The sequence below is a fragment of the Mesorhizobium sp. ESP7-2 genome (assembly GCF_020164715.1).
GTDB lineage: Bacteria > Pseudomonadota > Alphaproteobacteria > Rhizobiales > Rhizobiaceae > Mesorhizobium.
This window is the reverse complement of sequence record NZ_JAIUGQ010000012.1, coordinates 1-112,202: the sequence shown is the minus strand read 5'-3', so window position 1 is coordinate 112,202 and position 112,202 is coordinate 1. Positions and strand designations below refer to the sequence as shown.

The window sequence follows — 112,202 nt, the reverse complement described above, 5'->3', positions numbered from 1 at the left end:
TGCGCGCGTTGGGTCTTCGGGATGACACTTATGGCGAGGCCAAGCGCTTCTTCGAACTGAACGACTGGCAACTGCATGACATCGTTTGCGATTGTCACGTAGGCTCTACCATGAAAGCACGGTGGGCTGCCGCTCGGGTCCGCGCGACAATTGGCGGCAACAGGTTTCTTACGTGGTTGAGGCAAAGGATCATGTTCTGACGCGCGCGGGGCGGCTTAGGTGAGGATCGTCACCTGTTCGCATTCGCAACCGCGCGCGGTGCGACCCCACCTGACCCGTCTTGTCGATCAGTCCCTGTGCTCGTGGCAAAGCCGAACGGCTGCACGATGACTTCTCTGCGTTCCGCCGGCTACGGCGGCGGCCAACGGCCACTCCATGCCGGTTGCGAAAGAGCGCGGTTAATGGAGTAAGAGCATGCGCGTTTTGATGGTTTTCACGCTCCTGCTGGTCGCAATCACAACGGCGCTCTCGCTTGCACATGCATTGGAGCTACCGGGCAAAATGCGCCTGAAAGAGGCGACCTACAAGGCAGTGCAGACGATCTACTATCCCGGCTTCACGATTGGCGGTTTTTCCGAAATCGGAGGCATCCTCGCGCTTGCCATCCTGCTCTATTTGACGCCTTCTGCAAGTACTCGGTTCTGGTGGACGCTCGCGTCGCTGTTTTTCCTGGCGGCGCAACACGCGACCTATTGGCTGGTCACGCATCCCGTCAATAATTTCTGGGTGAAGGACGTCGCCATGTCGAGATCGGGCGCGGCGTTTTTCTCCATATTCGCTCGGAAGCAAGATGGTGATTGGAGAGATTTCCGGAATATCTGGGAGATATCGCACGTCATCAGGGCAAGCCTTGCAATGTCGAGCCTGACCTCGATCGCCGTTGCGGCAACGCTTTTTGCGGATGGCTGATCGGGGGCGCCCCGGGCAACCAAATTCGCGGAACCTCGTTGTCGACCATCAGTCAGGGGAGGTTTCGATGAAGAAATCCTTGTCGCTTCTGGTGTTGGCTGCTGCTCTTGCGCTCGGTGCCTGTGATAACAGCACCCAACCGACGAAAGCCAACACCGACTCCGTCAACAAGAATCCGCAGGTTGACCAGGATGTCAGACCCAAGTCGACGACTGGCGGCGACCAGCCGGTTACAGCGCCGGAGAGCAAATGAACCTCGTCTCATTTTGCGATACGCCACTGCTGCGCATCGCTTATCTCAGTGGTGGGCCGCAAGACGGTCCGCCGGTCGTCCTGCTGCATGGCTGGCCGGACGACGCGACCACTTACGCGCGCATTTCGCCGGTCCTCCACGAGGCCGGCTTTCGGACGTTTTCGCCGTGGCTGCGAGGTTTTGGGCAGACATCGTTCCTGTCGAAAGAGACCATGCGAGCCGGCGAAATTGCCGCAATGGCGCAGGATGTGCTGGACTTTGCCGACGCGCTTGGCCTCAGCCGCTTTGCGGTCGTCGGTCACGACTGGGGAGCACGGATCGCCTACCTCCTGGCCTCGATCTTTCCCGATCGCATCAGTTGCTGTGCCGCGCTATCGCTTGGCTGGCAACCCGGCAAACCGGCAACGCCGACGCCTGAACAGGCGAAAGCATTTTGGTATCAATGGTTCATGGCAACAGCGCGCGGCGCCGAGTTCGTGCGAAAGAACCGCAAGGAATTCGCCAGATTCCAATGGGACAGCTGGAGCCCGTTGGGCTGGTTCGACGACGCCATTTTCGATGAAGTGGCTGCTTCATTCGACAACCCGGATTGGCCGGACGTGACGCTGCATTCCTATCGGGTTCGCTGGGGTGAGGCGGAGCCCGATCCGCGCTACGCGGAGCTGGCCCGCCGGCAAACATCGGTCAAGATCATCACGGTGCCGACTTTGACGCTTCATGGTGGCGATGACCGTGTTGTACTGACCGCATCCTCGGAAGGACTGGAGGAGCATTTCACGGCGCCCTACAAACGAGTGGTCCTGGACGCGGTCGGGCACTTCCCGACACGTGAGGCTCCACACGAGGTTTCGCTGCTGTTGGCGAGCTTTCTCGATAGTTTCGGCAGCCGATAATTGCTTGGCTCGGCGGTCCATTCGGCTTCACCGCACAAGCTGGAACCTGATGCATCGCCGCGCATTTCGTCTCCATCGATGGATCGAAACGCAGTCCAACGATCAATCGATAGCCAGGGAGAATTCCGATGCAAACTTCAGTCGCAACGTCAGATCACGACTTTCGCCCACTGACCATAGAGCCGTTTGCCGGGACGGTGACCGTGCGATTTTCCGATGCTGTGGTCGCAGCCACCGAGCACGCGAAGGTCGTCAGGGAAGAGGGACAGGAGCCGACGTTCTTTATCCCCTTCGAGGACATCTATTTCGACCTTTTCGAAAAGACCAACACCACAAGCAGCTCACCGCTCAAGGGGAATGCGAGTTACTGGCGGGTCCATGCTGTCGGTAGCTCGGCCGACGACTTCATGTGGGCATACGAGACGCCCGATACGGCAGCGCTGGCCATTGCAGGTCATGGCACCTTCGATCCGCGAAAGGCGCGCATCGATGTCGACCCGGTGGAGGACAAACGGCACACCCCACATGTCACGGAATAGGATTATCTTCGATGTCGATGCCGGGCCTGGCATATGGTCTGTTGGGGCACCGATGCATGCATGTTTGTGTCGATATGCAAAAGCTGTTTGCCGAGCCGTCACAGTGGGCGACCCCCTGGATCACCCGTGTCCTTCCTCAAATCGAGAGGCTGGTCGAAAGACGAGCGCCACAGACCGTCTTCACGCGCTTCCTGCCGGCGCAAAAGCCGGGGCAGGGCGTCGGCACATGGAAGCGCTATTATGAGCGCTGGGCCTCGATGGCGATCGAAAATATTGGTTCCGACATGGTCGACCTGTTGCCGGCGTTGGTCACTTACTGCCCGCCAGCGGCAGTCATCGACAAGCACATATACTCGCCTTGGTTCGAAGGTCACCTCAGGGCCTTTCTGAACGAACGCGACATCGACACGCTGGTTATCACCGGCGGCGAAACCGACGTGTGCGTTCTGGCCACGGTGCTCGGAGCGATCGATTTCGGCTATCGCGTGGTTCTTGTTACGGACGCGCTGTGCAGTTCATCCGACGCAACGCATGACGCGCTGTTGACCGTTTATCACCAACGGTTCGCGCAGCAGGTGGAGACGGTCGAGATGGAAACGGTTCTCTCGAACTGGATCTGACGTTGCCGGTCATTCGCCAAGCATTCAATGCTTGCGACTTGCGATGCTTGCCGGGAAAAATGGCAGGCGGCGGAAGTCCTGGAATAGGTTGGCGGGGCGGGCCGGCTATTTCGGCTGGCCTCCGTCGGGTTTTGGAGACCGCAGCAGCAAGGCGAGGGGAACAAACAGTGCCGTCGCGATGGCGCAGTAGCGAAAAACGTCGATGTAGGCGAGCAGCGAAGCCTGGCGTGCGATCAACTGCCCAAGCCAGCCGATGGCTTGCTGCTTGGCCTGAAGCATGCCCGAGCCTTGGGCGACAAAGTGATCCGTCACCTGACGCAGCAGCTGCTGATAGGCGGGTGACGATTGCACGGTATGGCTGACAAGGTTCGATTGATGCAGCTGCGCGTTTTGAGCGATCACGGTGTTCGACAATGACACGCCGATGCTCCCGCCGATGTTACGGGCGACGTTGATCAGCGCCGACGCCTGGTTGGTCTTCTGCGGAGCGAGGCCGACATAGGCCGCAGTCGAAATGGGGATGAACAGGAACGGCAGGCCGATCATCAGGAAGATGCGCGCGAAGGCAAAGAAGCGGAAACTGGCGTCCGGGGTGAGGGACGTCATGTGCCACAGGGCGACCACGACAACGGACATGCCCATCATGATCAGATATTTGGGCTGCACCAATCCGGCGGCAAATCCGGAAATCGGCATCAAGATCAGCATGGCGATGCCGCCGGGCATCATGGAAAGGCCCGACAGGGTGGCCGTATAGTCGAAGGCGGTCTGTTGCAGCTGCGGCATCAACTGCGTGGTGCTGAACAACACGGCTCCGACAGCCATCATCACCAGGAACGACGCGCCGAACTGGCGGGTGAACAGCAGGCGCACGTCGACGATCGGATCGCGGTGACTGAACTCCCATGGGATGAGCAGCAGGAACGAGATCGCCGAAATCACTGCAAAAGTCGTGATGAAACCCGATGCGAACCAGTCGTTTCTCTGACCCTCATCGAGGAAGATTTCCAGGCAGCCAAGAGCGGTGGCGACCAGGATGAACCCGACCCAATCTATTCTGAGGCCGCCCTTCAGCCGCTCCTGACGTTCGCGCTCGATCACGTCCGGCTCGACGAGAAGCCACTGCACCAAGGCAAGCGACATGATGCCGAACGGCACGTTGATGAAGAAGATCCAGTGCCAGGAGAAATGGTCCGTCAGCCAGCCGCCGAGGGTCGGCCCGACTGTCGGTGCGACGATGACGGCGATGCCATAAAGGGCAAAAGCCTGGGAACGCTTCTCGGGCGGAAAGGTATCGGCAAGGATGGATTGTTCGCTCGGCGCCATGCCGCCGCCGCCGAGACCCTGCAGGATCCTGAAGAAAATGAGCATTTCCAGATTGGGCGCGAGGCCGCACAACAGCGATGCGATGGTGAACGTCGCCACGCAAAGCATGTAGTAGCGCTTCCGCCCGATCACGCTGGCCAACCAGCCGCTGACCGGGATGATCACGGAATTCGAGACCAGATAGGTAGTGATCACCCAGGTGCTCTCGTCCATGCCGGCAGCCAGGCTGCCGGCGATGTTGCGCAGGGCCACGTTGGCAATCGAAGTGTCCAGCACCAGCATGAAGGTGGCGATGGAGACGACGATGGCGATCAGCCAGGGATTGCGCCCGCCGGCGGCGGACCGGCTTTCGCTTTGGTCGCTGGAGATTTCGCCAGTCATCGCACCTTGACCGTCGGCACCACCGACAGGCCCGGACCCAGCAGCACGCCGGGCGGTTTGTCGAAGACGATCTTCACCGGTACGCGCTGCACCACCTTGACGAAGTTGCCGGTGGCGTTTTCTGCCGGCAACAGGCTGAAGGCGGTGCCACTGCCCGCCTGGATGCTGTCGACGCGGCCATGAAAAGATCTGTCCGGATAGGCGTCAATCTCGATGTCGACCGGCTGTCCGGGCCGCATCAGATCGAGCTGTGTTTCCTTGAAGTTGGCCTTCACCCAGACTTCGTCCGGAACAAACATCATCAGCACCTGGCCTGGCTGGGTATAGGTACCGTTGGCGACCGAGATGCTGGTTGCCCGCCCGGCGACCGGTGCGGTGATGGTTGTGCGGGATAGCATGGTCCTCGCCTGGTCCTGGCTGGCCTTGGCCTGATTGAGCTTGGCTTCGGCGCTTTTGGTCTGCGCCTGCAAAACAGCGACCTGGCTCCTGGCGGCAGTTACATTGGCTTGAGCGCTGTCGAGAGCAGCCTGGTCCTGGCGCAGCGTCGAAGCGGCCTGCTGCGCCTGCTGTTGGGTGGCCGTGCCCTTGGCCAGAAGTTCACGGTTGCGCTGGTCCTCGGCTTTGGCGAAATCGAGCGCGGCCTGTGCCTCCGCCGTCTGCTTCTGCGCCGCATCGATCTTTGCGTTTTGTGCTTCGATCTGAGCCCCTAGTTCGACAATGTCGGCCTGCGCCGAAACCACGCCGGCATCGGCCTGTTCAAGGCTGGCCCGATAGTCGCTGTCATCGATGCGCAACAGGGCGTCGCCCGCCTTGACCGGTTGGTTGTCGGTCACCGCAAGGTCAGTGACCCGTCCTGATATCTCGGCGCTGATAGTTATCGTTCGGGCGTCGATAAAGGCGTCGTCGGTCGATTCATACTGGCGGGCATTCAGCCACCACATGATCAGTGCCACGGCGGCTAGCAACATCACGATCAAGATTGCAATGGCCACGTAAGGATGCCGCCGGGGGAAACCTAGGAGGCTGGGCTTTTGTTCATCCGCCTGCTTGTCCCGCGCTTCGCGCTCCGGAGCGTTAGGCTGCGCCACATCGCCCCTGCGTTTTGGCGACGCATCCTGTCCGGCCTTGCTCGAAACGCCGCGCGCATCTCTGGCTTTGTCTGGTTCTTCAGTCTCGGTTTTTGCATCCACGGGGAGAACTTTCAGGGAAGGCGCCGACCGCTTTAACGACCGATTCAACGACAGCTCTTCACAAAAGTTCCTGACGAACCGGCTCGGCGGCATTCGTCGGGATCGTAGCCAAAGCCATTCAACCGACGGCAAATCTGATCACTGTGATGAGGATCACGATGCCGACCAGCCCTGCGATGAAGATGATCCGGCGTGTGCGGGTTCGCAGGATGATCTCACCTTGTCGCGCCTGTTCAGCCGAAAAGACAGGGCCTTCGTCATCAAGCCGATCGCTTCGCCGATCGCTCCGATCATTGGTCATGATCGCCTCCTTCCTTGGAACCTATCGAGGACAACCACGGCCTTGCGGCTGAAGTTCCGCATGGCCGTCCTGCAAAGGAAACGATCACAGCGATGTGAGGAGGGAACTTTGCCTCCCGCGAACAGTTTCGTCCGCTTGAGACTCCAGCCAGCCGGAAAGCCAGCCATGTCCAATCCCACAAGCCCTAGCGGCCTGAGCAGACGCACCTTCATGACGGGTTCTGTTACGGCGGCAGCCGCAATGCCTCTCATGGCCACCTCGACAAAAGCCGCCGAGCCGTCGCCTGCGAGAGCGGTCGAACCGCGCGACCTGTCGACGATTTCGCTCCGGGTTAACAAGCAGGCCTACACCCTCGCACTCGACAATCGCACGAGCCTGCTTGACGCTCTACGTGACCATGTTGGTCTGACCGGCACCAAGAAGGGTTGCGACCACGGCCAGTGCGGTGCCTGCACCGTTCTTGTCGATGGGAAGCGGGTGCTATCCTGCCTGAGCTTTGCCGTCATGAACCAGGGCCGCGAGGTCACGACTGTCGAAGGCCTGGCTTCGGCCGACGGCGAACTGCACCCGGTGCAGCAGGCGTTTGTCGACCATGATGCCTTTCAATGTGGCTACTGCACGCCGGGCCAGATCATGTCCGCCATCGGTTGCATCGACGAAGGTCATGCCGGTTCGGAGGATGATATCCGGGAGTATATGAGCGGCAATCTGTGCCGGTGCGCGGCCTATCCGAACATCGTCGCGGCGATCATCCAGGCGCGCGATGAGATCAGGAGAGCCTAGGATGCGTCCCTTCCTCTATGAAAGACCAACGAGCGTCACCGCGGCGATCGCCATGGCGTCTCATCTCGACGCTGCGCCAACTCAGGCCAACACCCAGTTCATCGCCGGCGGCACCAATCTGGCCGACTACATGAAGCTGGGTGTCGCGCAGCCGGAGCGACTGCTCGACCTTAACGAGCTTGCCGAGCCTGCTTTGCGGCAGATCAAAACGGACGACGACACCATCCGTTTCGGTGCGCTGGTTCGCATGGGTGAGGCAGCCGACAACAAGGACGTCAGGCGCCGCTGCCCGCTCCTTGCCGACAGTCTGAAATTCGCCGCCAGCGGCCAGCTTCGCAATATGGCCAGCCTTGCCGGCAACGTGTTGCAGCGAACGCGGTGCGAGTATTTTCGCGAAACCTCCTGGCCGTGCAACAAGCGGGAGCCCGGTTCCGGCTGTGCGGCGATGGAAGGGATAAACCGCCAGCATGCCGTGCTCGGCACCAGCGATGCCTGCATAGCGACCTATCACGGTGATTTCGCGCAGGCGCTGATTGCGCTCGATGCGGTCGTCGAAGTGGAGGGGCGGCGTGGCCCGCGCAAGATCCCATTCGCCAGCCTGCACCGGCTTCCCGGCGACACGCCCAACATCGAGACGGATCTGGCCGCCGATGAAGTCATCGTCGCCATTGATGTTCCGCTTGGTGGATGGAGCCGTCGCTCGCGCTACCTGAAGATACGCGATCGCGAATCCTACGCATTTGCGCTGGCCTCGGCGGCGGTGGCGCTGGAGATGGACGGAGACACGGTCAGGCAAGCGCGCATAGCACTCGGTGGCGTCGCGACGGTACCATGGCGCGCGAGAGCGGCGGAGGATGCGCTGCGTGGTAATGCCCTCGACGACAAGGCCGCGACGGCTGCTGCCGAAGCCGCATTCGCTGATGCCAGGCCACGAGAACACAACGCATTCAAGATACCGCTCGGAAAGCGCACGCTGGTGCGAGCGCTGCTCGAAACCCGTGACATGAAGGTCTGAGCCATGAATCAAGCTGCTCCAGCTCCAAAAGAAAACCAAGGCGAACCGGTCGTCCGCATCGACGGCAGGCTGAAGGTTACCGGGCAGGCCAGCTATCCGGCCGACATCGCCACGGCCAATGTCGCTTATGGCGCTCTAGCCACGAGCAGCATCGCTCGGGGCAAGGTTTCCAAACTCCATACGGATGACGCCAGGGCCGTGCCCGGAGTGCTGGACATCTTGACCTATGGCGACATGGATCAGACAGACACGCCGAAATTTGGCAACACCGGTGCAAGCTCCATCGCCCCCCTGCACGACAAGACGATTTTCCACGACGGCCAGATCATCGCCCTGGTCGTTGCCGAGACATTCGAGGCGGCGGAGGAAGCGTCGATGTTGATCCGCGCCGACTACGAAGACGAATCGCCAAGCGCCAGCTTCGATTCCGAAGGCGTGAAGGTGGAACCGGCGGCCGGCAAGAGCCCGATGTTGCAGGAGGATGTCAAAGCCGGCGACTTCGACGCTGCCTATGCATCCGCAGCCGTCAAGATCGACCAAAAATATTCGACGCCGACCCAGCATCACAATCCGATCGAACTGTTTTCGACCACGGCGATGTGGCAAGGCGATCAACTCACCGTCCATGAGCCCAGCCAGAATGTCACCGGCTGGAAAATCGAACTTGCCCGGCAGTTGAAGATCGACCCCGCCAATGTGCGGATTGTCAGCCCTTATGTCGGGGGCGCGTTCGGTTCCAAGGGACCGATGACGGCTCGCACTGCAATTGTCGCGGTTGCCGCGCGTCGTGTTGGACGGCCGGTACGCTGCGTCGTCAGCCGCATGCAGGCTTTCAACACCCAGACCTACCGGGCCGAGACCAGGCATCGAATCCGCATCGGCGCCGGCAAGGACGGCCGCATCACGGCGTTCGGACACGAGGGCTGGGAGGTTACATCACGCCCTGACCCTTATGTCGTCGGCGGCACGTCAGCCACCGGTCGCATGTACAATTATGGTTCGGTGCTCACTCACGTTTCTATCGTCCATGCCGATCGCAACACACCGGGCTACATGCGCTCGCCGCCGGAGACGCCGTACGTCTACGCGCTCGAGAACGCCATGGACGAAATGGCTGTGGCGCTCGGCATGGATCCCGTCGAGTTTCGGCGCATCAACGAGCCTGAAAAAGAGCCTATCGGCGGCAAGCCATTCTCCAGCCGGTCGCTGGTCAAATGCTACGACCAGGCCGCCGAAGCCTTTGGCTGGTCGAAGCGTGACGCCGCGGTCGGATCGATGCGGGAGGGCGACTGGCTGGTCGGCATGGGATGCGCGACAGCCATCTATCCAACGGCCAGCGCGCCATGCGCGGCCCGAGTTCGCTTGACCGCCGATGGACAGGTTCGCGTTCAGTGCGGTTCGCACGAGATTGGCACCGGCGTGCGCACCGTCGCCGGACAGATGGCCGCCGAGCGTCTGGGGATAGGGATGGACAAGGTCAGTGTCGAGATGGGCGACAGCGCCCTGCCGCCCGCGCCGGTCTCGGGTGGCTCGATTTCGACCGCGAGCGTCTGCTCGGCGGTCCTGAAGGCCTGTGACGCGGTGCGCGGAAAACTTTTCGCGGCAGCCGTCGCCGGAGATGGCCCATTGGCTGGTTCCGGCAATGCCAAGCTGGACATGGAGCAAGAGAAGATCGTGGCAAGCGGCGGCAAATCCGCCAGGCTGTCGGACGTCTTCAAGGTGATGCAGGTCGGCGCTATAGAGGAATACGCCGAGTTTGCACCAAGGGGTTCGACACCGGAAGCACTGAAGAAACTCTATGCCGGGCAGGCGGAATTCCACGGCGGCGATCAGGACAAGGAGTCCGTGAAATACGCCTTTGGCGCTGAATTCGTCGAAGTGCGCGTCAACAGCTACACGCGCGAAATCCGGGTACCGCGCGTGGTCGGTGCCTTTGCGGCGGGACGCATCATGAACACGCGCACCGCGCGCAGCCAACTGATGGGCGGCATGATCTGGGGTATCGGCCAAGCCCTTCACGAGGCGACGGAAATCGACCGGCGCAACGCCCGCTACGTCAATCGTGACCTGCAGGACTATCTGGTGCCGGTCAACGCCGACATCAAACAGGTCGACGTCATCCTTGTTCCCGAGGTCGACTTGGACGTCAACCCGGCTGGCGTCAAAGGCTTGGGGGAACTAGGCAATGTCGGGACCGCGGCGGCCGTGGCGAGCGCCGTGTACCATGCCACGGGCAAACGCATTCGAGACTTGCCGATCAGGATAGACGATTTGATAAGCTGACGATCAAGGGGCGCGACGGCAAGGTGGCTTCGCAGGGGCGATGCAAACGGGGCGGTGGCGCGGTATAGCGCCGGCCCGATGCCTTGTCGTGCCCACCTCATGTCGGAGCAGTAGCGGAATAGACGGCGCACGGCATCGACTACGCGCTTGCGGCTTCCTCTGCCAACAAGCTGTCGGGGCCAGGTGGTATCTGCGGGATGATCGTGCCGAGAGCATCTCAAACCAGGCCCTCAGGCTCCCCTGAGCACCGCTTCCGGCTCAGCCCGCGGGCAATGCGTAAGCAATGACCTCGTCACCGACCTTGGTCTCCATGAAATGGTGGCCGCCAGGTGCGATCACGACGTACTGCCGGCCGCTGACTTCATAGGTCATCGGCGTGGTCTGGCCCCCTGCCGGCAAGTCTGTTTGCCAAACCACCTTGCCAGTCTTGATGTCGATGGCGCGCAGCTTGTCATCCGTCGCCGCGGCAATGAAGATCAGCCCGCCCGCGGTCACGAGCGGCCCACCATTGTTCGGCGTGCCGATGTCGATCGGCAGCATGGACGGGATGCCCAATGGGCCGTTCTTGACCGCCTCGCCGAGCGGCTTGTCCCACAGCGTCTTGCCAGTTTTCAGGTCGATGGCGCGGATGTGGCCATAAGGCGGTTCGGAACACAAAAGTCCCGTCGAGAGTCGCCAACCCGCGTTGACGGCGATGGCATAGGGCGATCCCATCTGCGGATCGCCCATGTCCTTGGCCTTCTGCGAACCGCCGCCCTGCTCGATCGACTTGAAACCGATCTGATCGGCTTTTTCCCGCGGCAGCAGCTGGTTGTAGTTGGGCATGTCATTGTAGTTGGCGATCAGGATGCCGTCATCGGTATCGACAGCGATGCTGCCCCAGTCGGAACCGCCATTGTAGCCGGGATATTCAATGAAAGGCTTGTCCACGGTCGGCGGCGTATATTCGCCCTGGTAGGAGGCCTGTCGGAACTGGATGCGGCAGTAGAGCTGGTCGAGCGGGCTCATGCCCCACATGTCCTTCTCGGTCAGCACCGGCTGGTCGAGATGCGCATAGCCGGAGTAGGGCTGCGTCTTGGACAGCTTTTCGGGTTCGACACCACCCGACGGAACCGGCCGCTCCTCGACCGGGAAGAGCGATTTTCCGGTCTTACGGTCGAGCACGTATATCTGGCCCTGTTTGCTCGGCACGATGATTGCTGGGACTTTTCCCTCGGCTGTCGGGAAGTCGACGAGCGTCGGCTGCGAGCCAAGGTCGTAATCCCAAAGGTCGTGATGGACGGTCTGGAAATGCCAGACCGGCTTGCCTGTCGTGACATCGATGGCCACGATCGAGGAGTTGTATTGATTTTCGAAGTCCTTGCGATCGACGCCGTAATAGTCGACCGAGGCGTTGCCGAGCGGCAAATAGACATAGCCGAGCTGAGGATCGGCGGCCGCGACGGTCCACATATTGGGCGTGCCGCGCGTATAAGTGGCGCCTTGGGGCGGCGCGCCGGTGCGGTCGGGATGGCCCATGTCCCACGCCCAGACGAGTTTGCCTGATATCACGTCATAGCCGCGCACCACGCCCGATGGGGCATCTTCAGCCTGTCCGTCCTTCACCTGGGCGCCAAGAACGGCTACGCCGCGCACGATGGTCGGCGGCGCCGTCACCGAGTACCAGCCAGGAACCGTCTTGCCGAGCCCCTGGGTGAGGTCGACGACGCCTTGCTGGCCGAAATCACCGCATGCCTTGCCGGTCCTGGCATCGATGGCGATCAGCCTGGCATCGAGCGTGCCCCACAGGATGCGTGTCGCGCATGGCTGCTCGGCATTTGCTCCTTGAGCGGCGTAATAGGCGACACCACGACAGGTGGCACCGTACGGAATGGCGTCATCGGACACTTTCGGATCATACCGCCACTCCTCCTTGCCGGTCGCCGCATTGGCGGAGATGACCATACCCTTGGCCGAACAGGCGAAGAGGTGACCGTCGACCTCGAGCGGTGTGTTTTCCGGAGAGTATTTGTCGGCCGCCGCCTTGCTTGGCATGTCGCCGGTGTGGAAATCCCAAACCTTGGTCAGCTTCGCCACGTTGCCGGCGGTGATCTGTTTGAGGGGCGAATACCGCGTAGCCAGCTCCGAGCCGCCGTAGACAGGCCAATTCGACCCAGCCTGGTGGATCGCGGTGTCGGCCTGAGCCGGCGGGGCGGTTCCCACCGTGCCTCCAACTGGCGGCGTGGCAGGAGCGATCGCTTCCTGCGATTGTGCCGCAAGCGTGAAATGATGGAGCCCGATTGCGCAGCCGACAATGACAACGCCAGCGGATGTGGTCGCGTACGCAGCGTCGCGAACGCGCTTCGCGCGGTCAGCGCTGAAGGCCGGCAAGGTCAGCAAAACGAAAATTAGGATAATTGTCGGGGCGAGCACGCGGGGCATCAGCCCCCAGCCGTCCATGCCCACTTCCCAATAGGCCCAGGCAAGCGTCGCTATCCAGGTTAGGGCGTAAAGCCAGACGCCTGCGGCATTGCCGCTCAAAAGCAAAATCCCGGCGACCAGGAGCGCCACTCCAGCAGGCAGGTAGTACCAAGACCCGCCCAGCGCGATCAGCCAGGCGCCGCCTGCACCGATCAGCAGGCCAAGTATCACCAGCAATACGCCTATGAACATGGACCACCAGAAGGCGAGACCTGAGCGGGTGAGAGTGGCGGGGTTTGGATTGGCGTGTGTCATGTCGACATTTCCACGTGGCATTTATCGTGATCATGTCGAACGCCCGCCATTGCGCATGGTTGCGGTTTGCTGCTGTTTTCGGCAGCGCCCGAACGTCACCATTTTGTGAGCATTCCGCGCCTACGGAACCTTTGGCACGTCCCCGCCGTTAGGCGCTCGATCCAAAAAACATGCAAATCGGCGAGGGGATGCCGCAGGTCTTTTCCAGCAATGCCAATGGAATTGCCCGCTTCGTGTTGTGGGGACTTTGTTTCTTCGCGATTTTCGCGGCCATCGGCGGCACGGCACTTTTGCGTTCGGGGTTCATCACCGGCGTGGGCCGGCCCGTGGCACAGGCAGTCCCGTTCAGTCACAAGCACCATGTCGGCGATATCGGACTGGACTGCCGCTATTGCCACAATGGCGTCGAGACGTCGGCTTCGGCGGGACTGCCGGCGACAGAGGTGTGCATGACCTGCCATTCGCAACTCTTCACCGATGCCGACATGCTGGCACCGGTGCGTGCAAGCCTTGCCTCAGGTCAGCCGCTGCAATGGCAGCGCGTCAATTCCGTGCCGGATTTCGTCTACTTCAACCACTCCATCCATATCGCCAAGGGCGTCGCCTGCGAGACCTGCCACGGCGACGTCGATGAGATGCCGCTGATGCAGCGCGCGCATTCGCTGTCGATGGAATGGTGCCTGGGCTGTCATCGCGATCCCGGTCCCAATCTCCGTCCGCCGCAGGATGTCTTTCAGCTGCACTGGAAACCGCCGCAGGACATCGAAGAGGTCAGGCGTTCCCTGATCAGCATCCTTGATATCCACCCCGAGACGATGACGGATTGCTATGTCTGCCATCGCTGACATCAAGCCGTTCCCAGCCACGGATCTTGCGGCATTGCGGCGGGCCGCGACGGGACGCGAGCCGTGGCGGAGCCTGGACGAACTGGCCGAAACGGCGGAGTTCCGGCGCTTCGTCGAGGCGGAATTTCCAGCGATCGCCGAACGCCTGCCGTTCAGTCTCGACCGGCGCACCTTGTTGAAGCTGATGGGCGCGTCGCTTTCGCTGGCCGGTCTGACCGCCTGCAGCGAAGCGGAGCGCATCGTGCCTTACGTGCGCCAGCCGGAAGACATCATTCCAGGCAAGCCGCTCTACTATGCGACCGCACTCTCCAGCGATGGTTACGGTATCGGCGCGGTTGTCGAGAGCCATGAAGGCCGGCCGACCAAGGTCGAGGGCAATCCGGATCATCCGGCCTCGCGCGGCGCTACCGATGCGGTCATGCAGGCGGCGGTGCTGTCGCTGTTCGATCCCGAACGGTCGCGTACGCCGCTCAGGCAAGGCGAGCCGGCGGGTTACGGCGACTTTCTCAAGGACATGGCGAAGCTTGCCGGCGGATTGGCCGCTTCGGGCGGGCAAGGTTTGGCACTGCTGATCGAGGCAACAACGTCGCCGACGACCAGGGCGCAGATCGGATCGCTCAGGCAGCGCTATCCCAAACTTCGCGTCTTCAAGCACGATCCGCTTGCGGCCAGCGCGAACGAGCAGGCAACGGCCAAGCTGTTCGGCAGGCCGCTGACGCCGATCTACCATCTAAACCGCGCCGATGTGATCGTCAGCCTTGATGCCGATTTCCTCGGCGAAGGGCCGGGGCGTCTGGCCTACGCCCGCGATTTCGCCGGGCGGCGGCGCGTGCGTCAATCGACGGACACGATGAGCCGTCTCTACGTCGTCGAGTCGACACCCACAATCACGGGTGCGGCGGCCGACCATCGCCATGCCGTCAGACCGAGTGCCGTCGAGGGCGTTGCCGTCGCAATCAAGGCTGCCCTGGAAGGCGACCTGCATGCGGCCAGCTTGTCACCCTTCGGTCCGGAATGGATCAACGCGCTTGTCGACGATCTCCGCAGCGCCGGCCGCAACGCACTGGTGATGCCTGGCGCGCATCACACGCCGTTTGTCCATGCCGTTGCCTTTGCCATGAATGCCAGACTTGGAGCCATCGGCAACACGCTGGACTTCATCGAGCCGCCGGACACCATGCCGATCGAAGGCGATCTTGCCGCGCTTTGCCAGGCCATCGCGACCGGATCGGTCGACAGCGCCATGGTGCTCGGTTCCAATCCCTTGCATACGGCGCCGTCGGACGTCGATGTACGCAAGGCCTTTTTGAAGCTGAAGCTTCTCTTCCACTGGGGGCTCTATCGCGACGAGACCGCATTTCTGGCGCAGTGGCACATTCCCGCCGCGCACGAATTGGAGAGTTGGAGCGACATCCGCGCCTATGACGGTACGGTCTCGATCGTGCAGCCGCTGATCCAGCCTCTGTTCGGTGGCAAGAGCCTGCATCAACTGCTGGCGGCGCTCGGCGGTGAGTTCAATGCCGATATGCAGGCCCTGGTACGCGCGACATGGACGGCCATGGACGAGCCGGCTTGGCGAAAGGCACTGCGCGATGGTGTCGTGCCGAATACCGTCACTGCTCCTGTCGCCGTCTCGATGCCGGCGGATATCGGCGGTCCCACGCCGCATGCCTCCGTTGCCGATCGGCTGGAGGTCCGCTTCGTTGCCGACCCCTGGCTGCGCGATGGCCGTCACGCCAATTCATCGTGGCTGCAGGAACTGCCCCGCCCGCTGAGCAAGCTTGTCTGGGGCAATGCGGCACTGATCTCACCGGCGACCGCGCAGCGCTTGGGACTAGAAAACGGGCAAATGGTCAATCTGGCACGAGGCGGCAAGGATATCGACGCGCCGGCCTGGATCATGCCCGGACAGCCCGACGACACGGTGACGCTGTCGCTCGGCTTTGGCCGCAAGGTCGGTTCGGTCGCCGCGCTGTCGGGTGGTTACGATGCTTTCCCCCTGCGCACCGCCGAGGCTCCCTGGTTTGCCGATGGCCTCGTCTTGGCTGCGCGCGACAGTACGGCGCGCGTGGTGACGACCCAGCACCACCAGGCGATGGAGGGCAGGGCGATCGTGCGACACGCGACGCTCGATGCCTTCAGGCAAAATCCGCATTTCGTCCGTGAAGGCGTGCCGCCGGCGCCGACGGAATCGCTGTACCCCGATTGGACCTACGACCAGGAGGCCTGGGGCATGTCGATCGACCTTTCGGCCTGCATCGGCTGCATGGCTTGCGTATCGGCCTGCCAGGCCGAGAACAACATCGCAACCGTCGGACCGGATGAAGCCGCGCTCGGCCACGAGATGCATTGGCTGCGCATCGACCGCTATTATGCCGGCGCTGTCGACCAGCCCGACATCTTCTTCCAACCCGTGCCTTGCATGCATTGCGAGAAGGCGCCATGCGAGGTCGTCTGTCCCGTCAACGCAACGATCCATACCCATGACGGCCTGAACGCGCAGGTCTACAACCGCTGCATCGGCACGCGCTACTGTTCGCAGAACTGCCCCTACAAGGTGCGCCGCTTCAATTTCCTCGAATACCAGGAGTTCGACAAGGAAAGCGCTGGGCCACGGCAGGCCGTGCATAATCCTGACGTCACCGTGCGCTCGCGCGGCGTCATGGAAAAATGCACCTATTGCGTCCAGCGCATTGCCGAAAAGCGCATCCGCGCGCAGATCGAGAACCGTGAGATCGGCGACGGCGAAGTTGTCACCGCCTGCCAGCAGGCGTGCCCGACGCAGGCCATCACCTTCGGGGATATAAAAAAGAAGGATTCTCACGTATCGCGCGAGAAAGCCGCGCCGCATAACTATGCGCTTCTCGAAGAGCTGAACACGCGGCCGCGCACAACCTATCTCGGCAAGATCAGCAATCCGAACGCCGGGATCGCCGGCAAACCTGGTGCGGAGACCGGCGATGGCTGAAGCGGTCGGCGCCAGAGCCGAAAAAGCCCAGCCGCGAGCACCGGTGCTGCGCGGCCACCATGATTTCCCCGAGATCAGCGGCCGCATCAGCGCGATAGTTCTGCAAGGAAAGCTGCCGCGTTTCTTCTGGGCGGCGTTCTTCGTCTGCTTCGCCTTGGTACTGCTGTTCCTCTATTCCATCACCTACCTGATCTCGGTCGGCGTCGGCGCATACGGCATCAACATCCCCGTTGCCTGGGGCACGATGATCTCCAGCTTCGTCTGGTGGATCGGCATCGGCCATGCCGGCACGCTGATCTCGGCGGTGCTGCTTTTGCTGCGCCAGCCCTGGCGCGCCTCGATCAACCGCTTCGCCGAAGCTATGACGCTGTTTGCCGTGGCAATGGCCGGGCTCTACCCGATCCTGCATCTCGGCCGGCCATGGTTCTTCTACTGGCTGCTGCCTTTGCCCAACACGCAAATGCACTGGCCGCAATGGCGCAGTCCGCTGGTATGGGACTTTTCCGCGATCGCCACTTACGCCACCGTCTCGCTGCTGTTCTGGTACATGGGCCTGCTGCCGGATCTCGGCGTGCTGCGCGACCGCGCCAGATCACGCGCCGCGCAACTCTTCTACGGCATCCTGGCGCTTGGCTGGCGCGGCTCGGCCTTCCACTGGGCGCGCTATCGGACCGTCTATTTCCTGATGGCAGCGCTCGCCACGCCGCTGGTCGTGTCGGTGCATTCGATCGTCGCGCTCGACTTCACCTTTGCCATTGCACCGGGTTATCACTCGACGATCTTCCCGCCATACTTCGTCGCCGGCGCGCTGCTCTCCGGATTTGCCATGGTGCTGACCATCGCCATTCCCTTGCGCTGGGCCTTCGCGGTCGAAGACCTGATCACGTTGCGCCACATGGAGAACGCCGCCAAGCTGATGATCGCGGCCGGCATGATCGTCATCTACGGCTACGCGTCGGAAGCATTCTTCGCCTGGTATTCCGGGCAGCCTTATGAGCGCGCCATAATGGTCCAGCGCGCCGTTGGTCCTTACGCGCCATTGTTCTGGATCATGCTGTTTTGCAATTGCATCGCGCTGCAGCTGCTCTGGCTGCGCCGCGTGCGGCTCAATATGCCGATTTTGTTTTCGATCGCGCTCGTCATCAACATCGGCATGTGGCTGGAGCGCTACGTCATCGTGGTGACTGGTCCGAGCCGCGATTACCTGCCATCGTCCTGGGGCGAACAGTCGCTGACCTGGCTCGATTTCGGCATCCTGTTCGGCTCGATCGGCACCTTCTTCGCGCTGGTCTTCCTGTTCATCCGCATCCTGCCGGCGATCACCATCTTCGAGGTCGAGGAACTGGTCGAAGAGAAAAGCGGGGCCGCATGAGCCTGCATGGCGTCATCGCGGTATTCGCCGATCCCGATGCGCTGACGCAAGCGGCACGGACGATGCGCGACAAGGGTTACCGGCGCATGGACGCGTTCTCGCCCTTCGAGGTGCGCGGCCTTGCCGGGATTTTGGGCATGCCAAGGACTCGGCTGCCATGGGCCGTGCTGGCGGGCGGCATTGCCGGCGGCCTGCTGGTCTACGCACTGATCCTCTATTCGGTCGAGATCGACTACCCCGTCAATGTCGGCGGCCGGCCGCTGCATTCCTGGCCGCCTTTTACGGTGATCGCCTTCGAGGCAGCCATCCTGGGCGCCGCCCTGGCCGGGTTCGTGGGCATGCTCTGGGCGAACGGTTTGCCGCGATACTACCATCCAGTCTTCAATGCCAAGACCTTCACTTATGCGCGGGGCGGCAAGTTCTACCTGCTCGTCGAAGCGGCCGATCCGAAATACCGCAAGGGCGTCACCAAGGGACAACTGACGCGGCTTGGCGCGGAAACGGTCGAGGAGGTGGAGGCATGAGGGGGCGTGCACTGCTTGTGCCATTCCTCCTGCTGCTCGCCGGCTGCAAGCAGGACATGGCCGACCAGCCGCGTTACAACCCGCTCGACGCCAGCAAGCAATTCGCCGACGGCATGTCGGCCCGGACGCCGGTCGAAGGCGCCGTGGCGCGCGACGCCGATCTCGCGGCAGCGTCGGACAAATTTCCGTACCCGGTCACCATGGCGCTGCTCCAGCGCGGGCAGCAACGCTTCGACATCTTCTGCTCTCCCTGTCATGGCCGCACCGGCGACGGTCACGGCATGGTGGTCCAGCGTGGTTTCCCGGCGCCGCCGAGCTATCATCAGGACGCGCTGCGCAAGGCAGCCGATCGCCATTTCTACGATGTGATCACCAACGGCTATGGCGCCATGTATTCCTATGCCGCGCGGGTGCCACCGACCGATCGCTGGGCGATCGTCGCCTATATCAGGGCGTTGCAATATTCACGCCATGCACCTGGCGATGCGCTGCCGGAGACCCTTCGCGCGAAACTCGATGCGGAGGCCGCGCGATGAGGCGCTTCGCATGGCCCGATGATCTTTTTGCTCCGGCGGTTGTGATAGCCGCCGCGGGACTTCTGCTTTGCGGCGTCGGACTTTTCTTCGATCCGCGCACAACGCTGGCCGGTTGGCTGACGGCAGCGCTGTCCCTGCTCGGACTGCCGCTTGGCGCGATGACCATCCTGATGGTCCATGGCCTGACCGGTGGTCGCTGGGGCGACGCGCTGCGTCCGCCCTTGCGCGCCATCGTCGCGACGCTGCCGGTGGCGCTGCTGTTGCTCCTACCGACCCTTGCGCGGCTCGATCTGGTCTTTCCCTGGGCGGGAGCGGACCCCGCGATGCTGCCGGAAGCGGTGCGGCAAAAACTTGCCTATCTCAACGTGCCATTCTTCATCGGTCGCTTCCTGGCGTGCGCACTGGCGTGGCTGGTGCTCGCTTGGCTCGTCATCGGCTGGACAGAGCCTGGTGGCGACAGATCGAGACAGGGGACCACCACCGGCTATGCGATCGGGCTCATTGTCCACGGCCTGGCCGTAACAGTGCTTGCGATCGACTGGATGCTGTCGATCGAGCCGGAGTTCACGTCGACCATCTACGCGATGCTCGAAGCCGCGGCCGAAGTCGTCGGCGCATGTGCATTGGCTCTGGTCGTGTTGGCCGCCGGCCGCGCGATCGAGACGATGCCGGGTGGCGAGGAGGACGTGGCGCTTGGTGAAGACGTCGCCAATATGCTGTTCGGCTTCATGCTGATGTGGGCCTACCTCTCCTTCATGCAGTGGCTGATCGTCTGGGCCGGCGACCTGCCGGAAGAAATCCACTGGTACGTGCTTCGTGGCCAGGATGGTTGGCAATATCTGCTCTGGTTGCTGATCGCGCTGCAGTTCGTGGTGCCCTTCTTCGCTTTCCTCATGCGCTCGGTCAAACGCAGCCATCGCGGCCTGCTGGGGCTCGGCGCGGCCGTTCTTGCCGGACATTTCCTCGACGTCGTCTGGCGCGTTCGCCCGTCGCTGTCGGCAGCCGGCGCGCAGGTGTCCTGGCCGGACCTTGCGGCGTTCGCAGGGGCGGGTGGCGCCTGGTATGTGTTTTTCCTTTACCTCTGGGCGAGGCCGGATCGGATCGCTATGTGGCGCAGGAGGCTGGTCCGTGGCTAAGGCCTTGCATCCCGAAACGCGTGATGTCTGGCCACGCGCCCTGCTGCTCTTCGGGGTCGCCCTGCTGGTCTTCCTGGCGCTTGCGGCGCTGGCACTGAAGCTGATTTTCGATACGGCGCCATACCGGCCCTTGGTGAATACCGAGAAGTCCAGCCAAGCAGGTCCCGCACTACAGCACTTGCCGGAAGCCGACCTCGCGACATTCCGCAAACAGGAAGAGGAGGAACTCGGCAAGCTTACCTGGGTTGACCGCAGTGCCGGCATAGCGCGCATTCCAATCGAAGACGCGATGAAGCTGGTTGCGGCGCAAGGTCTGCCGGACTGGGCGGGCGCGGCCGCTTCGGCAGGTAAGGATTGCGCCTTGCTCGAAGGCCAGGTTCCACGCGCGCCACAGGCCAGCAATTGCCACGCCGGATCATTCACCGCGCAGCCAAACGACAAGGCGCGCCAGCCGAGCCAAGCCGCACCGGCCACGGGAGCGAGCCCATGACGCGTTTGGGGCTGCTGATACTCTTGCTGCTTCTTCCAACTGCCGCCAGTGCCGCGGCGCGACCGTCTTTCGATCCGCAAATCGGCGCCCAACTCGATCTCGACCGGGTTTTTCAAGACAGCTCCGGCAAGCAGACGCCGTTATCGGGCATTCTCGAAGGTCGGCCGGCGCTCGTCATCTTCGGCTATGACAAATGTCCCAACCTGTGCGGTGTCACACAGCAGGCCGTGGCCTCGGATCTGACCAAGACCGGCCTGGATCCTTCGACCTATCACGCGCTTTTCGTCTCGATAGATCCTTCGGAAACCGCCGGAGACGCGGCCTCTGTCCGGAGCGAGGTCGCGGGGTCCGCCGGTCAGTCCGGCTTGTCGGCCTGGCGTTTTCTGACCAGTGCCGATGGCGCGGGTGCCGACCTTGCATCGGAGGCCGGCATCACCTTCGACCGGCGTGACCGCATCGCCCAATACGTCCATCCGATCGCCGTCATCGCGCTGACGCCGCAAGGGCGGATCGCGCAGGTGCTGCCAGCGCTGACCTTCGAGCCGCGCGATCTCAGGCTCGCTCTGGTCGAGGCGTCGGCAGGGCGGCTGGGATCGATCGCCGACCATGTCTTCCTGCTCTGCGCCGGCTTCGATACCTCGAAAGGGCAGTACACCTCGACGATACAGGCGGTTCTGAAGATAGCGGGACTGGCAATGCTGCTGGTGCTCGGCGCCAGCCTTTTCATGCTGACGCGGGGGAGGCGGGTTTGAGCTTCGGCATTCCCTTCACGCCGCCCGAGGCATCGTCGATTGCCGGCAGCGTCGACACGTTGTTCTACGCCTTGCTGGCGTTCACCGCGGCCTTGGGGATCTTCCTGGCGAGCCTCGTCGTCTTCTATGCCATCAAATATCGCGCCGGCTCCAGGGCCGAACGAACCGGCGAGCGCGCGCGCAGCCTGCCCCTGGAGGTGGCCTGGACAGTAGCGAGCCTGCTGATCGCCTTCGTCATCTTCGGGTGGGGCGCCGTGCTGTTCCTGCGTCGCGAACATCCGCCACCCGATGCGCTCGAAATCGCCGGCCTCGGCAAGCAGTGGATGTGGGAGTTCCGTCATCCCGGCGGCCAACGCGAGATCAACGAGCTGCATGTGCCGGTCGGCAAGGCGGTGATCGTCTCGTTGGCATCGCAGGATGTCATCCACTCCTTCTTCGTACCGGCTTTCCGGGTCAAGCAGGACGCCGTGCCGGGCCGCACCACGCATGTCTGGTTCATCGCCGAGGAGCCCGGGCGCTATCATCTGTTCTGCGCGCAATATTGCGGCACCCAGCATTCGGAAATGGGCGGCTGGGTAACGGTGATGCCGCTGGAAGATTATGCGACATGGCTGGAAAACCAGGGCAAGGGCGACACGCTCGCGGCAGATGGTGAAAAACTGTTTCGGGCGCTCGGCTGTTCCGGCTGCCATGAAAAGTCCAGCAAGGTGAGGGCGCCGGATCTCGCCGGGGTCTTCGGACGGCCGGTGGCGTTGGACAACCAGCAGACCGTCATCGCCGACGAACGCTATCTGCGCGATTCCATCCTCGACCCGAAGAAGGAAATCGCCGCCGGGTACGATCCGGTGATGCCGAGCTTCGATGGAATTGTCGACGAGGGCGAGATGCAGATGCTGCTCGCTTATCTCAAATCGCTTTCACCGCGGGCGGCAACCAGGAACGAGGCGATCCAATGAGCACCGAAGCGCTGAGGCCTTCGAGCTATCTTGGCGAGGGCGCCGGTCCTGCCGCATGGCTGCTGACCACCGACCACAAGCGCGTCGCCTGGCTCTATCTGGTGTCGCTCACGGCTTTCTTCTTCCTCGGCGGCGCCTTTGCCGTGCTGATGCGCGTGGAGCTTGCCACCCCTGCTGGCGACCTCGTCTCCGACGACACCTACAACCGATTGTTCTCCCTGCACGGCATCATCATGGTGTGGTTCTTCCTGGTGCCCTCGATCCCGGCGACGTTAGGCAATTTCCTTTTGCCATTGATGATCGGCGCGCGCGATCTCGCCTTTCCGCGCCTGAACCTCGCCAGCTGGTATGTGTTCATCCTCGGCAGTGCCTTTGCCCTGGCCTCGGTGCTCGCCGGCGGCGTCGACACCGGCTGGACCTTCTACACGCCGCTCTCGACGCTTTATGCGAATGGTTTCGTGTCGATGGCGGCCCTTGGCGTCTTCATCGTCGGTTTCTCGACGATCATGACCGGCATCAATTTCATCGTCACCATCCATACGCTGCGCGCGCCGGGGCTGACCTGGTTCAGGCTGCCGATCTTCGTCTGGACGATGTACGCCACCGCGCTGGTGATGGTGCTGGCGACGCCGGTACTGGCCGCCTCGCTGCTCCTGATCGTGCTCGAGCGGGTCTTCGGCATCGGCATCTTCAACCCGGCGCTTGGCGGCGACCCGCTGCTGTTCCAGCATTTGTTCTGGTTCTATTCGCATCCGGCCGTGTACATCATGATCCTACCCGGCATGGGCGTCGTTTCGGAGGTGCTGCCCTGCTTCAGCCGCCGGCCGTTGTTCGGCTACAAGGCCGTTGCCTTGTCCTCGATGGCGATCGCGGTGTTCGGCTTCCTCGTCTGGGGCCACCACATGTTCGTCTCCGGCCAATCGGCCTATGCGGGCGTACTGTTCTCGTTCCTGTCGTTCTGCGTCGCCATCCCTTCGGCGATAAAAGTGTTCAACTGGAGCCTGACGCTGCGCAAGGGCGAAATAAGCTTCGAGACGCCGATGCTCTATGCGTTGTTCTTCCTGGCGCTGTTCACTTTTGGGGGGCTGGCTGGGCTGTTCCTGGCGGCGCTCGCCATCGATGTCCATGTCCACGACACCTACTTCGTCGTGGCGCATTTCCACTACATCATGGTCGGCGGCATGGTGACGGCCTACATGGCGGGGCTGCATTTCTGGTGGCCGAAACTGACCGGCCGCATGTATTCCGAGACCTGGGGACGCATCGCCGCGACGGTCACCTTCCTTGGCTTCAACCTGACCTTCTTTCCACAATTCGTGCTCGGTTTTCTCGGCATGCCACGGCGGTATCACACTTATCCGCCCGAATTTCAGTTCTGGCATGTCCTGTCGTCGGCTGGCGCGGTGGTGCTGGCGGTGGGCTACCTGATGCCGTTGTTCTATCTCGGCTGGTCGATGTTTCGAGGTGCGCGAGCGCCCGCCAATCCGTGGCGCGCGACCGGGCTCGAATGGCAGACGGCTTCACCACCCCCACCGCATAATTTCGACACCATGCCGAGCGTCAGCCGGCCCGCTTATGACTATGCGATGAAGGGGTTGCAGCACGAGACGTTCAGTCCGCACAGGGACGAAGCCCGATGAGTACCGAAAGTGTCGCCTTCGATACAAAGGCCCGCGAGAAGGCTGCCGACACGTTCGGCATGTGGGTGTTCATCGGGTCCGAAGCGATGCTGTTCGGCGCGGTCCTGCTGGTGTTTTTCTTCGCACGATCGAGCTACGGACCCGCATTCGCCGCTGCATCACAACATCTATCGCTGTCGCTCGGCACACTGAATACGGCCGTTCTTTTGACCAGCAGCTTCGCAATGGCGCTTGCTCACATGTTCACGGCCAGCCGGCGTTGGCGCCCGGCCGTCTGGGCGTTGATCTGCACGGCCCTGCTTGGAATTGTCTTTCTGTTCGTCAAGGCCATCGAGTACGGCAGGGAATTCGAGGAGGGCCTGGCGCCGGTTCTTGGCGCGCCGTTCAACTTCCCAGGCCCAGATCCGGCCCATGCCGAGTTCTTCTTCGCGCTCTATTTCGCCATGACTTCGCTGCATGCGCTGCACCTGATATGCGGCATCGCCGTGATTGCCGGCATGCTCCTGCTCTGGCCACGCACGGCGGATGCCGGCCGCGCTCATCGTGTCCAGGCAATCGGGCTTTACTGGCATTTCGTCGATGTCGTCTGGGTCTTCCTGTTTCCCGTTCTCTATCTGATCAACCGATGAACCACATGCGCAAGCTTACATTCGCCTATCTCGGGCTCCTGGCCTTGCTGGCTTTGACGGTCGGCTCGTCGTTCCTCGACCTCAGTGGATTGAATTCGGCGCTCAACCTGGCGATCGCCGCGGCCAAGGCCGCGATCATCGCCATTTTGTTCATGCAATTGACCAGCGAGGGCATCTTGCCCCGGCTGGCGGTAGCAGCGACAGGCTTGTGGTTAGTCGTTCTGTTTGGCTTGACGTTGATCGGACAATGACGTCGAGCCTGGTCTGCAATATCGGTTTGGATCGCGAGAGGCTTCTTGACCTTCGGAACCTTGTCGAATAGCTAGGGCCTGCGTGCGCGGGTATGGTGAAATGGTATCACATGAGCCTTCCAAGCTCTTGGTGCGGGTTCGATTCCCGCTACCCGCTCCAGATTTTTAGCTACACATGGGTAAGCTGAAACACTGCGCGGCAGGCGCGCAGTGTTTCAGGCATCGAGGCGTGCCGCGCTAGCTGTTGAACGCTGACGCGACCTGGTGCTGCTGCGGCACCTGGCCGTTCGGCGTCAGCTTGTCGACGATGCCGGGCAGGGCCGCGGATAATTGCTTGAGCAGTTCCTGCTCGTCGAGCCCCGTCCGCTGGGCGATCTCGCGAATGACCTGCGGTCCGATCGCGTTGCCCAGCTCATTGGCGTTGATCGACTGGTTCTGCCCTGTGCCGACCCAGGAGTCGGCCACATTGCCATGGCCGGCATTCCTAAGCTTGTCGAGCAGGCCGCCCAGTCCGCCGAGCAGGCCGCCGTCACCGGACGCGGTGCCGACCGGCGTGGGATCGGCCGGCGCGGGAGCTTGAGGCTGGTCCGGCTGTTCGGCACTTCTGCCGCTCAGCATCTTTCCGACCAGCAGCGCACCGAGCGCGATCATCAGCGGTTTGGTGATGTTGCCGCCGGGAACGGCGTTGTCAAAAAGTCCCATAGTGGATCCTCCATTTCAACCAAGCCCAGCCCGTCGCCAACAATGGCGCATTCGGGCGGAATTTCAAGCTGGCTTGAGCTTTTGACAATCATATGAAAATGTCCGGTTGGCGGAGGGATGGAGAGGAAAAAATGGGTATCATCAGCTGGATCATTCTCGGCGTCATCGCCGGCTTCATCGGCAGCAAGATCGTCAACAAGACCGGTCAGGGCATGATCATGGATATCGTGCTCGGCATCGTCGGCGCCATTGTCGGCGGCCTGATCTTCAGCGCCTTCGGTGCTTCGGGCGTCACCGGCCTCAATATCTACAGCCTGATCGTCGCCGTGGTCGGCGCGGTCGTTGTCCTGTGGGCCTATCACCAGTTCAGCGGCAAGCGGACGATTTAGACGTGATCGGCAGATTACCAGCTCTGCCGAATCCTGAATTGCGGTAGTCCGCCGTCGGTGCTGCCTGCGCCCACGGCTTTGGAATCTACAATGCCGGTGCGCCGCCGCGGATCAGGCGACCACGGCCAGGCGACGCTTGCGCTGATCCAGCGACACGATGGTCAGCCCGCTGCAGACGACCAGCAGGATGCCGCAGACCGCCAGTGCATTGGGGAATTGCCCGAACACCAGCAGGCCCGAAATGACGGCCCAGACCGTGAAGCAGTAGTAGAACGGCGCTACCGCTCCGGTCGGCCCGACGCGATAGGCCATGAAGATGAAGAAGTGGCCGAAGATCAGGAAGAAACCGGCTCCCGCCATCAGCAGCAGGTGGTGCGCCTCCGGCGCCACCCAGTGCTCGGAAACCAGATGCGCGGCGCCGGCGCCGATCAGGACCACGACGACCGCCGAGATCGCCACGATCATTCCTGGCACTTCGGCGGTGATCTTGCGGCCCGCCAGATCGCGGGCGGCGGCGAATGTCGCGTTGCCGAGCGCCAGCAAGGCGTAGACCGAAATGCCTTGCATGGTCGGCTGCGCCACCATCAGCGCGCCGATGAAGCCCAGCCCGATCAGCGCCATGCGCTGGCCGCCGATACGCTCGCCGAACAGGATCGAGGATCCGACCAGCATCAGCAGCGGTGTTATCTGCCCCAGCGCGGTGGAATCGGCGATCTGCATGTTGGCGAGCGCGACGACGTAACAGAGGATCGCCGCCAGCTCGAGCAGGTTTCTGCCCAGCACCCGCTTGTCGAAGATCAGCGGGACCTGCTTGCCGTAGCCGAGCGCAAACAACAGCGGAAAGCCCCATAGCGCTGCCGCGGCACCACGCAGGAAGAGCACTTCGTAGGAGGGCAAACCGGCAGTGGCGAGCTTCATCATCGTGTCGTTGACCAGATATGACCCGGTCGAGACGATCATGAACAGCGGGCCGCGAATGGCAGTCGGGATGAAATGCATCGGCGCAGGAAATCAGACGCGGATCGCCGCCGCAATGGGCCATGAACCGCCAACAAATCCGACAGTGACGGATGCCCGGGCTTGCGGAATCCACCCGTCGTTCCGCCAGGGTTTCGCCCATTCCATTTTCAACGGCGGGTGCCTATATCAACGCCATATCCCCGCAATCGGATCATGGGTTCTGGCCGAGTGAGATGGCGCTTGGCCAAAAGACGCTTGTGTTTTTTGGCCTTTCTCGTTAATCGCCCCGCATTCGACTGAACTGAAGGTCCAGGCCGTCCAAGGAAAGAGACTATGGCAAAAGGTAAATTCGAGCGCACTAAGCCTCATGTGAACATCGGCACGATTGGTCACGTTGACCATGGCAAGACGTCGCTGACGGCTGCGATCACCAAGTATTTTGGCGAATACAAGCGCTATGACCAGATCGACGCGGCGCCGGAAGAGAAGGCGCGCGGCATCACGATCTCGACGGCTCACGTCGAATACGAGACGGCCAACCGCCACTACGCGCATGTCGACTGCCCCGGCCACGCCGACTATGTGAAGAACATGATCACCGGTGCCGCGCAGATGGACGGCGCGATCCTGGTGGTGTCGGCCGCCGACGGCCCGATGCCGCAGACCCGCGAGCACATCCTGCTTGCCCGTCAGGTCGGCGTGCCGTCGATCGTGGTGTTCCTGAACAAGGTCGACCAGGTCGACGATGCCGAGCTGCTCGAACTGGTCGAGCTCGAGGTTCGCGAATTGCTGTCGAAGAACGAATTCCCCGGCGACGACATTCCGATCGTCAAGGGTTCGGCGCTGGCAGCGCTCGAGGATTCGAACAAGACGATCGGCGAGGACGCGATCCGCGAGCTGATGGCTCAGGTCGACGCCTACATCCCGACCCCGGTTCGTCCGCTGGACAAGCCGTTCCTGATGCCGATCGAGGACGTGTTCTCGATCTCGGGCCGTGGCACGGTCGTGACCGGCCGCGTCGAGCGCGGCGTGGTCAAGGTCGGCGAGGAGCTGGAAATCATCGGCATCCGTCCGACGACCAAGACGACCTGCACGGGTGTGGAAATGTTCCGCAAGCTGCTCGATCAGGGCCAGGCTGGCGACAACATCGGCGCGCTGCTGCGCGGTGTCGACCGTGAAGGTGTCGAGCGCGGCCAGGTTCTGGCCAAGCCCGGCACGGTGAAGCCGCACAAGAAGTTCGTGGCCGAAGCCTACATCCTGACCAAGGACGAAGGTGGCCGTCACACGCCGTTCTTCACCAACTACCGTCCGCAGTTCTACTTCCGCACGACCGACGTGACCGGCATCGTGTCGCTGCCGGAAGGCACCGAGATGGTGATGCCTGGCGACAACATCACGGTCGATGTCGAGCTGATCGTGCCGATCGCCATGGAAGAGAAGCTGCGCTTCGCCATCCGTGAAGGCGGCCGCACCGTCGGTGCCGGCATCGTCGTCACCATCAAAGAATAATCGAGACCGGCTGCTGCCGGTTCGATAAGAAAAGGGTGGTCTTCGGGCCGCCCTTTTTCGTTTCGTGCGCTTGGCAGCGCAAGTATTGCGAGGGTTGGTTCAAAGCTGTTGCAAGCGCCATGGCTGCAACTAGTATGGATTGCATAGAGGGGGCTTTGCCAACAGTGGTTCCAAGGCGCCGTTTGGACGGGAAGGCATGGTGGTGGCGAGCGCTGGTCAGCATCGCGCTTGCGGTCGCCACGGGGCTGGTCTCCTTTGCAGCGCATGCCGGAGACGAGACATCGGACATGATTCCGTCGATGCGTTTTGTCGTCGTGCGCAGCAGCGCCCCCGGTTGCGAACCAAATTGCCCGGAATGGATTTCGGCGGAAGGCACCATAGAGGCGGACACGCCGGCGCTGTTCAAGCGCGCGCTCAGGATGCTCAAAGGCCGACAACTGCCAGTCGTCGTCAACTCTCGCGGCGGCAATGTCGACGCTGCGCTGGCGCTAGGTCAGATGATCCGCGAGAACAAGCTCGATATAGCCGTCGGCACGACGGCGCTTTCCGGTTGCGCGCCGGAGATCAGGGACTGCAATGTGGGCAAGGGTGTCGACTATCTCGGCATGGCTTATGACAGTGGCGCCATGTGCAATTCGGCCTGCCCGCTGATGTTTTCTGGCGGTATCCGGCGCGTGGTCGGGGATTTCGCCTATCTCGGCGTCCACCAGATCACCACCACCTACCAGCGGGAGAAGTTGCTGTACCGGACCACCTACCGGATCGTGAACGCCAAGAAGAAGATCATTAGCACCAAAGTGATCAGCCGGAAGGACGCAGGCAGCTACAAGACCTACGAAATGAGCAAGGCGGTTGAGGAGCGGCTCTCGGCCTATCTGAAGGAGATGGGGATAGGCGATGGTGTGCTTGAAACGATGAAGAACACGCCGGCCAGCGAAATCCATCAGCTGGTTCTGGAAGACATGCTCGGGATGAATCTCGTCACCTCCCTTGATTCCGTCGATCTCTTCACCGCCGGAACCGTCTGCGAGGCAAATCCAGTGCCGGCGAACTGCCGGGAGATGCCGGGTAACAAGGACGCGAGGCGGGCCGACGTCCCGACCATCGAGGCCAACACTCCTCCTCAACCGACCGGGACCGAGCCGCCGAAGGGCTCGGAAATGCGCTTCATCATCGTGCGCGGCAGCAACCCGCTTTGCAATCCCGACTGTCCGGAATGGATATCGGCGGAAGGCACGATCACCGGCGACACGCCAGAGTGGCTGCGCGCTGCACTCGATGCCGCGGGCGGGCGGAGGCTGCCGATCGTGATCAGTTCGCAAGGCGGCGACGTCGAGGGCGCGCTTGCCGCCGGCAGGCTGATCCGCGAACGCAAGCTCGACGTGGTCGTCGCCCGCACCGATTTCGTCGACTGTGAACCCTCGGCGAATTGCCTGGCCAAGGATGGCGTCCACACCGGTCTCACCATCGATTCAGGGGCCGAATGCGCTTCTGCCTGCCCGATCATGGTTGCTGCCGGCGCCAGGCGCCTCGTCGGGCCGGATGTACGCCTCAGCGTGGGCTCGCTTGAGCAGCCGCAGAAGATCAAGGCCTATCTCAAGCAGATGACGATCGGGCCCGGCCTGTTTGCGGCCATGCAACTCTCTACGAGCCAACGACAGCTCGATCAGGACACAATGCTGAAATTCGGGTTGGCGACCGGGCGCCAGTCCGCGGACGAGTTGACCGGCGCCACCATCTGCAAGTCGGCGCCGAAGCCGGACAACTGCCGGGTCATGCCGTCAGCCAACGCCGAGGCCGACGCGCACGCGAAGCTGTAGCGTCCGGACTGGCCATCGAGGCAGGTTGAGCCGTCCTCGGTATTTCCGCTATCGTCATCGTCACCATCGTTTCGGGGGCCGGACAGAGGAAGCGAAATGAGCCAGGACGTTCCGACACTCTACGAATGGGCCGGCGGCAGCGAGGCACTGAACCGGCTGACGCAAACCTTCTACGACAAGGTGGCACGAGATCCGGTCGTTGGCCCGGTGTTCAAGCACATGTCGCCGGATCACCCCGCCCACGTCGCGGCCTTCATCGGTGAGGTCTTCAGTGGACCGAAAACCTACAGCGAGGAATTTGGCGGCCACCGCGAAATGGTCATGCACCACCTGGGCAAGCATTTGACCGAGGAGCAGCGCCGCCGCTGGATCAATCTTCTCGCCGACGCGGCGGATGAGGTCGGCCTGCCGGACGATCCCGAATTCCGTTCAGCCTTCATGGGCTATGTCGAATGGGGATCGCGGCTGGCCAAGATGAATTCCAATCTCGGCGAGACCTGCGATCCCGAGACCGAACCGATGCCGGCCTGGGACTGGGGCGTGCCTGGCGGGCCGTACCGGGTGCCGGACGCAAAGTAGCTTCCGGTTACCGGGGAGGTGGATGATCGATGCCGCAAGATGCCAGGATCGTGCGCTGGCGCTGTCGTGTGCAACCCGCAGCGTTACACATGCCTCGAAGAGGGCAGGCGATACCTCTATGAATCGCGCGCCTGCGACTTCTGGCGGGAGCTGGAGATCGGTGCCGATGGGCTGGTCGTCGACTATCCCGATTTCTGGCTCAGGGGTTAAGGCATGTTTGCTGCAAACCGCTCTTTACAGAGCGTGCGGAAGCTTTTAGGAAGCCCCTGCTGCGCCGAGGCGCGCGTGTACGGGCATAGCTCAGTTGGTAGAGCGGCGGTCTCCAAAACCGCAGGTCGTAGGTTCGAGCCCTGCTGCCCGTGCCATTTTTCCAAGATGGCAGTACAACGATTTTTTTCGGGCGGCCTTTGAAAATCGGCGACCCGCTTGCCATATTGGGCCGATTGGGGCATAAAGGCGCCATAGCCGGGACGGAACGACTGGATGGTTCCGAGGCGGCGTTTGGTCATAAAGCGGACACTTGCCACTTGCGTGGATCAAGAATCGGTTTTATGTAGACGAAACAGACACGCGACGCGTGAAGCTGGGAAGCCGGCTTTACGCGTCTGATTTGCATGGGCGAAATGATTGCGCTGATTCGGCGCGAGATTGGGCTCAGGCGGCACGTCCCGGCCAGCGGGATCATCCAGGGGGCCCGGCCAACGGGTCTTGAACACAGGCGGCATATGGCTTCGAAAACCACAAATCCTTTCGTCTTTCTCCAGCAGGTTCGCGCGGAGACAGCCAAGGTGACTTGGCCGTCGCGCCGCGAGACGATGATCTCGACGATCATGGTCCTGGCCTTCGCTGTGATCGCGATGATCTTCTTCTTCACCGCCGATCAGCTCATGGGCCTCGCGGTCGAGCAGATTCTGGGCATTGGACGTTAAGTCCGGCGATTACGGAGAAGTCGTAAAAATGGCTACGCGCTGGTACATCGTCCACGCCTATTCGAACTTCGAGAAGAAGGTCGCCGAGGACATCGAGAACAAGGCCAAGCAGAAGGGCCTGTCTGCCGATATCGAGCAGATCGTGGTGCCGACCGAGAAGGTCGTCGAGGTTCGTCGCGGCCGCAAGGTCGACGCCGAGCGCAAGTTCTTCCCGGGCTATGTGCTCTTGAAGGCCAACTTGACCGACGCGGTGTTCTCGCTGGTCAAGAACACGCCGAAGGTCACCGGTTTCCTCGGAGACTCCAAGCCGGTGCCGATCACCGAGGCGGAAGCGCAGCGCATCCTGAACCAGGTGCAGGAAGGCGTCGAGCGACCGAAGCCCTCGGTCACCTTCGAGATCGGCGAGGCGATCCGCGTTTCGGATGGTCCCTTCGCGTCGTTCAACGGTTTCGTCCAGGAAGTGGACGAGGAGCGGGCGCGACTCAAGGTGGAAGTTTCGATCTTCGGGCGCGCCGTGCCTGTCGATCTGGAATTCGGACAGGTCGAAAAGGGCTGATCCGAAATCCCTGATGCCGGTCTGGCGATCAGGGGAGGCGGTGCGGCAGCGCGCGGCCTCGAGAACGGTGGGAGGCGAAGGCGGCTTTAGCCGGCCGCAAGAACCGCACCACCAGACTGCAACCGCCGGTGTTTCCCAGATCGTGGGGCCGGCATAGACAAAGGCAGGAAAAGAGATGGCTAAGAAAATTGCAGGCCAGCTCAAGCTCCAGGTCTCCGCGGGATCGGCTACGCCGTCGCCCCCGATCGGCCCGGCGCTTGGTCAGCGTGGCATAAACATCATGGAGTTCTGCAAGGCGTTCAACGCGCAGACCCAGGAAATGGAAAAGGGATCGCCGGTTCCGGTCGTCATCACCTATTACCAGGACAAGTCGTTCACCTTCGTCATGAAGACGCCGCCGGTGAGCTACTTCCTGAAGAAGGCCGCGAACCTGAAGTCGGGCTCGAAGGAACCGGGCAAGGTCAAGGCTGGCACCGTTTCGCGCGACAAGGTTCGCGAAATCGCGACCGCCAAGATGAAGGATCTGAACGCGAACGACGTCGAAGCGGCCATGCGTATGGTCGAGGGCTCCGCCCGCTCGATGGGTCTGGAAGTGGTGGGCTAAGATCATGGCAAAGATTGCAAAGCGTGTATCGAAGACCCGTGAAGGCATCGATCCCAACAAGGCTTACGCGCTCGGTGATGCGCTGAAGCTGCTCAAGGATCGTTCCTCGGTCAAGTTCGACGAGACCATCGAAGTCGCCATGAACCTCGGCGTCGACCCGCGTCATGCCGACCAGATGGTCCGCGGCGTGGTCAACCTGCCGAACGGCACCGGCCGCTCGGTCCGCGTCGCCGTGTTCGCCCGTGGCGACAAGGCTGAAGAGGCCAAGGCCGCCGGCGCCGACATCGTCGGTGCCGAGGATCTGGTCGACATCGTCCAGAAGGGCACGATCGATTTCGATCGCTGCATCGCCACGCCGGACATGATGCCGCTCGTCGGCCGTCTCGGTAAGGTGCTCGGCCCGCGCGGCATGATGCCGAACCCGAAGGTCGGCACCGTCACCACCGACGTCGCCGCGGCCGTCAAGGCCTCGAAGGGCGGCGCAGTCGAGTTCCGCGTCGAAAAGGCCGGCATCGTTCATGCCGGCGTCGGCAAGGTCTCGTTCGACGTCAAGGCGCTGGAAGAGAACATCCGTGCCTTCGCCGATGCGGTGACCAAGGCAAAGCCGACTGGCGCCAAGGGCAACTACGTCAAGAAGGTGTCTGTTACCTCGACGATGGGCCCGGGCCTCAAGCTCGACGTCTCGACGCTCGCCGCGTCCTGATTGGACCATTTGGATCGGCCCCTCGAAGGCCGGTCCGTGACTGAATTCCGGGCCTTGGATTTATCCTGGGCCCGGTACCGGAAGCCGGAAGGCTTCCAGACATCCTGTCCGAGATTGCGGGCGGCCCGAGTCTTGATTCAAGAGGAGGGCCTTAATTCATGTGGGCCTGCATGAGACGGGTGAAAACCGGACAACGGAGCAACAAGCTCCAATGAAAGGTTCGAACCGTGTTTGCCTTTTGTCTGCGCATCGCCGGCTTGTCCGTCGATGTGGCGAAAGGGGGCAGGATCCTCGAGCGTCGTTCGGGAGATCCGTTACTGGATGGCCCGGCCGGCAAAAGGCAACCCGACGCCTGTCCTCGAAAATGGGAATGTTCCCATCAACAGGACTGGGGTCAACTGGAGATAGGCAGTGGACAGAGCGGAAAAACGCGAACTCGTCACGGGCCTGAATGATGCGTTTTCGGGCGCAGGTTCAGTCGTCGTGGCCCACTATGCCGGTATCACCGTCGCGCAAATGAACGACCTTCGGTCGAAAATGCGCGCCGCCGGTGGCACCGTTAAAGTCGCGAAGAACCGTCTCGCCAAGATCGCTCTTCAGGGCACGGACTCCGCATCGATCATCGACCTGTTCAAGGGACAGACGCTGATCGCCTATTCGGAGGATCCGATTGCGGCGCCGAAGGTCGCGTCCGATTTCGCCAAGGGGAATGACAAGCTCGTCATTCTCGGCGGCGCAATGGGCACCACCTCGCTCAACGCCGACGGTGTGAAGGCACTCGCCACACTTCCGTCGCTGGATGAGCTGCGCGCCAGGCTGGTTGGCATGATCGCCACGCCGGCAACCCGGATCGCCCAGATCGTCAATGCGCCAGCGGCCTCGGTCGCGCGCGTCATCGGCGCTTACGCCCGGAAGGACGAGGCGGCATGAGGCCGTTCCTCGCTATCAAAAACACACGTTCGAACCTAACGAAGGAATACAACAATGGCTGATCTCGCAAAGATCGTAGACGACCTTTCGAAGCTGACCGTCCTCGAGGCGGCTGAGCTGTCGAAGCTTCTGGAAGAAAAGTGGGGCGTTTCGGCTGCCGCTCCGGTCGCGGTTGCCGCTGCTGGCGGCGCTGCCGCTGCTGCTGCCCCCGTCGAGGAGAAGACGGAATTCGACGTCGTCCTCACCGACGCCGGCGCTCAGAAGATCAACGTCATCAAGGAAGTCCGCGCCATCACCGGCCTTGGCCTCAAGGAAGCCAAGGACTTGGTCGAAGCGGCTCCGAAGCCGGTCAAGGAAGGCGTTTCCAAGGCCGACGCCGACAAGTTCAAGGCCCAGCTGGAAGCAGCCGGCGCCAAGGTCGACCTGAAGTAAGCGTATCAAGCGGCGGGCGGCCTCGCGCCGTCCGCCACTCCCTTCGGTGACCAGGGAGGCTGCGTGACGCGAGATGTACGAAAACCTCTTTCCTGAGGGCCGTAAACCGGCCTTCAGGAAACGGGTTTTCTCCCGTTTTAGCCGGTAGCCGCCAAGCAATTGGAAAGGCGGCCGGAGAACAGACAGAGAGCCGCCGCCCAGGTGGCTAAGTATGCAAGACGAACCGCGGCGAGGTTCGTCCCGAGTTTAGAGCTAAGGAGCGACGATGGCCCAGACCCAGACTTTCAATGGCCGCAGACGCGTACGCAAGTTCTTCGGAAAGATCCCGGAAGTTGCGGAGATGCCGAACCTCATCGAGGTTCAGAAGGCATCCTATGACCAGTTCCTGATGGTGGACGAGCCCAAGGGCGGACGTCCGGACGAAGGGCTGCAGGCTGTTTTCAAGTCGGTCTTCCCGATCTCCGATTTTTCCGGCTCCTCCATGCTGGAGTTCGTGAAGTACGAGTTCGAAGGACCGAAATTCGACGTTGACGAATGCCGCCAGCGCGACCTGACTTATGCCGCGCCGCTGAAGGTGACGCTGCGCCTCATCGTGTTCGATATCGACGAGGATACCGGTGCCAAGTCGATCAAGGACATCAAGGAGCAGGACGTCTATATGGGCGACATGCCGCTCATGACCTTGAACGGCACCTTCATCGTCAACGGCACCGAGCGCGTCATCGTCTCGCAGATGCACCGCTCGCCGGGCGTCTTCTTCGACCACGACAAGGGCAAGTCGCACTCGTCGGGCAAGCTTCTGTTTGCCGCCCGCGTCATCCCCTACCGTGGCTCGTGGCTCGACATCGAGTTCGATTCCAAGGACGTCGTGCACGCCCGCATCGATCGTCGCCGCAAGATCCCCGTGACGTCGCTGCTGATGGCGCTCGGCATGGACGGCGAGGAGATCCTGTCGACCTTCTACAACAAGATCACCTACAAGCGCGCCGGCGACCATTGGCGCATTCCGTTCAACGTCGAGCGTTTCCGCGGCCTCAAAGCCGTCGGCGACCTTGTCGACGCCGACACCGGCGAGATCGTCGTCGAGGCGGGCAAGAAGATCACCGCCCGCCAGGCGCGTCAGCTCGGCGAGAAGGGTCTCAAGGCGATCAAGGCGACCGACGAGGATCTGCTGGGCAACTACCTAGCTGAGGACATCGTCAACTACGCCACCGGCGAGATTTTCCTCGAGGCCGGCGACGAGATCGACGACAAGACGCTCAAGGTGCTGCTCGGCACTGGCGAGCAGGAGATCCAGGTCCTCGACATCGACCATGTCAATGTCGGCGCCTATATCCGCAACACGCTCGCCGTCGACAAGAACGAGAGCCGCCAGGACGCGCTGTTCGACATCTACCGTGTCATGCGCCCGGGCGAGCCGCCGACGCTCGAGACCGCCGAAGCCATGTTCAACTCGCTGTTCTTCGACAGTGAGCGCTACGACCTGTCCGCCGTCGGCCGCGTCAAGATGAACATGCGCCTCGAGCTCAAGGCCGAGGACACCGTGCGCGTGCTGCGCAAGGACGACATCCTGGCCGTGGTCAGGACGCTGGTCGAACTGCGTGACGGCAAGGGCGAGATCGACGACATCGACAATCTCGGCAACCGCCGCGTGCGTTCGGTCGGCGAACTGATGGAGAACCAGTACCGCGTCGGCCTGCTTCGCATGGAGCGGGCGATCAAGGAACGCATGTCCTCGATCGAGATCGACACGGTCATGCCGCAGGACCTGATCAACGCCAAGCCGGCGGCCGCCGCCGTGCGCGAGTTCTTCGGTTCCTCGCAGCTGTCGCAGTTCATGGACCAGACCAATCCGCTGTCGGAGATCACCCACAAGCGTCGTCTCTCGGCGCTTGGACCGGGCGGTCTGACCCGCGAGCGTGCCGGCTTCGAGGTGCGCGACGTGCACCCGACGCATTACGGCCGCATCTGCCCGATCGAGACGCCGGAAGGCCCGAATATCGGTCTGATCAACTCGCTGGCGACCTTCGCGCGCGTCAACAAGTACGGCTTCATCGAAAGCCCGTACCGCAAGATCGTCGACGGCAAGCTGACCAATGACGTCGTCTATCTCTCGGCGATGGAAGAGGCCAAGCACCATGTCGCGCAGGCCAACGCCGAGCTCGACAAGAACGGCGGCTTCGTCGACGAGTTCGTCATTTGCCGCAGCGCCGGCGAAGTGATGATGGCACCGCGCGAAAACGTCGACCTGATGGACGTGTCGCCCAAGCAGATGGTGTCTGTTGCCGCGGCGCTCATCCCGTTCCTCGAGAACGACGACGCCAACCGCGCTCTGATGGGGTCGAACATGCAGCGTCAGGCCGTGCCGCTGGTGCGCGCCGAGGCGCCGTTCGTCGGCACCGGCATGGAGCCGATCGTCGCCCGTGACTCGGGCGCCGCCATCGGCGCCCGCCGCGGCGGCATCGTCGACCAGGTGGACGCTACGCGTATCGTTATCCGCGCCACCGAGGATCTCGACCCGGGCAAGTCCGGCGTCGACATCTACCGGCTGATGAAGTTCCAGCGTTCGAACCAGAACACCTGCATCAATCAGCGTCCGCTGGTGCGCATGGGTGACCGGGTCAACAAGGGCGACATCATCGCCGACGGTCCGTCGACCGAGCTCGGTGATCTGGCGCTCGGCCGCAACGTGCTGGTCGCGTTCATGCCGTGGAACGGCTACAACTACGAGGACTCGATCCTGCTCTCCGAGCGTATCGTCGCCGACGACGTCTTTACCTCGATCCATATCGAGGAGTTCGAGGTCATGGCGCGCGACACCAAGCTCGGTCCGGAGGAAATCACGCGCGATATCCCCAACGTCTCGGAAGAAGCGCTGAAGAACCTCGACGAAGCCGGCATCGTCTACATCGGTGCGGAAGTTCAGCCCGGCGATATCCTGGTCGGCAAGATCACGCCGAAGGGCGAAAGCCCGATGACGCCGGAAGAGAAGCTTCTGCGCGCCATCTTCGGTGAAAAGGCTTCCGACGTGCGCGACACTTCGATGCGCATGCCTCCGGGTACCTTCGGCACGGTCGTCGAGGTGCGCGTGTTCAACCGCCACGGTGTGGAGAAGGACGAGCGCGCCATGGCGATCGAGCGCGAGGAGATCGAACGCCTCGCCAAGGACCGTGACGACGAGCAGGCGATCCTGGATCGCAACGTCTATGCGCGTCTTTCCGACGTTCTCGTCGGCAAGGAAGCGATCGCTGGACCGAAGGGCTTCAAGAAGGGCTCGACGCTGTCCAAGGACACGCTCGACGAGTATCCGCGTTCTCAGTGGTGGCAGTTTGCGGTGGAGAACGAGAAGCTCCAGAGCGAACTGGAAGCCCTGCGTGGCCAGTACGACGACTCCAAGAAGGCGCTCGAACAGCGCTTCATGGACAAGGTCGAGAAGGTGCAGCGCGGCGACGAAATGCCTCCGGGCGTCATGAAGATGGTCAAGGTCTTCGTGGCGGTGAAGCGCAAGATGCAGCCCGGCGACAAGATGGCCGGCCGTCATGGCAACAAGGGTGTCGTGTCGCGCATCGTTCCGGTCGAGGACATGCCTTTCCTCGAGGACGGCACGCATGCCGATATCGTGCTCAACCCATTGGGTGTGCCGAGCCGCATGAATGTCGGCCAGATCCTGGAAACGCATCTGGGCTGGGCTTGCGCCGGCATGGGCAGGAAGATCGGCGAGCTGATCGACACGTATAAGGCTGCCGGCGACATTAAGCCGCTGCGCAAGACGTTGGAAAGCTTCATGCCGTCCAACGACCGCAACGAGCCGGTCCGCGAATATGACGACGAGAGCATCGTTCGCCTCAGCGAGCAGATGCGCCGCGGCGTCTCCATCGCGACCCCCGTGTTCGACGGCGCGCATGAGGCTGACATCAACATCATGCTGGAGCAGGCGGGCCTGCACACCAGCGGTCAGTCGCAGCTCTATGACGGCCGCACCGGCGAGCCGTTCGATCGCAAGGTGACGATGGGCTATATCTACATGCTCAAGCTTCACCACTTGGTGGACGACAAGATCCACGCGCGTTCGATCGGCCCGTACTCGCTCGTCACCCAGCAGCCGCTGGGCGGCAAGGCGCAGTTCGGTGGCCAGCGCTTCGGCGAAATGGAGGTCTGGGCGCTGGAAGCCTACGGCGCCGCCTACACGCTGCAGGAGATGCTGACGGTGAAGTCGGACGACGTCGCCGGCCGCACCAAGGTCTACGAGGCGATCGTGCGTGGCGACGACACGTTCGAGGCAGGCATTCCCGAGAGCTTCAACGTGCTCGTCAAGGAAATGCGGTCGCTTGGCCTCAATGTCGAGCTGGAGAACACCAAGCTCGACGAAGCTCCGGTTCGACTGCCGGACGCAGCCGAGTAAAGGCTATGGCGCGTCGCGGAATGCCGCGGCGCGTCCACGAAATTCGACGGCCGGTGGGCCGACCACTCAGCGGGCATTCGGCCCGCGTTAGATGCAAGGGGTTTTCGAGGACCCCGAAAAGGAGAACGGCATGAACCAAGAGGTCATGAATCTCTTCAATCCGCAGGCGCCTGCGCAGGTGTTCGATTCCATCCGGATTTCGCTTGCCAGCCCTGAGAAGATTCTGTCCTGGTCGTTCGGCGAGATCAAGAAGCCGGAGACCATCAACTACCGCACCTTCAAGCCGGAGCGTGACGGTCTGTTCTGCGCGCGCATTTTTGGCCCGATCAAGGACTATGAATGCCTGTGCGGCAAGTACAAGCGCATGAAGTACAAGGGCGTCATCTGCGAGAAGTGCGGCGTCGAAGTCACGCTGTCGCGCGTTCGCCGCGAGCGCATGGGCCATATCGAGCTGGCGGCACCCGTCGCCCATATCTGGTTCCTGAAGTCGCTGCCCTCGCGCATCGGCACGCTGCTCGACATGACGCTGAAGGACATCGAGCGCGTCCTTTACTTCGAGAACTACATCGTCACCGAGCCCGGCCTCACCGCGCTGAAGGAGCACCAGCTGCTCAGCGAGGAAGAGTACATGATCGCCGTCGACGAATATGGCGAGGATTCCTTCACCGCCATGATCGGCGCCGAGGCCATTCATGACCTTCTGGCCGGCATGGACCTGGAGAAGATCGCCGGCGACCTGCGTTCGGAACTGGCTTCGACCACGTCCGAGCTGAAGCAGAAGAAGTATCTGAAGCGGCTCAAGGTCGTCGAGAACTTCATGGAGTCCGGCAATCGTCCGGAATGGATGATAATGAAGGTCGTTCCGGTGATCCCGCCGGACCTGCGCCCGCTGGTTCCCCTGGATGGTGGACGCTTCGCGACATCGGACCTGAACGATCTCTATCGCCGCGTGATCAACCGCAACAACCGCCTGAAGCGGCTGATCGAGCTGCGCGCGCCAGGCATCATCGTGCGCAATGAAAAGCGCATGCTGCAGGAAGCCGTCGATGCGCTGTTCGACAACGGCCGTCGCGGCCGTGTCATCACCGGCGCCAACAAGCGTCCGCTGAAGTCGCTGTCCGACATGCTCAAGGGCAAGCAGGGCCGGTTCCGTCAGAACCTGCTCGGCAAGCGCGTCGACTATTCCGGCCGCTCGGTCATCGTCACCGGTCCGGAGCTCAAGCTGCATCAGTGCGGCCTGCCGAAGAAGATGGCGCTCGAACTGTTCAAGCCCTTCATCTACGCCCGCCTCGACGCCAAGGGTTACTCCTCGACAGTCAAGCAGGCGAAGAAGCTGGTCGAGAAGGAGCGTCCGGAAGTCTGGGATATCCTCGACGAGGTCATCCGCGAGCATCCGGTTCTCTTGAACCGCGCGCCGACGCTGCACCGCCTCGGCATCCAGGCGTTCGAGCCGATCCTGATCGAAGGCAAGGCGATCCAGCTTCACCCGCTGGTCTGCACGGCCTTCAACGCCGACTTCGACGGCGACCAGATGGCCGTTCACGTGCCGCTGTCGCTGGAAGCGCAGTTGGAAGCCCGCGTGCTGATGATGTCGACCAACAACATCCTGCACCCGGCTTCCGGCGCGCCGATCATCGTGCCCTCGCAGGACATGGTTCTGGGTCTTTACTACCTCTCGATCGTCAACCAGAACGAGCCGGGCGAGGGCATGGTGTTTGCCGACATGGGCGAACTCCAGCACGCGCTCGAGACCAAGACCGTGACCCTGCACGCCAAGATCAAGGGGCGCTTCCGCACGGTCGACGCCGAAGGCAAGGTCGTGTCGAAGATCCACGACACCACGCCTGGCCGCATGATCATCGGCGAGCTTCTGCCGAAGAACGTCAATGTGCCTTACGAGACCGCCAACCAGGAGATGACCAAGAAGAACATCTCCAAGATGATCGACACCGTCTACCGCCATTGCGGCCAGAAGGAGACGGTCATTTTCTGCGATCGCATCATGGCGCTCGGCTTTGCTCATGCGTGCCGTGCCGGCATCTCGTTCGGCAAGGACGACATGCTGATCCCGGACACCAAGATCAAGCTGGTGTCTGACACCGAGGCCTTGGCCAAGGAATACGAGCAGCAGTACAATGACGGCCTGATCACACAGGGCGAGAAGTACAACAAGGTCGTCGACGCCTGGGCCAAGTGCTCGGAAAAGGTCGCCGACGAAATGATGGCCCGCATCAAGGCGGTCGAGTTCGAGGACAATGGCCGTCAGAAGCCGATGAACTCGATCTACATGATGTCGCACTCCGGTGCGCGCGGCTCGCCCACCCAGATGCGCCAACTCGCCGGCATGCGCGGCCTGATGGCCAAGCCGTCGGGTGAAATCATCGAGACGCCGATCATCTCGAACTTCAAGGAAGGCCTGACCGTGCTCGAGTACTTCAACTCGACCCACGGCGCCCGCAAGGGTCTGGCCGACACCGCCTTGAAGACGGCGAACTCGGGTTACCTCACCCGTCGTCTGGTCGACGTGGCGCAGGACTGCATCGTCAACTCCGTGGATTGCGGCACCGACAAGGGCCTCACCATGCAGCCGATCGTCGATGCCGGTCAGGTCGTCGCTTCGGTCGGCCAGCGCGTCCTGGGCCGTACATCGCTCGACGACATCACCCATCCGGTGTCGGGCGAGGTTCTGGTCAAGGCCGGAACGCTCATGGACGAGCGTGACGTCGAGCAGATCGAAAAGGCCGGCGTGCAGTCGGTCCGCATCCGCTCGGCCCTGACCTGCGAAGTCAGGATCGGCGTCTGCGCGGTCTGCTACGGACGCGATCTGGCCCGCGGCACCCCGGTCAACCAGGGCGAAGCCGTCGGCGTCATCGCGGCGCAGTCGATCGGCGAGCCGGGCACGCAGCTCACCATGCGTACCTTCCACATGGGCGGTACCGCGCAGGTGGTGGATAGCTCGTTCCTTGAAGCCTCCTATGAGGGCAAGGTCGAGATCCGCAACCGCAACGTGGTGCGCAACTCGGACGGCCAGCAGATGGTCATGGGCCGCAACATGGCGGTGCTGATCCTCGACGAAGCCGGCAAGGAGCGCGCGACGCACCGTGTCACCTATGGTTCACGCATCTTCGTGGACGATGGCGACAAGGTGAAGCGCGGTCAGCGTATCGCCGAGTGGGATCCCTATACCCGTCCTGTCCTCACTGAAATCGAGGGCAAGGTGTCGTATGAGGATCTGGTCGACGGCATTTCGGTTCAGGAAACGGCCGACGAGTCGACCGGCATCACCAAGCGTGAGGTCATCGACTGGCGTTCGACGCCGCGCGGCAACGACCTCAAGCCCGCGATTGCCATCCTGGACTCCAAGGGCAAGGTCGGCAAACTGTCGAAGGGCGGCGATGCCCGCTTCCTGCTCTCGGTCGAGGCCATTCTCTCGGTCGAGCCGGGTGCCCAGGTTCGCCCCGGCGACGTCTTGGCGCGTATCCCGATGGAAAGCGCCAAGACCAAGGACATCACCGGCGGTCTGCCGCGTGTTGCCGAACTGTTCGAGGCACGTCGTCCGAAGGATCACGCCATCATCGCCGAGATCGATGGCACGATCCGCTTCGGCCGCGACTACAAGAACAAGCGCCGCATCATCATCGAGCCGCACGACTCGACGCTCGAGCCGGTCGAGTACCTGATCCCGAAGGGCAAGCCGTTCCATCTCCAGGACGGCGACGTCATCGAGAAAGGCGACTACATCCTCGACGGCAATCCGGCGCCGCATGACATCCTGGCGATCAAGGGCGTGGAGGCACTTGCTTCTTACCTCGTCAACGAGATCCAGGAAGTCTACCGCCTGCAGGGCGTGTCGATCAACGACAAGCACATCGAGGTGATCGTTCGCCAGATGCTGCAGAAGGTCGAGATCACGGTGCAGGGCGACTCGACCTACATCCCGGGCGACCACGTCGACGTGATCGAACTGGAAGAGGTCAACGAGCGTCTGGTCGAGGACGGCAAGAAGCCGGCCGAAGGCCAGCCGGTGCTGCTCGGCATCACCAAGGCATCGCTGCAGACGCCGTCCTTCATCTCGGCCGCCTCCTTCCAGGAGACGACCAGGGTGCTGACGGAAGCCGCGGTTGCCGGCAAGACCGACATGCTGCAGGGCTTGAAGGAAAACGTCATCGTCGGCCGGCTGATCCCGGCCGGTACCGGCGGCACGATGAGCCAGATCCGGCGCATCGCCACCTCGCGCGACGAACTCATCATCGACGAGCGCCGCAAGGCCTCCGGTGTGGAAGTCGCCGAGCCGATGCTGGCCGACATGACGACCGCCGCGCAGTAAGCGGGACGGCAAAAATCTCAGGCAACAGAAGCCGTCGGGGCAACCCGGCGGCTTTTTCGTTTTCAAGATCGGAGGAAAGCAGATGAACACGAAGACCTGGACGGCTGTCGACAACTACATCGTTTCCTCGCTGTTCGAGGCGGATCCCGTTCTCGACGCGGTTCTGGCGGCCAACCGCGACGAGGGCCTGCCGGCGATCGACGTCTCGGCGGCGCAAGGAAAACTGCTCTCGCTGCTGGTGCGCATCAGCGGCGCGAAAAAGGTGCTCGAGATCGGCACGCTGGGCGGCTATTCGACCATCTGGATGGCGCGGGGTCTGCCCGCCGAGGGCAAGGTCGTGACGCTCGAACTCGATCCGCATCATGCCAGCGTCGCGCGTTCGAATTTCGAGCGGGCCGATGTCGCGGACCGCGTGGAATTGCGCGTCGGTTCAGCGCTCCAATCGCTCGCCGCACTCGGTGGCGAGAATGCCGGCCCGTTCGATCTCGTCTTCATCGATGCCGACAAGCCGAACAACCCGAACTATCTGTCCTGGGCCTTGCGGCTGTCGCGCTCCGGAACGGTCATCGTCTGCGACAACGTCATCCGTGACGGCGCCGTGCTGGATGAGGATGGCCGCGATGCCAATGTCGAAGGCGCACGCGCGGCGTTTTCCTTCATCGGCGGCGACAAACGCCTGGACGGCACCGCCATCCAGACCGTCGGCGCCAAGGGTTATGACGGCTTTGCCATCGCGATCGTCGACTGAGGCCAGGGGGCACCCGGTGACCTTCAGTCGAAAAACGCTTCCACCACATTGCGCTTGCCCAGCATGAACGCGTCGGCCACGTGCTGGAGTGGCGCCAGGTCCACATCCGACGTTCGGGCGTGGACGATCTCGGCAAATCGCCGATAGAGCATCGGATATTCCGCTTCCGGCTCCTCGTGTCCGATATTGCCATCGACGGCGAGCTTCGAGCCGCCACCCGAGAGCACCATCTGTCCAGCATCCGTGTCGGCCAGGATGTCCCAGCTCTGCGGTCCGGTCTGCAACCAGTCGAGATCCATCGTCACATCGGATCCGTTCGCCGCACGGAAGACGACCTGGGCCGCGATCGGTGCATCACGGTTCTCCGGAAAATCGAGCACGGCTGAGGTGATGTACATGGCCGGCAGGATGTAGGTTGCGATCGACAGCGCGTTGATGCCGGGATCGAAGACGCCGAAACCGCCAGGCTGCCAGATCCAGTCCTGGTTCGGGTGCCATCGGCGCACATCTTCCTTCCAGACGATCGCCGCCGATTTGATTTTGGTCGAAGCCAGGAATGTCCGCGCCGCTTCCACCGCCGGCGCGTAGCGCGAATGCCAGCTGGCGAACAGCGAAACGCCTTGTTTCGCCGCGAACGCCTTCAGGTCCTCGACCTCGCTGACCGTGGCGCCCGGCGGTTTTTCCAGGAAGACGTGCTTTCCGGCCTCGAGCGCCTTGCGCGCGGCGTCATAGCGGAACTGCGGCGGCATGCACAGCGACACCGCGTCGAGTTCGGGAACCGCGCCAAGCATCGTCTCAATATCGGGGAAATTCGCGATGCCGTCGACCTTGCCGTGCCGGCTGGCCGCCGCAATCAGCTGGTAGTCCCGATCCTTGGCCAGTGCCGGAAGGTGTTGGTCGCGGACGATCTTGCCGACGCCGACAATGCCGATTCTTATGGGCGAGATGGATGAGGACATGAGGCTCCGCCGGGTTTGGACGACTGCGCGTCTCTTAGCAGATCGGCCATGACGGGCAAGCGTCGACCATGCCAGCTATCCGAACGAATCGGCACCATGGCGCAGGGCAGGCGAGGGGCATCACGCCTGCGATCAGATCGGCACGTCGAAGGTCACGATCGACACTTCGCCTTCGAGTGCGCCCTGGAAGGCCGAAAGATGCGGCTCATCGTCGGGCTCGCCCTCCATGTCGCCGATCTGGTCGAGCTCGGCTTCGGCGTAGCCTTCCGCGGCGAGCGATTCGAGCGCGCGGCGGACAGCCGAATCGTCATCGGGCGCCACCAGCATGACATGCACGCCTTCCGGCTTGCCGCCTTTCTTCTTCCACACCCGGCCGGTGATGATGGTGACCGGGCGTTCTTCATTGTCGTTCACGGGCCGATTCCTTCGCGGCGAGGGATTGTCAGTGTTCATGCGGCCTTTTCGCATGAAGCAAGGCCCCGCAAAAGCCAAAGGCCGGTCACTTTCTTCCTCGGCCTTGCAAAACGGCGAAAGAAAATTACATGCGGTTTTCGCATGGCTGCCAAGCCCCGGCTTCAATGCAATATTTGCCGCTGCGGGGTTGACGGTTCGCGGGCTTACGAGTAGAAGCCGCCCAGTCAGAACCGATGTGAGGCTCTCCCTTCCGAAGCGACACGCTTTGGAGTTTGCCTCAAACAGGGTTCGTTTTACGAGCGAAAAGACATTTCCGGCGTGCACGAAGCGGTTTCCGCTTCCTCTGCGATTTGTTCGGGCAAGACCGCGAGGCGCGGTTTGTGGCCCGAATTTGCGTATGGAAATGACGCTTTGAGCGAGCCTTGACCGGCACGAGACACGGAATTGAGAGACAAGAGGGTTTAATGCCTACCGTCAACCAGCTGATCCGCAAGCCGCGCATTGCGCCGGTGAAGCGCAACAAGGTCCCGGCCATGCAGCAGAACCCGCAGAAGCGGGGCGTCTGCACGCGCGTCTATACGACGACGCCGAAGAAGCCGAACTCGGCGCTGCGCAAGGTGGCCAAGATCCGCCTGACCAATGGTTTTGAAGTGATCGGTTACATCCCCGGCGAAGGTCACAACCTTCAGGAACACTCCGTGGTCATGATCCGCGGCGGCCGCGTCAAGGATCTTCCGGGCGTGCGCTACCACATCATCCGCGGCGTGCTCGACACGCAGGGCGTGAAGAACCGCAAGCAGCGCCGTTCGAAGTACGGTGCCAAGCGTCCGAAGTAAGGGGCGTCCGAAGTAAGATTTTCCGGCCTTGGCGCTTTCCGGCGCAAGGCTACGAGATTGAGAGACAAAAGCCATGTCGCGTCGTCACAGTGCAGAAAAGCGTGAGATCAACCCGGATCCCAAGTTCGGCGATCTGATCGTCACCAAGTTCATGAACGCCGTCATGTACGACGGCAAGAAGTCGGTTGCCGAGACCATCGTCTACGGCGCGCTGGACCAGGTCCAGTCGAAGACCAAGCAGGAGCCGGTCACCGTCTTCCACCAGGCGCTCGACAATGTCGCGCCGCATGTGGAAGTGCGTTCGCGCCGCGTCGGCGGCGCCACCTACCAGGTTCCGGTCGACGTTCGTCCCGAGCGCCGCCAGGCGCTGGCGATCCGCTGGCTGATCGCCGCGGCCCGCAACCGCAACGAGACCACCATGGTCGACCGACTCTCCGGCGAGCTGATGGATGCGGCCAACAACCGCGGCACCGCCGTGAAGAAGCGTGAAGACACCCACAAGATGGCTGAAGCCAACCGCGCTTTCGCACACTACCGCTGGTAAAGCGCGAACAGGACTGAGAGGCAGCTACGATGGCCCGCGAATACAAAATCGAAGACTACCGCAATTTCGGTATCATGGCGCATATTGACGCCGGCAAGACGACGACCACCGAGCGCGTCCTCTATTACACGGGCAAGTCGCACAAGATCGGCGAAGTGCACGACGGCGCTGCCACCATGGACTGGATGGAGCAGGAGCAGGAACGCGGCATCACCATCACGTCCGCCGCGACCACGACCTTCTGGAAGGGTCGTGATGGCAAGATGCACCGCTTCAACATCATCGACACCCCCGGACACGTCGACTTCACCATCGAGGTCGAGCGTTCGCTGCGCGTGCTCGACGGCGCCATCGCGCTGCTCGACGCCAATGCCGGTGTCGAGCCACAGACGGAAACCGTCTGGCGCCAGGCCGACAAGTACCGTGTGCCGCGCATGATTTTCTGCAACAAGATGGACAAGATCGGCGCCGACTTCTACCGCTCGGTCGAGATGATCGGCTCGCGCCTCGGTGCGCAGGCTGTCGTCATGCAGCTGCCGATCGGCGCCGAGACCGAATTCAAGGGTGTCGTCGACCTCGTCGAGATGAACGCGCTTGTCTGGCGCGACGAGACGCTCGGCGCTGCCTGGGACGTCGTCGAGATCCCGGCCGACCTCAAGGCGCGTGCCGAGGAATATCGCGAGAAGATGATCGAAGCCGCCGTCGAAATGGACGAGACGGCGCTCGAGAACTACCTCGAAGGCAAGATGCCGTCGAATGACGAGATCCGTTCGCTGATCCGCAAGGGCACGATCGCGGTCAAGTTCTACCCCATGTTCTGCGGCTCGGCCTTCAAGAACAAGGGCGTGCAGCCGCTGCTCGACGCCGTTGTCGAATACCTGCCGTCGCCGGCCGACGTTCCGGCCATCAAGGGTGTCGATGCCAAGACCGACGCCGAGATCGAGCGTCATGCGGACGACAACGAGCCGCTGTCGATGCTCGCCTTCAAGATCATGAACGACCCATTCGTCGGTTCGCTGACCTTTGCCCGCATCTATTCGGGCAAGCTCTCCAAGGGCATCTCTGTCGACAACACCGTGAAGGGCAAGAAGGAGCGCATCGGCCGCATGCTGCAGATGCATGCGAATTCGCGCGCCGACGTCGAAGAGGCATTCGCCGGCGACATCGTCGCTCTGGCTGGCCTGAAGGACACGACCACCGGCGACACGCTGTGCGATCCACTGCACCCGGTCATCCTCGAGCGCATGGAATTCCCCGATCCGGTCATCCAGATCGCCATCGAGCCGAAGACCAAGAACGACCAGGAAAAGATGGGCCTCGCCCTTCACCGTCTGGCGGCCGAGGATCCGTCCTTCCGCGTCAAGACCGACGAGGAAAGCGGCCAGACCATCATCTCCGGCATGGGCGAGCTGCACCTCGACATCATCGTCGACCGTATGCGTCGCGAGTTCAAGGTCGAAGCCAATGTCGGCGCGCCGCAGGTGGCCTATCGCGAGACGATCACCCGCAAGCACGAGCAGGACTACACGCACAAGAAGCAGACCGGCGGTACCGGCCAGTTCGCGCGCGTCAAGGTTGTGTTCGAGCCGAATTCCGAGAGCGAGGACTTCGTGTTCGAGTCCAAGATCGTCGGCGGCGCGGTGCCGAAGGAGTACATCCCGGGCGTCGAAAAAGGCATCCAGAGCGTCATGGGCGCTGGTCCGTTCGCCGGTTTCCCGATGATCGGCGTCAGGGCGACGCTCATCGACGGCGCCTACCACGACGTGGACTCTTCGGTGCTCGCCTTCGAAATCGCATCCCGCGCATGCTTCCGTGAGGCTGCACCCAAGCTCGGCGTGCAGCTGCTCGAGCCGATCATGAAGGTCGAGGTGGTGACGCCGGAAGACTACGTCGGCAGCGTCATTGGCGATCTGAACGGCCGTCGTGGCCAGATCCAGGGCCAGGAAGCGCGCGGCGTGGCCGTCGTCATCAACGCGATGGTGCCGCTCGCCAACATGTTCAAGTACGTCGACAACCTGCGCTCGATGAGCCAGGGCCGCGCGGCCTACACGATGCAGTTCGACCATTACGAGCCGGTCCCGACCGCGGTCGCTCAGGAAGTCCAGAAGAAATACGCGTAACTCGAAAGAGCTGCCGCGGTAACGCAATTCAAAGCCCGCATGGGCGAGCAGGAAATGGAGACATCACATGGCAAAAGGTAAATTCGAGCGCACTAAGCCTCATGTGAACATCGGCACGATTGGTCACGTTGACCATGGCAAGACGTCGCTGACGGCTGCGATCACCAAGTATTTTGGCGAATACAAGCGCTATGACCAGATCGACGCGGCGCCGGAAGAGAAGGCGCGCGGCATCACGATCTCGACGGCTCACGTCGAATACGAGACGGCCAACCGCCACTACGCGCATGTCGACTGCCCCGGCCACGCCGACTATGTGAAGAACATGATCACCGGTGCCGCGCAGATGGACGGCGCGATCCTGGTGGTGTCGGCCGCCGACGGCCCGATGCCGCAGACCCGCGAGCACATCCTGCTTGCCCGTCAGGTCGGCGTGCCGTCGATCGTGGTGTTCCTGAACAAGGTCGACCAGGTCGACGACGCCGAGCTGCTCGAACTGGTCGAGCTCGAGGTTCGCGAATTGCTGTCGAAGAACGAATTCCCCGGCGACGACATTCCGATCGTCAAGGGTTCGGCGCTGGCAGCGCTCGAGGATTCGAACAAGACGATCGGCGAGGACGCGATCCGCGAGCTGATGGCTCAGGTCGACGCCTACATCCCGACCCCGGTTCGTCCGCTCGACAAGCCGTTCCTGATGCCGATCGAGGACGTGTTCTCGATCTCGGGCCGCGGCACGGTCGTGACCGGCCGCGTCGAGCGCGGCGTGGTCAAGGTCGGCGAGGAGCTGGAAATCATCGGCATCCGTCCGACGACCAAGACGACCTGCACGGGTGTGGAAATGTTCCGCAAGCTGCTCGATCAGGGCCAGGCTGGCGACAACATCGGCGCGCTGCTGCGCGGTGTCGACCGTGAAGGTGTCGAGCGCGGCCAGGTTCTGGCCAAGCCCGGCACGGTGAAGCCGCACAAGAAGTTCGTGGCCGAAGCCTACATCCTGACCAAGGACGAAGGTGGCCGTCACACGCCGTTCTTCACCAACTACCGTCCGCAGTTCTACTTCCGCACGACCGACGTGACCGGCATCGTGTCGCTGCCGGAAGGCACCGAGATGGTGATGCCTGGCGACAACATCACGGTCGATGTCGAGCTGATCGTGCCGATCGCCATGGAAGAGAAGCTGCGCTTCGCCATTCGTGAAGGCGGCCGCACCGTCGGTGCCGGCATCGTCGTCACCATCAAAGAGTAATTTGGACTTAAACCGATCTGTCGCGGGCGCCGGAGTTGCCCGCGCCGCGCCAGAACAAGGAAGTGACGCATGAACGGACAGAATATCCGCATCCGCCTGAAGGCGTTTGACCACCGCGTGCTCGACGCCTCGACGAAGGAAATCGTGTCGACGGCCAAGCGCACTGGTGCGAACGTCCGCGGCCCCATTCCGCTGCCGACGCGGATCGAAAAGTTCACGGTCAACCGGTCGCCTCACGTCGACAAGAAGAGCCGCGAGCAGTTCGAGATGCGCACGCACAAGCGTCTGCTCGACATCGTCGATCCGACCCCGCAGACCGTCGATGCTTTGATGAAGCTCGATCTGGCCGCCGGCGTCGACGTCGAGATCAAGCTCTAAGGGAATGAGAGCGCGGTAAGGGGCGGTGTCCCTGGCCCGGAACTCTAAAGGAATTGAACCGATGCGTTCAGGTGTGATTGCAAAGAAGGTGGGAATGACCCGCATCTATAATGATGCCGGGGAACATGTTCCCGTCACCGTTCTCCAGATGGAGAACTGCCAGGTCGTGGCACAGCGCACGCAGGAGAAGAATGGCTACACCGCCGTTCAGCTCGGCGTTGGCCTCGCCAAGGTGAAGAACACGTCGAAGGCGATGCGCGGCCATTTCGCGACCGCTTCCGTCGAGCCGAAGGCGAAGGTTGCCGAGTTCCGCGTCTCCGCCGACAACATGATCGACGTTGGCGCCGAGATCACCGTCGAGCACTTTGTCGCCGGCCAGAAGGTCGATGTGACGGGCACGACGATCGGCAAGGGTTTCCAGGGCGTCATCAAGCGCCACCACATGGGTGGTGGCCGCGCGACGCACGGTAACTCGGTCTCGCACCGTACACACGGTTCGACTGGCCAGCGTCAGGACCCGGGCAAGGTGTTCAAGGGCAAGCATATGGCTGGCCACATGGGCGACACCCGCGTCACCACGCAGAATGTCGAGATCGTCTCGACCGACGCCGACCGCGGCCTGATCCTGATCCGCGGTGCGGTTCCCGGATCGAAGGGCGCCTGGATCCTGGTCCGCGACGCGGCCAAGGTGGCGCTGCCGGCCAATGCGCCGAAGCCCGCCGCGATCCGCGCTGCCGCGGCAGCTGCGAAGAACGAGGCTCCGGCCACAGAGGGAGCGGAATAATGGATCTCAAGATCACAACGCTCGGCGGTAAAGACGCCGGCAAGGTGGAACTTTCCGACGGAATTTTCGGCCTTGATCCGCGCGAGGACATCCTGCAGCGCGTCGTGCGCTGGCAGCTTGCCAAGAAGCAGCAGGGCACGCACAAGGCCAAGGGCCGCGCCGAAATCGCGCGCACCGGCGCCAAGATGTACAAGCAGAAGGGTACGGGCCGCGCCCGTCACCACTCGGCACGCGCTCCGCAGTTCCGCGGCGGCGGCAAGGCCCACGGCCCGGTCGTTCGCAGCCATGAGCACGAACTGCCCAAAAAGGTTCGTGCGCTTGGCCTCAAGCATGCTCTCTCGGCCAAGGCCAAGAGCGCGTCGATCATCATCATCGACGAGTTGAAGCTGACCGAGGCCAAGACGAAGGCGCTGATCGCGAATTTCGCGACGCTGGGCCTGACCAACGCCCTGGTGATTGGCGGCGCCGAGCTTGACAAGAACTTCAAGCTGGCAGCCACCAATATCCCCAACATCGACGTGCTGCCCATCCAGGGCATCAACGTCTACGACATTCTGCGCCGCGGCACGCTGGTCCTTTCGAAGGCCGCCGTCGAGGCTCTCGAGGAGCGCTTTAAATGACCGACCTTCGTCACTACGACGTGATCGTCTCGCCGGCGATCACCGAAAAGTCGACCATGGCCTCCGAGCAGAACCAGGTCGTCTTCAACGTCGCCAAGAAGGCGTCGAAGCCAGAAATCAAGGCGGCCGTCGAAGCGCTGTTCGGCGTCAAGGTGATGGCCGTGAACACGCTTGTCCGCAAGGGCAAGATCAAGCGCTTCCGCGGCACGATCGGCCGCCAGAGCGACGTCAAGAAGGCGATCGTGACGCTGGCCGACGGCCAGTCGATCGACGTCGCGACGGGTCTCTGAGCAAGGCCGCGAGGACAGGACAATGGCACTTAAAAAATTCAACCCGATAACGCCGAGCACCCGCCAGCTGGTCATCGTCGACCGCTCGGGTCTCTACAAGGGCAAGCCTGTCAAGGGCCTGACCGAAGGCCTGACCAAGTCGGGCGGCCGCAACAATCACGGCCGCATCACGGCCCGCTTCATCGGCGGCGGTCACAAGCGATCGTACCGCATCATCGACTTCAAGCGCCGCAAGTTCGACGTTGTCGGCACGGTCGAGCGCATCGAATATGATCCGAACCGCACCGCCTTCATCGCGCTGATCAAGTATGATGATGGTGAGCTGTCCTACATCATCGCTCCGCAGCGTCTGGCTCCCGGCGACAAGATCGTGGCCGGTGAAGCGGTCGACGTGAAGCCGGGCAATGCGATGCCGCTGGCCTCGATGCCGGTCGGCACCATCGTCCACAACATCGAGCTGAAGCCGGGCAAAGGCGCCCAGGTCGCCCGGTCGGCAGGTGGTTACGGCCAGCTGGTCGGCCGCGACCAGGGTATGGCGATCCTACGCCTCAACTCGGGCGAGCAGCGTGTCGTTCACGGCTCCTGCATGGCCACCGTCGGTGCCGTGTCCAATCCGGACCACGGCAACATCAACGACGGCAAGGCCGGCCGCACGGTTTGGCGTGGCAAGCGTCCGCACAATCGCGGCGTGACCATGAACCCGGTCGACCACCCGCATGGCGGCGGCGAAGGCCGCACCTCCGGTGGCCGTCATCCGGTCAGCCCGTGGGGCAAGCCGACCAAAGGCAAGAAGACGCGGTCCAACAAGGCGACCGACAAGTTCATCCTGCGCTCGCGCCATCAGCGCAAGAGCTAAGAAGAGGTAACGCCAAGTGACTCGTTCTATTTGGAAAGGCCCCTTCATCGACGGCTACCTTCTCAAGAAGGTGGACAAGGTTCGTGAAGGTGGTCGCAATGAGGTGATCAAGATGTGGAGCCGTCGCTCCACCATCCTGCCGCAGTTCGTCGGCTTCACCTTCGGTGTCTACAACGGCCAGAAGCATGTTCCCGTCGCGGTGAACGAGGACATGGTCGGTCACAAGTTCGGTGAATTCGCTCCGACGCGGACCTATTACGGTCACGGCGCGGATAAGAAGGCGAAGAGGAAATAATCATGGGCAAGGCCAAAGCTCCGCGCAGGCTTGCTGACAACGAAGCGCGCGCCGTGTTGCGCACGATCCGTATCAGCCCGCAGAAGCTGAACCTGGTTGCCGCGCTGATCCGCGGCAAGAAGGTCGCGACAGCGCTTTCCGATCTCGAATTCTCGGCCAAGCGGATTTCCGGCACGGTCAAGAAGACGCTGGAATCGGCAATCGCCAACGCGGAAAACAACCACGACCTCGACGTCGATGCGCTGATCGTGGCGGAAGCCTATGTCGGCAAGTCGATCGTCATGAAGCGGTTCCACGCTCGTGGCCGTGGTCGCGCCAGCCGTATCGAGAAGCCGTTCTCGCACCTCACGATCGTCGTTCGTGAAGTCGAAGAAAAAGGGGAGGCCGCATAATGGGCCAGAAAGTCAATCCGATCGGTCTTCGCCTCGGCATCAACCGCACCTGGGATTCGCGCTGGTTCGCGAACACTGGCGAGTACGGCAAGCTGCTGCATGAGGACATCAAGATCCGCAAGTATCTTGAGAAGGAGCTCAAGCAGGCCGCCATCTCGAAGGTCGTGATCGAGCGTCCGCACAAGAAGTGCCGCGTCACCATCCATGCCGCGCGCCCGGGTCTAATCATCGGCAAGAAGGGCGCCGACATCGAGAAGCTTCGCAAGAAGCTGATGGAGATGACGAAGTCCGAGACGCACCTCAACATCGTCGAAGTGCGCAAGCCGGAGATCGACGCGACCCTGGTCGCCCAGTCGATCGCCCAGCAGCTCGAGCGCCGCATCGCGTTCCGCCGCGCCATGAAGCGTGCCGTGCAGTCGGCCATGCGCCTCGGTGCCGAAGGCATCCGCATCAACTGCGCCGGCCGCCTTGGCGGCGCCGAGATCGCGCGCATGGAATGGTATCGTGAAGGCCGCGTGCCGCTGCATACGCTGCGCGCCGATGTCGACTACGGCACGGCCGAGGCGAATACGGCCTACGGCATTTGCGGCGTCAAGGTCTGGGTATTCAAGGGCGAGATCCTCGAGCACGATCCGATGGCTTCGGAGCGTCGTGCGACCGAGGGTGATGCTGCGCATGGTGGTGGTGGTGATCGCGAACGCGGTCGTCGTCGCGAAAACGCCTGAGACATTTAGGAATTTGGAGTTAGAACGATGCTGCAGCCAAAGCGCACAAAGTTCCGCAAGCAGTTCAAGGGCCGTATCCATGGTACCGCAAAGGGCGGCACCAACCTGGATTTCGGTGGTTTCGGGCTGAAGGCGCTTGAGCCGAACCGCGTCACCGCGCGTGAGATCGAGGCGGCCCGCCGCGCGATCACTCGCGAAATGAAGCGCGCTGGCCGCGTCTGGATCCGTATTTTCCCGGATGTGCCGGTCACCTCGAAGCCGACCGAAGTCCGCATGGGCAAGGGCAAGGGCGCGGTCGACTACTGGGCGGCGCGCGTCAAGCCGGGTCGCATCATGTTCGAGATCGACGGCGTCAATGAAGAAACCGCCCGTGAGGCGCTGCGTCTCGGCGCGGCCAAGCTCTCGGTCAGGACGCGCTTCGTACAGCGCATCGCAGAATAAGGACGGGCTGATCATGAAAGCCGAAGACATCCGGACCAAGACCCAGGACCAGCTGACCGACGACCTGGCCAGCCTGAAGAAGGAGCAGTTCAACCTGCGCTTCCAGAAGGCCACCGGCCAGCTCGAGAAGACCGCGCGCGTGAGGCAGGTTCGCAAGGACATTGCGCGTATCAAGACCATCGCTGCGGAAAAGTCCGCGGCCAAGAAGGCTTAAGGACGAAAACCATGCCAAAGCGCATTCTGCAGGGCACCGTCGTCAGCGACAAGAACGAGAAGACGGTTGTCGTCAAGGTCGAACGGCGCTTCACGCATCCCGTGATGAAGAAGACCGTGCGCATGACCAAGAAGTACAAGGCGCACGACGAGAACAACGCCCATAAGGTCGGCGACCAGGTGTTCATCCAGGAATCGAAGCCGATTTCCAAGGACAAGCGCTGGATCGTCGTGTCCTCGGACCAAGCCTGACCTCTGGGCGTAAACAACGAATTTTGGACAGACCGGGGAGGGGTTTCGAGCCCGTCCCGTTAGAAAAGAAGAAGGCGGCCAGTCATGATTCAGATGCAAACAAACCTCGACGTGGCGGATAATTCCGGCGCGCGTCGTGTCATGTGCATCAAGGTGCTGGGCGGCTCGAAGCGGAAATACGCTTCCGTGGGCGACATCATCGTGGTGTCGATCAAGGAAGCCATTCCGCGCGGCCGCGTTAAGAAGGGCGATGTGATGAAGGCGGTCGTGGTTCGCACGGCCAAGGACATCCGCCGCCCGGACGGCAGCGTGATCCGTTTCGACAAGAACGCGGCCGTTCTCGTCGACAACAAGAAAGAGCCGATCGGCACGCGTATCTTCGGACCGGTTCCGCGCGAACTCCGCGCCAAGAACCACATGAAGATCATCTCGCTCGCGCCTGAAGTGCTGTAAGGAGCCGGACCAATGCAAAAGATTAGAAAAGGCGACAAGGTCGTCGTGCTGGCCGGCAAGGACAAGGGCCGTTCGGGCGAAGTCCTCTCGGTTCAGCCGAAGGATGACACCGCGCTGGTGCGCGGCGTCAACATGATCCGTCGTCACCAGAAGCAGTCCCAGTCCCAAGAGGGCGGGATCATCACCAAGGAAGCGCCGATCCAGCTGTCGAACATCGCGCTGGCCGACCCGAAGGATGGCAAGCCGACCCGTGTCGGTTTCATCTTCCAGAAGGACGGCAAGAAGGTGCGCGTCGCCAAGCGCTCGGGAGAAGTCATCAATGGCTAAGGCTCAAACCAAGCAGGCGACTGCCAACAACACGCCGCGCCTCAAGCAGGTCTATAACGAGACCATTCGCAAGGCGCTGCAGGAGCAGTTCGGCTACGACAACGACATGCAGGTTCCGCGCCTCGACAAGATCGTGCTGAACATGGGTGTCGGCGAAGCGACCGCCGATTCGAAGAAGCCTTCGGTCGCGGCCGAGGACCTGGCGATGATCGCCGGCCAGAAGGCCGTCGTCACCCGCGCTCGCAATTCGATCGCTGGCTTCAAGGTCCGCGAGAACATGCCGATCGGCGCCAAAGTCACGCTGCGCAAGGAACGTATGTACGAGTTCCTCGACCGCCTCGTGAACATCGCGCTGCCGCGCGTCCGCGACTTCCGCGGACTGAACCCCAAGAGCTTCGATGGCCGTGGCAACTACGCCATGGGCATCAAGGAACACATCGTGTTTCCGGAGATCAACTACGACAAGGTTGATCAGATCTGGGGCATGGACGTCATCGTTTGTACGACTGCGAAGACGGATGACGAAGCCAGGGCTTTGCTCAAGGCTTTCAACTTCCCCTTCCGCCAGTAACGGCAGCGAGAAAAGGAAAAATCTGAAATGGCAAAGACCAGCTCAGTCGAGAAGAACAACAGGCGCCGCAAGCTTGCCGACCAGTACGGTCCCAAGCGCGCTGCGTTGAAGGCGATCATCATGGATCAGTCCAAGCCGATGGAAGAGCGCTTTCGCGCTCAGCTGAAGCTTGCTGCCCTGCCGCGCAACTCGGCCAAGATCCGCATCCGCAACCGCTGCGAAGTCACCGGCCGTCCGCGCGCCTACTATCGCAAGCTCAAAGTATCGCGCATCGCGCTTCGGGATCTCGGCAATAACGGCCAGATCCCAGGCCTGGTCAAGTCGAGCTGGTAAGGAGGACATAACATGTCATTGAGCGATCCTCTCGGCGATATGCTGACCCGCATCCGCAACGCCTATGGCCGCAAGAAGTCGAGTGTCTCGACGCCGGCCTCGCGTCTGCGCACCCGCGTCCTCGACGTGCTGAAGGCGGAAGGCTATATCCGCGATTACAGCCAGACCGACTTCGACAACGGCAAGTCCGAGATCGAAATCGAGCTGAAGTATTTCGACGGTGCTCCGGTCGTGCGCGAAATAGCCCGCGTTTCGAAGCCCGGCCGCCGTGTTTACGTTTCGGCCAAGTCGATCCCGCACGTCGCCAACGGCCTCGGCATCGCCATCCTTTCGACACCGAAGGGCGTGATGGCCGACCACGAAGCACGCGAGCAGAACGTAGGCGGCGAGATCCTCTGCCAGATCTTCTGATCTGGCAGCTCACCGCAAATTGGAATCCGGTCTTCGGATCGTTCCGAAGACAGAGACCTGAAACAAGAGAAGTGACGAGGACAACGAAATGTCTCGTATTGGAAAGAAACCCGTTTCGCTGCCGCAGGGCGTGACCGCGACCGTCAACGGCCAGACCGTGACGGCGAAGGGCCCCAAGGGCGAGCTGAAGTTCGTGGTGAATGACGAAGTGCTGGTCAAGATGGAAGGCAGCGAGATCGCTGTCCAGCCGCGCGACCAGACCAAGACAGCCCGCTCCAAGTGGGGCATGTCGCGCACGCAGATCGTCAACATCCTGCAGGGCGTCAAGGACGGTTTCGAGAAGAAGCTCGAGATCACCGGCGTCGGCTATCGCGCTGCCTTGCAGGGCAAGAACCTGCAGCTGGCCCTTGGCTTCAGCCACGATGTCGTCTACGAGACGCCGGCCGGCATCACGATCACCGTGCCGAAGCCGACCGAAATCACCGTGGCCGGCATCGACAAGCAGCAGGTCGGCCAGGTTGCCGCGGAGATCCGCGAATACCGCGGTCCCGAGCCTTACAAGGGCAAGGGTGTCCGTTATGCCGGCGAGAAGATCGTCCGCAAGGAAGGCAAGAAGAAGTAATCGGCTTGGCCCTGAAAAGTTGCAGGCTTTTCGGACAGGACCAAGCCACGGAAGTGTAACGCCGCGGGGAGCGGTCGCGGGAGGCGTTTCGCCTACCGCATATGGCGGCCCCCGTTTTTTGAAGGCAAGGAAGACATCATGGGTACCAAGGAAGCCATCCAGCGCCGTGCGCAACGCGTCCGTCGCCAGATCAAGAAAGTCGCCGGCGAACGTCCGCGTCTTTCGGTGCACCGCACGTCGAAAAACATCTATGTCCAGGTGATCGACGACGCCAAGGGGCACACCATTGCTGCCGCCTCGACGCTCGAGAAGGACCTCAAGGGTTCGCTCAAGACCGGCGCCGACACCGCCGCCGCCGCCGCGATCGGCAAGCTGATCGCCGAGCGCGCCACCAAGGCCGGCATCAAGGAAGTCGTCTTCGACCGTGGCCCGTACATCTATCACGGCCGCGTCAAGGCGCTGGCCGAGGCAGCCCGCGAAGGCGGTCTCAGCTTCTAATGCATGATTCCGAAAAGTTGCAGACTTTTCGGACAAGATCATGCAAAGGAGAAGTTCACCGCTGACGACCCAAAAGTGGCGTCAGCAATCAGCAACCCGTGCTTCCGGAAAAGAACAAGGAACAGGATATGGCACAGGAACGTAGGGAAGGCGGCCGCGGCCGCGAGCGTGAAGAGCGCGACGATGGCATGGTGGACAAGCTCGTCCACATCAACCGCGTCGCCAAGGTCGTCAAGGGTGGCCGCCGCTTCGGCTTCGCCGCGCTCGTCGTCGTCGGCGACCAGAAGGGCCGCGTCGGCTTCGGCCATGGCAAGGCGCGCGAAGTGCCGGAAGCCATCCGCAAGGCGACCGAATCGGCCAAGCGCGACATGATCTTCGTGCCGCTGCGCTCGGGCCGCACGCTGCATCACGACGTCGAAGGACGCTGGGGTGCGGGCCGCGTGCTGCTGCGCGCCGCCAAGCAGGGTACCGGCATCATCGCCGGCGGCCCGATGCGCGCCGTCTTCGAGACGCTCGGCATGCATGACGTGGTCGCCAAGTCGATGGGTTCGTCGAACCCCTACAACATGGTTCGCGCCACCTTCGACGCGTTGAAGAGCCAGATGCATCCCAAGGATGTAGCTGCCGCGCGCGGCATCAAGTATTCGACCCTTCAGGCCCGCCGCGGCACCGCCGTTGCGGCTGAAGAATAGTCGATCTGACCAGGGATTTTGACCATGGCCAAGAAAGCAACCAAGACCATCACCGTTGAGCAGATCGGCTCGCCGATCCGCCGTCCGAAGGAACAGCGCGCGACGCTGGTCGGCCTCGGCCTCAACAAGATGCACAAGCAGCGCACGCTGGAAGATACGCCCTCCGTGCGCGGCATGATCGCTGCCGTCCAGCATCTCGTCCGCGTCGTGGACGAGGGCTGAGCCAGAGCGCAGGAGAAGCAAGATGAAACTCAACGATCTGCGTGACAAGGACGGCGCGACGCACTCCAAGAAGCGTCTCGGCCGCGGTATCGGCTCCGGTTCGGGCAAGACCGCCGGTCGCGGCGTCAAGGGCCAGAAGGCGCGCTCCGGCGTTGCCGTCAACGGCTTCGAGGGTGGCCAGATGCCGCTCTATCGGCGCCTGCCGAAGCGTGGCTTCAACAACATCTTCGCCAAGAGCTTCGTTGTCGTGTCGCTGGCCCGCATCCAGGAAGCCGTCGATGCCAAGAAGCTTGACGTCAAGGCAACCGTGACGGCCGAGGCGCTTGTCGCCGCCGGCGTCATCCGTCGCGTCAAGGATGGCGTGCGCGTGCTGTCCGATGGCGAACTCAAGGCCAAGCTCGCCTTCGACGTCGCCGGCGCCTCCAAGGCCGCGATCGAGAAGATCGAAAAGGCCGGTGGTTCGGTCAAGCTGCCGGAAAAGGCAGCTGCCGAGTAACGGCAATTTGAAGCGCGGTCGGCAAGAGTGGCATTCGTTTTTGCTTTCGATCGCGCTTTGATCTGCTCAATTTAGCGGCCGCGTCAACGCGGCCGCTTGCATGTTTACAGCCCGGAGCTTATCTCGTGAGCTTCGGTGAAACGCACCGCCTGACCCCACGGGCCATCAAGCGTTACCAAGCGGAGAATCAGGCATGGCTTCGGCTGCTGAACAACTAGCCTCGAATCTGAATTTCTCGGCCTTCGCCAAGGCGGAGGACCTGAAGAAACGCATCTGGTTCACCATCGGCGCGTTGCTCGTCTACCGTCTCGGCACCTACATCCCGCTTCCCGGGATCAATCCCGACGCCTTCGCCCATGCCTTCTCCTCGCAGAGCAAGGGCGTGCTCGGCATGTTCAACATGTTCGCCGGCGGTGCCGTGCAGCGCATGGCGATCTTCGCGCTCGGCATCATGCCCTATATCTCCGCCTCCATCATCATGCAGCTGATGACCTCGGTCATTCCCTCGCTGGAAGCGCTGAAGAAGGAAGGCGAACAGGGCCGCAAGGTCATCAACCAATACACGCGCTACGGCACCGTGCTCCTGGCGCTCGTGCAGGCCTATGGTATTTCGGTGGGACTGGAGAACGGCAACGGCATCGTCAATGATCCCGGGATGTTCTTCCGTCTCTCGACCGTCGTCACGCTGGTCGGCGGCACCATGTTCCTGATGTGGCTCGGCGAACAGATCACCGCGCGCGGCATCGGCAACGGCATTTCGCTGATCATCTTCTCCGGCATCGTCGCCGGCCTGCCGCGCGCCATATCGGGGACACTGGAACTCGGTCGCACCGGCGCGCTGTCGACCGGCCTGATCCTGGCGATCATCGTGCTGGCCATTGTCGTCATCGCGCTCATCGTCTTCTTCGAGCGGGCTCAGCGCCGCCTGCTGATCCAGTATCCGAAGCGCCAAGTCGGCAATCGCATGTTCCAGGGCGATACTTCGCACCTGCCGCTCAAGCTCAACACGTCGGGCGTCATCCCGCCGATCTTCGCGTCGTCGCTGCTCTTGCTGCCGGCGACCGTCGCCGGTTTCTCGCAGGCGACCAACATGCCGGCCTGGGCCAGCACCATCCTGGCCTCGCTCGGCCACGGCCAGCCGCTCTACATGGCATTCTACGCGGCGATGATCGTGTTCTTCGCCTTCTTCTACACTGCGATTGTCTTCAACCCGAAGGACACCGCCGACCAGCTCAAGAAGCATTCGGGCTTCATCCCGGGCTACCGGCCGGGCGAGCGCACCGCCGATTACATCGATTACGTTCTCACCCGCATCACCGTCGTCGGCGCCATCTATCTGGTGCTGGTGTGCCTGCTGCCGGAGTTCCTGATCTCGGCGACTGGCGTACCATTCTACCTCGGTGGCACATCGCTTCTGATCGTGGTCAGTGTCACGCTCGATACGGTTGCGCAGATTCAGGGTCACCTGATCGCGCACCAGTATGAAGGGCTGATCAAGAAGTCGAAGCTGCGCGGGGGGAAGAAAGCCAGATGAGGTTGATTTTGCTTGGGCCGCCGGGGGCGGGCAAGGGGACACAAGCACAAAGACTGGTAGAAAAACACGGCATACCCCAGCTCTCGACGGGTGACATGCTGCGTGCTGCCGTCCAGGCGGGTACCGAGGTCGGCAAGCGTGCCAAGGCGGTGATGGATGCCGGCGAGCTGGTCTCCGACGCCATCGTCAACGCCATCGTCGCCGAGCGTATCGATCAGGCCGACTGTGCCAGGGGGTTTATCCTCGACGGCTACCCGCGTACGCTGGTGCAGGCCGATGCGGTTGAATCGATGCTCTCGGAGCGTGGCATCGGCCTCGACACGGTTGTCGAACTCGTCGTCGACGACAGGGCCTTGGTCGGCCGGATCGTCAAGCGCGCCGATGATGCCAAGGCGGCCGGCCAGCCGGTGCGCAAGGACGACAATCCGGCCGTATTCGAAGAGCGCCTGCGGGAATACTACAAGAAGACCGCTCCGCTGACCGGCTACTATTACGCCAAGGGCAAGCTCAAGACTGTGGACGGCATGGCTAGTATGGACGCGGTAACCGCCGAGATCGAAGCCGTGCTCGCGGCGGCTACAAAGGCGCGGTAAGGGAATTTAAAGATTGAGCTTGACGGAGACGGTTCGCTGCGGTATGGCGGCCCGTCTTCCTGTCAGATGCGCACTTTGCTTGTCCGCAAGGGCAAGGTAGTCGCTTTGAACTGGAAACTCCCGCAAGGGCCGGCCTCCACCGGACGCGGGGCAATGTGGACAGCGCCGGACCTGCCTTGTTTTCGAGGGTTGGCCGGCCCATATGGAGAAGAGAAGAACATGGCTCGTATAGCCGGCGTCAACATTCCGACCAACAAGCGCGTCGTCATCGCGCTTCAGTACATTCACGGCATTGGCAAGAAGTTCGCCCAGGAGATCGTCGACAAGGTCGGCATCCCGGCAGAGCGCCGCGTCAACCAGCTGACCGACGCGGAAGTGCTGCAGATCCGCGAGACCATCGACCGCGATTACCAGGTCGAAGGCGACCTGCGCCGCGAAGTGTCGATGAACATCAAGCGCCTGATGGATCTCGGCTGCTACCGCGGCCTGCGTCATCGCCGCTCGCTGCCGGTTCGCGGCCAGCGCACCCATACCAATGCTCGTACCCGCAAGGGCCCGGCCAAATCGATCGCCGGCAAGAAGAAGTAAGAGAGTGAGTAGCTGGTAGTGGGTAGTGGATCGCGGCGTTGACGCCTGCACTGTCACTACTCACTAATTCACTGCTCACTTTTCCAGGTGGAGCCGCTGGCATTACGGCGGTGTAGAGATCAATTGAAAGGACTACCATGGCCAAGGAAGCCGCACGTGTTCGCCGCCGCGAACGCAAGAACATCTCGTCGGGCGTTGCCCACGTCAATTCGACCTTCAACAACACGATGATCACCATCACCGACGCGCAGGGCAATTCGATCGCCTGGTCGTCGGCCGGTGCCCAGGGCTTCAAGGGTTCGCGCAAGTCGACCCCGTTCGCCGCTCAGATGGCTGCCGAGGACGTTGCCAAGAAGGCCCAGGAACACGGCATGCGCATGCTCGAAGTCGAGGTCTGTGGACCAGGCTCCGGTCGCGAATCGGCGCTGCGCGCCCTGCAGGCGGCCGGCTTCACCATCACCTCGATCCGTGATGTGACGCCGATCCCGCACAATGGCTGCCGCCCGCGCAAGAAGCGCCGCGTCTAAGCAATTTATCGAACGCCGCGTGAGCGCCCAGAGCGTTCCTCCACGGTATTCCAGGTCGCCCGCCACGATTGGATGGTGGCGGGTCAACGGAAGGAAAGCATCATGATCCAGAAAAATTGGCAGGAACTGATCAAGCCGAACAAGATCGAGTTCTCGTCGAAGAAGAAGACGCTGACCACGCTGGTCGCCGAGCCGCTCGAGCGTGGCTTTGGCCTCACCCTCGGCAACGCGCTGCGCCGCGTGCTTCTGTCTTCGCTGCGCGGTGCGGCCGTCACCGCCGTGCAGATCGACGGCGTTCTGCATGAATTCTCGTCCATCGCCGGTGTGCGCGAGGACGTGACCGACATCGTCCTCAACATCAAGGAAATCGCCATCCGCATGGAAGGCGATGGCCCCAAGCGGATGGTCGTGCGCAAGCAGGGCCCGGGCGCGGTTCTCGCCGGCGACATCCAGACGGTTGGCGATGTCGAGATCCTCAACCCCGACCACGTCATCTGCACGCTGGACGAAGGCGCTGAAATCCGCATGGAATTCACCGTCGACACCGGCAAGGGCTATGTGCCGGCCGAGCGCAACCGCGCCGAGGACGCGCCGATTGGCCTGATTCCCGTCGACAGCCTCTATTCGCCGGTCAAGAAGGTCTCCTACAAGGTCGAGAACACCCGCGAGGGCCAGGTTCTCGACTATGACAAGCTGACCATGACCATCGAGACCGACGGTTCGATCTCGGGCGAGGACGCGGTGGCTTTCGCCGCCCGCATCCTGCAGGATCAGCTTGGCCTGTTCGTCAACTTCGACGAGCCGCAGAAGGAAGTCGCCGCGGAAGCCGTCACCGAGCTCGCCTTCAACCCGGCGCTGCTCAAGAAGGTCGACGAGCTCGAGCTTTCGGTGCGTTCGGCCAACTGCCTGAAGAACGACAACATCGTCTACATCGGCGATCTCATCCAGAAGACCGAAGCCGAGATGCTGCGCACCCCGAACTTCGGCCGCAAGTCGCTGAACGAGATCAAGGAAGTGCTGGCGGCGATGGGCCTGCACCTCGGTATGGAAGTGCCGGATTGGCCGCCGGAAAATATCGAAGACCTCGCAAAGCGTTACGAAGACCAATATTGAGCATGAACTCCAAGGATCGGCGGCGCGAGCCGCTCGATCCGACGGTCGTGCGGAAAACCATCAGAGGCCGTGGCCTCTTGAACAACTGAAGAAGGAAAAGAGCCATGCGCCACGGTTTCAAAGGCCGCCGCTTCGCCCGCAGCATAAGCCACCGCAAGTCGATGTTCGCCAACCTGGCGGTGTCGCTGCTCGAGCACGAGCAGATCGTCACCACCTTGCCGAAGGCGAAGGACCTGCGTCCGATCGTCGAGAAGCTGGTGACGCTCGGCAAGCGCGGCGACCTGCACGCCCGCCGCCAGGTGATCGCCCAGATCGGCAATGAAGGCGTCGTCAAGCGCCTGTTCGACACCATCGCCCCGCGCTATGCCACCCGCAACGGCGGCTATTTGCGCATCATGAAGGCGGGCTTCCGTCACGGCGACAATGCCGCGATGGCGGTCATCGAGTTCGTCGACCGCGACACGGACGCCAAGGGCGCCGGCGACCGCGCCCGCCTCGAGGCGGAAGGCACGGACGAAGCCGCGGCCGCATAAGGTTTCGACTTTTCAGATTGAATTCAAAGGGGCCTGCGGGCCCCTTTTCTGTTCGCCGGTGTTGGTTGTCCAGCGGACAGAGTCAGGTATTGGCTGCCGCTCAACAGCTTCCAATTGAACGAACCCGGTACCATCTCGGTCTTCGGGTAAGGATATGAATAGATACTGTCGAGGATGGCTCGGGAATCGATCTCGGCTATCAATTGCGATATGACGGAACTGTTTAAATATGTTTCGGCGTTTTGGTCGCCGATGAAGTCGGCATCAACGCGAAAGTGCATCTGAATTGGTCCGGCGCAGATGTTCAGCAGGATACTATCATCGCAAGGTGCATAGAAAACCTTGGCCTGATCCGCGGTCCAAAGGCCAACATCCAGAAATTTCGATGGCTTTGTCTTTCCACTGAACCCATCCAGGGAAAGCGCAAGGCCATCAGCGAGAACCTCCACGTCGCCTTTCAGGTAACCGGCCTCCTCGATTTGGAACCAGTTCATCTGGTAAGGTGCCTCACCATCAAATGAGATTTCGAGCTTTCCGAACGTCCAGTAATTCGGATCGGCGTGCTCAGGCGCGCCGAGCACCGCAGCGATCTCGGCCATTGTCATGCCGGGGGAGACTGGACCCAATTTGCCGGTCTTCAAAAAGTCACGGAATGACAGGAGTTGTTTTTTCATGGGGGCCAACGAAGGTTTTCATGTTCAAGCCCAACTGTAGCTGCTTTGCTGCTTAAAATAATCGGATTTCAGCGGCTTAGCCTTTCATTTTGCACATTCGTCGGGACAATGCGCCCGAACTCGCTTGGAGGATTCGCAATGCGCGCCAAAAGACTGTCCCTTGTTCTGCTCTGCGCCTTCATGGTGTTCGCGGCCGCACCGGCAGTCCGGCAGGCGCTGGCCGAGGACGCCGCCAAGCCAGCCGATCCCGGGCTCTCCGATGTGCTGACCGACCTGCTGCATGGCGTCGAAGGCGAGAATGCCACTTCCGGCCCGGACAAGCGCGTGCCGTTCGGCCGCGAGGAGGTCCAGCTTTCCTTCGCACCGCTGGTCAAGCAGACGGCGCCTGCCGTGGTCAATGTCTATGCCTCGCAGACGGCCAAGGTGACGTCACCCTTTGAAGGCGACCCCTTCTTCGAGGAGTTTTTCGGCCGTGCCCAGCCGCGCGCGCAGTCTTCGCTGGGGTCGGGCGTGCTGGTCGATCCGAGCGGTGTCATCGTCACCAATTTCCATGTCATCAAGGACGCCGACGAGGTCAAGGTGGCGACCGCCGACGGCCGCGAGTTCACCAGCAAGGTGATGCTGAAGGACGAGACGCTCGACCTTGCCGTGCTCAAGATCGAGTCCGACAAACCGTTCCCGGTGATCGCCATCGGCGATTCCGACGCGCTCGAGGTGGGCGACCTGGTGCTGGCCATCGGCAATCCCTTCGGCGTTGGCCAGACCACCACCAGCGGCATCGTTTCCGCGCTTGCGCGCAGCCATATCGGCGTCTCGGATTCGGGCTATTTCATCCAGACCGACGCCGCTATCAATCCCGGCAATTCCGGCGGTGCGCTGATCAACATGGGCGGCCAGCTCGTCGGCATCAACACCGCCATCTACAGCCGCAGCGGCGGCTCGATCGGTATCGGCTTTGCCATCCCCGCCAACATGGTGCGGGCTTTTGCCGATGCCGCCAAAGCCGGTCTCGATTTCTTCGAACGCCCCTATATCGGCGCCGAGTTCGAAGCGGTGACACCGCAGATCGCCGAATCGCTCGGCATGGAAAAGCCGACCGGGGCGCTGGTCTCCTCGGTCGACGCGTCGGGTCCCGCGGGCAAGGCAGGGCTGAAGCCCGGCGATGTCGTGCTGCAGATCAACGGCAAGCCGGTCGAGAGCATCGAGGCGCTGGACTATCGCATGGCGACGCTGTCGATCGGCACCAAGGCGAATTTCGCGATCCTGACCAAGGGCCAGCAGGCGGCGATGGATATCGCGCTGGAGCGTGCGCCGGAGGGTGCAAAAGCCTCGGAAGTGACGCTGCATGGCCGCAGCCCGTTCTCTGGCGCCAAGGTCTCGGAACTGTCGCCGCGGCTTGCCCAGAAACTCGGCCTGCGGACCGATCTCAAGGGCGTGACCGTGATCGACATCAACCGTGATTCGCCGGCCGCCGATTTCGGCTTCCAGCCGGGTGACATCGTGCGCGAGGTCAACGGCACGACTATCGATACGGCAGCTGTCCTGGCACAGGTCGCCCAGCAGGATACGCGCTGGTGGCGCTTTACCGTCGAGCGCGGTGGGCAGATACTGCGCCAGGTGTTGCGTTACTGAGTTCGATCCCCTGAAGGATCGCGCTCCAAACCTAAAAGAAGTGCATGGCCGATCTGTTCAGCGTTGACGAACCGGAAAAGGTGCCGCCCGGGCGGCCACTGGCCGACAGGTTGCGTCCGAAGAACCTTGGCGAGGTCGTCGGCCAGGAGCATCTGACGGGTCCCGACGGCGCGCTGACCCGGCTGATCGGCTCCGGTTCGCTGGGCTCGATGATCTTCTGGGGGCCGCCCGGCACCGGCAAGACCACGGTGGCGAGGCTGCTCGCCGGCGAGACCAGCCTTGCGTTCGAGCAGATATCGGCCGTCTTTTCCGGCGTCGCCGATCTGAAGAAGGTGTTCGAGGCGGCCAAGCTGCGCCGCGCCAACGGCCGCCAAACCTTACTTTTCGTCGATGAGATCCACCGCTTCAACCGTGCCCAGCAGGATTCTTTTCTTCCCGTCATGGAGGATGGAACGGTCGTCCTGGTCGGCGCCACGACTGAAAACCCGTCCTTCGAACTCAACGCGGCCTTGTTGTCGCGCGCGCGGGTCATGGTCTTTCATTCGCTCGGCGAAGACAGCATCGCCAAGCTGATGACGCGGGCGGAGGAGACCGAGGGCAGGGCGCTGCCGCTCGATGACGAGGCGCGGGCGATGCTGATCCGCATGAGCGATGGCGACGGACGCGCATCCCTGACGCTGGCCGAGGAAGTCTGGCGTGCGGCCAAGCCTGGCGAGATATTCGATCCCGAGGGGCTGCAGCGCATCGTCCAGCGCCGCGCGCCGATCTACGACAAGGGCCAGGACGGTCACTACAATCTGATCTCGGCGCTGCACAAGTCGGTGCGCGGCTCGGATCCGGATGCCGCACTCTACTATCTCGCGCGCATGTTCGATGCCGGCGAGGATCCGCTCTATCTCGGCCGCCGGCTGGTGCGCATGGCGATGGAGGACATCGGGCTGGCCGATCCGCAGGCACTGGTCGTCGCCAACGCCGCCAAGGATGCCTATGACTATCTCGGCTCTCCGGAGGGCGAACTCGCCTTCGCCGAGGCCACCGTCTATCTCGCCACCGCGCCGAAATCCAACGCTGTCTATACGGCCTTCAAGGCAGCCACGCGGGCCGCGAAGGAACATGGCTCGCTGCTGCCACCGAAGCATATCCTCAACGCGCCGACCAAGCTGATGAAAGAAGAGGATTACGGCGCCGGCTACCGTTACGACCATGATGAGCCGGACGCCTTTTCCGGCCAGGACTATTTTCCCGAGAAGATGGGTCGACAAACCTTCTACGATCCGCCCGAGCGTGGTTTCGAGCGCGATATCAGGAAGCGGCTCGACTACTGGGCAAAGCTGCGCAAAGAGCGGGAATAGCCGGTTTGCGTGGCCCGGTGGTCGTCACGCTTCGGGACGAGGCTTCGCCCTGGGGCATTTCAACTTCGGTCGTCCTCCATACACTGTTCGCCGCGACACTGGCATTGATGCCCTTGCCGAAGCGGCCGACCCGGCTGGAGGACGAGCGGGTGTCGGTGGACATCCTGACGCCTGAACAGTTCGAGGCATCGACGAAACCGCCGCCGGCTCCTGCGGCTCCAATGGTCCCTGAGGCGCGGGCGGCAGAGCCACCACCTGCTTCGAACCCGCCCAAAACTCGACCGCCCGCCGCGCCTGCCATGATTCGCCCGACGCGGATGCTGTCGGCCAAGACCCTGGCCGATCCGCGTAGCAAGCAGGCGCGCGCCGATCTCGAGACCTTCGCGTCCGACGAGCGCATGGTGCAGCTTTGCAATCTGGAGGCCATGGATCAGATCCGCCAATGGCGCGCGGATTTCCGGCCAGAGCAGGTGGTGCCCTACGCAACCGCCGAGGAAAAGATCACCGGCACGACGATCGCCGCTGACGGTGCGGCTTTTCGCAGCCGTAGAAACTGGTACAATTTGAAGTTCAAATGCCAGCTCGCGCAGGACGGCGAAAGCGTCATTGGCTTTGAATTCCTGGTCGGCGATCCCGTGGCGAGGGACAAATGGGACGAGCTCGGCTTGCCGGAAGTGCATTGACAGCCCGGCAGGCTCCACCAGGCAGCCAGCCCGGCCAGCTACCATGGCCGTTGTGCGGTGACCCAAAAAACCTTATCAAGGCGCACGGTCGGGCGGTGGCCGTTGCCATGATTTGGGCACCTCATTCGCAACAGGATCGCGCTTCGCGCGTGGAAAAATGACAAAAAACCTTCGCAAATCCCTTCGCAAGTTCGCCATTGCCATCCCGCTTCTTGCCCTTGGCTTCTATTTCATCCCGATCCTGACGACGATCTTCATCGTCTGTGGCCTGATCGACGTGCTGCGCAACGACAGGAAGGATCTGGCGCTGTTCAGCGGCTACTTCCTTGGCAACGGGCTCTTCACCTGGTTGCTTTCACCCTTCAACCTGTTGGTCGATCTTCTGTGCTACAGAAATCCGGGCGTGTGGAAGCTGGAGCAGTTTCCCGCCGACTATCAGCGTGAAGTCAACGAGGTCCTTGATGTCTTCAAGGCGCGCAAGGATGAGATCATCGCCGATATCGACGCAAATTTCGGCGCCGGCCGTCGTGGCATGTATGTCTACCAGTGGTATGGCAAGCACAGGATAGATAACGTCGAGGAATTCAATAAGGATTTCAAATACATCAAGACGATTGCCGTTTCCGTCTTCAGCAAGCGCGAATCGACCTCCTGGCATTTCGGGCCGCTGCGGCTCAGCCTACGCATCCTCTACAATCTGATCCCGGTGAAAGCTGAGATTTTCGTCGAATGCGGCAACGTCAAGAACTACTGGTACGACAATCCGCAGTTCATTTTCGACGACACTCTGCTCCATCGCTCGGTCAACGAGTATGATGGCCGCCGCTACTGCGTGTTCATGGATATTATCAGGCCGTCCCCGGTGCCTCGCCTGATCGCAGGCATGCTTGCGGTCGTCTCGGTGAGCGTCGAGCGCATCAATTCGATGTTCTACAAGAACTGGAAAATGATTGGCTCCACAAAGCCAAAGAAGGTCGAAACCACCTGAGTTGAATATCTATCGGTGCTGTCGGCGAAGCCGGCAGCATCCCACCATGGAATCGGGCGCAATTCCATGAAATGCAGACGACTTTCCGCAGGGAATTGCGTCAAGACAAGAGCCGCTGCCGGCGCCGGTGTATTGAGGGCCGCCAGGCTATGCTCCTCCAAGACGGGCAGCTTTAGCGTTGCGTTGGTTCAGACCTCGACCTCTTTGGGCTACCGACAATTCATTATATGAACTGTGTAGCAGGATTCGCATTTGCCCGAATGGCTACGGCTGCGTCAGGGCGTCTCGATTCTGCCGTCGGCAGTTCTGTCCCTCTTCCTTCCTAGGCGGATCCAAGTGTCAAAGAACAAAGCCTTCGGATTCTGGACGGGAGCCTACATATGCACCGTGATGCTAGGCATTGCCGTCAGCGCCGCGTACATAAAGCTTGAAGAACCGGTCTATTATTGGGACAACGCTGCTTATTTCAATGTGTTCAACCGGCAGGGAGCGCTCCTGGTCGAGAACCCCTTGGACTGGCTGAGCCAGTTGGCCACCTCCATCGCCACGGAAGATTATGGCGTGGCGATCCTGGTGCCGTTGATGCCCTTTCACATCGTCTTCGGTGGTTCGAGGCTTTCCTTCGTTGCTGGAATAGTGTCGGTCTACCTGGCTCCAGCGGCTCTCTTCATAGGCAGGATAAGTTATCTCGAGGCGGTTTCCGAAGCACCTTCTCGAAGCTGGCCAGCCGTCTGGATCGCGGCCTTGCTCTACACGCCGTTCTGGGCGCCGACACTTCGTGGAATGCCTGATGTTGCCGGTTGTCTCGCTCTCACCGCGGCAACCTATTTCCTGTGGAAGTCCAAATTCCTGACCCGCGAACCGGTGGTGAGCGGAATATCCGTCGGCGCGAGCCTATGGTTGGCGTTCACGCTGCGTCGCTGGTACGCCTACGCCGCTATCGGGGTTGCCCTTTCCGCGGCGTTCCTGGGTTTGCTGCGGATCGCAAGGGACCGAGACCTTCCGGCGTTCCGCGCGGCGGCAGGGGGTGGCCTGTGCGCGATCTTCATTGTCGCCGCAACCGCATTGAGCTTTCAACTGCCGCTGATCGCCAGAATTGTGGGAACGAGCTACGGCGACCTCTACAGCGGATACAAGACGACCTTTGTCACCCAGCTCGGTGAAATGGGGAGCCGGCTCAGCTATGTGAATTGGCTGCTGATCATTGCCGGGCTTTACATCTCCGTCGTCCGCCGCAACAGGTTCTCCCTGTTCTGCGCCATCGCCTCGATGCTCACATTTTTGATTTTCACCCGGACGCAGGATCCGGACCGCCATCATTCACTGCCGATGTTTCTTTGGCTTTTTCCCGCATACGCCCAGGCCATCGTCGCGATCGTTTCCGTACCCGCCTTGAAATGGCGATGGTGGACCGCCGGCATGGCGGTCGTCGCTGGACTCGCTTTCTTGGGCACATTTTTCCCGACGGGTCGTCAACTCCTGTCTCCGGTCGATTTCGTTTCTGCGCGAGAGGCCACGCTCCCGCTCCATCTCGACAATCTCCCCGAATACAGGCGCATGATCGATGATCTGACCAGCAGATTGGGACCAGAGGATCGCTTTTCGGTTTTTGCCTCGGGAGCTGTGATGAGCGATGCGCTGTTGTTCGGGATGGATCGGGACCTCGTTCCTCATGTCGGCTGGATTTGCCAGGTGGACAGTCGTGATGGGTTTCGGCCGGACGCATTGCAATCCAGATTTGTGATTGTGACCGACCCGCCGGTTACTCATCTGCAACCAGGCGCGCAGATTTGCGTCACGCTTCCGAACCAATATATTCTTGACGGGCAAGGCATCGGTGCCGCCTACAAGCGCGTTGCGCGGTACCAATTGTCCGGCGCCGTTACCGGCTATCTGTATGAGCAGATTCGCCCCGTCACGCAGCAGGAACTCAACGCGCTGTACGGCGAATTCCGGAAGGAATATCCGGACTGGACAACCCTGTCTGGTGAACCGCGATCTGGCGATGATCGCCCGATATCGCGCAACCTGGGAAGCGCGTTTCCTGACGCGGTCGACTGTCCGTGGTATCCCGAAGCGTCACCGGCTCCAAGGGCACCGGATTCAGGGGCACCGGATTCAGGGGATTGACGCGGCACCCTCGCACCGGCAGTAACGGCTACGTTCAATCTGCTTCTTGTTGTTGTCGGCGGCGGCATTGGTGCCGGCATCCGCCATTTGACCAGTATGGGCGCTCTGCGCCTCGTCGCCCCCAACTACCCCTGGGGCACGATGGCGATCAACATCATCGGCTCCTTCGCGATGGGGCTGTTGTGGGAGCGGGGAGCCACGCTGCCCGCGTTCGGTTACGCACTGGCCAGTGTCATTGTCGCCATTGTCGCCCTGTTTTTGGGTCTTTGGTTTGTAAGAAGCCTGCCATAAAGCACGCCTTGGCGTGCTTTATGGTTTTTGGCGGCATGCATTAGTGCTATTGCCGCGCCAAGCGCGGCCAAGAGCCCTGCTCGGGAAACGGACAAGCGAAAAAACATGGCAGGCGTTGAACAGATCACGGTGGAGGCCGGCGAGGCGGGCATGCGGCTCGATCGCTGGTTCAAAACGCATTTCCCGGGTCTTGGCTTCGGCCATCTGCAGAAACTGCTGCGCTCCGGCCAGATCCGCGTCGATGGCGGCCGGGTCAAGGCCGACACCCGTGTCGAGCCGGGCCAGATGGTGCGTGTACCGCCGCTCGAGGTGGACAAGAAGGGCGAGAGCGCGCTGACGGGTTACTCGATCCGCAACCAGGGCGACGCCGATGTACTCGCCAAGATGCTGATCCATGAGGACCCTAAGGTCTTCGTCTTCAACAAGCCGGCGGGCCTCGCCGTTCAGGGCGGCTCCGGCGTCACGCGCAATGTCGACGACATGCTGGAAGCCTGGCGCAACCAGAAGGGCGAGAAGCCGCGGCTGGTGCATCGGCTCGACCGCGATACGTCGGGCGTGCTGGTCGTCGCCCGCACCAGGCTGGCCGCCATGAAGCTCTCCGAGGCGTTCCGGGCGCGGGAAACCAAGAAGACCTACTGGGCGCTGGTCAAGGGCGTGCCGCCCAAGCGAGAGGACAAGATCTCGACCTGGCTGATCAAGGAGGCTACGCCGGACGGCGACCGTGTGCGCGTCGCCGCCCATGGTGAAAAGGGCGCCGACCATGCCGTGTCCTACTACCGCATCATCGAGCAGGCGGCGCAGACCATGACCTGGTTGGAGATGGAGCCTTACACGGGACGCACCCACCAGCTCCGCGTCCATGCCGCCTATATCGGCTGCCCGATCATCGGCGATCCGAAATACTTCGAAGCCGACACCAACTGGGATTTTCCCGGCGGCATTCAAAACCGCCTGCACCTGCACGCGCGCCGCATCATTATTCCGCACCCGGACAAGGGCGTCATCGACGTCACCGCGCCGATGCCGCCGCATATGCGCCAGAGCTGGAACCTGATCGGCTTCGACGACGCCAGCGCTGAGGATTGACCGTGAGCGACGCCACCGACGCGCTCGATCGGCGCGACACGGTCGACATGGCGGCGGCCGCCATCATGGTCGGCCTGACCTTTTCCTGGGGCCTGAACTACGTCGCCGCCAAGATCTCCTATGCCGGCTACGACCCCGTCTTCCTGTCGATCGCACGTTCGGTCATCGGTGGTTTCTGCGTCTTTCTCTGGTGCCGCTGGCGCGGCATTGCGCTGTTCACCAGGGATGGGACATTGCTGGCCGGCATCGCGGTCGGCGTGCTTTTCGGCATCGAGTTCCTTTGCCTCTATGTCGGCCTGGAGCACACGACCGTGGCCCGCAACACGCTGCTGGTCAACTCGATGCCGTTCTGGATGCTGATCGGCGGCCATTTTCTGCTCGGCGAACAGATCACCAAGCGCAAGTTCCTAGGCCTGCTGTTGGCCTTTGCCGGCCTTGCCACTGTTTTTTCCGACAAGCTCGGCGGTAGCGGAGACATGCTGTTCGGCGATCTCCTAAGCCTTGTTTCCGGGTTTTTCTGGGCCTTGACCAATATCCTCATCAAACGATCGAAACTGGTCGAGGCAAGCGCGGAGAAGCTGCTGCTCTATCAACTCGCCGGCGCGGCGGTCGTTGGCGTGTTGGTGATGCCTCTCGCCGGCCCGCCGGTTCGCGATCCAGCCTTGGTGCCGACATTGGCACTGCTTTTCCAGGCGATCTATATCGTCGCCTTTACCTACGTGCTGTGGTTCTGGCTGCTGCGCCGCTATCCCGCCGCGGGCCTGTCTAGCTTCACCTTCCTGTCGCCGGTCTTCGGTGTTTTATGCGGTGCGATCATCTTGAACGAGCCGCTGACCATCCGCATCTTTCTGGCACTTGGCTTGATTGCGGCGGGGCTGATCATCGTCAACCGGCCGGCACGCAAGCTGACACCGGTGTGAGAAAGTTTCTTCATGCGTGACATCCTCAACGACCTCGAAGCGGGCAAGTATCTTTCCGATCCGGATCCGGTGCGTCGCGCCCAGATCCAGATGAAGACACCGCTGCCCAAACGCTTCTACAAGGAGGTCTCGTTCGCGCCGGTGGAAGCCGGCTTTGCCGTGCAACTCGACAGCAGGCCGGTGCGCACGCCGGGCAAGGCTCTGCTGGCGCTGCCGACCGAGGCGGCCGCGGCGCTGGTTGCCGCCGAGTTCGCCGAACAGGGCGAGACGATCAATCCGGTGACGATGCCGGTGATGCGGCTGGTCAATACCGCCATCGATGGCGTGGCCAGCGATCCGCAGGCGGTGCTGGAAGACATTCTGCGTTTTGCCTCGTCGGATCTGCTCTGTTACCGCGCCGACGCCCCGCAAGGGCTGGTCGAGCGGCAGAACGAGCAGTGGGATCCCGTCATCGACTGGGCACGCACCGCACTTGGGGTTCGCTTCAACCTTGCCGAAGGCATCATCCATGTCGAGCAGCCGCGCGAAACCATTGCCGTGCTGGGTAGCCATATGGCTCAGCGCACCGAGCCGCTGCGCCTAGCCGCCATTCATGTCATGACTTCGCTGACGGGGTCGGCATTGCTGGCGTTGGCTGTCGATTTCGGCGAGCTCGACGGCGAGCAGGCCTGGGCCGCCGGCCATGTCGACGAGGACTGGCAGATCGCGCAGTGGGGACAGGACGCCGAAGCAGTCGCGCGTCGTGCCGCCCGCAAACGAGACATGATGGCCGCCGTCAAATTGCTCGAAGCGCTGCGGGCCTGAGCGCTTCGCGCTGCCTTCGCACTGCACCTAATACCAAAGTCATAATCCCATCGTCGCGGTGCCTTTCCCCGGCGCTTTCTGCCATTTCTCTTGTGCTGGCTGCGTTTTTTGAGTCCGCGTTCGGAGGAGAACGCGGACGGTGGCGCACAGCATCGAGGACTGGGTCTCACGGGAGGATAACTCAATGGCAATGGCATCGACCGCCCGCGGAACGAGCCGCGGCATGACGCGGGAGGAGAAGAAGGTCATCTTCGCTTCCTCGCTCGGCACCGTTTTCGAATGGTACGATTTCTATCTCTACGGCTCGCTGGCGGCTTTCATCGGCTCAACCTTTTTCAGTCCGACGATTCCCGAGGCAACGCGCAACATCTTCGCGCTGCTGGCCTTTGCCGCCGGCTTCCTCGTGCGCCCGTTCGGCGCGTTGCTGTTCGGTCGCATCGGCGACCTCGTCGGCCGCAAATACACGTTCCTGGTCACCATGACGATCATGGGCCTGTCGACCTTCCTGGTCGGTCTGCTGCCCGGCTATGCAACCTTGGGCATCGCGGCTCCTGTGATCCTGATCGTCCTGCGCATGCTGCAGGGCTTGGCGTTGGGCGGCGAATATGGTGGTGCGGCGACCTATGTCGCCGAGCACGCGCCCGATGACCGCCGCGGCTTCTACACCTCATGGATCCAGACGACAGCGACACTCGGCCTGTTCCTGTCGCTGATCGTCATCCTGATCGTGCAGGGATCGTTGAGCAAGGAGACGTACGCCGCCTGGGGCTGGCGCATTCCTTTCATCGTCTCTTTCCTGCTGCTCGCCGTTTCGATCTGGATCCGGTTGTCTCTCTCGGAGTCCCCGACCTTCCAGAAGATGAAGGACGAAGGCAAGGGCTCCAAGGCGCCGCTCTCGGAGGCCTTTGGCCAGTGGAAGAACGCCAAGATCGCGCTCCTGGCGCTGCTCGGCCTCACCGCCGGTCAGGCCGTCGTCTGGTACAATGGCCAGTTCTACGCGCTGTTCTTCCTGCAGAACGTGTTGAAGGTCGATGCCCAGTCGGTCAACATCATGATCGCCATCGCGCTGGCGCTCGGCTCGATCTTCTTCGTCGTGTTCGGCTGGCTCTCCGACAAGATCGGTCGCAAGCCGATCATCATGGCTGGCCTTGCGCTCGCCGTCGTCTGCACCTTCCCACTGTTCAAGGCGTTGACCTGGGCCGCCAATCCGGCGCTCGCCAAGGCACAACAGAGCACTCGGGCAACGGTGACGGCGGCCCCCGGCGACTGCAGGTTCCAGTTCAATCCGGTCGGAACCGCGAAATTCACGACGTCCTGCGACATCGCGACTTCGTTCCTGACCAAGAACTCGGTTCCGTACGACGTGGTGTCGACGGCTGCGCCCGGGACGGCTGCGTCAGTCAAGATTGGTGCAGAGACGGTGGCGTCCTACGACGCGGTCGCCGCCGGCGATCAGGCCAAGGCCAAGGACGCGGCCTTCGTCAAGGCCGTCAACATGTCCCTGCAGGACAACGGTTATCCGCTGAAGCGCGCGGCGACCAAGGTTGCGGACCAGAAACTCGATGCGTTTGTTGCCGCGAACCCGGAACTGAAGCTGGACGCTGCCGCAATCCGTGCCGGTGAGAAGGCGACCGTGCCGATTGATCAGGCGGTCAAGGACAAGCTCTTGACCATCGACGAGGCAGCGGGTGCACCCGAGGTCACCGTCTACAACATACCGGGCGGCGGTGCCTTTGCCATGTTCGCCGATCCGGCAGCGGTGAACTGGCCGATGACAATCGGCATCCTGTTCATCCTGGTGCTGTTCGTGACCATGGTCTACGGGCCGATCGCGGCGATCCTTGTCGAGATGTTCCCGACCCGCATTCGCTACACCGGCATGTCGTTGCCCTATCACATCGGCAATGGCTGGTTCGGCGGCCTGCTGCCGGCGACGGTGTTCGCGCTCAGCGCCTACAAGGGCGACATCTACTACGGCCTTTGGTATCCGGTGGTGATCGCGGCGTTCACGCTGGTCATCGGCATGATCTTCGTCAAGGACACGCTCGGAACAGACCTGCACACCAAGCAGTAGAGCCGGTCGGCCGATACGAACGAAAAGCCCGGCGCGAGCGATCGCGCCGGGCTTCTTCATATGAGATCGACGTGGAAGGGCTTCAGCTCTTCCGTTGCGGGTTTTCTGCCTCGACGGCGGCCTCGTGATACCAGCAATCGAAATCGGTATGCTCGCCGCGAAGCGCGGCAAGCTCTGCCGCGAATTTGGCCTTGGCGCCTAAATTTAAGGCAGACTTGCGCGCTGCCAGTGGGAACATCAGGATTTTCGCCGACGGACGCGACTGCGTGACTTGCATTGCCGGTCTCCCTACTTTTTCAGAAGCTAGCCGATTCAATTCTCATCAAAATAGGTTCTGCGATTCATTTAGGCAATATGCCTACGAAAAGATCATGATTTGCCTACTATTTAAGCAATATTGCCGTTTGGACGATCTTGACGCATTGCTGAGACGGCTCAGCAAAATCAAAGCGTTGGCATGACCATTTTGCCGCACCCCGCGAAAGCCGAGTGGCATACGAATTGCTTTTTAATCATCGGCAGGCCGGCCTGTTTCGGCCATGCATCGACATCGCCTGCTTGCGGTGTCCAAGCAACGAGAGGCTCTAGAATGACCAAATACAAGCTCGAGTATATCTGGCTCGATGGATACACCCCGGTCCCCAATCTTCGCGGCAAGACGCAGATCAAGGAATTCGCCGAGTTCCCGACGCTCGAGCAGCTGCCGCTGTGGGGCTTCGACGGGTCCTCGACGCAGCAGGCCGAGGGGCACAGCTCCGATTGCGTGCTGAAGCCGGTCGCCGTCTATCCGGATCCGGCCCGCACCAACGGCGTTCTCGTCATGTGCGAAGTCATGATGCCCGATGGCGTTACGCCGCACGCATCCAACAAGCGCGCCACCATCCTCGACGACGAAGGCGCCTGGTTCGGCTTCGAGCAGGAGTATTTCTTCTACAAGGATGGCCGTCCGCTCGGCTTCCCCGAGAGCGGCTATCCCGCACCGCAGGGTCCGTACTATACCGGCGTCGGCTATTCGAATGTCGGCTCCGTTGCGCGTCAGATCGTCGAGGAGCATCTCGATCTCTGCCTTGCGGCCGGCATCAACCACGAAGGCATCAACGCCGAAGTGGCCAAGGGCCAGTGGGAATTCCAGATTTTCGGCAAGGGTTCCAAGAAGGCCGCCGACCAGATGTGGATGGCCCGCTATCTGATGCAGCGCCTGACCGAAAAGTACGGCATCGACATCGAATACCACTGCAAGCCGCTCGGCGACACCGACTGGAATGGCTCGGGCATGCATGCCAATTTCTCGACGTCCTATATGCGTGAAGTCGGCGGCAAGGCCTATTTCGAAGCGCTGATGGCGGCCTTCGACAAGAACCTGATGGACCACATCGCCGTCTACGGCCCAGACAACGACAAGCGTTTGACCGGCAAGCACGAGACCGCGCCGTGGAACAGGTTCAGCTATGGCATCGCCGATCGCGGCGCCTCGATCCGCGTCCCGCATTCGTTCGTCAAGAACGACTACAAGGGCTATCTGGAAGACCGCCGCCCGAACTCGCAGGGCGACCCCTACCAGATCGCCTCGCAGATCCTGAAGACGATCGCTTCGGTGCCGGCGAGCGCGGAGGTTTCGGCCGCCGCCTGATCCTCTTGGCGGCGCGCAGTTCCGCGCCGCGCATGGATGCTCATTGTGGAAAAGGCCCGGACGGAAACGCCCGGGCCTTTTTGCCTGATTGGCCCGGAGCGTCGAATTCCCCCAAAAAAAGTCAGGTTGAAAAGGGACGAGCAATTTTGGCGAAACCAGGGGCTTTGGTCGGCGCCTCTTGCCGCCACTCGTCTCGTGCGTTTCCGAGTTTCGTCGAAAAAGCCCGGAAAACAGCCTTTTTCAGCTCGTCAGTACACCAACGAATCTTTATATAAGCTGCTGGTAATACATCGAAATCGGCGATTTATGCCTCCGGCCGGCGGCGTTGACAGGCCACGCCGCCGCATGCGTATTCGTGGCCTCGGGGGTTACGCCAAAGCGATGCTGTTCGAACGGGGCGGGGGTTTCGTGAACGACGGCATTGGCGGGGGCGCCGGACGAGCGGGCATTGCAGCCTGAGGCAGTGTGCCGCTCGCTCCTGGCGTTTGATTGCGCCCGAAAGGCCATCCGCCAAATTGCTTGAACGGGGCGCTGGCTGGGTCTTGCCACCTTGACCTGGGGTCTTCTGCCTGCGGCCACAAGGCCTGGCTGCTCCAGTTGTGATGCGTCCCCAAAAAAAGCAAGTTGACCATCGTTGCGGGCTGGCCGCACGCCATCCATTGATGGGGCCGCTGGATCAGCAAAAAAGCCCTTGAAGGGGGAAATCCTTCAAGGGCTTTGAAACACCGTCCGAACGAAACCTTACACCGAATAGTACATGTCGTATTCGACTGGGTGCGGGGTCATTTCGAAGCGCATCACTTCAGCCATCTTGAGCTCGATATAGCTGTCGATCTGATCGTCATCGAAGACGCCGCCGGCCTTCAGGAAGCCTCGGTCCTTGTCGAGGCTCTGCAGCGCTTCGCGCAGCGAACCGCAGACGGTCGGGATCTTCTTCAACTCCTTCGGCGGCAGGTCGTAGAGATCCTTGTCCATCGGCTGTCCCGGATGGATCTTGTTCTTGATGCCATCGAGGCCGGCCATCAGCATGGCGGCGAAAGCGAGATAGGGGTTCGCGCCCGGATCGGGAAAGCGGACCTCGACGCGCTTGGCTTTCGGTGAACTGCCGAACGGGATGCGGCAGGACGCCGAGCGGTTGCGCGCCGAATAGGCGAGCAGCACCGGCGCCTCGTAGCCCGGCACCAGACGCTTGTAGGAGTTGGTCAGCGGGTTGGTGAAGGCATTGATCGCCTTGGCATGCTTGATGATGCCGCCGATGTAGAACAGGCAGCTCTCCGACAGACCGGCATATTCATTGCCGGCGAAGGTCGGCTTGCCGCCCTTCCAGATCGACTGGTGGACGTGCATGCCCGAGCCATTGTCGCCGAAGATCGGCTTCGGCATGAAGGTCGCCGTCTTGCCATAGGCGTTGGCGACCTGGTGCACGACGTACTTGTAGATCAGCATCTTGTCGGCGTTGCGGACCAGCGTGTCGAACTTGATGCCGAGCTCGTGCTGGGCGGCGGCCACCTCGTGGTGATGCTTTTCGACGCGGACCCCCATTTCGGCCAGCACCGTCAGCATTTCGGAGCGCATGTCCTGTGCCGAATCGATCGGCGGCACCGGGAAATAGCCGCCCTTGATGCGCGGGCGGTGGCCGAGATTGCCGGTCTCGTAATCGGTGTCGTCATTCGACGGCAGTTCGGTCGAATCGAGCTTGAAGCCGGTGTTGTAGGGATCGGCCTTGTACTTGACGTCATCGAACACGAAGAATTCGGCTTCCGGACCGACATAGATGGTGTCGCCGATGCCTTCCGACTTCATGTAAGCCTCGGCCTTCTTGGCCGTGCCGCGCGGATCGCGGTTGTAGGATTCGCCCGAGACCGGATCCAGGATGTCGCACAGGATGACCATGGTCGACTGCGCGAAGAACGGATCCATGTGGACCGTGTCCGGATCGGGCATCAGCACCATGTCGGACTCGTTGATGGCCTTCCAGCCGGCGATCGAGGAGCCGTCGAACATGACGCCGTCGGCGAACATGTCTTCCTCGACCTCGACGACATCCATGGTCACGTGCTGCAGCTTGCCCTTCGGGTCGGTGAAGCGCAGGTCGACGAATTTCACGTCGTTGTCCTTGATCTGCTTCATGATGTCTTTGGCTGTCGTCATGTCATGTATCCCTGTGTGCTGACGTTTTTTGATGGATGACGTTTCTTAGAGGATGGCCGGGTCGGATCAAACCGCGTCCATTCCGGTTTCGCCGGTGCGGATGCGCACGACTTCCTCGATGTTGGAGACGAAGATCTTGCCGTCGCCGATGCGGCCGGTCTGGGCCGCCTTGCGGATGGCCTCGATCGCGCCTTCCACGGCATCGTCGCCGAGCACGACCTCGATCTTCACCTTGGGCAGGAAGTCGACGACATATTCGGCGCCGCGGTAGAGTTCGGTGTGACCCTTCTGGCGCCCGAAACCCTTGGCCTCGGTCACGGTGATGCCTTGCAGTCCGGCCTCCTGAAGCGCTTCCTTCACTTCGTCCAGCTTGAATGGCTTGATGATCGCTTCGATCTTTTTCATGTAAAAAGTGGCCTCCACTGCCAAAAAAACGGGTTGTGAGCCCCCGCTTGCGCCTCAATCAAGCACGAACTGTGCCAGTCGGAGGGAACAGAAGCGGTGTCATACGATTTCAAAGCCATGTCACCCCCAGATGCAAATTCGCGTCGTTCGCTGCATTGGAAGCGGCATGAATGGCCGTAGCCTATCCGGCGCCACTGTGCATGTCTGCCCAATATCTGGGCAAATTGCTCATCTGGCGGGCAGCTTGGTGCCTTCGATCCTCGCGCTGATCGACGTGGTCATGACAGTGCCAGCTCCTCCCCGTTTGCGTCGGATCGAAAACTGGACAATGCTTGATCGAATGCGGATCGGCAATCCATGAGCCACGAACTTCTTACTTCCGCCGAGATGGGCGAAGCTGATCGGCTGACAATTGCAGCGGGTATAACCGACGGCATTGGATTGATACGCCGTGCAGGGCAAGCCGTCGCGGCCGAAGTGCTCAGGCGCTATCCCGCGGCGGCGCACGTCCACGTGTTGTGCGGCCCGGGCAACAATGGTGGCGACGGCTACGTCGTCGCTCGCATCCTGGCCGGCAGCGGCGTCGCCACCACGGTCTGGGCGTCTGGCCCACCGAGGCCGGATAGCGATGCGGCACTCGCCGCCGCGGAATGCCCAATCAAGCCCCGGCCGCTATCGGATTTTGATGCAGGTCTCGGCTCGATCGTGGTCGATGCGCTTTACGGGGCGGGGCTGTCCAAGCCGCTGTCGGGCGAGGCCGCCAGGGCGGTCGATCTGGTCACCGACTTGCATCTGCCGGTTGTCGCGGTCGACCTGCCTTCCGGCATTTCCGGCGACAGCGGCAAGGTGCTCGGCACATCGTTTTCAGCCGAGTTCACCGTGACCTTTGCGCGCAAGAAGCCCGGCCATCTGCTCTTGCCGGGCCGGGAACGATGCGGAGAGATCGTGCTTGCCGATATCGGCATCGGCGCGCAGATCATTACAAGGCTCCAGCCCCGGACATTCGAGAACGGACCAGCGCTTTGGTTGCGCGATTTGCCGGTGCCGGCCGTCGATGCGCACAAATACAAGCGCGGCCATGTTGGTGTCTTTTCCGGCGGCCCCGATGCCACCGGCGCGGCGCGGCTCTCGGCGCTTGGCGCGGCCCGAAGCGGGGCAGGGGCGGTGACGGTTCTGTCGCCGGGAAACGCCATGCAGGTCAATGCCGCGCACCTGACTTCGATCATGTTGCGCAGGGCCGACGACGCTGCCGACATTGGGGCATTTGTCGGCGAGCGCCGGCCATCGGCCTTTGTTCTAGGGCCTGGCTTTGGCGTAGGTGAAAAAATCCAGGCGTTCGCGCTTGCGCTGCTCGCGTCGGGCCAGTCGGCGAGCGCCTCCACCGGAATTGACGGCCTGGTCTTCGACGCCGACGCGATCACTTCGTTTCGTGAGGCGCCGGATGCCTTGTTCGACGCCGCCCGCAGACCGGACGCGCCCGCGCTGGTGATGACACCGCATGAAGGGGAGTTCGCCAGGCTGTTTCCTGATATCGCCGATGACAATGCCTTGTCGAAGCTGGACAAGGCACGCGTGGCTGCTGCGGCTGCCAATGCCGTCCTCGTCTACAAGGGCGCCGATACGGTGATTGCCGCTCCGGACGGCAGGGCAGCGATCAATTCCAATGGCGCGGCGTGGCTTGCCACCGCAGGGTCGGGCGATGTGTTGTCCGGCATCACGGCCGGACTGCTTGCACAAGGCATGCCGGCTTTCGAAGCGGCCTGCGCGGCGGTCTGGATCCATGCCGAGGCCGGGAGTCGGTTCGGGCCGGGACTGATCGCCGAGGATTTGCCGCTGGCACTGGTGCCGGTGCTGCGCGAACTGGTTGCTGCCGAAAGCGGGCGCTGATCAACCGCAACGCCCGCGACACCAGTTCACAGCGGGATGTTGTCGTGCTTCTTCCAGGGGTTCTGCATCTCCTTGTTGCGCAGCATGCGAAGCGCCCGGGCGATACGGCGGCGGGTCGAGTGCGGCATGATCACCTCGTCGACATAGCCGCGTTCGGCAGCTACGAAAGGCGACAGGAAGCGGTCCTCGTAAGCCTTTGTATGGGCAGCAATTTTTTCGGCATCGCCGATGTCCTTGCGGTAGATGATCTCGACCGCGCCCCTGGCGCCCATCACCGCGATCTGCGCCGTCGGCCAGGCATAGTTCATATCGCCGCGCAGATGCTTTGACGCCATGACGTCATAAGCGCCGCCATAGGCTTTGCGGGTGATGACGGTGATCTTCGGCACGGTCGCCTCGGCATAGGCGAAGAGCAGCTTGGCGCCATGCTTGATCAGCCCGCCATACTCCTGCGCGGTGCCCGGCAGAAAGCCGGGAACATCGACGAAGGTGACGATGGGAATAGAAAAACAGTCGCAGAAGCGCACGAAGCGTGCCGCCTTGCGGCTGGCGTCGGAATCGAGCACGCCCGCCAGCACCATTGGCTGGTTGGCGACGAAGCCGACCGTGCGGCCCTCGACCCGGCCGAAACCGGTGACGATGTTCTTCGCGAAACTCTGCTGGATCTCGAAGAAATCACCCTCGTCGGCGACCTTCAGGATCAATTCCTTGATGTCGTAGGGCTTGTTGGCATTGTCGGGGATCAGCCGGTCGAGCGACATGTCGTGGTCGGTGACCGACTGGTAGCATTCGATCTCGGGGACCTCGGCCGTGTTGGAAGCTGGCAGCAGGTCAACCAGACGGCGCATCTGCAAGAGTGCTTCGACGTCATTGTCATAGGCGCCGTCGGCGATCGAGGATTTCGTCGTGTGGACTGAAGCACCGCCGAGGCTCTCGGCAGTTACCGTCTCGTTGGTCACGGTCTTCACCACGTCCGGCCCGGTGACGAACATGTAGGAAGTGTCGCGCACCATGAAGATGAAATCGGTCATGGCGGGCGAATAGACGTCACCGCCGGCACAGGGGCCCATGATGACGGAGATTTGCGGAATGACACCCGAAGCGAGCACGTTGCGCTGGAAGATTTCGGCATAGCCGCCAAGGGCTGCTACGCCCTCCTGGATGCGCGCGCCGCCGGCATCGTAGAGACCGATGATCGGCGCCCGGTTGCGCAGCGCCATCTCCTGCACCTTGATGACCTTTTCGGCATGGGCTTCCGACAGCGAGCCGCCGAACACGGTGAAATCCTTGGCGAAGAGATAGACGGGACGGCCGTTGACCGTGCCCCAGCCGGTGACGACGCCATCGCCGGCGATCTTGGTCTTCTCCATGCCGAAATCGGTCGAGCGATGCTCGACATACATGTCGAACTCCTCGAACGAACCTTCGTCGAGAAAGACCTCGATGCGTTCGCGCGCGGTGAGCTTGCCTTTCTTGTGCTGGGCGTCGATGCGCGCCTGGCCGCCACCCATGCGGGCGATGTCGCGCCGCCGCTCGAGTTCCTTCAGCACGTCCTTCATCGCTCGGTCCCCAGAAAACGGAAGCTGCGTTTGTGGTAATGATGCCCGTCGGGGAGCGCAAGCGTCGGCTTTTGGTCCGTTTTTGCTGCGCTGCAACATCGAGCCCTTGCATTTCGGGGCGAACTCAGCCATATGCAGCGACATAGGCGCTTGGGCCGGACTCACCGGCCTTCTCGACGAATGAGACTGGTTGCGTCTGTTTTCCCTCTTTCCGGTATATCGGCCCCTCTTTCCGGTACATCACAAAGCGGCGAAAAAGCCCCGTGGCATGACGCCTGCGGGCACGACAGCGCAGCCGCGCGGACAATCCTGTCCGCCGCCTTGTCGTTCCATGACAGTTTATCCGACGGCAGGTTGCGCCCTGCCGCCATTGATATTTGCGGCCAGAGGCCGCGTGAAAGAAGATTATTTTGACCAACGAAAACACTTTGCCCGGCAACGACACCGCGGAACTCTCCGGTTTCGCGGCGCTGGGAATTACCGGTGCGCTGCTCAAGGCCACCCACAATGCCGGCTTCACCGAGCCGAAGCCGATCCAGATGCAGGCGATCCCGCCGCAGCTGGAAGGCCGTGATATTTTCGGCATCGCGCAGACCGGCTCCGGCAAGACCGCGGCCTTCGCGCTGCCGATCCTGTCGAAGATCATCGCGCTCGGCACCAAGCGGCGCGCCAAGACGACCCGGGCGCTGATCCTGGCGCCGACCCGCGAACTCGCCGTGCAGATCGAGGACACCATCAAGATCCTCGCCAAGGGCGCGCATGTTTCGACGGCGCTCGTGCTGGGCGGCGTCTCGCGCTTCAGCCAGGTGAAGAAGGTTGCTCCCGGCGTTGATATCCTCATCGCCACACCCGGCCGGTTGACCGATCTGGTGCGTGAGGGCGACCTCATCCTCTCCGACACCAAATGGCTGGTGCTCGACGAGGGCGATCGCATGCTCGACATGGGCTTCATCAACGACGTCAAGCGCATTGCCAAGGCGACCGCACCCGATCGCCAGACGGCGCTGTTCTCGGCCACCATGCCGGACGAGATCGCTGAACTGGCCAAGGGCCTCTTGAAGAACCCTGTCCGTGTCGAAGTCTCGCCGCAAAGCACCGCGGCCGCCGAAATCGTCCAGGGCGTCGTCTTCGCCCGCACCAAGCAGAAGCGCCAGGTGTTGTCGACGATGCTCGCCGACGCGGCGATGAAGTCCGTCATTATCTTTTCGCGCACCAAGCATGGTGCGGACCGGGTGACCAAGGACCTAGAGCGCGACGGCTTCAAGGCCGCCGTCATCCACGGCAACAAGTCGCAAAATGCCCGTCAGAAGGCATTGAATGACTTCCGCGACGGCTCGGTACGCATCCTGGTCGCGACCGACATCGCGGCGCGCGGTATCGACGTGCCCGGCATCAGCCATGTCGTGAATTTCGACCTGCCGGACGAGGCCGAAAGCTACGTCCACCGCATCGGCCGCACCGGTCGCAACGGCATGGATGGCATCGCGATCACGCTTTGCGATCCTTCGGAGAACAGCAAGCTGCGCCAGGTCGAGCGGATCATCCGCACCAAGCTGCCTGTTGTTGCCGACCATCTCGGCAGCCCCGATCCGGCACGCAATCCGGCTGAAAAGAACGAGCGCTTCGAACCCGCCAACGATCGCAGCGACCGTAATGGTCGTCGCGACGGCCGGCGGCCGGGCGGCGAAAAGAAGCAGAACCACAGCTTCGGCAAGAAGCGCTTCGGCGACAAGCCGGCGTTTGCCGGTGAGCGTAAGCCGGAAGGTGCAAAACCCTTCAAGGGCAACAACAAACGCCGCTTCGGCGGCAAGCGTCCGGCGGCACGGGCTGCTTGATACGTCTCATGGCGGTCGGCCAATCCGGGCGGTTGGCTGGTGACTGACTAAGCGAAGAAAAGGGCTGATGAAGCAATGCTTCATCAGCCCTTTTCGTCTTGAAGTCTACTTCGCCACCGCTGCGATCCAGACGGCAATCCGTTGCGCCAGGAATGCCGTGGTGGATGGCGACAACGCGTCGCCGGCGATGACATGATTGTCGGGATCGCCAGTGCTTTCGATGGGGACCAGCTCATGCGCTCCACCCCAGCGTGAGGCGATTTCGCGGGTCCGGTCGGGCCGCACCACTCTGTCCAAATCCGAGAAGATGAACAAAGCCGGGATGGTCGCCTTCTCCACGGGCGCGCCATAGGCAAGCTCCGTCAGGGCCTGCATCGGCATTGTCGCGGCGATCGGATATCTGGTGGTCCAGAATTTCTCGTGCAGCGCGTTGCGCGGCACGAAGCTGCGTTCCTTACCGGCGACGAGTTCGGCGATCTGCTTGCCCCATGGCATGGTCAGGATTTCGGCGCCGGATGCCTTCACGCCGAAATTGGGCGAAATGAATGCAATGGCCGCTACTCCGTCCGAAGCTCCGGGCTGCGTTGCGGCCCAGGCCGCCAGCGAGCCGCCGGTCGACGTCGAGATGACGACCACCTTGTCGCCGATCGCCCGGCCGATGGCGAGCGCCTCTTCATAGTCGTTGATCCAGGCATTGACGCTGCCTTGCGTCATCGCATCGCCGTCCTGCCCGTGACCGGTGAGGCGGGTGTAGAACAGGTTGGCGTCGAGCTGGTCGGCAACGTCGTCGGGCAAGGGCCGGACCTCGCCCTTCGATGCGGAAAAGCCGTGGATGTAGACGATCGACAGCGGCGTCTTGGCGTGCACCATCGGGTTCGCCCAGACGATCTCCTTTTCCAGCCCGTCGCGGATACCGGGCACGGCGGCTTCCACCTTTGCCACATAAGCCTGTGGGTCGTCACCGATGACGGAAGGATCGAAACGGATCGTGGTGTCGACGGGTACGCGTGGACCCAATAGGAAGGCCAGTGCAAGGACGGCGATCAGGCCCAGCACAGCAAGCACGATCCGTCGCCCCATCGCAGACTCCACGCAACAATATTCAAACTATGGCCATGAACAGGCAACGGCCGTTCAGGCAGCCATGCCACCAATCCTGTGGGCATCTATTGGTTGGGCGGTTTGCGCTCGTAATGCAGCGGCCGTGCCTTCCAACTGGTCGTCAGGGTGATCACCCATCTGCATAGCGGCCTTGGCAGCATGCCGAGAAATTTCAGCGGCCAGCTCGTCCGGTACGGGAAGGTGACTTCGAAGCGGCCGGACTTGATTCCCTTCACCATGCGGCGCGTCGCGCGGCCGACCGGCATCAGGCCCGGCATCGGCAGCATGTTCTTTTCGGTCAATGGCGTGTCGACGAAACCGGGGTTTATCACCTGGACGCGGATGTTCATCTTGTCGAAATCATATTTCAGCGACTCGGCCAGAATGTTGATCGCCGCCTTGGTGCCGCCATAGGCCGCAGTGGTCGGCCAGCCGAAATAGGCGGTCACCGAGCCGACAAGGACGACATGGCCACGCGCGCGCACCCGCATATACTCGACGACCGGCACCAGCCCATTGATGATGCCGAAATAGTTGACCTCGAAGGAGCGGCGGAAGTCCTTGACGACGAGGGACTCTCCGGGTGTCGGGATGTAATTTCCGGCATTGAATATGGCGAGCACGATCGGCCCGAGGTCCTTCTCGATCGCGGCGACAGTTCTCGCCATGCGCGGCTCGTCGGTGACGTCGCAGGGAAAGGACACGACCTTGCCCGGCATCTGCGCGGTCTCGACGATGAGCGTGTCGATCGGATCGTCGTCCAGTGCTGTCACCGCCACGGCATAGCCTTGTGACGCCAGATCCCTGGCCAGCGAGCGGCCGATACCGCTGCTGCCGCCCGTGACCCAGGCGACGCCGTGTTTCGGATCGGCCCGATAGAGTGTCATGCTGCGCCCTGCCGAGTTGTTCGTGCCTTGCTCTAGCGGCGAAGAAATCGAATGAAAAGAGTGCTTCTCGACGCCGGGTGCAAATGAACTGTCCTGTGTCCATCCGGTCCCCAGCGACATCCATACACCGCAGCGCCGGAAATGCGACTGGACCAGACGAATTCTTGCCTTGAAACCGCAGCGTTGGGTTTCTAGGGTTTCGGCGCACGTACACAAGGAATCCTGAATGCCCCGTTCTGTGATCGACGCGATCGGCAACACGCCTCTGATCCGCCTCAATAAAGCTTCCGAAGAGACCGGCTGCGAGATCCTGGGCAAGGCCGAGTTCATGAATCCGGGCCAGTCGGTCAAGGATCGCGCCGGCCTGTTCATCATCCGCGACGCCGAACAACGCGGCCTGTTGAAGCCGGGCGGTGTCATCGTCGAGGGGACAGCCGGCAACACTGGTATTGGGTTGACGCTCGTCGCCAAGGCGCTCGGCTATCGCACCGTCATCGTCATCCCGGATACGCAAAGCCAGGAAAAGAAGGACACGATCAGGCTGCTCGGTGCCGAACTGATCGAAGTCCCCGCCGTGCCTTACAAGAACCCCAACAACTACGTGAAGCTGTCGGGGCGGCTGGCCGAGCAGATGGCGAGGAGCGAGCCGAACGGCGCCATCTGGGCCAACCAGTTCGACAATGTCGCCAACCGAGATGGCCATATCCGCACCACGGCCGAGGAAATCTGGGCCCAGACCGGCGGCAAGGTCGACGGTTTTGTCTCGGCGGTGGGGTCGGGCGGTACGCTGGCCGGTGTCGGGCTCGGACTGAGGGCCAAGAGCAAGAACGTCAAGATTGCGCTCGCCGACCCTCTCGGCGCCGCCCTCTACAGTTTCTACACCAGCGGCGAACTAAAGTCTGAAGGCAGTTCGATCACCGAAGGCATCGGGCAGGGGCGCATCACCGCTAATCTCGAAGGCTTCACGCCTGACTTCTCCTACCAGATCAAGGATGAGGACGCGCTGCCGATCGTTTTCGACCTGATCCAGGAGGAAGGCCTGTGCGTCGGCGGCTCGACCGGCATCAACATTGCCGGCGCCATGCGGCTGGCCAGGGAATTGGGCCCGGGCCACACCATCGTGACGATCCTCTGTGACTACGGCACGCGCTACCAGTCGAAGCTGTTCAACCCCGAATTCCTGCGTGACAAGAAGCTGCCGGTGCCGGGCTGGATGGAACTGCAGAGCAAGATTTCGGTGCCGTTCGAAAAGGTCGCATGATGGCGCACAAGACAGAAGCGCTGTTTCGCGACGACGCCTATCTCAGGACGGCTGACGCCACGGTCGTCGCCATCAATGAGCGCGGCGGCATCATCCTCGACCGGACCATCTTTTATGCCACCTCGGGCGGTCAACCGGGCGATTCCGGTTATCTCGAACGCGCCGATGGTAGCCGCATCGCGATCGCCGCCACGATCACCGGCGAGACCAAGGACGAGATCATCCATGTCCCGGCACCGGAGCAGGCCACGCCGCAGATCGGCGAGCGGGTGAACCTGGCGATCGACTGGGAGCGTCGGCATCTTCTGATGCGCATGCACGCTGCCTGCCACCTGCTCACCGTCGTCTGTCCGTTCCCGATCACCGGTGCGGCGGTTTCCGAGGACGACAGCCGTGTCGATTTCGACATTCCCGACGCCAGCTTCAGCAAGGAGGAGGTGACGGCGAGCCTGATGGATCTGGTGCGGGCTGATCATCCGATTTTCACCAGGTTGATCAGCGACGAGGAATTGGCCGCGAATCCCGGCCTGGTGAAATCCAAGAATGTCCGACCGCCCGTTGGCACGGGGAAGATCCGCCTGGTCTGCATCGGCGAAAGCGCCTCGGTGGACAGCCAACCCTGCGGCGGCACCCATGTGAAGAGCACCGGCGAAATCGGCGAAATCCACATCGGCAAGATCGAGAAGAAAGGTCGGGAGAACAGGCGCTTCCGCATCCGCTTTGGCCCGATGCCGGCGGCCTGATACGACAAACTTTGCCTGAACCGGAATAGAGAGAAACAAAATGGCCGAAGACAGTCCTTTCACCGTCGATGCGGACTGGCTGCAGGAGCGCCTGGGTCAGCCGGGCCTGACGATCATAGACGCCTCCTGGTATCTGCCGGCACAAAAACGTGAGGCGCGCGCCGAGTATGATGCAGCCCATATTCCAGGCGCCCGTTTCCTGGACCAGGATGCCGTTTCGGATCCAGACGCCGCCTTGCCGCATACGCTCGCGTCGCCGCGGCATTTTGCCCAGTATGTCGGCGCGATGGGCGTTTCGGCCGATGACACCATCGTCGTCTATGATGGCCCGGGTTTCTTCTCCGCACCCCGGGCATGGTGGATGTTCCGCATCATGGGCGTTTTCCAGACCTATATTCTGGACGGCGGCTTCGACGGCTGGAAGGCGTCCGGCCGGCCGGTAACGGCCGAGCCGACCAAGATCGCGCCAAGCGTCTTTCATGCCGATTTCGACGCCGGTCGCGTCATCGGTCTGGCCGACATGCGCCGGGTCGTCGATAGGAAGGCAAGCCAGATTGCCGACGCCCGCGGGCCGGGCCGCTTTACCGGCGCCGAACCCGAGCCCCGTGCCGGCATTCGCTCCGGTCACATGCCAGGCGCACGCAATATCCCCTATTCGGCGCTTTCCGAAAACGGCACGCTGCTGCCGAAGGACCGTTTGCGCAAGGTGATGGAGGACGCCGGTATCGACCTGTCCAAACCCGTCGTTACATCCTGCGGTTCCGGCGTCACCGCCGCGGTGGTCACGCTGGCGCTGGAGACGCTTGGCCATACCGACAACAGGCTTTATGACGGCTCATGGACCGAGTGGGGCGGGCTGTCCGATACGCCGGTCGTGACCGGCCCAGCCGGCAAGGAATGAATTGATGGAAAACGGCGTGCTGCAGGATATTGAAGTCACGGTGACTTTTCTCGAAATGCATGCTCCACCCGCCGCCTCGCCACCAGTGCCCTACAACCGCCAGGTCGCATTGCTGAAGACCAGGGACATACCCTTGCATTTCTACCGCTACCTGATGGACCGGGTGGGGCGCAAATGGCACTGGGTGAATGTTCTGAGGTTGAATGATGATGAGCTGTCGGCCGGAATCCACCGCGAGGATCGCGACATAAGGGTGCTCTACCTCGACGGTTCGCCGGCAGGCTTCTTCGACCTCAAGCCGCATCTGCCGGAGGAAGTCGAACTCGCTTATTTTGGCATGATGGAACACGCCACCGGGCAAGGCATCGGCCGCTGGTTCCTTGGCTCGGCGATCGCGGCAGCATGGTCGTATGGGCCGAAAAGGGTGACGGTGCAGACCTGCACGCTCGACCACCCCGCAGCCCTGCCGCTCTACCAGAAGCTCGGTTTCAAGCCGGTCGCACAGAAGAAGGAAGTCGTGCATCCTCTGCCTTTTGCCGAGCGCTCGGCCAGCGTGATGCGGCCGTAACTCCAGCTGGAATCTGACCGCCGCTTCGACGATTTCGTCAAGGAGTTATCGAATTGATTAGCCGGCGTAAGTTTGACGATGCTGGTGATCCCTATCGAAGGTCGACGGGGACCGATCCCCAAGTCGGATCGGCTCCCGGATGGTTGGCGGGAATCGGGTGGGAAGCCCTGTCGCGAGCACGTAATTTCCGGTCGACAGCACCGGAGATATTGCCATGACCATCCAGTTCACAGCTCTGCCGACCGAAAATGTAAGGGCCTTGCAGCGCGGCGGCCCCGATGCCTATGGCCGGCCGCCCGAGCGGAAAATCTCTGACGGTGACGGCATGCCTTGCCGGCATTGCCTCAGGAATATCGCCGCCGGCGATGTCTACCTCATCCTCGCCTACCGTCCGTTTCCGAACCCTCAGCCCTATGCCGAAACGGGGCCGATCTTCCTGCATGCCCAGGAATGCGAGCGTGCCGTCGGGGCTAGGCTACCGCCGGAGATTCTCGACAGCCCGGACTATATCGTGCGCGGCTATGGCAGCGATGATCGTATCGTCTACGGCAGCGGCGGCATCATTCCAACCGACGCTATTGTGACGCGGGCAGAAACCTTGTTCGAGCGTGAAGACATTGCCTATGTGCATGTCCGCTCGGCGCGCAACAATTGTTACCAGTGCCGCATAGAGCGCGCATGAGGTCCAGGGATTGGCGGCAGAAAGCTTCTGTCGCACTGCTGTCGCATGGACGCGCTAGAAAGAGATTGTCGATCGATTGGCCGACCGCGGATGAACCGGCGGCAATCTCGATATCGAGGAAGCGGGGCCTTGGCTCCGCTTTTTTGTTGCCTGCGTTCAGCCCAAGTCATCGCCGCAAAGAAAAGCCCGCCGGCATGCCGACGGGCTTCGACTGTTTGCCTGGAGGGGCTTAGTTGAACTTGTACTTCGCGCCGATGCGAACGGTCTGGAACGAGGCCTTGTCGGTCAGCGTGCCATCCGGCGCACCGAATTCGGACGAGAAATCCTTCTTGCCAAACTGCGAGTAACGGTATTCGAGACCGACGGTCATGTTGCTGGTGACTGCGGTTTCCAGGCCGCCACCGATCGTGAAGCCGCTCTTGCCCCAATCGATGATGTCGCCGATCGGATCTGATGCCTTGAGGTCGAAATGCTGGTAGCTGTAGCCGCCGATTACGTAGGCCAAGGTCGACTCGTTGACCTTGGCGCCGACGCGGGCCAAAGCATCGAAGCCGTAGTCGGAATCGAGTTTGACGGAAGTGCCGAAAATGTCGAGTTTCGATCGAATTCCAGAATAGCGACCGTCGATTTGCACGCCGGCGACCCAAGTGCCGAAATCGTAGTCGTAGCCCGCGCTCAACTCGCCAAACACGCCTTCGCTGCCAATGCCGTTGACATCGAGAGTGCCGCCACCAAGGTCGACGCCCAAGTCGTGGACCGCCGTGCCGGCTCCGAGCGCGCCACCCGCATAGAAACCGGTCCAGTTGTAGGCCGGGGCAGCAAATGAAGCGCCGCCACCGTTCTGCGCACCGAAGCGATAGTTCGCGGCGATATGGAAGGTGTGGGAGGACGGTTCCCCGTTCAACGAAGCGCCACCCAGATCGATCAGCGACTTGTCGCCAAAGTTCGCGTACCGGTATTCGGTCTTCAGCGTCCAGTTGCCGCGCAGCACGGTTTCCACGCCGACGCCGAGCACGTAGCCGCTGCGGTTTTCTGTAAAGTTCAACCCATCAGCACCGCCCGATCCATCAAGCTTGAAATGCTGCCAGCTGTAGCCGCCGAGCACGTAGCCGAGCGTGCTGGGGTTGAGCAGATAGCCAGCGCGCAGGCCGACGTCGAAACCGTAGGAATTGGTCAGGTCGATGTCGGCGCCTGGGACGCTGATCGACGGGCCGATATTCCCGAAATTGGCATCGATAAAGCCGCCGAGGAGGAAGCGTTCGTTGACCATATAGTCGTAGCCAGCGGTCAGCTCACCGAATACGCCATTCCCACCGACGCCGTTGAGGTCGAACACTGGAGCGACACTGAACTTGTGCACGTTTGCGCCGAACCCGCCACCGATGCCGACATAAGCTCCGCTCCAGTTAAAACCGGATGCTTCCACCGGCTGCACGACGTCGGCCGCATGCGCGGCTGACATAAGTGCAGCCGCCGAAACCGCACCGAGAAGAATAGATTTCGCTGAAACGCGAACAAACATAGCCCGTACCCCTAATTAATAAGCCCAAGATGTTTCTAGCAGGGAGATGGCCAATACAGGTATGACAAAAATGCAACAATGGGGGGCGAAGTGCCCTTACGGCACGTGCTTCAATGGATCTTCTGGGAAGCAGATTTGGCGCATCATCGCCAAAGAAAAAGCCCGCCGGAGCAAACCGGCGGGCAAGAGTATAAGTTGACTTTTTCTGGGTGTATTAGGCCGCCAGCACTGCTTTCGGCTCGACCAGTTCATAGCCGAGCGCTTCGGCGACCGCGCGGTTGGTGATCTTGCCCTTGTGGACGTTGAGACCGTTGCGCAGGTGATGGTCGTCGACCAGGGCCTTCAGGCCCTTGTCGGCGAGCTGTAGGCCGTAATGCAGCGTCGCGTTGTTCAGCGCATGGGCGGAAGTGACCGGCACGGCACCTGGCATGTTGGCGACGCAGTAGTGGATGACGCCGTCGACTTCGTAGGTCGGCTCGGCATGGGTGGTCGCGTGCGAGGTCTCGAAGCATCCGCCCTGGTCGATGGCGACATCGACCAATACCGAGCCCTTCTTCATGCCGGACAGCATTTCGCGGGTGACGAGCTTCGGTGCGGCAGCGCCCGGGATGAGCACGGCGCCGACGACGATGTCGGCCGAGAAACATTCTTCCTCGAGCGCCTCGACGGTCGAGTAACGGGTGTGGACCCGGCCGGCGAAGAGGTCGTCGAGCTGGCGCAGCCGCGGGATCGAGCGGTCGATGATGGTCACGTCGGCGCCAAGGCCGGCGGCCATGCGGGCCGCGTGGAGGCCAACGACGCCACCGCCGAGCACGGTGACCTTGCCTGGCAGCACGCCGGGTACGCCGCCAAGCAGCACGCCGCGGCCGCCATTGGCCTTCTGCAACGCCGTGGCGCCGGCCTGGATCGACAGGCGGCCGGCGACTTCCGACATCGGCGCCAGCAGCGGCAGCCCGCCACGATCGTCGGTCACGGTTTCGTAAGCGATTGCCGTCACGCCCGAAGCGAGCAGGCCCTTGGTCTGCTCCGGATCCGGGGCCAGGTGGAGATAGGTGTACAGGATCTGGCCTTCGCGCAGCTGCGCCCATTCATTGGGCTGCGGCTCCTTGACCTTGACGATCATGTCCGACTTGGCGAACACGTCGGCTGCCGTCTTGGCAATGGTGGCGCCGGCGGCGCGATAGGCGTTGTCATCGGCGCCGATGCCGGCGCCTGCGCCGGCTTCGACCAATACTTCATGGCCATGGGCGACATATTCGCGGACCGAGCCCGGCGTGAGGCCGACACGGTATTCGTGATTCTTGATTTCCTTGGGGCATCCGACGCGCATTTTCTTCTCCTGATCCGGGCCCTCTGGGGCTCACTCCCTGTATTGCTTCAGTGAACCATGAATCGGCGCGCAGGTGTTTGCGAATGCGCTTGCAGGAGAGCGCGTCCTTCGATAATCGTTGCGCAAAATGCATCGACATTCGCAGGAATCACGAAGAATGCCGCTCGACAGGATTGATATCGCCATTCTGGAGACATTGCAGAAGGATGGCCGGATGCCGAACGCGGCACTTGCCGAAAAGGTCGGCCTGTCGCAGTCGGCCTGCTCGCGTCGGCTCGACAATCTGGAGAAATCCGGAACCATCCGCGGTTATCACGCCCGGCTTTCCAACGCAGCCCTTGGCCACCAGATGACTGCAATCGTCCACATATCCCTGTCCGGCCAGTTCGAGAAGACGCTGTCGGACTTCGAGGCGGCGATCAAACGCTGTCCGAACGTGCTGTCATGCCACCTGATGTCGGGCGAGTACGACTATATCCTGAGGATCGCGGCCAAGGATCTCGTCGACTACGAGCGGATTCACAAGGAATGGCTGTCGGCAATGCCGCATGTAACGAAGATCAACTCGTCCTTCGCCTTGCGCGAAATCGTCGACCGGACGGCCATGGGGCTGAAGCCGGAAATGGCCTAGCGCCCGTCCGAAACCTCTTTCATGAACGAGCTTCGAAACGGGCTCCAACTTACGCCGTGGCAGCCTCCGTCACGATCCGGTCCATGGGGATGTCGTGCCACTGCGGATAGATGGTGGCGATGCGCTGCAATTCGTAGCCGACGCCGATGACCAATGGCTTGAACGACATGGCGGCCAGCGTGCGGTCGAAGAAGCCGCCGCCATAGCCCAGCCGATAGCTTGCGGGATCAATGCCGACAATGGGTGAGATGACGATGTCCGGCAGCACTGGATCGCCTTCGGCCGGGATCGGTATGTTCCAGACACCTTTTTCCAGGCGGTCGCCCGGTTTGTAGGCGCGAAAGATCAACGGCTGACCCTTTTCGACGACGACGGGCAACGCGGTGCGGCCGCCGTGCGCGTTGATCGACGCCATCCATGGCCGCAAATCCGGCTCGCCGCGAAACGGCCAGTAGAGGCTGACCATCAGGCCTGCCATGCCACCGATCACGGCGTCGAGGCCTTCCGCGATGCGTTGCGACATTGCCGTTCGCGCATCGGCGGAAACGGCAAGGCGTGCCGCGATCAGGCGTTCACGCTCGGCCTTGCGCCAGCGTCTGACGTCGGTCCAGTCGCTGAGCGGTGCTTGGAACGCGGGATCGAGTTCATGCATGAAGCAGGGCGACGAGGCATACTGTGCCGGACCCTGTTCGTCATGATCTTTAGCCATGCTTCACCTCATCTCGTGTTCGATGACGCTATACCTCGCGATACGATACAACATGTGCATTCACGACATGGAACGACGAGTCTCGCACACTGTCCCGCCATTGTTGCATTGCACAAAACCACCTACATCTAGCCAGGCAATCTTGCCCATCAAGGGTGAATGAAATGAGCGATGCCAGACATCATGTCGTCGTCGTCGGTGCCGGGTTCGGCGGCCTCGAATTCACCCGCGCTCTGGCTGGCGTGCCGGTGGGCATTACCATGATCGACAAGCGCAACCATCATCTGTTCCAGCCGCTGCTCTATCAGGTGGCAACCACGGCGCTGGCGACCTCGGAGGTGGCCTGGCCGATCCGCCATCTCCTGCGCAAGCGCAAGGATGCGACCACGCTGCTGGCCAATGTCACGGGGGTCGACCGGACCGGCAGACGTGTCTTGCTGGAGGATGGCAGCGCCGTCCCTTACGACACGCTGGTGCTCGCCACCGGGGCGCGCCACGCATATTTCGGCCATGACGAATGGGAGCCTTTCGCGCCGGGCCTGAAGACGTTGGAGGACGCCACCACCATTCGGCGCCGCATCCTCCTGGCCTTCGAGCAAGCGGAGCGGGAACCCGACCCCGCCAGGCGCCAGGCGCTGCTGACCATTGCCATCGTCGGCGGCGGGCCGACCGGCGTCGAACTCGCAGGAACCATTGCCGAACTGGCGCATGACACGCTGCGCGGCGAATTCCGCAACATCGATACGCGCCGGACGCGCGTGGTGCTGATCGAGGCCGGCGACCGCATTCTGGCCAATTTCGCGCCGAAGCTCTCCGATTATGCCGGGAGGGCGCTGGAACGGCTTGGTGTTGTGGTCGAACTCGGCCGGGCCGTTACGCGCTGCGATGCCGAAGGCGTGGTTTTTGGCGACACGGTTCTGCCGGCCCGCACGATCCTGTGGGCAGCCGGGGTTGCCGCTTCGCCAGCCGCCGAATGGCTGCGAGCGAAGGCGGACCGGGCCGGCAGGGTATTGGTCGAGCCTGATCTCAGCGTGCCCGGAAGCCCGGAAATTTTTGTCATCGGCGACGCAGCACTTGTGCTGCGGCCCGACGGACGGCCGGTGCCCGGCGTGGCGCCTTCCGCCAAGCAGGAGGGACGGCATGTTGCCGCGACCGTCAGGGCCAGGCTTGCCGGCGATACGAGCCCGCGGCCTTTCCACTACAAGCATGCCGGTGATCTGGCGACGATTGGCAAGCGCGCCGCTGCGATCGATTTCGGCTGGATCAAGCTGACCGGCTGGCTCGCCTGGTGGCTGTGGGGCATCGCCCATATCTATTTCCTGATCGGTTTCCGCAACCGGCTCGCCGTTTCGCTGAGCTGGCTATGGATCTACGTCACAGGCCAGCGCAGCGCCCGGCTGATCACCCAGGGCGACGACGACAAGAGCTGACTTTCTTCACCGCGCTTTTCATCCGGCCGTCATCTGGAGCTGATGGATTGGTGTGCCGATGCGCGCGACTTCTTGAGTGGACTTGAGCCCATTTCAGCGCGAAGTTCGCTTCGGGGCAGGGCTTGTCAGGTCGTCGAAGAAGGAGAAAACATGTCGCAACTGCTCCATCCCGTCTCTCGCCGTGGTCTCCTTGCCGGGGCCGCCGCCACAGGGGCGCTGATCATGCTTCATCCCTTCTCCGCCCGTGCGCAGGCCAACCAGGCGCATCTGAGAATCATGGAAACCACCGATATCCATGTGAACGTGCTGCCCTATGATTACTACGCCGACAAAGCCAATGACACGATGGGCCTGTCGCGCACGGCGTCGCTGATCGATGCGGTGCGCAAGGAAGCCGCCAATTCGATGCTGATCGACAATGGCGACCTTTTGCAGGGCAACCCGATGGGCGACTACATCGCCTATGAGAAGGGCCTGAAGGAGGGCGATCTCCATCCGATCATGAAAGGCATGAACCTGCTTGGCTACGAGTGCTCGACACTTGGCAACCACGAGTTCAACTACGGCCTGTCCTTTCTGGACAAGGTACTGGCCGGCGCCAATTTCCCGTTTGTCTGCGCCAATCTGATCCGGGGCACCGTGCTTGCCGCCAACCCGCGCGACGACAAGCTCTACCTCAAGCCCTACATAATCCTGGACAAGAAGATCAAGGACGGGTCAGGCGCGGACCAGCCGATCAGGATCGGCATCATCGGCTTCGTACCGCCGCAGATCATGGTCTGGGACCTCAAGAATCTCGAAGGCAACGTCAAGACGCGCGACATCGTCGAGGCGGCGAAGGCCTGGGTGCCGCAGATGAAGGAGGAGGGCGCCGATATCGTCATCGCGCTCTCGCATTCCGGCATCGACGTCAAGCAGGGCGACATGATGGAGAACGCCTCGTTCTTCGTCGCCGGTGTCGAAGGCATCGACGCGGTCTTCACCGGCCACCAGCACCTGGTCTTCCCCGGCAAGAAGGATTTCCAAGCGCTCGAGGGCGTTGATACACAGAAGGGCACGCTGCAGGGCAAGCCTGCCGTCATGGGCGGTTTCTGGGGCTCGCATATGGGCCTGATCGACCTGATGCTGGAACGCGACGGGTCGAAGTGGAAAGTGGTCTCGGCGACGTCGGAGGCACGGCCGATCTTCGAGCGGGTCGACAACAAGAACAAGCCGACTGTCCCGGACGACAAGCGCATCATCGCCGCTCTCGAGCAGGACCACGAGGCGACGCTCGCCTATGTGCGCCGCCCTGTCGGCAAGACCTCGGCTCCACTCTATTCCTATTTCGCGCTGGTGGCCGATGATCCGTCGGTGCAAATCGTCAACCAGGCGCAGAGCTGGTATCTCAAGGATATCCTGAAGAGCACCCAGTGGAAGGACGTGCCGATGTTGTCGGCGGCGGCGCCCTTCAAGGCCGGCGGGCGCAGCGGCGCCGACTACTACACCGACGTGCCGGTGGGCGATATCGCAATCAAGAACGTCGCCGACCTCTATCTCTATCCGAACACGGTTCGCGCGGTTGAGATCACGGGTGCGCAGGTGAAGGAATGGCTGGAGATGTCGGCCGGCATCTTCAAGAAGATCGAGCCAGGGAAGGCCGACCAGCCGCTGATCGACACCGAATTCCCATCCTACAATTTCGACGTGATCGACGGCGTCAGCTACAGGATCGACTTGTCGCAGCCGCCGAAATACGATTCGAAGGGCGGCGTCGCCAATGCCGGTTCCAATCGCATTGTCGACCTGAAATTCGACGGCAAGCCAATTGATCCTGCAGCGAAATTCGTCGTTGCGACCAACAACTACCGTGCCGGCGGCGGCGGCAATTTTCCCGACATCAATGCCTCGAAGATTATCTACGAGGCGCCGGACACCAACCGCGACGTCATCGTCCGCTACGTCGTCAGCCAAGGCACCATCAACCCCTCGGCGGATGGCAACTGGTCGTTCGCGCCGTTGCCGGGGACCAGTGTCGTCTTCGAAACGGGTGTCAAGGCAAAGGACTTCATTGCCGATGTGAAGTCGCTGAAGATCGAGCCGGCCGGCGAGGGTGAAGCTGGTTTTGCCAGATACCGCATCCTTCTCTGATCCGGTCGTCAAAGCCGGAGGCGGTCAGATTTGGTCGCATCCCCAAGCCCCAGTCGGCCACGTGGCCAATGCTTCACAGGGCGATGTCGAGATCATGCCGATATTGCCGTTGGCAAGGAAGTCGACGTGCGTGCCCAGCCTACGCCTTGTAGACCACCTGGCGCACGTCGATATAGCTGGTGCGGAAACCGGCCTCGCAGTAATGCAGGTAGAATTCCCATAGCTTCTTGAAACGATCGTCGAAGCCGAGCGGCACGATCTTCTCCCACGACTCCCGGAAGCGCTGGCGCCATTCTGCAAGCGTGCGGGCATAGTCCTCGGGGAAAACGTGTTCGCGTAAATGGGCAAGGCCATGCGTGGCGCCAAGCGACTTCAAGATGGACGGCGTTGGCAGCATGCCGCCCGGGAAGACGTAGCGCTGGATGAAATCCGGCCTGGCGCGATAGGTGTCGTAGGCGGCTTCGTTGATGGTGATGATCTGGAGGCCCGCAGTGCCGCCGGGCTTCAGGCAGGTCTTCATCTTGGAGAAGAATACCGGCCAGTATTTCTCGCCGACCGCTTCGAACATCTCGATCGAGGCGATGCGATCGTAGGTGCCGGTTTCGTCGCGGTAATCCTGCAACTTGATGTCGACCTTGTCCGTCAGCCCGGCCCTGGCGATGCGCGCCTTGGCGAAGTCATGCTGCTCGCGGCTGATGGTCAATCCGGTAACCCGGCAGCCGATTTCGCGTGCCGCGAATTCGGCAAAGCCGCCCCAGCCGCAGCCTATCTCCAGCACATGATCCTTTCCGCCGATGCCCGTATCCCTGGCCAGCGCCCTGTACTTGGCGGCCTGGGCGCTCTCGAGATCATCGGCGCCATTGGCATAAAGCGCCGAGGAATAGGTCATGCTCGGGTCGAGCCATTCATTGTAGAAGGCGTTGCCGAGATCGTAATGCGCCGAAATATTGCGCTTCGACCCCGTGCGTGTGTTCTCGTTGAACCAGTGGCGGATGCGCTGGACCGTGTTGATGAGCCAGCTGGCGCCGCCCGCGACGCGTTCGCCAATCGCCGAATTGACCACGAACAGTTCGAGGAAGCTGGTGACGTCAGGGCTTTCCCAATCGCCGTCCATATAGGATTCGGCAACGCCGATCGTGCCGCCCGAAAAGGCGCGGCCCGGCAGGCGCCAGTTCTTGAGCACGAGTTCGGCGTCGGGACCCGGCGCCTTGCCGCCGACGAGAACGGCGCGGCCGTCTGGCATTCTGACCTTCAGCGAACCGCGCGGCAGGTTCATGGCCGCCGACAGTACCATGCGCGCCTTGGCCGGCAGTCCCTTGACGATCTCGGCGAAGTTGAATTCATCGAGCCTGACCGCGTCGCCCGGCGCTATGCCGTGATGTTCCCCGTGTCCCATTCCATGCCCCTGGATCTCCGTGGTGTCGGTGCAATTGCCGAGCCACGGTTCTCTTGGATCATCCGCCGGGTTCGAACGCCTTGCCTCGACCGGCAGCTTGCGAATCCGGCGACAGGCGGGCTCGAACAAAGCGCACACCCCTTTTGGCCAGGGCTTCAGCGCTTCCAGTGAATGCCTGCCACAATCTTCCACGTCATGAGGGGGAACTTCAAGAGGCATGCCGACAGCTGGACTGTGCCACGCGGCGCCGGCATCCGACGCCTCGTGTAAGGTTGCTGCAGCCCGAAATCTAAAACCCCTATGGCAGCAGCAGCGCTGGTGCGATAGCTTTAGCCATGCGTTATGTAATTGTCATTGCCGCCATCGCGTTCTTCCTGATCTGGGACGGCCTCTACAATCAGGGCCGGTATCTCGACGTCACGGTCAGGGAGGTTTCCCATGCGGTCCGCTACGTCACCGGCAAGACCTAGACATCCCCTTCAAATTGGGCAGCTGAGGTCCAGCATCGATCGAGGCGGGTCGCAAGGATGTGTGGCGCCATGACCGGTTGACGCGAAGAGACCGCCGTCACAGAAGACCCCGACATTCAGATCGAGGAGGCGGGATTGATCCGGCATATCGTTTTCTTCAGCGCACGGCGCAAGGAAGATGTGGAAGCAGTTCGCACCGGCCTGCTGGCGCTTGGCGATATTCCTCATTCCAGCCTCTTCGAGGTCACGTTGAACACCAAGGTCGACCCGCTGTCGGATGAAGTCGATGTCGTCGTCTACGCGGAATTCGCCGATGATGCGGCGCTGGCCGCCTACAAGGCGCACCCGCTCTATGCGCAGACCACCAGCAAGGTCAAACCAATGCGCGAACTGCGCTATTCCGCCGATGTCGTGGCCGGAAGCTGATCCAGCGCTTGCTCCGGAAGGTGCCGTTCGCGGCGCCCCATGAAGTAGCCGGGCAGCACGTGAAGGCCGCCGGGAAGGTTATTGGCCTTCCGCCAGGCCCTCAATTCGGTTAGCGCGACGCCAAAGGCAAAGTCCACGCGATGCCGCCGCCGGCGATCAAGTCTTGAACCGATCTTCCGAATGATGCACATCGCGCTTCCATGACCTCATCAGGCATTCATCCGCTCGATCATCTGGTTCTGCCGACGCAGAGCCTCGATGCGGCGCGCGCCCGGCTCAACGTGCTTGGCTTCGTGGTCGCTCCGGCAGGCATCCATCCGTTCGGTACGGAAAATTGCTGTGTTTTCTTCGCCGACGGCACCTATCTGGAGCCGCTTGCGATCGGTGATCGGCAGGCGGCGGCGAAGGTCATCGCCGAGGGCAATGTCTTTGTCGCGCGCGACCGCCTTTATCGCGAAAGTCGTGGCGATGAGGGATTTTCCGCGGTGGTTCTTGGCACGGACAATGCCGATGGCGACCATGAACGCTATGTCGAAGCCGGCCTGTCGGCGGGAGACACGCTGAGCTTCTCGCGAGCCTTCACCGACACGGCGGGGAAAAGCGATACGGCGTCGTTCAAGCTCGCCTTTGCTGCGGCTCATGGCCAAACGGACGCATTCCTTTTTGCCTGCCAGCGCATCAATGCCCCGAAAGTGGACCGCGCAGCATTGCAGGCTCACCCCAATGGCGTCGACGGAATTGTCGAGGTGATTGCAATCAGCGGCGCTCCCGCCGAGCAGCACCGGCTGATTTCAGTGGCGGTCAACGCCCCGTCCGCCGATGCGCAAGGCGGCGCTTTTCATCTGCCGAATGCGGTCTTGACCGTGCTGGACGCCGCCTCTTTCACGGCGCGCTTTGGAATACCGGCCGGGGCGCCATCGGAATTGCGCTTCGCGGCCGTGATATTTTCGATCCGTGACATTGGCGCCGCCGCAAGCCTGCTTGCGGCCAATGCCATCCAGCACGATATGTCGGGCAATGACATCGTCGTGCGGCCGGCATCCGGGCAGGGCGCGGCTTTCATCTTTCGGGAGATACAATGAACAACCCCCTGGCGCCCAATTCGTCGGTAACCGTCGGCAATGTCGTCTTCGACAATGCGGCACCCCTGGCGCTGATCGCCGGTCCATGCCAGTTCGAATCGCGCCAGCACGCCTTCGACATGGCCGGTGCGCTGAAGGAACTGACCGGCAGGCTCGGCATCGGCCTCGTTTACAAGACGAGCTACGACAAGGCCAACCGTACCTCGCTTTCGGCGACGCGGGGCGCCGGCATGGACGCCGCACTTCCCGTCTTCGACGAGTTGCGCAAGGAATTCTCGCTTCCCGTGCTGACCGATGTTCACACCGAGGAACAGTGCGCGATCGTTGCGCCGCATGTCGATGTGCTGCAGATACCGGCCTTCCTGTCGCGCCAGACAGATATGCTGGTCGCCGCCGCAAGGACGGGCAAGGTCATCAATGTCAAGAAGGGGCAGTTCCTTGCCCCCTGGGACATGAAGAACGTGGTCGCCAAGATCACCGGTTCGGGCAACGCCAATGTGCTGACCACCGAGCGCGGCGCTTCTTTCGGCTACAACACGCTGGTGTCGGATATGCGCGCTCTGCCTGTCATGGCCGAGATCGGCGCCCCGGTGATCTTCGACGCCACCCATTCGGTGCAGCAGCCGGGCGGCCAGGGCGGGTCGTCTGGCGGCGAGCGCCGCTTTGTCGAGACGCTGGCCCGCGCGGCCGTTGCCGTTGGGGTTGCCGGCGTCTTTATCGAGACCCACCAGGACCCAGACAATTCGACCTCGTCCGACGGCCCGAATATGCTGCCGCTGAAAGACATGCCGGCACTTCTGGAAAGGCTGATGGCCTTCGACAGGATTGCAAAGGGCTGAAAAGCCAACGTCTTGTAGCAAACAAACCCCAGTTGTACGCTTGTCCGGCAAATAAGCGTTTGGCAGGAGGAAGCCATGTCCGTAGCCCGCGTCACCGAAATCACCTCGTCGTCCAGCAAGAGCTTTCAGGACGCCATCGAGCAGGGAATTGCGCGCGCCTCGAAGACCCTGAAGAACGTCGAGGGCGCTTGGATTCAGGACCAGAAGATCGTTGTCGAGGACGGCACGATCGCGGCCTATCGCGTCAACATGAAGGTGACTTTCATCCTCGCGGAGTGATCAGGCAGCCGCCAAAAAAGTCGGGAACTTTCGCCGACGCCCCTCATTGTCAGGCAGAGTTCAACGACAACGAGGAGTATGATTATGACAACCCAGACAGGCCACACCGAAGCCATTGCCGCTTCGCGGGTGATCGGCACCAGCGTCTACAACACCCAAGGCGACAGCATCGGCAGCATCGAGGACGTCATGCTCGACAAGACGTCGAACGGCATCATGTTCGCTGTGATCGGGTTTGGCGGCTTTCTCGGCATCAGCGAAAAGTACCATGCCATTCCATGGGCGAGCCTCGACTACGACGAGGATAAGGGCGGCTATGTCGTGCCCTTCACCAAGGAACAGCTGAAGGCAGCGCCTGCCCATTCGATCAACGAACTGGCCGGCGCGGATGGCGAGAGCGCGCGCGACGAATCCTATCAGTATTACAAAGTCAGGCCCTATTGGCATTGACGCCACAATTGAAAAAGGGGGTCGTTTCGACGGCCCCCCTTTTCGATTCAACGCAACGCTACTCGCTAGTGTGCAAGGCCGGCAAAGGCGCGATGGCCTTTGGCGGTGACTGCTGATTGTCGCACGACGTCAGGAACGCCGCGGCGATCAGGAACAGACTGACGATACCGCTCAACTCAGACATGGCGAAACTCCTCCTGTTTCGCCCCGCGCGACAACATCTATAACCCGGAATGCGCGTCTGGTGGCATGACTTATGATGACGGGAACTTGCGCTTCGTGAATCGAGCGAACGGCAATATTCGGCCAGGGCCCGATTGCCTTTTGCGTCGCTTTGGCTAAGACGGGCGCGACCCTTTCTCCAGATCAATCGAGGACATCGCAATGACCGCCATCATCGATATTGTCGGGCGTGAAATCCTGGACAGCCGTGGAAACCCGACCGTCGAGGTCGATGTCGTTCTCGAAGACGGTTCGATGGGCCGCGCCGCGGTGCCGTCGGGTGCCTCGACCGGCGCCCACGAAGCCGTCGAGCTTCGCGACGGCGGCGCCCGCTATCTTGGCAAGGGCGTGCTCAAGGCCGTCGAAGCTGTCAACGGCGAACTGTTCGAGGCGATCGGCGGCATGGAGGCCGAAAACCAGATCCATATCGATCAGACCATGATCGAGCTTGACGGCACGCCCAACAAGAGCCGGCTCGGCGCCAACGCCATCCTGGGCGTTTCGCTGGCGGTGGCGAAGGCCGCGGCCGATGCCGCCGGCTTGCCGCTCTATCGCTATGTCGGCGGCACCAAGGCGCATGTCCTGCCGGTGCCGATGATGAACATCATCAATGGCGGCGCGCATGCCGACAATCCGATCGACTTCCAGGAATTCATGATCCTGCCGGTCGGCGCGCCGACGCTGCGCGAAGGCGTGCGCTGGGGTTCGGAAATCTTCCACACGCTACGCAAGAAGCTGAAGGATGCCGGCCACAACACCAATGTCGGCGACGAGGGTGGCTTCGCGCCGAACCTGAAGAGCGCGCCGGTGGCGCTCGACTTCATCATGGAATCAATCGAGAAGGCCGGATTCAAGCCGGGCGAAGAGATCGCGCTCGGCCTCGATTGCGCCGCGACCGAGTTCTTCAAGGACGGCAACTATGTCTACGAGGGCGAGAAGAAGACGCGTGACCCCAAGGCGCAGGCCAAGTACCTCGCCAAGCTCGCCGCCGACTACCCGATCATCTCGATCGAGGACGGCCTTGCCGAGGATGACTGGGAAGGCTGGAAATATCTGACCGACCTGATCGGCAAGAAGACGCAGCTTGTCGGCGACGATCTCTTCGTCACCAACACGGCGCGCCTGCGCGACGGCATCCGCATGGGCGTTGCCAATTCGATCCTGGTCAAGGTCAACCAGATCGGCTCGCTGACCGAGACGCTCGACGCGGTCGAGACCGCACACAAGGCTGCCTACACCGCCGTCATGTCGCACCGTTCGGGCGAGACCGAGGATTCGACCATCGCCGATCTCGCCGTCGCCACCAATTGCGGACAGATCAAGACCGGCTCGCTGTCGCGGTCGGACCGCATGGCCAAATACAACCAGTTGATCCGCATCGAAGAAGAACTCGGCAAGCAGGCGCGTTACGCCGGCAGATCGGTGATCAAGAGCTGATCCGGCCCGCACATCGTCGATACAGAGAGGGCGGGACATCCCGCCCTTTTTCATTGTGCGCCCGGCATGGGGCGGCCCCCGTAACCGTCCGTTAAGCACAATCAGGTGAAAAAGGCTTCGAGCCGTTTGAGTTCGCGGCCACGGGGAATCGGTCATGTGGACGCGTCAGCACAAGCAGAGAAACACCGGGCGCCTGATCATTCCCTCGCTGTGCGTGGTGTTCCTGGCCTATTTCGGCTTCCACGCCTATCACGGCGAATTCGGCATCAATTCGAAATACAAGCTGGAGGCCGAGACGGCCGCGCTGCAGGGTCAGCTCGATGCGATCAAGGCGCGCAGGATGGAGCTTGAGCGGCGCGTCAAGCTCATGCACGATGGCACGCTGGAGAAGGACATGCTCGACGAGCAGGCGCGTAAGGCGCTCAATCTGTCCCAGGCCGATGAGATCACCATCATGCTGCCGGCTCCGACAAAATAACCGATATCAGGTTAATCACCAATATTTTCAATGATTTTAATTGCTTAGGTGCATGCCAGCTATGCAATTTCGACATGGCGGAACGCCTTTCTACGTGTTAGCCTCCCATAAATCGAAGGGGAGGGCGATCTCCCCGGAGCAGGTTCATCTTGCTCCAGTGTCCGTAAAGAGACGCCAACAGGGAGTGATGCATGGCCACCGCAGCCAGAAAAGCGCCTGCCAAATCGAAATCCGACGGCAAATCCGGTCTGTCGGCACCCAAGCCTGCTGACTTCACCAAGGACGACGAGCTTGCCGCCTACCGGCACATGCTGCTCATCCGCCGCTTCGAGGAAAAGGCCGGCCAGCTCTACGGCATGGGCTTCATCGGTGGCTTCTGCCACCTCTATATCGGCCAGGAAGCCGTCGTCACCGGCATGAAGATGGCGCTGATCGACGGCGACCAGATGATCACGGCCTATCGCGACCACGGTCACATGCTGGCGATGGAGTTGTCGCCGCGTGGCGTGATGGCCGAGTTGACCGGACGCCGCGGCGGCTTGTCGAGGGGCAAGGGCGGCTCCATGCACATGTTCTCCAAGGAGAAGCATTTTTATGGCGGTCACGGCATTGTCGGTGCGCAGGTTTCGCTCGGCACGGGTCTGGCCTTCGCCAACCGCTACCGCGACAACAACAATGTCTCGCTGACCTATTTCGGCGACGGCGCCGCCAACCAGGGCCAGGTCTATGAAAGCTTCAACATGGCCTCGCTGTGGAAGCTGCCGGTGATCTACATCATCGAGAACAACCGCTACGCCATGGGCACCTCGGTTTCGCGCTCTTCAGCGGAGACAGACTTCTCGCATCGCGGCGCTTCCTTCAAGATTCCCGGCATTCAGGTCGACGGCATGGACGTACGCGCGGTCAAGGCCGCCGGCGATCTCGCGACCGAATGGTGCCGCGCCGGCAATGGCCCGCTGATCCTCGAAATGCAGACCTACCGTTATCGCGGCCACTCGATGTCCGATCCCGCAAAATACCGGTCGAAGGAAGAAGTGCAGAAGATGCGCTCCGAGCACGACCCGATCGAGCAGGTCAAGGCGCGGCTGATCGAGAAGAAGTGGGCGACCGAGGACGAGCTCAAGACCATCGACAAGGAGGTTCGCGACATCGTCGCCGATGCCGCCGAATTTGCCCAGAACGATGCAGAGCCGGATCCGTCCGAGCTCTGGACCGATATCGTATTGTAAGGGGAGGGCCAGGACATGCCGATCGAAATTCTCATGCCCGCTCTCTCGCCGACCATGGAAGAGGGCAATCTTTCCAAGTGGTTGAAGAACGAGGGCGACAAGGTCGTCGCCGGTGACGTCCTCGCCGAGATCGAAACCGACAAGGCGACGATGGAGGTCGAAGCCGTCGACGAAGGTACGCTGGGCAAGATCGTGGTTCCCGCCGGCACCGAAGGCGTCAAGGTCAACGCGGTGATCGCCGTTCTGCTGCAGGACGGCGAGAGCGCCGCCGATGTCGCCAAGTCCGCGGCTCCTGCCAAGGGGGAAGCGCCGGCAAAGGCGGAAGCGCCGGCCGAGGACAAGGCGGAGGTGGCAAAGCCAGCCGCCGCACCTGTCGCGGCTGCCCCGAAAACGGAAATTGCCGCCGATCCGGACATTCCGGCCGGTACCGAGATGGTCTCGACCACCGTGCGTGAAGCGCTGCGCGATGCCATGGCCGAGGAAATGCGCCGCGACGGCGATGTCTTCGTCATGGGCGAGGAAGTCGCCGAATACCAGGGCGCCTACAAGATCACGCAAGGCCTGCTGCAGGAATTCGGACCGCGTCGCGTCGTCGACACGCCGATCACCGAACATGGTTTTGCCGGCGTTGGCGTCGGTGCGGCGATGGCCGGCCTGAAACCGATCGTCGAGTTCATGACCTTCAACTTCGCCATGCAGGCGATCGACCAGATCATCAACTCCGCCGCCAAGACGCTCTATATGTCGGGCGGCCAGATGGGCGCGCCGATCGTGTTCCGTGGGCCGAACGGCGCCGCGGCCCGCGTAGCCGCCCAGCACTCGCAGTGCTATGCCGCCTGGTACAGCCACATTCCGGGCCTGAAGGTCGTGATGCCGTATACGGCCGCCGACGCCAAGGGTTTGCTCAAGGCGGCGATCCGCGATCCGAACCCGATCATCTTCCTCGAGAACGAGATCCTCTACGGCCAGTCCTTCGACGTGCCGAAACTGGACGACTTCGTGCTTCCGATCGGCAAGGCGCGGATCCACAAGGCAGGCAAGGATGTCACCATCGTCTCCTTCGGCATCGGCATGACCTATGCCGTCAAGGCTGAAGCCGAGCTGCGCGGCATGGGTATCGACGCCGAGATCATCGATCTCAGGACCATCCGTCCGCTCGATCTCGACACCGTCATCACCTCGGTCAAGAAGACCAACCGGCTGGTCGTGGTCGAAGAAGGCTACCCGCAGAATTCGGTCGGGGACCATATCGCCAACCAGGTCTCGCAGCGCGCCTTCGATTTCCTCGACGCACCGGTCATCACCATTGCCGGCAAGGACGTGCCGATGCCCTATGCGGCCAACCTCGAAAAGCTGGCATTGCCGAACGTCGGCGAGGTCATCGAGGCCGTCAAAGCCGTCGCATATCGCTGAACCGGGCGGGAGGACAAAATGCCAATCAACATCACCATGCCGGCGCTCTCGCCCACGATGGAAGAGGGCAATCTCTCCAAGTGGCTGGTCAAGGAAGGCGACAAGGTTTCGCCGGGCGATGTCATCGCCGAGATCGAGACCGACAAGGCGACGATGGAGGTCGAGGCCGTCGATGAGGGTACGGTTGCCAAGCTGGTCGTGCCGGCCGGAACCGAAGGGGTCAAGGTCAACGCGCTGATCGCCGTGCTTGCCGTCGAAGGCGAGGATGCGGGCGCCGCCGCCAAGAGCGGTGGCGATGCCGCGCCGGCGAAAGCCGAGGCACCGAAGGCTGAAGCTGCCAAGGCTGAAGCGCCGCAGCCCGAGGCGCCAAAGACCGAGACATCGAAGCCCGAGCCCGCCTCGGCAGCTCCGGCCGCCAACGGTCATGCGGCTGGCGACCGCACCTTTGCATCGCCGCTCGCGCGCCGCATCGCCAAGGAGGCGGGGGTCGATGTGTCGGCCGTGACCGGCACCGGCCCGCATGGCCGGGTGGTGAAAGCAGACGTCGATGCCGCTATCGCCGGCAGTGGTGCCAAGGCAGCGCCCGCCGCCAAGGCTCCGGCTGGCGCACCAGCCGTCGCGCCGGCAGTAAAGGCAATGTCGGACGACCAGGTGCTGAAGCTGTTCGAGCAGGGCTCTTATGACCTCGTCCCGCATGACGCCATGCGCAAGAC

At 62.0% G+C, this 112,202-nt stretch carries 117 protein-coding genes and 2 tRNA genes (1 of these 119 running past the window's edge); 100 read left to right on the top strand and 19 right to left on the bottom strand.

Annotated elements, in window-relative coordinates; translation table 11 throughout:
* From LB543_RS14455 to LB543_RS14430, 6 genes are all read left to right on the top strand, one after another.
* Nucleotides 1-200 carry the end of a hypothetical protein gene (locus LB543_RS14455; RefSeq protein WP_140760212.1) on the top strand. It extends 232 nt beyond the left edge of the window, so the window shows 200 of its 432 coding nt (coding positions 233-432); its start codon lies beyond the left edge, outside the window; it ends in the stop codon at nt 198-200.
* A gap of 214 nt (nt 201-414) precedes the next feature.
* Nucleotides 415-909: a DUF1772 domain-containing protein gene (locus tag LB543_RS14450; RefSeq protein WP_224614538.1), complete on the top strand. Its 495-nt coding sequence runs from the start codon at nt 415-417 to the stop codon at nt 907-909.
* 67 nt (nt 910-976) lie between these two features.
* Entirely contained in the window at nt 977-1,162 is a 186-nt protein-coding gene (locus LB543_RS14445; RefSeq protein WP_140760215.1) for a hypothetical protein, read from the top strand.
* On the top strand, nt 1,159-2,055 hold the full coding sequence (locus LB543_RS14440) for an alpha/beta fold hydrolase (RefSeq protein ID WP_224614537.1): 897 nt from the start codon (nt 1,159-1,161) through the stop codon (nt 2,053-2,055). Before LB543_RS14445 ends, LB543_RS14440 begins: the two co-directional genes overlap by 4 nt.
* Before the next feature lie 128 nt (nt 2,056-2,183).
* On the top strand, nt 2,184-2,594 hold the full coding sequence (locus LB543_RS14435) for a DUF427 domain-containing protein (protein ID WP_140811919.1): 411 nt from the start codon (nt 2,184-2,186) through the stop codon (nt 2,592-2,594).
* Nucleotides 2,595-2,605: 11 nt separating this feature from the next.
* Nucleotides 2,606-3,214 carry a cysteine hydrolase family protein gene (locus LB543_RS14430; protein WP_224614536.1) on the top strand — a complete coding sequence of 203 codons (609 nt, stop codon included), beginning with the start codon at nt 2,606-2,608 and terminating at the stop codon, nt 3,212-3,214.
* A 105-nt stretch (nt 3,215-3,319) separates the two neighbouring features.
* Here the strand turns inward: LB543_RS14430 and LB543_RS14425 are convergent, their stop codons facing one another.
* Together LB543_RS14425 and LB543_RS14420 are read right to left on the bottom strand one after the other, a co-directional pair.
* Nucleotides 3,320-4,921, bottom strand: a complete 1,602-nt coding sequence (locus LB543_RS14425) for a DHA2 family efflux MFS transporter permease subunit (protein WP_224614535.1) — start codon at nt 4,919-4,921, stop codon at nt 3,320-3,322.
* On the bottom strand, nt 4,918-6,204 hold the full coding sequence (locus LB543_RS14420; RefSeq protein WP_224614534.1) for an HlyD family secretion protein: 1,287 nt from the start codon (nt 6,202-6,204) through the stop codon (nt 4,918-4,920). Before LB543_RS14420 ends, LB543_RS14425 begins: the two co-directional genes overlap by 4 nt.
* 418 nt (nt 6,205-6,622) lie before the next feature.
* Here LB543_RS14420 and LB543_RS14415 point away from each other — a divergent pair, with 418 nt between their 5' ends.
* The 3 genes from LB543_RS14415 to LB543_RS14405 are packed head-to-tail and all read left to right on the top strand — an operon-like array spanning nt 6,623 to nt 10,493.
* The gene (locus tag LB543_RS14415; protein WP_411908760.1) at nt 6,623-7,195 is read left to right on the top strand and encodes a (2Fe-2S)-binding protein; all 573 of its coding nucleotides are present in this window, start codon (nt 6,623-6,625) and stop codon (nt 7,193-7,195) included.
* Between the two features lies 1 nt (nt 7,196).
* Nucleotides 7,197-8,210 carry an FAD binding domain-containing protein gene (locus tag LB543_RS14410; protein ID WP_224614533.1) on the top strand — a complete coding sequence of 338 codons (1,014 nt, stop codon included), beginning with the start codon at nt 7,197-7,199 and terminating at the stop codon, nt 8,208-8,210.
* Nucleotides 8,211-8,213: 3 nt separating this feature from the next.
* A complete protein-coding gene (locus tag LB543_RS14405; protein WP_224614532.1) occupies nt 8,214-10,493 on the top strand; it encodes a xanthine dehydrogenase family protein molybdopterin-binding subunit in 2,280 nt (759 codons plus the stop codon).
* Between the two features lie 258 nt (nt 10,494-10,751).
* Here LB543_RS14405 and LB543_RS14400 read toward each other — a convergent pair whose 3' ends face one another.
* On the bottom strand, nt 10,752-13,208 hold the full coding sequence (locus LB543_RS14400) for a membrane-bound PQQ-dependent dehydrogenase, glucose/quinate/shikimate family (protein ID WP_224614531.1): 2,457 nt from the start codon (nt 13,206-13,208) through the stop codon (nt 10,752-10,754).
* Nucleotides 13,209-13,396: 188 nt separating this feature from the next.
* Here LB543_RS14400 and LB543_RS14395 point away from each other — a divergent pair, with 188 nt between their 5' ends.
* From LB543_RS14395 to LB543_RS14335, 13 genes are all read left to right on the top strand, one after another.
* Nucleotides 13,397-14,053 (top strand): cytochrome c3 family protein, encoded by a 657-nt coding sequence (locus tag LB543_RS14395; RefSeq protein ID WP_224614530.1) that lies wholly within the window; start codon nt 13,397-13,399, stop codon nt 14,051-14,053.
* Complete coding sequence (locus LB543_RS14390; protein WP_224614529.1) at nt 14,037-17,021, top strand: TAT-variant-translocated molybdopterin oxidoreductase; 2,985 nt, start codon at nt 14,037-14,039, stop codon at nt 17,019-17,021. Before LB543_RS14395 ends, LB543_RS14390 begins: the two co-directional genes overlap by 17 nt.
* Nucleotides 17,014-18,393 carry an NrfD/PsrC family molybdoenzyme membrane anchor subunit gene (nrfD, locus tag LB543_RS14385; protein ID WP_224614528.1) on the top strand — a complete coding sequence of 460 codons (1,380 nt, stop codon included), beginning with the start codon at nt 17,014-17,016 and terminating at the stop codon, nt 18,391-18,393. Before LB543_RS14390 ends, nrfD begins: the two co-directional genes overlap by 8 nt.
* Nucleotides 18,390-18,917, top strand: a complete 528-nt coding sequence (locus tag LB543_RS14380; RefSeq protein WP_140760243.1) for a DUF3341 domain-containing protein — start codon at nt 18,390-18,392, stop codon at nt 18,915-18,917. Before nrfD ends, LB543_RS14380 begins: the two co-directional genes overlap by 4 nt.
* The gene (locus LB543_RS14375) at nt 18,914-19,453 is read left to right on the top strand and encodes a c-type cytochrome (protein WP_224614527.1); all 540 of its coding nucleotides are present in this window, start codon (nt 18,914-18,916) and stop codon (nt 19,451-19,453) included. Before LB543_RS14380 ends, LB543_RS14375 begins: the two co-directional genes overlap by 4 nt.
* Entirely contained in the window at nt 19,450-20,589 is a 1,140-nt protein-coding gene (locus LB543_RS14370; RefSeq protein WP_224614526.1) for a hypothetical protein, read from the top strand. The genes LB543_RS14375 and LB543_RS14370 overlap by 4 nt, the downstream gene beginning before the upstream one ends.
* On the top strand, nt 20,582-21,079 hold the full coding sequence (locus LB543_RS14365) for a hypothetical protein (RefSeq protein WP_224614525.1): 498 nt from the start codon (nt 20,582-20,584) through the stop codon (nt 21,077-21,079). The genes LB543_RS14370 and LB543_RS14365 overlap by 8 nt, the downstream gene beginning before the upstream one ends.
* Nucleotides 21,076-21,831 (top strand): SCO family protein, encoded by a 756-nt coding sequence (locus LB543_RS14360; RefSeq protein WP_224595538.1) that lies wholly within the window; start codon nt 21,076-21,078, stop codon nt 21,829-21,831. Before LB543_RS14365 ends, LB543_RS14360 begins: the two co-directional genes overlap by 4 nt.
* Nucleotides 21,828-22,787, top strand: a complete 960-nt coding sequence (gene coxB / locus LB543_RS14355; RefSeq protein ID WP_224614524.1) for a cytochrome c oxidase subunit II — start codon at nt 21,828-21,830, stop codon at nt 22,785-22,787. Before LB543_RS14360 ends, coxB begins: the two co-directional genes overlap by 4 nt.
* The gene (ctaD, locus tag LB543_RS14350; RefSeq protein ID WP_224614523.1) at nt 22,784-24,427 is read left to right on the top strand and encodes a cytochrome c oxidase subunit I; all 1,644 of its coding nucleotides are present in this window, start codon (nt 22,784-22,786) and stop codon (nt 24,425-24,427) included. Before coxB ends, ctaD begins: the two co-directional genes overlap by 4 nt.
* Complete coding sequence (locus LB543_RS14345) at nt 24,424-25,056, top strand: cytochrome c oxidase subunit 3 (RefSeq protein ID WP_224614522.1); 633 nt, start codon at nt 24,424-24,426, stop codon at nt 25,054-25,056. Before ctaD ends, LB543_RS14345 begins: the two co-directional genes overlap by 4 nt.
* 5 nt (nt 25,057-25,061) lie before the next feature.
* Nucleotides 25,062-25,307, top strand: coding sequence for a cytochrome C oxidase subunit IV family protein (locus LB543_RS14340; protein WP_181178677.1), 246 nt, complete (start codon nt 25,062-25,064; stop codon nt 25,305-25,307).
* An 86-nt stretch (nt 25,308-25,393) separates the two neighbouring features.
* Nucleotides 25,394-25,467 (top strand) — tRNA-Gly (locus LB543_RS14335).
* A gap of 77 nt (nt 25,468-25,544) precedes the next feature.
* Here the strand turns inward: LB543_RS14335 and LB543_RS14330 are convergent.
* Nucleotides 25,545-26,009 (bottom strand): YidB family protein, encoded by a 465-nt coding sequence (locus LB543_RS14330; RefSeq protein WP_140760263.1) that lies wholly within the window; start codon nt 26,007-26,009, stop codon nt 25,545-25,547.
* 131 nt (nt 26,010-26,140) lie between these two features.
* On the opposite strand from LB543_RS14330, the gene LB543_RS14325 reads away from it, so the two are divergent.
* Entirely contained in the window at nt 26,141-26,398 is a 258-nt protein-coding gene (locus LB543_RS14325) for a GlsB/YeaQ/YmgE family stress response membrane protein (protein ID WP_127279958.1), read from the top strand.
* 111 nt (nt 26,399-26,509) lie between these two features.
* On the opposite strand, the gene LB543_RS14320 is transcribed toward LB543_RS14325, so the two are convergent.
* A complete protein-coding gene (locus LB543_RS14320; RefSeq protein WP_140760265.1) occupies nt 26,510-27,397 on the bottom strand; it encodes a DMT family transporter in 888 nt (295 codons plus the stop codon).
* Between the two features lie 294 nt (nt 27,398-27,691).
* Between LB543_RS14320 and tuf (LB543_RS14315) the strand changes: the two genes are divergently transcribed.
* From tuf (LB543_RS14315) to LB543_RS14250, 14 genes are all read left to right on the top strand, one after another.
* Nucleotides 27,692-28,867, top strand: coding sequence for an elongation factor Tu (tuf, locus tag LB543_RS14315; RefSeq protein WP_013895701.1), 1,176 nt, complete (start codon nt 27,692-27,694; stop codon nt 28,865-28,867).
* 164 nt (nt 28,868-29,031) lie between these two features.
* The gene (locus LB543_RS14310; protein WP_411908759.1) at nt 29,032-30,687 is read left to right on the top strand and encodes a hypothetical protein; all 1,656 of its coding nucleotides are present in this window, start codon (nt 29,032-29,034) and stop codon (nt 30,685-30,687) included.
* A 96-nt stretch (nt 30,688-30,783) separates the two neighbouring features.
* Nucleotides 30,784-31,266: a group II truncated hemoglobin gene (locus tag LB543_RS14305; RefSeq protein ID WP_224595548.1), complete on the top strand. Its 483-nt coding sequence runs from the start codon at nt 30,784-30,786 to the stop codon at nt 31,264-31,266.
* Nucleotides 31,267-31,305: 39 nt separating this feature from the next.
* Nucleotides 31,306-31,476, top strand: a complete 171-nt coding sequence (locus LB543_RS14300; RefSeq protein WP_224614521.1) for a putative glycolipid-binding domain-containing protein — start codon at nt 31,306-31,308, stop codon at nt 31,474-31,476.
* A 79-nt stretch (nt 31,477-31,555) separates the two neighbouring features.
* Nucleotides 31,556-31,631: transfer RNA gene (locus LB543_RS14295), tRNA-Trp, on the top strand.
* Nucleotides 31,632-31,991: 360 nt separating this feature from the next.
* The gene (secE, locus tag LB543_RS14290; RefSeq protein WP_027146633.1) at nt 31,992-32,195 is read left to right on the top strand and encodes a preprotein translocase subunit SecE; all 204 of its coding nucleotides are present in this window, start codon (nt 31,992-31,994) and stop codon (nt 32,193-32,195) included.
* 28 nt (nt 32,196-32,223) lie between these two features.
* Entirely contained in the window at nt 32,224-32,751 is a 528-nt protein-coding gene (gene nusG / locus LB543_RS14285) for a transcription termination/antitermination protein NusG (protein ID WP_015317996.1), read from the top strand.
* Between the two features lie 175 nt (nt 32,752-32,926).
* Entirely contained in the window at nt 32,927-33,355 is a 429-nt protein-coding gene (gene rplK, locus LB543_RS14280) for a 50S ribosomal protein L11 (RefSeq protein WP_010909262.1), read from the top strand.
* Nucleotides 33,356-33,359: 4 nt separating this feature from the next.
* Nucleotides 33,360-34,058 (top strand): 50S ribosomal protein L1, encoded by a 699-nt coding sequence (gene rplA, locus LB543_RS14275; RefSeq protein WP_140765469.1) that lies wholly within the window; start codon nt 33,360-33,362, stop codon nt 34,056-34,058.
* A gap of 411 nt (nt 34,059-34,469) precedes the next feature.
* Nucleotides 34,470-34,988, top strand: coding sequence for a 50S ribosomal protein L10 (gene rplJ / locus LB543_RS14270; RefSeq protein WP_027146631.1), 519 nt, complete (start codon nt 34,470-34,472; stop codon nt 34,986-34,988).
* Between the two features lie 54 nt (nt 34,989-35,042).
* The gene (rplL, locus tag LB543_RS14265; RefSeq protein WP_006202136.1) at nt 35,043-35,420 is read left to right on the top strand and encodes a 50S ribosomal protein L7/L12; all 378 of its coding nucleotides are present in this window, start codon (nt 35,043-35,045) and stop codon (nt 35,418-35,420) included.
* Nucleotides 35,421-35,685: 265 nt separating this feature from the next.
* Entirely contained in the window at nt 35,686-39,822 is a 4,137-nt protein-coding gene (gene rpoB, locus LB543_RS14260) for a DNA-directed RNA polymerase subunit beta (RefSeq protein ID WP_140765471.1), read from the top strand.
* Between the two features lie 130 nt (nt 39,823-39,952).
* On the top strand, nt 39,953-44,149 hold the full coding sequence (rpoC, locus tag LB543_RS14255; protein ID WP_224614520.1) for a DNA-directed RNA polymerase subunit beta': 4,197 nt from the start codon (nt 39,953-39,955) through the stop codon (nt 44,147-44,149).
* Nucleotides 44,150-44,231: 82 nt separating this feature from the next.
* Entirely contained in the window at nt 44,232-44,897 is a 666-nt protein-coding gene (locus LB543_RS14250; protein ID WP_224614519.1) for an O-methyltransferase, read from the top strand.
* A gap of 23 nt (nt 44,898-44,920) precedes the next feature.
* Here the strand turns inward: LB543_RS14250 and LB543_RS14245 are convergent, their stop codons facing one another.
* Nucleotides 44,921-45,844, bottom strand: a complete 924-nt coding sequence (locus LB543_RS14245; protein WP_224614567.1) for a Gfo/Idh/MocA family protein — start codon at nt 45,842-45,844, stop codon at nt 44,921-44,923.
* A 144-nt stretch (nt 45,845-45,988) separates the two neighbouring features.
* Nucleotides 45,989-46,270 (bottom strand): transcriptional regulator, encoded by a 282-nt coding sequence (locus LB543_RS14240; RefSeq protein ID WP_127277968.1) that lies wholly within the window; start codon nt 46,268-46,270, stop codon nt 45,989-45,991.
* Nucleotides 46,271-46,734: 464 nt separating this feature from the next.
* On the opposite strand from LB543_RS14240, the gene rpsL reads away from it, so the two are divergent.
* The 31 genes from rpsL (at nt 46,735) to rplQ (ending at nt 65,772) form a co-directional block, all read left to right on the top strand.
* Nucleotides 46,735-47,106, top strand: a complete 372-nt coding sequence (gene rpsL, locus LB543_RS14235) for a 30S ribosomal protein S12 (protein WP_006333356.1) — start codon at nt 46,735-46,737, stop codon at nt 47,104-47,106.
* A gap of 73 nt (nt 47,107-47,179) precedes the next feature.
* Nucleotides 47,180-47,650: a 30S ribosomal protein S7 gene (gene rpsG, locus LB543_RS14230; protein ID WP_008875664.1), complete on the top strand. Its 471-nt coding sequence runs from the start codon at nt 47,180-47,182 to the stop codon at nt 47,648-47,650.
* 29 nt (nt 47,651-47,679) lie between these two features.
* Complete coding sequence (fusA, locus tag LB543_RS14225; protein WP_224614518.1) at nt 47,680-49,770, top strand: elongation factor G; 2,091 nt, start codon at nt 47,680-47,682, stop codon at nt 49,768-49,770.
* Nucleotides 49,771-49,837: 67 nt separating this feature from the next.
* Nucleotides 49,838-51,013 (top strand): elongation factor Tu, encoded by a 1,176-nt coding sequence (gene tuf, locus LB543_RS14220; RefSeq protein WP_013895701.1) that lies wholly within the window; start codon nt 49,838-49,840, stop codon nt 51,011-51,013.
* A gap of 69 nt (nt 51,014-51,082) precedes the next feature.
* Nucleotides 51,083-51,391 carry a 30S ribosomal protein S10 gene (gene rpsJ, locus LB543_RS14215; RefSeq protein ID WP_010909272.1) on the top strand — a complete coding sequence of 103 codons (309 nt, stop codon included), beginning with the start codon at nt 51,083-51,085 and terminating at the stop codon, nt 51,389-51,391.
* 61 nt (nt 51,392-51,452) lie between these two features.
* A complete protein-coding gene (gene rplC, locus LB543_RS14210; RefSeq protein ID WP_224614517.1) occupies nt 51,453-52,175 on the top strand; it encodes a 50S ribosomal protein L3 in 723 nt (240 codons plus the stop codon).
* Nucleotides 52,175-52,795: a 50S ribosomal protein L4 gene (gene rplD, locus LB543_RS14205; RefSeq protein ID WP_015317984.1), complete on the top strand. Its 621-nt coding sequence runs from the start codon at nt 52,175-52,177 to the stop codon at nt 52,793-52,795. Before rplC ends, rplD begins: the two co-directional genes overlap by 1 nt.
* Nucleotides 52,792-53,085, top strand: a complete 294-nt coding sequence (locus LB543_RS14200) for a 50S ribosomal protein L23 (RefSeq protein ID WP_010909275.1) — start codon at nt 52,792-52,794, stop codon at nt 53,083-53,085. Before rplD ends, LB543_RS14200 begins: the two co-directional genes overlap by 4 nt.
* 22 nt (nt 53,086-53,107) lie before the next feature.
* Nucleotides 53,108-53,941 (top strand): 50S ribosomal protein L2, encoded by an 834-nt coding sequence (gene rplB, locus LB543_RS14195; RefSeq protein WP_027145574.1) that lies wholly within the window; start codon nt 53,108-53,110, stop codon nt 53,939-53,941.
* A 16-nt stretch (nt 53,942-53,957) separates the two neighbouring features.
* A complete protein-coding gene (gene rpsS / locus LB543_RS14190) occupies nt 53,958-54,236 on the top strand; it encodes a 30S ribosomal protein S19 (protein ID WP_027044977.1) in 279 nt (92 codons plus the stop codon).
* 2 nt (nt 54,237-54,238) lie between these two features.
* Nucleotides 54,239-54,628, top strand: coding sequence for a 50S ribosomal protein L22 (gene rplV, locus LB543_RS14185; RefSeq protein WP_006205462.1), 390 nt, complete (start codon nt 54,239-54,241; stop codon nt 54,626-54,628).
* A complete protein-coding gene (rpsC, locus tag LB543_RS14180; RefSeq protein WP_013895697.1) occupies nt 54,628-55,353 on the top strand; it encodes a 30S ribosomal protein S3 in 726 nt (241 codons plus the stop codon). Before rplV ends, rpsC begins: the two co-directional genes overlap by 1 nt.
* 27 nt (nt 55,354-55,380) lie before the next feature.
* On the top strand, nt 55,381-55,794 hold the full coding sequence (rplP, locus tag LB543_RS14175) for a 50S ribosomal protein L16 (RefSeq protein ID WP_006205460.1): 414 nt from the start codon (nt 55,381-55,383) through the stop codon (nt 55,792-55,794).
* A 13-nt stretch (nt 55,795-55,807) separates the two neighbouring features.
* Complete coding sequence (gene rpmC, locus LB543_RS14170) at nt 55,808-56,008, top strand: 50S ribosomal protein L29 (RefSeq protein WP_006205459.1); 201 nt, start codon at nt 55,808-55,810, stop codon at nt 56,006-56,008.
* A gap of 11 nt (nt 56,009-56,019) precedes the next feature.
* Complete coding sequence (gene rpsQ, locus LB543_RS14165; RefSeq protein ID WP_010909280.1) at nt 56,020-56,259, top strand: 30S ribosomal protein S17; 240 nt, start codon at nt 56,020-56,022, stop codon at nt 56,257-56,259.
* An 84-nt stretch (nt 56,260-56,343) separates the two neighbouring features.
* Nucleotides 56,344-56,712 carry a 50S ribosomal protein L14 gene (gene rplN, locus LB543_RS14160; RefSeq protein WP_006205457.1) on the top strand — a complete coding sequence of 123 codons (369 nt, stop codon included), beginning with the start codon at nt 56,344-56,346 and terminating at the stop codon, nt 56,710-56,712.
* Between the two features lie 12 nt (nt 56,713-56,724).
* The gene (rplX, locus tag LB543_RS14155) at nt 56,725-57,039 is read left to right on the top strand and encodes a 50S ribosomal protein L24 (RefSeq protein ID WP_006205456.1); all 315 of its coding nucleotides are present in this window, start codon (nt 56,725-56,727) and stop codon (nt 57,037-57,039) included.
* A complete protein-coding gene (gene rplE, locus LB543_RS14150) occupies nt 57,032-57,610 on the top strand; it encodes a 50S ribosomal protein L5 (RefSeq protein ID WP_127278265.1) in 579 nt (192 codons plus the stop codon). The genes rplX and rplE overlap by 8 nt, the downstream gene beginning before the upstream one ends.
* 27 nt (nt 57,611-57,637) lie before the next feature.
* Nucleotides 57,638-57,943: a 30S ribosomal protein S14 gene (rpsN, locus tag LB543_RS14145; RefSeq protein WP_010909282.1), complete on the top strand. Its 306-nt coding sequence runs from the start codon at nt 57,638-57,640 to the stop codon at nt 57,941-57,943.
* Between the two features lie 12 nt (nt 57,944-57,955).
* Nucleotides 57,956-58,354 carry a 30S ribosomal protein S8 gene (rpsH, locus tag LB543_RS14140; RefSeq protein WP_006205453.1) on the top strand — a complete coding sequence of 133 codons (399 nt, stop codon included), beginning with the start codon at nt 57,956-57,958 and terminating at the stop codon, nt 58,352-58,354.
* Nucleotides 58,355-58,442: 88 nt separating this feature from the next.
* Nucleotides 58,443-58,976: a 50S ribosomal protein L6 gene (gene rplF / locus LB543_RS14135; RefSeq protein WP_013895694.1), complete on the top strand. Its 534-nt coding sequence runs from the start codon at nt 58,443-58,445 to the stop codon at nt 58,974-58,976.
* 138 nt (nt 58,977-59,114) lie between these two features.
* Nucleotides 59,115-59,474, top strand: a complete 360-nt coding sequence (gene rplR / locus LB543_RS14130) for a 50S ribosomal protein L18 (RefSeq protein WP_027145576.1) — start codon at nt 59,115-59,117, stop codon at nt 59,472-59,474.
* 128 nt (nt 59,475-59,602) lie between these two features.
* On the top strand, nt 59,603-60,166 hold the full coding sequence (rpsE, locus tag LB543_RS14125; protein WP_032933400.1) for a 30S ribosomal protein S5: 564 nt from the start codon (nt 59,603-59,605) through the stop codon (nt 60,164-60,166).
* Nucleotides 60,167-60,190: 24 nt separating this feature from the next.
* Complete coding sequence (gene rpmD, locus LB543_RS14120; protein WP_006205449.1) at nt 60,191-60,388, top strand: 50S ribosomal protein L30; 198 nt, start codon at nt 60,191-60,193, stop codon at nt 60,386-60,388.
* 22 nt (nt 60,389-60,410) lie between these two features.
* Nucleotides 60,411-60,884 carry a 50S ribosomal protein L15 gene (gene rplO / locus LB543_RS14115; protein ID WP_140758598.1) on the top strand — a complete coding sequence of 158 codons (474 nt, stop codon included), beginning with the start codon at nt 60,411-60,413 and terminating at the stop codon, nt 60,882-60,884.
* A 193-nt stretch (nt 60,885-61,077) separates the two neighbouring features.
* Nucleotides 61,078-62,418: a preprotein translocase subunit SecY gene (gene secY, locus LB543_RS14110; RefSeq protein ID WP_140758599.1), complete on the top strand. Its 1,341-nt coding sequence runs from the start codon at nt 61,078-61,080 to the stop codon at nt 62,416-62,418.
* Nucleotides 62,415-63,011: an adenylate kinase gene (locus LB543_RS14105; RefSeq protein ID WP_224614516.1), complete on the top strand. Its 597-nt coding sequence runs from the start codon at nt 62,415-62,417 to the stop codon at nt 63,009-63,011. The genes secY and LB543_RS14105 overlap by 4 nt, the downstream gene beginning before the upstream one ends.
* Nucleotides 63,012-63,230: 219 nt before the next feature.
* Entirely contained in the window at nt 63,231-63,599 is a 369-nt protein-coding gene (rpsM, locus tag LB543_RS14100; RefSeq protein ID WP_006205445.1) for a 30S ribosomal protein S13, read from the top strand.
* Nucleotides 63,600-63,736: 137 nt separating this feature from the next.
* Nucleotides 63,737-64,126, top strand: coding sequence for a 30S ribosomal protein S11 (rpsK, locus tag LB543_RS14095; protein WP_006205444.1), 390 nt, complete (start codon nt 63,737-63,739; stop codon nt 64,124-64,126).
* Nucleotides 64,127-64,228: 102 nt separating this feature from the next.
* The gene (locus LB543_RS14090; protein WP_006205443.1) at nt 64,229-65,239 is read left to right on the top strand and encodes a DNA-directed RNA polymerase subunit alpha; all 1,011 of its coding nucleotides are present in this window, start codon (nt 64,229-64,231) and stop codon (nt 65,237-65,239) included.
* Between the two features lie 104 nt (nt 65,240-65,343).
* Nucleotides 65,344-65,772, top strand: a complete 429-nt coding sequence (gene rplQ / locus LB543_RS14085) for a 50S ribosomal protein L17 (RefSeq protein WP_127279754.1) — start codon at nt 65,344-65,346, stop codon at nt 65,770-65,772.
* 23 nt (nt 65,773-65,795) lie between these two features.
* On the opposite strand, the gene LB543_RS14080 is transcribed toward rplQ, so the two are convergent.
* The gene (locus LB543_RS14080) at nt 65,796-66,446 is read right to left on the bottom strand and encodes a hypothetical protein (RefSeq protein WP_224614515.1); all 651 of its coding nucleotides are present in this window, start codon (nt 66,444-66,446) and stop codon (nt 65,796-65,798) included.
* Nucleotides 66,447-66,584: 138 nt separating this feature from the next.
* On the opposite strand from LB543_RS14080, the gene LB543_RS14075 reads away from it, so the two are divergent.
* The 10 genes from LB543_RS14075 (at nt 66,585) to LB543_RS14030 (ending at nt 78,406) form a co-directional block, all read left to right on the top strand.
* Nucleotides 66,585-68,078 carry a DegQ family serine endoprotease gene (locus LB543_RS14075; RefSeq protein ID WP_140758601.1) on the top strand — a complete coding sequence of 498 codons (1,494 nt, stop codon included), beginning with the start codon at nt 66,585-66,587 and terminating at the stop codon, nt 68,076-68,078.
* 44 nt (nt 68,079-68,122) lie between these two features.
* The gene (locus tag LB543_RS14070) at nt 68,123-69,430 is read left to right on the top strand and encodes a replication-associated recombination protein A (protein WP_224614514.1); all 1,308 of its coding nucleotides are present in this window, start codon (nt 68,123-68,125) and stop codon (nt 69,428-69,430) included.
* Between the two features lie 5 nt (nt 69,431-69,435).
* The gene (locus LB543_RS14065; RefSeq protein WP_224614513.1) at nt 69,436-70,113 is read left to right on the top strand and encodes a DUF930 domain-containing protein; all 678 of its coding nucleotides are present in this window, start codon (nt 69,436-69,438) and stop codon (nt 70,111-70,113) included.
* Nucleotides 70,114-70,270: 157 nt separating this feature from the next.
* On the top strand, nt 70,271-71,101 hold the full coding sequence (locus tag LB543_RS14060) for an aspartyl/asparaginyl beta-hydroxylase domain-containing protein (RefSeq protein WP_140758603.1): 831 nt from the start codon (nt 70,271-70,273) through the stop codon (nt 71,099-71,101).
* A gap of 336 nt (nt 71,102-71,437) precedes the next feature.
* Nucleotides 71,438-73,231 (top strand): hypothetical protein, encoded by a 1,794-nt coding sequence (locus LB543_RS14055; RefSeq protein WP_224614512.1) that lies wholly within the window; start codon nt 71,438-71,440, stop codon nt 73,229-73,231.
* 39 nt (nt 73,232-73,270) lie between these two features.
* Nucleotides 73,271-73,522 carry a CrcB family protein gene (locus LB543_RS14050; RefSeq protein WP_224614566.1) on the top strand — a complete coding sequence of 84 codons (252 nt, stop codon included), beginning with the start codon at nt 73,271-73,273 and terminating at the stop codon, nt 73,520-73,522.
* A gap of 105 nt (nt 73,523-73,627) precedes the next feature.
* Entirely contained in the window at nt 73,628-74,608 is a 981-nt protein-coding gene (locus LB543_RS14045) for an RluA family pseudouridine synthase (protein ID WP_224614511.1), read from the top strand.
* Nucleotides 74,609-74,655: 47 nt separating this feature from the next.
* Nucleotides 74,656-75,528, top strand: a complete 873-nt coding sequence (locus LB543_RS14040) for a DMT family transporter (protein ID WP_224614565.1) — start codon at nt 74,656-74,658, stop codon at nt 75,526-75,528.
* Between the two features lie 12 nt (nt 75,529-75,540).
* Nucleotides 75,541-76,332 carry an ATP12 family chaperone protein gene (locus LB543_RS14035; RefSeq protein WP_224614510.1) on the top strand — a complete coding sequence of 264 codons (792 nt, stop codon included), beginning with the start codon at nt 75,541-75,543 and terminating at the stop codon, nt 76,330-76,332.
* A 184-nt stretch (nt 76,333-76,516) separates the two neighbouring features.
* The gene (locus LB543_RS14030; RefSeq protein WP_224614509.1) at nt 76,517-78,406 is read left to right on the top strand and encodes an MFS transporter; all 1,890 of its coding nucleotides are present in this window, start codon (nt 76,517-76,519) and stop codon (nt 78,404-78,406) included.
* Nucleotides 78,407-78,488: 82 nt separating this feature from the next.
* Here the strand turns inward: LB543_RS14030 and LB543_RS14025 are convergent, their stop codons facing one another.
* Complete coding sequence (locus LB543_RS14025; protein ID WP_224614508.1) at nt 78,489-78,683, bottom strand: DUF2735 domain-containing protein; 195 nt, start codon at nt 78,681-78,683, stop codon at nt 78,489-78,491.
* Nucleotides 78,684-78,995: 312 nt separating this feature from the next.
* Between LB543_RS14025 and LB543_RS14020 the strand changes: the two genes are divergently transcribed.
* Nucleotides 78,996-80,036, top strand: coding sequence for a glutamine synthetase beta-grasp domain-containing protein (locus tag LB543_RS14020; RefSeq protein ID WP_140758610.1), 1,041 nt, complete (start codon nt 78,996-78,998; stop codon nt 80,034-80,036).
* A 741-nt stretch (nt 80,037-80,777) separates the two neighbouring features.
* On the opposite strand, the gene glnA is transcribed toward LB543_RS14020, so the two are convergent.
* Complete coding sequence (glnA, locus tag LB543_RS14015) at nt 80,778-82,187, bottom strand: type I glutamate--ammonia ligase (protein WP_015317961.1); 1,410 nt, start codon at nt 82,185-82,187, stop codon at nt 80,778-80,780.
* A 66-nt stretch (nt 82,188-82,253) separates the two neighbouring features.
* Entirely contained in the window at nt 82,254-82,592 is a 339-nt protein-coding gene (locus LB543_RS14010; protein ID WP_006205430.1) for a P-II family nitrogen regulator, read from the bottom strand.
* 357 nt (nt 82,593-82,949) lie between these two features.
* Between LB543_RS14010 and LB543_RS14005 the strand changes: the two genes are divergently transcribed.
* Nucleotides 82,950-84,479 (top strand): NAD(P)H-hydrate dehydratase, encoded by a 1,530-nt coding sequence (locus LB543_RS14005; RefSeq protein WP_224614507.1) that lies wholly within the window; start codon nt 82,950-82,952, stop codon nt 84,477-84,479.
* A gap of 26 nt (nt 84,480-84,505) precedes the next feature.
* On the opposite strand, the gene LB543_RS14000 is transcribed toward LB543_RS14005, so the two are convergent.
* Complete coding sequence (locus LB543_RS14000; RefSeq protein ID WP_224614506.1) at nt 84,506-86,038, bottom strand: acyl-CoA carboxylase subunit beta; 1,533 nt, start codon at nt 86,036-86,038, stop codon at nt 84,506-84,508.
* Nucleotides 86,039-86,448: 410 nt separating this feature from the next.
* Here LB543_RS14000 and LB543_RS13995 point away from each other — a divergent pair, with 410 nt between their 5' ends.
* Nucleotides 86,449-87,873 (top strand): DEAD/DEAH box helicase, encoded by a 1,425-nt coding sequence (locus LB543_RS13995; protein ID WP_224614505.1) that lies wholly within the window; start codon nt 86,449-86,451, stop codon nt 87,871-87,873.
* Between the two features lie 105 nt (nt 87,874-87,978).
* Here LB543_RS13995 and LB543_RS13990 read toward each other — a convergent pair whose 3' ends face one another.
* The gene (locus tag LB543_RS13990) at nt 87,979-88,953 is read right to left on the bottom strand and encodes an alpha/beta hydrolase (protein ID WP_224614504.1); all 975 of its coding nucleotides are present in this window, start codon (nt 88,951-88,953) and stop codon (nt 87,979-87,981) included.
* Nucleotides 88,954-89,039: 86 nt separating this feature from the next.
* A complete protein-coding gene (locus tag LB543_RS13985) occupies nt 89,040-89,861 on the bottom strand; it encodes an SDR family oxidoreductase (protein WP_140811883.1) in 822 nt (273 codons plus the stop codon).
* Nucleotides 89,862-90,087: 226 nt separating this feature from the next.
* On the opposite strand from LB543_RS13985, the gene LB543_RS13980 reads away from it, so the two are divergent.
* The 5 genes from LB543_RS13980 to LB543_RS13960 all read left to right on the top strand — a co-directional run bounded on the left by LB543_RS13980 (nt 90,088) and on the right by LB543_RS13960 (nt 94,016).
* A complete protein-coding gene (locus LB543_RS13980) occupies nt 90,088-91,122 on the top strand; it encodes a cysteine synthase A (protein ID WP_224614503.1) in 1,035 nt (344 codons plus the stop codon).
* Nucleotides 91,122-91,865, top strand: a complete 744-nt coding sequence (locus LB543_RS13975) for an alanyl-tRNA editing protein (protein ID WP_140758726.1) — start codon at nt 91,122-91,124, stop codon at nt 91,863-91,865. Before LB543_RS13980 ends, LB543_RS13975 begins: the two co-directional genes overlap by 1 nt.
* Before the next feature lie 40 nt (nt 91,866-91,905).
* The gene (gene sseA / locus LB543_RS13970) at nt 91,906-92,766 is read left to right on the top strand and encodes a 3-mercaptopyruvate sulfurtransferase (RefSeq protein ID WP_224614502.1); all 861 of its coding nucleotides are present in this window, start codon (nt 91,906-91,908) and stop codon (nt 92,764-92,766) included.
* Between the two features lie 4 nt (nt 92,767-92,770).
* The gene (locus LB543_RS13965; protein WP_140811879.1) at nt 92,771-93,334 is read left to right on the top strand and encodes a GNAT family N-acetyltransferase; all 564 of its coding nucleotides are present in this window, start codon (nt 92,771-92,773) and stop codon (nt 93,332-93,334) included.
* A gap of 214 nt (nt 93,335-93,548) precedes the next feature.
* Nucleotides 93,549-94,016, top strand: coding sequence for a DUF1203 domain-containing protein (locus LB543_RS13960; RefSeq protein ID WP_140758619.1), 468 nt, complete (start codon nt 93,549-93,551; stop codon nt 94,014-94,016).
* 229 nt (nt 94,017-94,245) lie between these two features.
* On the opposite strand, the gene LB543_RS13955 is transcribed toward LB543_RS13960, so the two are convergent.
* Both LB543_RS13955 and ald read right to left on the bottom strand, forming a co-directional pair.
* On the bottom strand, nt 94,246-95,478 hold the full coding sequence (locus LB543_RS13955) for an outer membrane protein (protein ID WP_140758620.1): 1,233 nt from the start codon (nt 95,476-95,478) through the stop codon (nt 94,246-94,248).
* Between the two features lie 274 nt (nt 95,479-95,752).
* Complete coding sequence (gene ald / locus LB543_RS13950; RefSeq protein ID WP_140758621.1) at nt 95,753-96,868, bottom strand: alanine dehydrogenase; 1,116 nt, start codon at nt 96,866-96,868, stop codon at nt 95,753-95,755.
* A 157-nt stretch (nt 96,869-97,025) separates the two neighbouring features.
* Here ald and LB543_RS13945 point away from each other — a divergent pair, with 157 nt between their 5' ends.
* Complete coding sequence (locus LB543_RS13945; protein ID WP_015317948.1) at nt 97,026-97,499, top strand: Lrp/AsnC family transcriptional regulator; 474 nt, start codon at nt 97,026-97,028, stop codon at nt 97,497-97,499.
* A gap of 49 nt (nt 97,500-97,548) precedes the next feature.
* Here LB543_RS13945 and LB543_RS13940 read toward each other — a convergent pair whose 3' ends face one another.
* The gene (locus LB543_RS13940) at nt 97,549-98,208 is read right to left on the bottom strand and encodes a 5-formyltetrahydrofolate cyclo-ligase (RefSeq protein ID WP_140811876.1); all 660 of its coding nucleotides are present in this window, start codon (nt 98,206-98,208) and stop codon (nt 97,549-97,551) included.
* A 164-nt stretch (nt 98,209-98,372) separates the two neighbouring features.
* On the opposite strand from LB543_RS13940, the gene LB543_RS13935 reads away from it, so the two are divergent.
* On the top strand, nt 98,373-99,638 hold the full coding sequence (locus LB543_RS13935; protein WP_224614500.1) for an NAD(P)/FAD-dependent oxidoreductase: 1,266 nt from the start codon (nt 98,373-98,375) through the stop codon (nt 99,636-99,638).
* Between the two features lie 150 nt (nt 99,639-99,788).
* A complete protein-coding gene (locus LB543_RS13930) occupies nt 99,789-101,768 on the top strand; it encodes a bifunctional 2',3'-cyclic-nucleotide 2'-phosphodiesterase/3'-nucleotidase (RefSeq protein WP_224614499.1) in 1,980 nt (659 codons plus the stop codon).
* Between the two features lie 139 nt (nt 101,769-101,907).
* Here LB543_RS13930 and LB543_RS13925 read toward each other — a convergent pair whose 3' ends face one another.
* On the bottom strand, nt 101,908-103,164 hold the full coding sequence (locus LB543_RS13925; protein WP_140758626.1) for an SAM-dependent methyltransferase: 1,257 nt from the start codon (nt 103,162-103,164) through the stop codon (nt 101,908-101,910).
* 335 nt (nt 103,165-103,499) lie between these two features.
* Between LB543_RS13925 and LB543_RS33920 the strand changes: the two genes are divergently transcribed.
* The 6 genes from LB543_RS33920 to LB543_RS13900 all read left to right on the top strand — a co-directional run bounded on the left by LB543_RS33920 (nt 103,500) and on the right by LB543_RS13900 (nt 106,710).
* A complete protein-coding gene (locus LB543_RS33920; RefSeq protein ID WP_263489212.1) occupies nt 103,500-103,634 on the top strand; it encodes a hypothetical protein in 135 nt (44 codons plus the stop codon).
* A gap of 135 nt (nt 103,635-103,769) precedes the next feature.
* On the top strand, nt 103,770-104,060 hold the full coding sequence (locus LB543_RS13920; RefSeq protein WP_023812050.1) for a Dabb family protein: 291 nt from the start codon (nt 103,770-103,772) through the stop codon (nt 104,058-104,060).
* A 200-nt stretch (nt 104,061-104,260) separates the two neighbouring features.
* On the top strand, nt 104,261-105,142 hold the full coding sequence (locus LB543_RS13915; RefSeq protein ID WP_224614498.1) for a VOC family protein: 882 nt from the start codon (nt 104,261-104,263) through the stop codon (nt 105,140-105,142).
* Nucleotides 105,139-105,981, top strand: a complete 843-nt coding sequence (gene kdsA / locus LB543_RS13910; RefSeq protein ID WP_140758629.1) for a 3-deoxy-8-phosphooctulonate synthase — start codon at nt 105,139-105,141, stop codon at nt 105,979-105,981. The genes LB543_RS13915 and kdsA overlap by 4 nt, the downstream gene beginning before the upstream one ends.
* Nucleotides 105,982-106,056: 75 nt before the next feature.
* Complete coding sequence (locus LB543_RS13905) at nt 106,057-106,260, top strand: dodecin family protein (RefSeq protein WP_224614497.1); 204 nt, start codon at nt 106,057-106,059, stop codon at nt 106,258-106,260.
* Between the two features lie 84 nt (nt 106,261-106,344).
* Nucleotides 106,345-106,710 carry a PRC-barrel domain-containing protein gene (locus LB543_RS13900; RefSeq protein WP_140811869.1) on the top strand — a complete coding sequence of 122 codons (366 nt, stop codon included), beginning with the start codon at nt 106,345-106,347 and terminating at the stop codon, nt 106,708-106,710.
* Nucleotides 106,711-106,768: 58 nt separating this feature from the next.
* On the opposite strand, the gene LB543_RS33915 is transcribed toward LB543_RS13900, so the two are convergent.
* Complete coding sequence (locus LB543_RS33915; RefSeq protein ID WP_140758632.1) at nt 106,769-106,894, bottom strand: hypothetical protein; 126 nt, start codon at nt 106,892-106,894, stop codon at nt 106,769-106,771.
* A gap of 200 nt (nt 106,895-107,094) precedes the next feature.
* Here LB543_RS33915 and eno point away from each other — a divergent pair, with 200 nt between their 5' ends.
* The 5 genes from eno to LB543_RS13875 form a co-directional block, all read left to right on the top strand.
* Complete coding sequence (gene eno / locus LB543_RS13895; protein ID WP_140811868.1) at nt 107,095-108,369, top strand: phosphopyruvate hydratase; 1,275 nt, start codon at nt 107,095-107,097, stop codon at nt 108,367-108,369.
* A gap of 154 nt (nt 108,370-108,523) precedes the next feature.
* The gene (locus LB543_RS13890) at nt 108,524-108,847 is read left to right on the top strand and encodes an FtsB family cell division protein (RefSeq protein WP_140758634.1); all 324 of its coding nucleotides are present in this window, start codon (nt 108,524-108,526) and stop codon (nt 108,845-108,847) included.
* 191 nt (nt 108,848-109,038) lie between these two features.
* Nucleotides 109,039-110,076, top strand: coding sequence for a pyruvate dehydrogenase (acetyl-transferring) E1 component subunit alpha (pdhA, locus tag LB543_RS13885; RefSeq protein ID WP_224614496.1), 1,038 nt, complete (start codon nt 109,039-109,041; stop codon nt 110,074-110,076).
* Between the two features lie 15 nt (nt 110,077-110,091).
* Entirely contained in the window at nt 110,092-111,489 is a 1,398-nt protein-coding gene (locus LB543_RS13880; protein WP_224614495.1) for a pyruvate dehydrogenase complex E1 component subunit beta, read from the top strand.
* A gap of 18 nt (nt 111,490-111,507) precedes the next feature.
* Nucleotides 111,508-112,202, top strand: a 695-nt coding sequence (locus LB543_RS13875; RefSeq protein ID WP_224614494.1) for a biotin/lipoyl-containing protein, incomplete at its 3' end; no start/stop codon positions are given.

Excerpts from the sequence above, each read along its gene's own strand:
- LB543_RS14395 (WP_224614530.1), top strand. The coding sequence starts at position 13,397 with ATGCCGCAGGTCTTTTCCAGCAATGCCAATGGAATTGCCCGCTTCGTG.
- LB543_RS14445 (WP_140760215.1), top strand. The coding sequence starts at position 977 with ATGAAGAAATCCTTGTCGCTTCTGGTGTTGGCTGCTGCTCTTGCGCTC.
- rpsQ (WP_010909280.1), top strand. The coding sequence starts at position 56,020 with ATGCCAAAGCGCATTCTGCAGGGCACCGTCGTCAGCGACAAGAACGAG.
- rpsH (WP_006205453.1), top strand. The coding sequence starts at position 57,956 with ATGTCATTGAGCGATCCTCTCGGCGATATGCTGACCCGCATCCGCAAC.
- LB543_RS14400 (WP_224614531.1), bottom strand. The coding sequence starts at position 13,208 with ATGACACACGCCAATCCAAACCCCGCCACTCTCACCCGCTCAGGTCTC.
- rpsJ (WP_010909272.1), top strand. The coding sequence starts at position 51,083 with ATGAACGGACAGAATATCCGCATCCGCCTGAAGGCGTTTGACCACCGC.
- LB543_RS14060 (WP_140758603.1), top strand. The coding sequence starts at position 70,271 with ATGACAAAAAACCTTCGCAAATCCCTTCGCAAGTTCGCCATTGCCATC.
- rplF (WP_013895694.1), top strand. The coding sequence starts at position 58,443 with ATGTCTCGTATTGGAAAGAAACCCGTTTCGCTGCCGCAGGGCGTGACC.
- rplO (WP_140758598.1), top strand. The coding sequence starts at position 60,411 with ATGAAACTCAACGATCTGCGTGACAAGGACGGCGCGACGCACTCCAAG.
- LB543_RS14030 (WP_224614509.1), top strand. The coding sequence starts at position 76,517 with ATGGCAATGGCATCGACCGCCCGCGGAACGAGCCGCGGCATGACGCGG.
- LB543_RS14405 (WP_224614532.1), top strand. The coding sequence starts at position 8,214 with ATGAATCAAGCTGCTCCAGCTCCAAAAGAAAACCAAGGCGAACCGGTC.
- eno (WP_140811868.1), top strand. The coding sequence starts at position 107,095 with ATGACCGCCATCATCGATATTGTCGGGCGTGAAATCCTGGACAGCCGT.
- LB543_RS14325 (WP_127279958.1), top strand. The coding sequence starts at position 26,141 with ATGGGTATCATCAGCTGGATCATTCTCGGCGTCATCGCCGGCTTCATC.
- rplX (WP_006205456.1), top strand. The coding sequence starts at position 56,725 with ATGCAAAAGATTAGAAAAGGCGACAAGGTCGTCGTGCTGGCCGGCAAG.
- LB543_RS13890 (WP_140758634.1), top strand. The coding sequence starts at position 108,524 with ATGTGGACGCGTCAGCACAAGCAGAGAAACACCGGGCGCCTGATCATT.
- fusA (WP_224614518.1), top strand. The coding sequence starts at position 47,680 with ATGGCCCGCGAATACAAAATCGAAGACTACCGCAATTTCGGTATCATG.
- LB543_RS13940 (WP_140811876.1), bottom strand. The coding sequence starts at position 98,208 with ATGGCTAAAGATCATGACGAACAGGGTCCGGCACAGTATGCCTCGTCG.
- LB543_RS14430 (WP_224614536.1), top strand. The coding sequence starts at position 2,606 with ATGTCGATGCCGGGCCTGGCATATGGTCTGTTGGGGCACCGATGCATG.
- rpmD (WP_006205449.1), top strand. The coding sequence starts at position 60,191 with ATGGCCAAGAAAGCAACCAAGACCATCACCGTTGAGCAGATCGGCTCG.
- rplE (WP_127278265.1), top strand. The coding sequence starts at position 57,032 with ATGGCTAAGGCTCAAACCAAGCAGGCGACTGCCAACAACACGCCGCGC.
- LB543_RS14035 (WP_224614510.1), top strand. The coding sequence starts at position 75,541 with ATGCGTGACATCCTCAACGACCTCGAAGCGGGCAAGTATCTTTCCGAT.
- LB543_RS14025 (WP_224614508.1), bottom strand. The coding sequence starts at position 78,683 with ATGCAAGTCACGCAGTCGCGTCCGTCGGCGAAAATCCTGATGTTCCCA.
- nusG (WP_015317996.1), top strand. The coding sequence starts at position 32,224 with ATGGCTACGCGCTGGTACATCGTCCACGCCTATTCGAACTTCGAGAAG.
- rplA (WP_140765469.1), top strand. The coding sequence starts at position 33,360 with ATGGCAAAGATTGCAAAGCGTGTATCGAAGACCCGTGAAGGCATCGAT.
- LB543_RS14340 (WP_181178677.1), top strand. The coding sequence starts at position 25,062 with ATGCGCAAGCTTACATTCGCCTATCTCGGGCTCCTGGCCTTGCTGGCT.
- LB543_RS14450 (WP_224614538.1), top strand. The coding sequence starts at position 415 with ATGCGCGTTTTGATGGTTTTCACGCTCCTGCTGGTCGCAATCACAACG.
- LB543_RS13980 (WP_224614503.1), top strand. The coding sequence starts at position 90,088 with ATGCCCCGTTCTGTGATCGACGCGATCGGCAACACGCCTCTGATCCGC.
- LB543_RS13930 (WP_224614499.1), top strand. The coding sequence starts at position 99,789 with ATGTCGCAACTGCTCCATCCCGTCTCTCGCCGTGGTCTCCTTGCCGGG.
- LB543_RS14075 (WP_140758601.1), top strand. The coding sequence starts at position 66,585 with ATGCGCGCCAAAAGACTGTCCCTTGTTCTGCTCTGCGCCTTCATGGTG.
- rplC (WP_224614517.1), top strand. The coding sequence starts at position 51,453 with ATGCGTTCAGGTGTGATTGCAAAGAAGGTGGGAATGACCCGCATCTAT.
- LB543_RS14320 (WP_140760265.1), bottom strand. The coding sequence starts at position 27,397 with ATGCATTTCATCCCGACTGCCATTCGCGGCCCGCTGTTCATGATCGTC.
- pdhA (WP_224614496.1), top strand. The coding sequence starts at position 109,039 with ATGGCCACCGCAGCCAGAAAAGCGCCTGCCAAATCGAAATCCGACGGC.
- LB543_RS13960 (WP_140758619.1), top strand. The coding sequence starts at position 93,549 with ATGACCATCCAGTTCACAGCTCTGCCGACCGAAAATGTAAGGGCCTTG.
- LB543_RS14200 (WP_010909275.1), top strand. The coding sequence starts at position 52,792 with ATGACCGACCTTCGTCACTACGACGTGATCGTCTCGCCGGCGATCACC.
- LB543_RS13955 (WP_140758620.1), bottom strand. The coding sequence starts at position 95,478 with ATGTCAGCCGCGCATGCGGCCGACGTCGTGCAGCCGGTGGAAGCATCC.
- LB543_RS13900 (WP_140811869.1), top strand. The coding sequence starts at position 106,345 with ATGACAACCCAGACAGGCCACACCGAAGCCATTGCCGCTTCGCGGGTG.
- LB543_RS14370 (WP_224614526.1), top strand. The coding sequence starts at position 19,450 with ATGAGGCGCTTCGCATGGCCCGATGATCTTTTTGCTCCGGCGGTTGTG.
- LB543_RS14250 (WP_224614519.1), top strand. The coding sequence starts at position 44,232 with ATGAACACGAAGACCTGGACGGCTGTCGACAACTACATCGTTTCCTCG.
- LB543_RS33915 (WP_140758632.1), bottom strand. The coding sequence starts at position 106,894 with ATGTCTGAGTTGAGCGGTATCGTCAGTCTGTTCCTGATCGCCGCGGCG.
- LB543_RS13985 (WP_140811883.1), bottom strand. The coding sequence starts at position 89,861 with ATGACACTCTATCGGGCCGATCCGAAACACGGCGTCGCCTGGGTCACG.
- rpoC (WP_224614520.1), top strand. The coding sequence starts at position 39,953 with ATGAACCAAGAGGTCATGAATCTCTTCAATCCGCAGGCGCCTGCGCAG.
- rplK (WP_010909262.1), top strand. The coding sequence starts at position 32,927 with ATGGCTAAGAAAATTGCAGGCCAGCTCAAGCTCCAGGTCTCCGCGGGA.
- LB543_RS14040 (WP_224614565.1), top strand. The coding sequence starts at position 74,656 with ATGGCGGCGGCCGCCATCATGGTCGGCCTGACCTTTTCCTGGGGCCTG.
- ctaD (WP_224614523.1), top strand. The coding sequence starts at position 22,784 with ATGAGCACCGAAGCGCTGAGGCCTTCGAGCTATCTTGGCGAGGGCGCC.
- rpsE (WP_032933400.1), top strand. The coding sequence starts at position 59,603 with ATGGCACAGGAACGTAGGGAAGGCGGCCGCGGCCGCGAGCGTGAAGAG.
- LB543_RS13990 (WP_224614504.1), bottom strand. The coding sequence starts at position 88,953 with ATGGGGCGACGGATCGTGCTTGCTGTGCTGGGCCTGATCGCCGTCCTT.
- ald (WP_140758621.1), bottom strand. The coding sequence starts at position 96,868 with ATGCGCGTCGGATGCCCCAAGGAAATCAAGAATCACGAATACCGTGTC.
- rplQ (WP_127279754.1), top strand. The coding sequence starts at position 65,344 with ATGCGCCACGGTTTCAAAGGCCGCCGCTTCGCCCGCAGCATAAGCCAC.
- secE (WP_027146633.1), top strand. The coding sequence starts at position 31,992 with ATGGCTTCGAAAACCACAAATCCTTTCGTCTTTCTCCAGCAGGTTCGC.
- LB543_RS14425 (WP_224614535.1), bottom strand. The coding sequence starts at position 4,921 with ATGACTGGCGAAATCTCCAGCGACCAAAGCGAAAGCCGGTCCGCCGCC.
- LB543_RS33920 (WP_263489212.1), top strand. The coding sequence starts at position 103,500 with ATGCGTTATGTAATTGTCATTGCCGCCATCGCGTTCTTCCTGATCTGG.
- LB543_RS14390 (WP_224614529.1), top strand. The coding sequence starts at position 14,037 with ATGTCTGCCATCGCTGACATCAAGCCGTTCCCAGCCACGGATCTTGCG.
- rplB (WP_027145574.1), top strand. The coding sequence starts at position 53,108 with ATGGCACTTAAAAAATTCAACCCGATAACGCCGAGCACCCGCCAGCTG.
- LB543_RS13975 (WP_140758726.1), top strand. The coding sequence starts at position 91,122 with ATGGCGCACAAGACAGAAGCGCTGTTTCGCGACGACGCCTATCTCAGG.
- LB543_RS13905 (WP_224614497.1), top strand. The coding sequence starts at position 106,057 with ATGTCCGTAGCCCGCGTCACCGAAATCACCTCGTCGTCCAGCAAGAGC.
- LB543_RS14305 (WP_224595548.1), top strand. The coding sequence starts at position 30,784 with ATGAGCCAGGACGTTCCGACACTCTACGAATGGGCCGGCGGCAGCGAG.
- LB543_RS14045 (WP_224614511.1), top strand. The coding sequence starts at position 73,628 with ATGGCAGGCGTTGAACAGATCACGGTGGAGGCCGGCGAGGCGGGCATG.
- LB543_RS14375 (WP_224614527.1), top strand. The coding sequence starts at position 18,914 with ATGAGGGGGCGTGCACTGCTTGTGCCATTCCTCCTGCTGCTCGCCGGC.
- LB543_RS14000 (WP_224614506.1), bottom strand. The coding sequence starts at position 86,038 with ATGAAGGACGTGCTGAAGGAACTCGAGCGGCGGCGCGACATCGCCCGC.
- rpsN (WP_010909282.1), top strand. The coding sequence starts at position 57,638 with ATGGCAAAGACCAGCTCAGTCGAGAAGAACAACAGGCGCCGCAAGCTT.
- LB543_RS13965 (WP_140811879.1), top strand. The coding sequence starts at position 92,771 with ATGGAAAACGGCGTGCTGCAGGATATTGAAGTCACGGTGACTTTTCTC.
- LB543_RS13915 (WP_224614498.1), top strand. The coding sequence starts at position 104,261 with ATGACCTCATCAGGCATTCATCCGCTCGATCATCTGGTTCTGCCGACG.
- LB543_RS14090 (WP_006205443.1), top strand. The coding sequence starts at position 64,229 with ATGATCCAGAAAAATTGGCAGGAACTGATCAAGCCGAACAAGATCGAG.
- LB543_RS14105 (WP_224614516.1), top strand. The coding sequence starts at position 62,415 with ATGAGGTTGATTTTGCTTGGGCCGCCGGGGGCGGGCAAGGGGACACAA.
- LB543_RS14410 (WP_224614533.1), top strand. The coding sequence starts at position 7,197 with ATGCGTCCCTTCCTCTATGAAAGACCAACGAGCGTCACCGCGGCGATC.
- secY (WP_140758599.1), top strand. The coding sequence starts at position 61,078 with ATGGCTTCGGCTGCTGAACAACTAGCCTCGAATCTGAATTTCTCGGCC.
- tuf (WP_013895701.1), top strand. The coding sequence starts at position 27,692 with ATGGCAAAAGGTAAATTCGAGCGCACTAAGCCTCATGTGAACATCGGC.
- rpmC (WP_006205459.1), top strand. The coding sequence starts at position 55,808 with ATGAAAGCCGAAGACATCCGGACCAAGACCCAGGACCAGCTGACCGAC.
- rplR (WP_027145576.1), top strand. The coding sequence starts at position 59,115 with ATGGGTACCAAGGAAGCCATCCAGCGCCGTGCGCAACGCGTCCGTCGC.
- LB543_RS13880 (WP_224614495.1), top strand. The coding sequence starts at position 110,092 with ATGCCGATCGAAATTCTCATGCCCGCTCTCTCGCCGACCATGGAAGAG.
- rplD (WP_015317984.1), top strand. The coding sequence starts at position 52,175 with ATGGATCTCAAGATCACAACGCTCGGCGGTAAAGACGCCGGCAAGGTG.
- rpsL (WP_006333356.1), top strand. The coding sequence starts at position 46,735 with ATGCCTACCGTCAACCAGCTGATCCGCAAGCCGCGCATTGCGCCGGTG.
- rplL (WP_006202136.1), top strand. The coding sequence starts at position 35,043 with ATGGCTGATCTCGCAAAGATCGTAGACGACCTTTCGAAGCTGACCGTC.
- nrfD (WP_224614528.1), top strand. The coding sequence starts at position 17,014 with ATGGCTGAAGCGGTCGGCGCCAGAGCCGAAAAAGCCCAGCCGCGAGCA.
- rplN (WP_006205457.1), top strand. The coding sequence starts at position 56,344 with ATGATTCAGATGCAAACAAACCTCGACGTGGCGGATAATTCCGGCGCG.
- LB543_RS14435 (WP_140811919.1), top strand. The coding sequence starts at position 2,184 with ATGCAAACTTCAGTCGCAACGTCAGATCACGACTTTCGCCCACTGACC.
- LB543_RS13925 (WP_140758626.1), bottom strand. The coding sequence starts at position 103,164 with ATGGGACACGGGGAACATCACGGCATAGCGCCGGGCGACGCGGTCAGG.
- LB543_RS14070 (WP_224614514.1), top strand. The coding sequence starts at position 68,123 with ATGGCCGATCTGTTCAGCGTTGACGAACCGGAAAAGGTGCCGCCCGGG.
- kdsA (WP_140758629.1), top strand. The coding sequence starts at position 105,139 with ATGAACAACCCCCTGGCGCCCAATTCGTCGGTAACCGTCGGCAATGTC.
- LB543_RS14010 (WP_006205430.1), bottom strand. The coding sequence starts at position 82,592 with ATGAAAAAGATCGAAGCGATCATCAAGCCATTCAAGCTGGACGAAGTG.
- LB543_RS14360 (WP_224595538.1), top strand. The coding sequence starts at position 21,076 with ATGACGCGTTTGGGGCTGCTGATACTCTTGCTGCTTCTTCCAACTGCC.
- sseA (WP_224614502.1), top strand. The coding sequence starts at position 91,906 with ATGGCCGAAGACAGTCCTTTCACCGTCGATGCGGACTGGCTGCAGGAG.
- LB543_RS14420 (WP_224614534.1), bottom strand. The coding sequence starts at position 6,204 with ATGCCGCCGAGCCGGTTCGTCAGGAACTTTTGTGAAGAGCTGTCGTTG.
- LB543_RS14415 (WP_411908760.1), top strand. The coding sequence starts at position 6,623 with ATGACGGGTTCTGTTACGGCGGCAGCCGCAATGCCTCTCATGGCCACC.
- LB543_RS14330 (WP_140760263.1), bottom strand. The coding sequence starts at position 26,009 with ATGGGACTTTTTGACAACGCCGTTCCCGGCGGCAACATCACCAAACCG.
- LB543_RS14080 (WP_224614515.1), bottom strand. The coding sequence starts at position 66,446 with ATGAAAAAACAACTCCTGTCATTCCGTGACTTTTTGAAGACCGGCAAA.
- rplV (WP_006205462.1), top strand. The coding sequence starts at position 54,239 with ATGGGCAAGGCCAAAGCTCCGCGCAGGCTTGCTGACAACGAAGCGCGC.
- rpsK (WP_006205444.1), top strand. The coding sequence starts at position 63,737 with ATGGCCAAGGAAGCCGCACGTGTTCGCCGCCGCGAACGCAAGAACATC.
- rplP (WP_006205460.1), top strand. The coding sequence starts at position 55,381 with ATGCTGCAGCCAAAGCGCACAAAGTTCCGCAAGCAGTTCAAGGGCCGT.
- LB543_RS14440 (WP_224614537.1), top strand. The coding sequence starts at position 1,159 with ATGAACCTCGTCTCATTTTGCGATACGCCACTGCTGCGCATCGCTTAT.
- rpoB (WP_140765471.1), top strand. The coding sequence starts at position 35,686 with ATGGCCCAGACCCAGACTTTCAATGGCCGCAGACGCGTACGCAAGTTC.
- LB543_RS14020 (WP_140758610.1), top strand. The coding sequence starts at position 78,996 with ATGACCAAATACAAGCTCGAGTATATCTGGCTCGATGGATACACCCCG.
- rpsM (WP_006205445.1), top strand. The coding sequence starts at position 63,231 with ATGGCTCGTATAGCCGGCGTCAACATTCCGACCAACAAGCGCGTCGTC.
- LB543_RS14380 (WP_140760243.1), top strand. The coding sequence starts at position 18,390 with ATGAGCCTGCATGGCGTCATCGCGGTATTCGCCGATCCCGATGCGCTG.
- LB543_RS13935 (WP_224614500.1), top strand. The coding sequence starts at position 98,373 with ATGAGCGATGCCAGACATCATGTCGTCGTCGTCGGTGCCGGGTTCGGC.
- rpsG (WP_008875664.1), top strand. The coding sequence starts at position 47,180 with ATGTCGCGTCGTCACAGTGCAGAAAAGCGTGAGATCAACCCGGATCCC.
- LB543_RS14300 (WP_224614521.1), top strand. The coding sequence starts at position 31,306 with ATGCCAGGATCGTGCGCTGGCGCTGTCGTGTGCAACCCGCAGCGTTAC.
- rpsC (WP_013895697.1), top strand. The coding sequence starts at position 54,628 with ATGGGCCAGAAAGTCAATCCGATCGGTCTTCGCCTCGGCATCAACCGC.
- tuf (WP_013895701.1), top strand. The coding sequence starts at position 49,838 with ATGGCAAAAGGTAAATTCGAGCGCACTAAGCCTCATGTGAACATCGGC.
- LB543_RS14005 (WP_224614507.1), top strand. The coding sequence starts at position 82,950 with ATGAGCCACGAACTTCTTACTTCCGCCGAGATGGGCGAAGCTGATCGG.
- glnA (WP_015317961.1), bottom strand. The coding sequence starts at position 82,187 with ATGACGACAGCCAAAGACATCATGAAGCAGATCAAGGACAACGACGTG.
- LB543_RS14345 (WP_224614522.1), top strand. The coding sequence starts at position 24,424 with ATGAGTACCGAAAGTGTCGCCTTCGATACAAAGGCCCGCGAGAAGGCT.
- LB543_RS13945 (WP_015317948.1), top strand. The coding sequence starts at position 97,026 with ATGCCGCTCGACAGGATTGATATCGCCATTCTGGAGACATTGCAGAAG.